A 103,849-nucleotide genomic window follows, 5' to 3' on the forward strand; every position below is an offset into this window, starting at 1 on the left:
TCGCTTGAGCCAGACTTATTGCAATCCAGCAGTCCCCTCGCTCGACTTCCTCAAAGGCACACTGTTTCTGTTTTTTTGGACTACTGGCCACATCTCGTCAGCCACCACCTCATCGGTATCAACAGATTGAATCTCTTGATTATGCATCATCTGCCCCTTGATGGCGGCTCGCTGCACGAGACTTGCGACAGTGTTGAATGAGCGCCCTGAGATGCGAGCAATGCCTCGGAGACTGCTACCTTCACTATGGGATTGCAGGATAGTGTGGACTTCTTCAGGACACAGTTGGCTTCGATAGTAAAGGGTATCGAGGGTATCAGTAAAAGTATGGTTACATTTAGAGCATTTAAATCGTTGATGACCTTTGGGTGTACACCCATGTTTATGAGCCTTAAGATGACCGCAAAATGGGCATTCCATAGGTTTATAACTCAATTATAAGGGTTGTTGTTATCCTACCCCACACTTCTTTAATTCACAACCGATTATTCTACCCAACGCCAATTGTAACGATTCCAGTTATAAGCCCCTTGAATTTGGTACTCAGCACCGTTACTAAAACGAATTGTACAACTTGTTTCATCTACAGCAATTACCGTACAGGAGAACCATTGCCGACTACAAGAGCCAGTTTCTTGCACCCATTCCCATAAGCCGTTAGATACTTCAATGCGATCGCCTAGTTTCAGTTTTAAAACTTCTTGGGCATATTTAGCAATGTGTCTGGGTTTGATACGATTAAGCCACTCAAAGCCGTAAACTTCCCGAATAAACTGTATTGCTCCCGAATCGCGCCCTTGCAGCCAATCATTTAGTAGCTGGGCTTTCCAAGAGAGATTTTGTTGCTCTTGAACTTGAATATATTGCCAAAAGCTCTGACGTTGCTCTGAGGAAAGTTCATCTAAAGGATTATTTGATCCATTATCAGCCAATACTTTTTGTTCTATCAATTCCTCTATTACTTGCAGCATGATTTGTTTTTGCTCCTCACTTAAAGGGCAAAAATTGTAATCGCAACGGCTAAAAGCAGCTTTTAGGGCGGCTTCAAGATCGGCTGGGTTCATAGCTAACTTGCGCTTTGGCACTTGATTACATTATGACAAAACTTTAATAATAATGATTGCCCCCAAAGTAGGGTAATTTTTTCCTAGTGCGATCGCGTGGTAAGCTCAAAGAGTTGCCTTTAAAGATTTTTTGGTGCAGTGTATGCGGTTAAAATCCCTATTTGTTGTCGCCTTAACTATGCTACTAGGGATAATTTCTTGGGTATATACCCCTTCAGCAAGTGCGCTAACTCAAATCAAATTAACAGATGTTGGTTACAAAGAATGTCCGCCAGAGCTTGCTATGGGAGCGGTTACTAGCGGTGCAACCAACGCGGCTAATTGCTTTATTGTGACTGGGAAAGCTGAAAATAATTCTGGTAAGTCTGTTTTTGACGCTGATGTGTTTGGGCGCATTTACGATGCTAATAATGATTCGGTAATGCAAAACCGCACTAGACTAGGTTCGATTACTGAAATACCTGCGGGTCTAAGCGAGTTTAACATGAGAATTTCTGTACCCGCCAATCAGCCCTTACCTTTGCAACTCAAGCAGTTCAAAGCCGCAGGTTTTAGCGGACAAGTTAGAAGATAGGAATTGGGAATCGGTCATTGGGAACCGGGAATCGGTTAATTACCCATTACCCATTACCCATTACCCATTACCCATTTTTAGTTTATGGAGGCGTAAATCTTACTTGCCTCTACACAAGCGCGGGGATTCCTGCCACAAAACCACCTAACAACTGAAGAATGATAATTGCCAACATTGGCGACAAATCCATCCCACCAAGGGGCGGAATAATTGACCGAAATAAGTTGAGGTAAGGGTCGGTAAGCTGGGCTAAAGTCGCAAAGGGCTGGTCATAAAAACTAATATTGGGAAACCAAGTTAACAAAATGCGAACAAATAATAAACCCGTGTAAATGGTGATAAAAGTAGACAGTGTACTAGCCAGGAGCGCGATTGAAGACATAATTTAGCAAGTGGTAAGTTTTAAAAGTAATACAGGTTTGATTTTAATTTAGCTGATTTCCACGGATTTTTGATCGGGCAATAGTCAGAGTTAACCAGACAACGATTATTCCCCTAAAGTAGTACGTTCTAAATTGGCTTTAGGTGGATTGCCATTAACATTGCCTAAGTTTAGGCGTACTTCGTCAATGGTTTCGTTTAGTTGAGCAATCTTGTCTTCTAAAGAGCGCCGCGCGACTTCTATGGTTTGCTCGGAGGAAGCTTTAAGCGGTCGGCGTTTTGACCTTGAGTTATTGCCATCAACTAAGTTAGATTTGCGCAGGGTTTCGGTATTGCTGTCCGCTTCATTCAGAACTCTGGAAGCAAGTAGAGCGCCAATTACACCACCAACGACACCGCCTACAACTGTCCCAGCTATAAAGCCCCCTGTAAATCCATCGCGCTGATTCATATACTTACTTCCTGCAAAAATGACTCGTTCTAAATACAAACTATTTTACCGAAAGGTTGCTATTCAAGTGCCAAAAGTGCGATCGCCCGCATCTCCCAATCCTGGCACAATAAACCCTTGATCGTTTAATCCTTCGTCAATGGCCGCACTATAAATAATTAAACTTGGATAAGCAACGCTGAGTTTTTGCAAAGCTGGGGGAGCAGCTATAACCGAAATAACTCGCACCAAAGCCGGATCTACTCCTCTATCTACTAATTGTTCCATTGCTGCCATAATTGAGCCTCCCGTCGCCAGCATAGGTTCAGGAATCAATACTCTAGTTTCTGGAGCAAACTGCTCGGGTAATTTGTTGAGATAGCAGCTAGGCGTAAGGGTTTTTTCATCTCGCACTAATCCTAAATGATAAATTGAGGCTAAAGGTAACAATGTCTGCGCCCCTTCTAGCAACGATAACCCGGCTCGTAAAATTGGTACTACTGCAATCGGAATCGTATAATCAATTGTTGTCGCCTCGCAAGGTGCTAAGGGAGTTTGGACAATGGTGTCTTCTGTCGGCAACCAGTCGCGGATTGCTTCGTAAGTCAGCCAGCGCCCTAACTCGGTCATTGCACTTCTAAACAATACTGACGGCGTAGCCTCATCGCGGGCAACTCCTAGCCAGTGTTTGATTAAAGGATGGGGGGGGACGTAAATACGCAGTTGCAGCGTCATAGCTAGGGGTAGCACTTCTCTAAATGCCTCATCATAGTATCCTTGCGGTCAATCTGAAAAAAAAGTCAGTTTTGTGAGGTTGGTTTTTGCTGCTAGTTGAAAATAATTTGCAACAGCTATTGACACAGATTCTCAATCAAGCTTATAGTAATTTTCAGTGTTCTCCTCTCTTTAAGGATCGGCAGATGGGATAGGTCGGCTCAATCCGCCTACCCATCCTGTTTTTTTTTGCAATAGTTTTAGGAGCCAAAAAGCGCTAAACTGTATATCCAGCAAGCGCGAGAATTTTATCTAGAACTCTTAAACATTGACTTATGCCTACTGCCAAAACTTTATTTGATGCGATCGTGATTGGTTCTGGTATTGGGGGCTTAGTTACGGCTACTCAGTTGGCGGCTAAGGGCGCTAAAGTGCTAGTTCTAGAAAGCTATCTCATTCCTGGGGGAAGTGCGGGGTATTTTGACCGCGAAGGCTACCGTTTTGATGTCGGCGCGTCAATGATTTTTGGTTTTGGCACATCTGGCACTACTAACCTACTTACTAAGGCGTTAGAGGCGGTTAATGTTAGCTTAGAAACCATCCCCGACCCGGTGCAGATTCACTATCATTTACCAAACAATTTGAAGGTAAAAGTTCATCGTGATTATGAGAAATTTTTGCAAGAACTGACCGCTTATTTTCCTCACGAAAAGCAGGGTATCCGCCAATTTTATGATGAGTGCTGGAATGTCTTTAATTGTCTCAATCGGATGGATTTACTTTCGTTAGAAGAACCAAGATATTTAACGCGGGTATTTTTTCAGCATCCTTTAGCTTGCTTGGGTTTAGTGAAGTATTTGCCCCAAAATGCTGGAGATGTGGCGCGAAAGTATATTAAAGACCCGTTGTTATTGAAGTTTATTGATATAGAGTGCTACATCTGGTCGGTAGTTCCCGCAGACTTGACACCGATGATTAATGCGGGGATGGTGTTTTCTGACCGACATTATGGCGGGATTAATTACCCTAAAGGTGGTGTCGGTCAAATTGCCCAAAAATTAGTAGATGGGCTAGAAAAAGCTGGGGGCGAAATTAAGTACCAAGCTAGAGTTACAAAAATTGTGACCGAAAACAATCGCGCTGTCGGCGTGCAGTTGGCTTCCGGGGAAGTTTATCGGGCAAAAAGGATAGTTTCTAACTCGACACGCTGGGATACTTTCGAGAAGTTGCTACCAAAAGCAGAAATGCCAGCTTCTGAGAAAAAATGGCAGCAGCGCTACCAAAAATCTCCGAGTTTTTTAAATATGCACTTGGGTGTAAAAGCGCAATTGTTGCCTGTCGGTACAGAATGCCATCATATTTTGGTGGAAAATTGGGACAAGATGGAGGAGACTATCTTTGTCTCGATTCCAACTTTACTAGACCCCGATTTAGCCCCGGCGGGTCATCATATTATTCATACTTTTACCCCAAACTGGGTAGAAGATTGGCAAGGACTTTCTCAGTACGAGTACGAACAAAAGAAAGAAGCGGCGGCGGAGAAACTAATTAAGCGTTTAGAGCAGATTTTTCCGGGTTTAGATGCGGCTTTGGATTATATGGAAGTGGGAACGCCTCGCACTCACAGGCGGTTTTTAAATCGACAAGATGGCACTTACGGCCCTATTCCCCGGCGGAAGTTGATGGGATTATTGGGTATGCCGTTCAACCGGACATCGATACCTGGGCTTTATTGCGTGGGCGATAGTACGTTTCCCGGACAGGGGTTGAATGCTGTAGCTTTTTCGGGCTTTGCTTGTGCTCATCGGGTGGCAGTAGATTTGGGACTTTAATCTACAATTAGAGTAGTTACAAATATTAATAAAATTTATCGTGATAACTGAGCAACAGGTAATTGGCGTTTTTGACAAACTAACTTGGGACTGGAAAGGTTATAAGATTGGCTATACAGTCATGGGTACGGGACAACCTTTAGTGCTAATTCATGGCTTCGGTGCTTCTATCGGACACTGGCGCAAAAATATTCCTGTATTAGCTGCGGCTGGATACCAAGTATTTGCGATAGATTTACTGGGGTTTGGAAGCTCTGATAAGCCGCCTTTAAACTACACAATGGAAGTGTGGGAAGAATTAGTTAAAGATTTTTGGACGGCGCATATTCAGCAACAGGCGGTATTTGTGGGCAATTCTATCGGCGGATTATTAAGCTTGATGGTAGTTGCCAATCATCCAGAAATTGCGGCGGGTGCAGTTTTGATTAATTGTGCGGGAGGACTTAGCCACCGTCCCCACGAACTAAATCCGCCTTTGAGGCTTGTAATGGGAGCATTTAATCGCCTGCTTCGTTCTAAAATTACTGGCAAAGTTTTGTTTAATAGAGTGCGGCAAAAGGGGCAAATTAGGCGGAGTTTAATGCAAGTGTACCGCGATCGCACGGCTGTTACCGATGAGCTTGTAGACCTGCTGTATCAACCCTCTTGCGACGCAGGGGCGCAACAGGTTTTTGTTTCTATTTTAACTGCACCTCCAGGGCCAACCCCGGCTCAGTTATTGCCTAAAGTAAAGTGTCCGTTGTTGGTAATTTGGGGAGAAGCTGACCCCTGGACTCCGATTAATGGTGCGAAGATTTATCAAGACTTGAGCGCCACTGGTCAACCTGTGCAAGTGAAGCCTATTGCCAATGCTGGTCACTGTCCCCACGACGAAGCCCCAGATAAAGTAAATCCGCTAATTATTGATTGGTTGGCGGAGATAGGGTAATTTTTGCTTTCATTCGACGCTGAGATCAGAGTAAAAATTAGTGATCGCATCATATTTTTCAATAATACCCTGCTTTGAACTCGGCGATCGCTTCCTCTGCCAAAGCATCCAACTTGCCATCTGCGATATCTTTCTCTAACTGTTCATCCCAATGCTGATAATCTACGTCAAAGAGCCATTGTCTAAGTCGCTGAAACTCCTCTGATGGAAGTGTGAGAATAGCTGCTTCAATTTGCTCAAGGGTTGACATAGCGGCTTATATCATTGCTTTACTACTGGTACTAATTATACAATACCTGCTCAATACGACTAGACTTCAAGAGCGATCGCACCTCGGTTTGAATTGCGAGACTTTGCAGTTTATATAGGTAAATGCGATCGCAAATATTCGCTATTTATTGTCCTCACGGTAAAGTAAATCCGTTGATTATTGATTAGTTGGCGGAAACGGTGCGATTTTAGCGCCTAGATCCCTTGCGGTAGCGCAAATAAAGATATTTTGAATAATCGTGTATTTTTTCGCCCAAAACCAAGATTTATGAAGTTGAAGCCAACCTCTCTATCTTAAGGTTGGCTTTGACCTGCAATAGCTTATTTAACTTATAAACACCAAATTTCATAATAAGCTTTATGAGCCATTGATTCACCTCGCTCTTTAATTTCCTTTTCACTCCACTGATTGGCACTTATTAAATCAACATCAAGCGGATATTTTTTATTTTTCAAAATATCAATTTTCTTCCTAAAGTCTAAATCTTTTAAGTCCTCACCGTTGGTTATTTTATCTACTAATATTAAATTTCCTATATTACCAACTATTGCTTCGTCTCCTTTTGATTGAGGTAGTAAATGTTCAATACTGGCAGAAATATAATCAATTGGTAGCCCATTTATATTTTCACCTATAAGTTTTTCCAGTATATATTGAATAATTTTTTTGTCTCTTTGTTTATTTTTTGTGTATATTAAGTCCATAAAATCAACATTAAATTCATCAAAGCTAGGCAGTTTTTCTTGAAGCTTTCTTGATAATTCATTAATAATTGACTGAATTTTATCTAGACTATCAGTTTTAGATAGGTCTTGAGCAATTTTGGAATATAATGGTGCAATTGAACCAGAGGATCTTTGAGAAGTGATTGCATTGAAAATAAAATGAAAACATTCTATTTTCCATAGAAGCTTACGCACTATTCTTAAAGTTATTTTTCCTTCTCTATATGCCCTAATAATAGATAAAATCATTGAGGTTTGTTGTTTGACATTAAAAAGACGTAATGCTTTTAAAGATTTTTGAATACTGTTTTTTTCTTCAGGGTTCCATTGATGGTTCTCTGGAGACACAATAGAAACATAATACTCTGAATTTTTTTGAAGTTCTAATAATAATAGATGAGATTTGTTCTCAGATTCGTTGCTACTAGAAGAACTAATATGCTTTTTAATTTCACCAAATAATTGTTTTTGAGTAGTATCACCATATTTAGAAAGCCAATGATGATATAAAAAACTTTCTACAATATTTTTATCTAATCCATTATCATCAAATTTTTCTAATATCCCATTCCATATAACTTTATATGTGTCTAAATTAATATTAGAAGCCCTTAACTTCTGTAATAATAAATTTTTTACTAAATCTTGTGTAGTAAGGTCTTTCCCTCTAGTATTAAGAGTTTCAAAAATTAAATAAGCATCATCTTCATTATCTAATTGAATAAAGACTAATTTTAATGAAAGAATTTTATTTCTTATGTTTTTTAGGCTATCTATAATTTGATTTTTTCGTTCTTGAAACAAGGAATTAGAACAATCATTTTTATCATACTTAGGAATTATATCATAAATCTTTTTATTAATTAATTCAAATGCGGATTTTAAATTTTGTTCTTCATTCCCTACATTACATTTTATATCTACTTTTTTAAAACTTTGTATGTATCCTTGTAAATAAGGAAACGAGGTTTCTGCATTCAAAATATATTCATTTATATTATCTATGTTTGCTTTTTCAATATATTGATGTACTCCTTTAGCTAAGTTTTCATCTTCATAATCAAGAAAAGCATTTCTTATAGCAGCCAGCATTAATGTAATAGTTGTCAATCTTTGTTGTCCATCAACTATTCCATAATACGGTTTTTCTGTTTGATAAACAACCATTGAGCCTATAAAATAGTGTTTGTAATCTCTTATGACAATATCTTCCCAAAAATTAATAACCTCCTCCTCCATCCATGAATAAGGTCGTTGAAATCTTGGTATTTTAAAGTAACCTAGAGCGAAAATATCTTGAACTTCTTTGTCGTTAGCTTCTATTTTCATTGACTTTATGACCTGTATTGATAGAAAGATTAACTAATCTAGTCGTATTAAGCTAGTAAATTTTAGCAGAAAAAATTGAATTAAAGATTAGCTAAAACGTCTTAGAGGCAGTAGAAAATATCTTCTTGGACGTGCAAACAATAAAGGTTTTTACGATAGATATCATCCCATATCCTTATTTATTTAGGACTGACGTTCTCCTCAACGATCGCCTCTGCTTGATGAACCAAACTTCGTAATTTATCGACCATTTGAGCATCAACACCTTGCCACAACCCCCGTTGATGCGCCTCTAACAACCGTTCTGCCATATCTCGCAACGCCCAAGGGTTCTTATTTTGCACAAAATCCTGCACTGCGGGATCGAATAAATAAGCATCCGCGACACCTTGATACATATAATCTTCAACGCAACGGGTTGTAGCATCGTAAGCAAACAAATAATCTACCGTCGCCGCCATTTCAAACGCACCTTTGTAGCCGTGACGCATTACCCCGCTAATCCACTTAGGATTGACGACGCGAGAACGATACACTCTGGCGATTTCTTCCTTTAGTTGACGGACGCGCGGATTAGCTGCAATGGAATTATCACCAAAATAAGTTTGAGGATTTTTGCCTGTTAGCGATCGCACCGCCGCCGTTAAGCCGCCTTGAAACTGATAATAATCATCCGAATCTAACAAATCGTGTTCGCGGTTATCTTGATTGTGCAATACAATTTGCATTGATTTGAGCCTTTGTTCAAAAGCTTCTGGCGCTGCGCGACCTTCTTTTTTGCCGGAGTATGCGTAACAACTCCAGTTGATGTATGCACGGGCTAAATCGCTGTCATCATTCCAGTTTTGCGCCTCAATCAAGCCTTGCAAACCCGCACCATAAGCCCCAGGTTTAGAACCAAAAACTCGGTAATGAGCGTTTATTTGCGCTTGTTCTAAGCTTTTACCCGATGCTAACCATGTCTGCACTTCACTTTTTACTTTTGCTGCTATGGGGTTTTGATCATCTGCTTCTTCTAGCGCCGCTACTTTTGTAACCGCCGCATCAAATAAATCGATTAAATTGGGAAAAGCATCGCGGAAAAAGCCAGAAATCCGCAGAGTTACATCTACGCGGGGGCGACCTAAAACTGATAATGGCAAAATTTCAAAGTCTACCACTCGCCGCGAAACTCCATCCCATACAGGCTGTACTCCAAGTAATGCCAACGCTTCCGCAATATCATCGCCTCCCGTCCGCATAGTCGAAGTTCCCCAAACAGATAAGCCCAAAGTTTGAGGATATTCGCCGTTTTCTTGGGTATAGCGTTCAATTAATACCTCTGCCGCCTTCTTGCCAATACTCCAGGCTGTTTCCGTCGGAATACCGCGAATATCTACCGAATAGAAATTACGCCCCGTTGGTAATACTTCTGGACGACCCCGCGTAGGCGCACCGGAAGCGCCGCTAGGAATGTAGCCGCCATCAAGTCCATGCAATAAGTTAATAATTTCTCGGTCGGTTTGTTGCAATGCTGGAATTAAGCGGAGTTTTACCCAATCCATCAGAGGATTAGTTGTTTCTAGATTGGCGATCGCCCTTGGCGCTACCCCTTGGGTAATCGCCCTTGGCGCTACCCCTTGGGTAATCGCCCTTGGCGCTACCCCTTGGGTAATCGCCCTTGGCGCTACCCCCTGGGTAATCGCATTTTCAACTAAACTAGCTGCATATTCTTCAATAACTTCTACCGCATCTCCTACTGTGCGACAAGAGTAATTTTTTTCAGTCAGGATTTGCTGACTAATCGCTGATAACGAAAGTCCCAAATCAGTAGTCAAAGGGGCAAAATCTAAACCCCAATCTGTTGCGATCGCTGAAGTTAAACCAATTCGTCCATTACTAGGTTGACGAGAAATTGCCACTATCAAGTCGCGTAGTTGTACTCCTTGGGGACATTGCCCAAAAATATGCAATCCATCCCGAATTTGGGCTTCTTTGAGTTCGCACAAATAGCTGTCTAGATAATTCAAAATTGAGGATATTTCTGTAGAAGTATCCACAGCTAAGTTTTCTTGGGTAACTAATTGCATAATGCGATCGCGTAAAATTGGAACTCGCACCGGATCTAAACCTTGCGCCTCATAATATTCATCAACCAAGCCCTCTAATTGCTGCAAACCCCCATAAAGTTCGGCGCGAGTCATGGGCGGCGTGAGATGGTCTAAAATTACCGCTTGGGCGCGTCGTTTAGCCTGCGATCCCTCTCCCGGATCGTTGACAATAAATGGGTAAAAATGCGGCATCGCACCTATTGCTACTTCTGGGTAACATTCGTTTGATAAAGCTATACTCTTACCAGGCAACCATTCCAAATTGCCATGTTTACCCACACTCACTATCGCATTAGCGCCAAATACCTCGCGCACCCAATAGTAAAAAGCTAGATAATCGTGGGTAGGTTCCAAATCTGGCGCGTGATAATTCAAACTAGGGTCTTTGTCGTAACCTCGTGATGGCTGAATCCCTACAAACACATTACCCAACTGCACCCCAGCAATTGCAAAGTTATCTTTTGCGTCACCCCAGCGATCGCAGATTCCTTTTTTTACTGCTGCTGGTAAACTTGCAAAATACTCCTCATACTCTGCGCCGCCTAAAGATTGCCTAACTTTTCTCAACTCGCGTCCTTCGGGATCGTTAGTTACTCCAGACACCAATAGTTGCATCAATTCGTCACTACTGGCGGGTAAATCTTTCACCTCGTAACCCGCCGCCTGCAAAGCTTTGAGAATTTCAATACAACTAGCGGGAGTATCCAAACCTACGCCATTAGCCAGCCTACCATCACGGTTAGGATAATTTGCCAAAATCAGCGCAATTCGTCGTTCTCGGGGTGGGGAGTTACGCAGACTTACCCATTTTGCTGCTAAATCTGCAACAAAATCAATGCGATCGCCTTTTGGTTGATAAACAACTACATCTGTTTCTAAATCGGGATTTTGCGCTTCTACTCCTTTAAAAGAAATTGCTCTAGTAATAATTCTCCCGTCTACTTCGGGTAATGCGACATTCATTGCTAAATCGCGGGGTGAAAGTCCTTGCAACTGCGATTCCCAACTTTGGGCCGTACCGCTACTAAAAATTGCCTGTAATACCGGGATATCTAGCTTTTCCCATAAATCTAGCTGCGGCGTTTCCGTCTCCAATCGCGCCAAAGAAAAGCTAGTTGTATTGAGAAGTAAATCAACTCCTTGTAAATACTCTAATAATTCCCCTTGTACTTCTAAGTCGCGCAAAGAAGATACAAATACAGGGATTGCTTGTAAATTCCTAGCCGTCAAAGCTTGACAAAGTGCCTCAATGGGGATTGTATTTCCGGCTAAATAATGAGCGCGGTAGAATAAAATGCCAACTCTTGGCGCATCCGTAATCGAAGTATAAGGATATAAGCCTATGCGGGGAACGTTTTGGGGCGGTGGTGGATTGTAGGGAGAATTATTTAGAGTGCGATTACCCAGGGGGTAGCGCCAAAGGCGATCGCAAACAAACTGCAAAGCGTGGATAATATTCTCAACTCCACCCTCAGTAAAATAACGCCACAACTGATTGACAGTAGCTAAAGCAACGGTAGAATAGTTAATTAATTCAGGATCGGTGCGATCGTCTCCAGGAATAACAATTAAAGCTGCACCTGTTTTTTGTACAGTTTCCTGTACTACTTCTAAACCGTAACTCCAATAAGCCCTTCCCCCCAAGAGGCGCAAAATAATAACTTGCGCTTTTTCTAAAACTTCTTCCGCATAAGTATCAATAGTTAACTGTTGTTGCAATTGTAAGAGATTGGCAACCCGCAAGGCTGGAAAACCTACAGGTAACTTACTTACGGCGGCGGCAATTGTTTGAATATCTGTATCCGCCGCCGTTAATAATACTATAGGAGCAGGAGTTTGTTCTAAAAAGATGACTCCCTCCGCTTGGGGGTTCCATCCTCCCGGTGTGGCGCTAATCCGATGCACGATGTTTTTTGCAATGAAGACCTACAAAATCGTAGCAATTTCTTTGAGATAGACGCGAGAAAATGGCTCATTTTCCCCAAGATCGTATTGTTCAATCAAACCTTGGCGTTTAATAGAGATACTATTGCTCTCTTTTGTTACCAAAATTGCCTCCTCAGCCATGTTTCGCGCCAACATCATCTCGGTTTCGGTGGGATTATCCAAAATTACGATGTTGCTACCCGTGTAAAACATCCCTTCTCTTTCGAGAATATTTCCTTGATACTCAGCAATTAGTAAGTCAAGCTTAGGATTGCGTAACAAATTCTGTACGTTGCTGTTGTAGTCTTTATTCAGATTCTTTTCAGCACGATTGATAGATACTCTCTCTTTACAAACAGCACCAATTGTCCAGTCAGGATGTTGTAAAAGAATATAGTCAATAATTGCCTCTAACTCCTCCACAGCAATGTTATTGAAAGTAATTAAGGGAATTTTGGCATCGCTATCAGAAGCAAAAAATGTCTCCAAAATCCGCGATGGAACATCTACACTTTCTCCCGTAGCAGGGTTGAGGTGCATAAAAATACCCGGTGCTGAATTTATCTCCAAAATCCCAAAACCGCCATCTTTCCAGGAGTTCGATAAGGATTGTGCGATCGCATCTATCCCTAAACAAGTTAACCTAAAATGCTGGGCGATATCTTGCGCCAACACAATATTATCAGGATGCACCGATGAAGTTGCATCCATACTCACCCCACCCGCAGACAAATTAGCAACTTTACGCAGATATACAGTCTGTCCTTTTTCAATGACGCTATCTAAACTCCAACCTTGTTCTTCTAAATACAACTCCATCGCCTCATCGCGTTGAATTTTACTCAAAGCCGAAGTTGGCGTATCTCTACGAGCTTTGGTGCGATTTTCTCGCTCAATTAGTTCATCAATACTCAGTCTTCCATCACCTTCCACCCAAGCAGGACGGCGCTCGGTAGCAGCAACAAACCGACCATTGACGCATAGCAACCGAAAATCTGCCCCCGAAACACTTTTTTCGACAATTACCCGCGTCGGTTGGTCGTCAGGAATCGCCTTAATAGCCCGTGAAAAAGCCGCCTTCAATTCTTCCGCGTCTTGTACATCCGCCGTCACCCCAATACCTTTATGACCGACTACAGGCTTCACTGCGACAGGGTAGCCGATACTTTTAGCTACAGAAATTGCTTCGTCACGAGTTAAAACAATACTTCCTGTAGGGATGGGAAAGCCCAAAGTATTTAAAAAAGCCTTGCAATCATCTTTACGAGTAGTAAAGTCTGAATCTATATGACTATCGCTGTCAAAAGTTGTAGCTATACCACGAACTTGCTTTTTGCCATAGCCGTATTGCATCAACCCTTCATCCCACAGATAAAAAGTAGGAATACTTTTAAAGGCGGCGGTACGTAACAAAGCATAAACTGTTGGGCCACCGTAAGCACTTCGCCTAAACATATCTTGAATTACTCTAATCTGCTCGTCAAAGACAATTTTCTGCTTTTGAGTCATCGCCTCAAACCAGTCCCACACAAAGTACACAACCGATTTACTTGTCCGCGCGTGGAGCGATTGCACCGCAATAATTGCTTCGTCTTCCCCTTGTTTGCAACTCCACTTATCCAAATGCAAACCCATGTCTAGCTGTCCAACTTCTGCAACCGTCCGGGCGAATAACTGCGCGTAGGAGTTGTAACCACCTTCAACATTGAGCATCTGCGGATAAAATTCGCCAATTATTTGTAAATATTCCTCAATTTCTAACGGTTCTTCGTACCCTGTTAGCGTAAAGTTAAATACCAATGCTCCCGTTTCCAAATAAGGGTTTGCTCCCTGGTAGTGCTTGATATTAAAAATGTCGAATGCGTCAGATTTTCTCGCATTGACGCGAATCTCCATGTTACGAGATTGAACCATAAAAAACTCCTTTTAGCTAAATGCGCTCTCTTGAAAATATAACTTTTGAAAGGTGTAAGGCATCACGCTTTTGGTTAACAATATACAAAACACTTTAGAAAATCCATTTATGAGACAGCCAAATATATCTCAAAAGGAAGCTGAACTCAGAGATGAAATTAAAGAACTTGCCCAAAAAGCTTTTCATCTTAAGTTAATAGCTGGTTATGGAGATGGGTCAGATGACCATGAATATCAAATTGTATATGAAGGCAAACCCAGACATCTACCTTTAGAAAGAGCTAAAGAGTTTCTCAACGGTTTAATTGAGCGGAGTCTTTTGGTTGAATAGTTTTTAACACAACTGCTTTTAAATTTAGTTCTAGCAAAGATGGATAGTACCCATCTTTTTTATTGAGCGCCAAAAACCTTATTCCTGATTCTTCAATCTTCAAACCGCAAAGTCACAATTTTCTGTATAGATATCTACCGAACAGTAGTTTTATTAGCAGATTTCTTCATGATTTATTAGAAATAGTCACAAAAGCTTGAAGGGATATTGTCGTGAGTGAAAGCAGTGGACAGCTATTAATTATTGGTGGTGCGGAAGACAAAGAGGGAGATTGTAAAATCTTGCGCGAATTTGTGCGTCGTGCTGGGGGAGTAAATGCGCGAATTGTGGTAATGACCGTAGCGACCGAAATGCCTAGAGAAGTAGGAGAGAACTATATTAGAGTATTTGAGCGCTTAGGAGCGGAGGATATTCGTATAGTTGACACTGTGCAACGAGAAGATGCAAGCTCATCTACTTACTTAGAAGCAGTAAACAAAGCTACAGGGATATTTTTTACTGGCGGCGATCAATCTCGAATCACCAGTATACTCAAAGACACCGAAATTGACGCGGCGATTCAAAAACGCTACCAAGAAGGGATAATAGTTGCGGGGACAAGTGCAGGTGCAGCGATGATGCCTGATGTGATGATCGTTGAAGGCGATTCGGAAACAAATCCGCGCGTCAATGTTGTAGAAATGGCTCCTGGTATGGGTTTTTTGCCTGGAATAGTCGTAGATCAACATTTTCTCCAGCGTGGGCGTTTGGGGCGCTTACTTTCGGCGCTAGCACAGCAACCTGCCGTCTTAGGAATTGGGATTGATGAAAATACTTCTGTATTAGTACAGAATAATAAACTGCAAGTAGTTGGCGAAGGTGCAGTAACAGTTGTAGATGTGGCGGACATAATTCACACTAATATTGGTGAAATCCTCAAAGATGAAGCTTTAGCAATTTGTGGAGCTAAGTTACACATTCTCCCCGATGGTTATAAGTTCGATTTGACTTCACGCAAGCCAATGGTTGAGGATCTTGTCGAAAGAGAAGTAGCAACAATTAACGCCTAAATTGCTGGGTAAGATTTGGGGCGTTAAAATACTATTTTGAACGCCCTAACTATATCTATTTTTTGGGTTTTAGCAGCTTTTAATTATGGTACTTCCTCTGATTGATAGAATACACAGGAAACATTTTATCAACTTTTAAATGACTAACCTAAGCGTCAATCTCAATCGGATTGCTCTATTGAGAAATTCTCGGAATATAGGCATACCAAGCGTAACCGTAAGCGCGAGAACAGTCTTATTAGCAGGAGCTTATGGCATCACCGTACATCCTCGTCCTGATTTGCGCCATATCCGACCTGATGATGTAGATGATTTAGCGCAGTTACTCGCTGATGAATTTAGCGGTGCTGAATACAATATTGAGGGCAATCCGTTTCATCCCCCATTTATGGAAATTGTGTGTCGGATTGAGCCTACACAGTGTACGTTAGTCCCTGATTTACCCGATGCGTTTACTTCAGACTGTGGATGGAATCTTGTGGAGGACGGAGAACGTCTAATTCCGATTATCCAAGAACTTAAAGCGCATCAAATTCGTGTCAGCTTATTTATGGATGCTGTTCCTCATCAAATGGCATTAGCTAAAAAGATTGGGGCTGATAGAGTTGAATTATATACCGAGCCTTACGCAACGGCATTTCGTGAAGGACGGGTAGAGACTGTATTTAATGACTATGCTCAAGCGGCTAAAGCGGCTCAAAGTGAAGGATTGGGCGTTAATGCAGGACACGACTTGAATTTAGAAAATCTCAGCAAATTCTGCTTAATTTCTAATATTCTAGAGGTTTCAATCGGTCATGCTCTAATAGCTGAAGCTCTAGAAAGGGGACTTTCTAACACCGTCAAAGCTTATTTAAATATTTTGGCTCAAACTTCAGCACAGTAAGGATGTTCTCAAGTTTAACACTTCATTTTTGTTTGCTCTCTAGCTGATTGAGAGTAAAAATGTACGGCTACAGCGCGTACTATATGTAATAATATTCCTAGGCACGGAATTTTTACATCATGAGTACGGAACTGAATACAGATTCAACCAGAGTCAATAAAATTAGAAAAAATGCGCGGTTAGAAGCTCGTGTAACTGAGGAGCAAAAGCACCTGATGGAAAGGGCTGCTTTTTTGCGCGGACAGAATTTGACTGAATTTATGGTTGCAGTTCTGGCGGAGACTTCTATGCAAATCATCAAAGATTGCGAACTTCTCCAATTAACCGATCGCGATCGCCAAGCTTTTGTCGATGCTTTGTTAAATCCCCCCGCACCTAGCGATCGCGCTTATGCTGATGCTCAATGGTATGAGCAAATGATGAATAAATAATCACTCCTATTAGTGTTAAACCCAAAATCCGTTAATTTTTGTATAGAACCACTCGAAAAACACCACGATAGAGCAACTTTTAGCTGCGGTAACGAACAACTAGATCGGTATTTTCACTTTGCAGCTACCCAAGATCAAAAAAGAAATATTGCTATTCCCTACGTTATTTTTGACCGAGAACGTCAAAAAATAATTGGCTACTATACTTTGTCTACTACTGGCATAAATCTTGAACAATTACCCCAAAGCATTGTAAAAAAATTGCCCAAGTATCCGATAGTTGGCACGGTTTTTATTGGGAGATTAGCGGTGGCTGACGATTACAGGGGATTTGGTTGGGGAAAGTTGTTAATTATGGACGCTTTATACCGTAGTCTCAGAGTTAGTCAAACGACTGGTTGTTTTGCAGTGGTAGTAGATGCGATTGACGATGAAGCAGTGAGGTTTTATCAAAGATTTGAGTTTCAAATTTTTCCTGACCAGCCACATAAGCTATTCCGTACCATGACAAATATTGCTCAAACTTTTGATTCCCTGCAAAAAAAGTCCCAGGGAACTTAAATTATTTTTACTAAAACCCATTAAACTACCAACGCGCGATTGCACTTACTGCCTATATGCTATTTAGTAAACCAAAAGCTGCTAAAACCTATCTTTATGACCGTTGATTTTACTAAAGTTATTGAGCCTTTACGTCATGGCTTAATTGTCTCTTGTCAAGCGCCTGCAAATTCGCCATTGTATGAACCTAGTGTAATTGCCGCGATCGCCCAAGCCTCCATAAACCAAGGTGCAGTGGCTATTAGAATCGATACCCCCGCCCACGTTCAAGCCGTAAAACAACGCTGCAATGCCCCCACAATTGGGCTGTGGAAGCAAATAATATCTGGGTATGATGTGTACATTACGCCGCAATTTCATCATGCAGAGGCGGTTTCTCAAGCGGGTGCAGATATCATTGCAATTGATGCTACATCTAGAGATCGTCCCCAAGGTGAAACTATTACGAGTTTAATTGCTCAGATTCATGAACTAGGTAAACCTGTAATGGCGGACGTAGATACTATAGATAATGCGATCGCAGCATTAAAAGCGGGTGCAGACATCATCGGGACTACTTTGTACGGCTACACCAGCCAAACCCAAGGTTTAACACCTCCAGGCTTTGAATTATTGAGTCAAATAGTCAAGCTAAATATCCCTGCAATCTGTGAAGGTGGCGTTTCTGCTCCACAAATGGCGCGTCAAGCTTTAGACTTAGGAGCTTACGCTGTAGTTGTAGGTACAGCGATTACGGGAATAGATTTGCAAGTTAAGGCGTATAGAGACGCGATTACCCAGGGGGTAGCGCCAAGGGCGATCGCAAATTAACTTGCTACCCGTTTAAACACAATCATATTTGTCCCTACTACAGGACTCCGTGCTAACAAAGTTTTTTGTAAGTCGGTAATTTCCAGGTGTGTAAAATCTAGTTGTTGCGCCTCATTTAGTAGCTTTTGGGCTAATTTATCTTGCTCTGATTGTCCCAGATTATACCAATCGTCTTTAACTTGAATTACTAAACTACCACCAGCAAAATTAGCTTGAACTGATTGAATTAAGCCGTCGGAAATGCTATCGCCCTCTTGGGTTATTTGCTCCTGAATTGATGCAATCAAGCTTTGTTCTGGTGTGAGTTCTACTTTGAGAGTCGGTTCGACTTCTTCAGGTATTGGGGTAACTTCTATTTCAGGAGTCGGAGTAACTTCTATTTTCGGTGTGGGGATAACTTCTGTTGGTTTACTTTCCTCTGCTGGTGCGATTAATTCTGGAGGATCAGTTACAGTTGCTTCTGGTTCAGGAGTCGTTACAACGGGTACAGGTTCCGGCGGAATAATCGCTACTTGTGGCGGATGAGAAAATAAAGTAGTTGTCCATACTACAACTGCTAATAATCCCGCAATAATACTCGTTAAGCCTAAATCAGATAACTTTTCTGATAGATTTGTTGGGAGCAAAAAGCGGATTGGTGCTAGTATTGCCTTCCAAAACTGCTGAAATTGAGCAAAATTATTTGCTGAGTCTACAGGTGGTGAAGATTCAATCCGGGCGATCGCATTTTCCGACACCTGAATTATTCCCCGTAAAAGTTTGACACTTTGCGTCTGTAAACCTGACGGACTTTGTTGTTTTGGCGGCGGTGAACTTGACCTATCTTGGGACATCGAATTTACCTAAACACAGTAAATAGGCTAAATTTTTACGAGTGCGGTGATTTTGGACAAACAATACTTTTAGCCCTAATTTATCATTCAAGGTAATATATGCGTTTCAACCGTCGTCAATTTATAGCTTTAAGTAGCTTTAGCGCCCTTTGTTTAGCTTTTTTGACTAGCAAACTAAACAAACAGAGTGCTTCTAGTAGTGTAAATGTAGAAGAAGCGAAGTCCGTTAAGTATACATCCACTTCCGAAATTCCCTTACGTTTTGTTTCTGTCGCCGACACCGGAACGGGAGATAAAGGTCAATATGCAGTAGCCCAAGCGATGACGCGGTATTACAAACGAAAGCCTTACAAATTAGTAGTTTTAGCTGGAGACAATATTTACAACAATGGTGAAATTGAAAAAATCAACGCTGTATTTGAGCGTCCTTATCAAGAATTACTTAGTCAAGGCGTAAAGTTTCAAGCTTGTTTGGGAAATCATGATATCCGCACCGATAACGGCGAACCTCAAGTACGCTATCCCGGCTTTAATATGCAAGGGCGTTATTATACATTTGGGCAAGATTTAGTTCAATTTTTTGCTTTAGACACTAACCATAACGCCGATTGGAAAACTCAATTAACTTGGCTAGACAAAGAACTCAGCCGCAGTAAAGCGCCTTGGAAAATAGTATTTGGACACCATCAAATTTATTCATCTGGAAGTTACGGTTTAAATCAGCCCTTTATCAAAACCTTATCGCCAATTTTTCAAAAGCACGGAGTACAGCTTTACATTAACGGACACGACCATGATTACGAACGCACTCGCAGCATTAACGGTACAACCTATCTAACTTGTGGTGCGGGGGCTGGGACGCGCCCAGTAGGTGCTTCTGCGTGGACAGCACGCGCAAAGAGTGAACTTAGTTTTGCAGCTTTTGAATTGTATAGCGATCGCCTAGAAATTAGCGGTATTGATACCAAGTCTGTCATTTTTGACAAAGGTATTATTCCTGTGAAAAGTATTTAAACAATTATTATGAGTGCTAGACAATTCGATAATCTCTGCAAATATCTCTCCGAAAAATATCCTGATAGTTTTGCTAGTTGGTTATTAGGTAAACCGATTACGGTAGGAGAAGTTATTAAAAGCGAACTCAGTATCGAACCAATCCGTGCAGACTCGGTAACTTTTCTGCGTACCGAAGAAAGAATTTTACATTTAGAATTTCAATTTGAAGTTGATACCAACCCACCGCTACCATTGCGAATGTTAGATTATTGGGTAAGGTTGCACCGTCGTTATCGACAACCTGTAACGCAAGTTGTAATTTTGCTCAAACAACCTGCAAAAGCCACAGTTATCGAAACAGAGTTTCATTTAGAAAATACTAGACACAGCTATCAAGCCAGTGCGAATGTGGGAGCAAGATGCAGCAATCTTCCTTGAAGATACTGCACTTCTGCCTTTAGCTACCTTAGCAGCTACCCAAGAACCAGAGGCATTATTAACCCAAATTTCTCAGCAAATTAGTAACATAGAGTCATTAGAGCAACGACAAGACGTAGCTATCTGCACTCAGTTATTAGCAGGCTTAAAGTTTAAGAAAAATTTGATTCGTCAATTCTTCAAAGAGGAAATTATGCAAGAATCAGTAATTTATCAAGATATTCTCCAAAAAGGCTTACAGCAAGGCTTACAGCAAGGTGAATTAGCTGTAGTTGTGCGCCTACTCACACGCCGGATTGGGACGGTTCCCGATCAATTGCGATCGCAAATTCAAGCTTTACCGCTGCCCCAATTAGAAAACTTGGCGGAAGCTTTGTTAGATTTTACTAACCTCAATGACTTAGTAGCCTGGTTAGAAGCTGAGAAAGAAAACTAAAGTGCGATCGCTTCAGACAGGAAATTATGCAAGAATCAGTAATTTATCAAGATATTCTCCAAAAAGGATTACAGCAAGGATTACAGCAAGGTGAATTAGCAGTAGTTGTGCGCCTACTCACACGCCGACTTGGGACGGTTCCCCCGGAAGTGCGATCGCAAATTCAAGCTTTACCGCTCCCCCAATTAGAAAACTTGGCGGAAGCTTTGTTAGATTTTACTAACCTCAGCGATTTAGTAGCCTGGTTAGAAGCCAATCCTTGAATGATTCTTGAAGCGGTAATGCTTAATGTCAAACCTAATCTAGAAAATGATTTTGAATCAGCTTTTCAACAAGCTTCAAGTATTGTCGCGTCTATAGACGGATACTTGTCTCACGAACTTCACAGATGCTTAGAAGTACAAGGAAAGTATCTACTGCTGATTAGGTGGAAAACCTTAGAAGCTCATACGATTGGCTGTAGAAACTCAATAGAGTACCAACAATGGAAAAAATTACTACATCATTTTTATGAGCCATTTCCAATAGTTGAACATTTTGAGAATATTTTTTAATTTTAATGTTAAAAAACACAAGTTGAGTTATTTTAACTGAGCTTTTTAGTAAGAAGTAATCAATAACTCTGTAATTTTACCTCTTTTTTCAGCTTTAGAATTTATTGCTCTTGATGCTAATATCTCGTAAATATTGAAGTCAGCATAAAGCTCTCGAACAAAAGCACAATTGGAGTTAGACAACATAACTTTTACTCCCCAATTAGCAAGTTCAGCAAATGTATCTCTCAGCTTAATTTGTTCTGCTTCCTTGAACACATAGCGGCTGTAAGTTGTAAAACTGCTAGTAGCACTTAGAGGATAATAAGGCGGATCGAAATAAACAAAATCCTGCTCGTTTTTAGAGCTAATTTCATCATAGGGTTTTAACGAAACTGCGGCAGATTGTATAGCTACAGACACCGAACGAAGCAAATCTTCATTGCAAATTGTGGGGTTTTTATACTTACCCATCGGCACATTAAATAATCCTCGCAAATTCTCCCTGTATAGCCCATTAAAACAAGTTTTGTTTAAATAAATAAATCGTGCGGCTCTTTCAATCTCTGAGCCTTCCCAGTGCAATCGCACTTTATAATAATAATCTCTGTTGTGTTGCAATTGATGAGTTTTTAATAATGAAATCAACGGCTCCACATTATTTTTGATACAACAGTAGGTATTAATTAATTCAGGATTAATATCTGAGATAAATTTATTCGCATCAGGTTTAACACCGCAAAAATAAAAGAATACTGCACCCCCACCTAAAAAAGGCTCGTAATAATTAGTGAAACTTAGCGGAAAGTAGGGAATATATTGGTCAATAAGTTTACTTTTACCACCCGCCCATTTTAAAAAAGGGCGATAATGCGTAGGTTGTACTTGTAACATTTACTACTGTTTACCTCGATTTTCTCTATATCTAGTACAGTACGTTGTCAAAACAAACAACACTATTAACACGCAGTTGCTATAGTAAAATATTGAAAAACCTTTATAAAAAGATATGTTTGACGGATTTTGGGACAATGTTTCGCGTTACCCACGCTATTTAGTAACAATTATATTGGGAGTTGCTATCAATGCCTTTGCACCCCTAGCGCCTCTGTTTAAAAATCCCGCTAGTGCGATCGCTCTGATTAGCTTACTATTTGGCGTAATTTTCTTTACTGTCTTTACCCTCCGCGCCATGCTGGGTTTAGGCACGGTATAGACTAGATTTGAATAATACAACCACAATCAGGAGTTAAAATAACTATGGCTACAAACCGTCGCGTTTCTCGCGTTGCCGAATTAATTAAACGCGAGGTTAGCCAAATGCTTATCCACGATATTAAAGATGACCGTGTAGGCGCAGGACTTGTCAGCGTAACCGATGTAGTAGTATCAGGGGATCTCCAACACGCCAAAATTTTTGTCAGCGTCTATGGTAGTGAAGAAGCAAAAATTGAGACAATGGCAGGATTAAAATCCGCCACAGGCTTTGTACGTACCGAATTAGGGCAAAGAGTACGCTTGCGTCGAACTCCAGAAGTTATATTTCAAGAAGATTCTTCCATCGAACGGGGTACTAAAGTATTGTCATTACTTAACCAACTAAACCATGATCGCCCCGCCGATGAAAACTTAGATGAAGATGAGTATGACGACGAATATGCAGAGGACGAAGACAAGTAAATTTTGCAGTAAAATACCTGAGTCTCAATATTTAGGTATGTTCCGATTATGTCCGCATCTCTACCTGATATAGACACTCTCACCCTAGCCCAGCAAGTCGCCCAAATGGTTGTAGTCCGTACCTGCGGCTACTTGTTCGATCATCAAATTCCTTATCCAGACTGGGAAGCAACAAATGCAACCATGCAGCATTTGGTCGAATTGGGAGTTGGGGGGGTAATTTTCTTAGGCGGAAGTGCGGCGGAATTAGCGTTAAGAAGCCAGCAAATGCAAGCTTGGGCAAAAATTCCCTTACTAATTGCGGCGGATATAGAAGAAGGTGTTGGGCAAAGATTCCCTGGTGCTACTTGGTTTGCGCCACCAATGGCAATTAGTCAAATTGCCCGTACTAATCCCCACATCGCCCAGCAATACGCCGAACAAATCGGCGCTATTACCGCCACCGAAGCAATTGCAATTGGCATTAATTGGATACTTGCGCCAGTAGTTGATGTCAACAACAATCCCGATAACCCAGTAATTAATGTCCGCGCTTTTGGGGAAACTCCAGCCGTTGTTAGCCCTTTAGCCAATGCTTTTATTAAAGGTGCGAAAGCTTACCCGGTACTCACCACCGCCAAACATTTCCCCGGTCATGGGGATACTACAACAGATTCTCATGTCGATTTACCTATTATCCCTCATGATCCCAGTCGTCTAGCAGAAATTGAATTAGCGCCCTTTGTAAGCGCGATCGCATCGGGGGTAGATGCCGTTATGAGCGCCCACCTACTTATCGAGTGTTGGGACTCACAGTACCCAGTAACCTTGTCTAAGCCGATCTTAACTGGACAACTGCGGGAAAAATTAGGGTTTACAGGTTTAATTGTCACCGATGCTTTAATGATGGATGCGATCGCCAAACGTTACGGAATTAACGAGTCTCCCGTTTTAGCTGTAGAAGCTGGGGCAGATATTTTACTTATGCCCTCCGATCCCGAAGGCGCTATCAATGCCGTGTGTGAGGCAGTCAAGAGCGGTCAGATTTCGGCGCAAAGGATACGAGAATCGGTAGAACGAATTTGGCACGCCAAGCGCCAGGTAGGAGGCATAAAAATAGAGCCAAGTAAGATTGCTCTAAAACTAGCTAAACCAGAATCTTTACTTGCTGCAAGTCAAATCTTGCGTTGCTCCCAAATAGTTAGCGGTACAATCCCTCTATCACCATCTCCCAACGGACGCAACTTAATTGTTGTAGACAATTTACTCGGTAGCAACAAGTTTTTAACCGAACAAAGCCCATCTGTCGCATTACCTAAATCTCTTGGTTATACTACGGTGTTATGCGATCGCCATACGCCTTTTGACCCAGCTCCAGAAACCGACAACTTACCCACTTTGCTGCAACTATTTATTCGTGGTAATCCTTTTCGTGGTAGTTCCGGCTTAACACAAACAGGCATAGATTGGTTTAAGAAATTATTAAGCTCTCACAATTTACAAGCTTTAGTTATTTACGGTAGCCCTTATATTCTCGAAAAGCTCACGCCAGCTATTCCTTTAGAGATCCCTTGCATCTTTTCCTACGGACAAATGCCTCAAGCACAAACTGTTGCTCTGCACCTCTTATTTAATAAATAACTTTGTTTTATCTAAAGACGTATTTTATTTATTAGTGGCTGCGTTAATTATTAAGTAGCAAACCTGCTAAAAACTGCTTAACCCCTTTAAAACTCTAAAAATTCCCCAAAAATAGATTTATTTACAGCTAGTACCACAAATAATTTTTAGTTGAACTTGTCAACGTTTGCTAATTTTAGCAACATATTTTAATATAATTATTAGGGCTGTAGCGCCATAATGAAAACAATTCAGTATAACGAAATACAAAACTCTGGCTACTGAGGCTGATTTTAATAATGTTTGTTAGCCTGGTGAGCATTGAGCGTGACAAAACAAAATCAGTAATTAGGATAAAATCATGAGTGTGAATACTTTGCCATCAATTCGATATTCTTTAAACGTGATTAAAGACGAAGCGCGTCAATTGGTAGAAAGAGGTGTAATCAGTCGGCAGCAGCCAATATACACATTGTGCGAGTACATTCCACCACGGGAATGGGTTTGTGTAGAATGTGAGTTGGAAGAATGCGACTTTTTGTTGCGCGATCGCATTGGTGACTTAATCGGTTGTGAACATTGGGCTAACGACTAAATTTTGACTAATTTTCAACAGCAACAATCGTTGTTAACTACCCTTCAGTTAACATCAAGAGAGGAGAACCCACAACACATTGCAAAGATTTATCCAAACATCGGTTAACCCTAACAGTTAGAGTTTGGTAGACGTTTAAAAACAAACCGCTCCAAGCTTCTAACTGATAAATTTTATCAAAAAACAAGTCTTCAGTCGTGGGTGAATATCAACCCACCTGTTCTAAATACTGGTTAAGGTCTTCAATTACGCGAGTTAGTTCAGCTTCAGTAGTTAAGCGAATATGATCATCTCGCAAAGTAATTAAGACTTTAGCCGCAAAAGGGGTAGCCCAGATATTAGGATTGCAGAAAATCTCAAGAAATACATTCCCTGTAAAGCGGTACTCTAGCGGCGGTTGAGGCTTAGATTTAGTGCCAGGAGTTTTTACCCCCGCCGCTTTAATATTAGTCATTAATTGCGCGATCGCATTTTGCATTTCTCTGGCTGACTCGGCGGAGAAGCTAAAAGATACCGAACCTTCAACCAAATTGAGGGTTAAATTATTTGCAGACATAAAGGCAGGTAACTAAATTATGTTTTTAACTTATGTTACCTGGCAAAGGGGACGATACTAGGGCAATACTTGTTTTAAAGCGGCAATTAGTGTGTCTACATTTTCTTTGCGACTGTTGTAACCCATCAATCCAACTCGCCAAACTTTTTGAGCCAATTCGCCCAAACCGCCGCCAATTTCAATATTGTAGTCATTGAGTAGCTGGCGAGATATTTCTTTCCCATCTACACCTTCAGGAATGCAGACAGTAGTTAGCGTTGGTAATCTAAATTCTTGCTCTACGTGCAGTTTTAAACCTATATTTTCCAACTCTTGCCACAAATACTCTACCGTTTGCTGATGGCGCTGCCAAGAATTTTCTATTCCTTCTTGGGATAGCAACCGCAAAGCCTCACGCAAACCGTAGTACAAGTTAATCGGGGCGGTATGGTGATAGGTGCGCTCTTTGCCCCAATACTTGCTTAATAACTCCATATCCAAGTACCAGTTACTACCTTTTGTCTGGCGCTGTTGCAACTTTTGTGCGGCGCGGGGACTCATTGTTAACGGTGAAGCACCAGGGGAACAACCTAAACCTTTTTGACTGCAACTATAAGCTAAATCTACTCCCCACTCATCCAAAAATAACGGCACACCACCTAAACTTGTCACCGAATCTACTAATAGCAAACAGTCAAATTCTCGGCACAACTCCCCCACCCCTGTAAGCGGCTGACGCGCCCCGGTAGAAGTTTCAGCATGAACTAGCGCCAAAATCGCCGGACGATGTGCTTCTAGGGCGCTACGGAGTTCTTGGAGATTAAAAACTTGCCCCCAAGGCTTGGTTATAGTGCGTACTTCTGCACCATAGCGCCCCGCCATGTCTACTAAACGATTGCCAAAGTACCCAGCTACACCAATAAGGATTGTATCGCCAGGTGTAATAGAATTTGCGATCGCGCCTTCCATTGCCGCGCTTCCTGTGCCACTAATAGCAATAGTTAGCGGGTTTTCAGTTTGCCACACATAACGCAGCAAAGATTGAATTTCATCCATAAGCTTCAAAAATGCCGGATCTAAATGTCCCACCGGGGGCGTATTCATAGCCTGGAGAACATCAGGGTGAGTATTAGAGGGGCCAGGACCAAGCAGCAAACGTACAGGCATTTCTAGGGGTGTAAGTTGCCGCCTGTGACTGTTATTAATAGCTGGAGTGTGAGTAAGTTGCATAGTAATTGATGAGGAGGATAATTAAATTTTATCGGGTGATGGCAGGAAAATTATTTTACTCTTGACTCCTGCGCCATCAAGTATTTTTATCTTTAGTACGTTTTTTTCGCCCCTTAAAAGGCGCAATTACTGTATTTAACATAAAAGCATCGTGGGGGAGAGTAAAGATGCAGTATCAACTGGGCGACTCTTTCCGGCGGTAAAGCTAAAGCCGCTCTCATAGACTGGGGGTCATTTTAATCCCACAACGGCGTATCTACAGCATCCGGTAAAATTGTTTGTACCCGAATCCCATAAGCTGCAACTTCCTCCGCTAAAGATTCCGAAAACCCAATAATGCCAAATTTAGAGGCGCAATAAGCTGCATCAAAAGCCCGTCCTTGACGACCGGATACCGAAGAAAGGTTGACAGTATCTCCTTGTTTTTGGGCAATCATTGCAGGTAACACCGCCTGATTACTTAAAAAAGTTCCTGTAAGATTAGTTTGCAATATTGTTTCCCATTCCGAAAGTGGAGTATCTATTACTGTTCTTAAATTGTTGCCAATGCGTAGTATCCCCGCACTAGCAATTAAGCAATCTATTCGCCCAAACTTTGCTAAAGTTTGAGCGGTCATTTCTTTCATAGCCGCTTCATCGCAAACATTGAGTGTCAATCCAAAAATATTCGCTGAATTATTTATATTTTTTTTGATTTCTGCTACAGTATTGTCGAGCTTTTCTTGATTAATATCTACTAAAACTACTTGGCTATCTTGACTTGCTAGTAAATTAGCGCAAGCTTTACCAATACCGCTACTTGTCCCAGTAATAATAATTACTTTAGCTGTTAAATTATTAGTCAAAATTATTACTTTCTTTAATGTTGAACAAATGGTATTAGATGCGGATTAATAATTGTTGCATCTATCTTTTGAGTAGCTAAATAAATAATAGTTTCGGCAACATCATCAACGTTCATTACTCCACCGTAGCGGCTCACTAATGCCGTTTGAGCAATCATTGGAGTTTAAACTAAACCCAGAAAAATTGCTTGGACGGGAATACCATGAGAACTAACTTCCTGTGCTAAAGATTCTGTCAAACCAACTACACCAAACTTAGAAGCATAATAAGCCGGAGCATAAGGTTCTCCTTTTAAACCATGACGAGTAGAAGACGAGCAAATATTATTAATATGTCCTAATTTTTGCTCGATCATTATTGGCAAAACTGCCCGATTGCTGAGAAATATTCTGGTAAGATTAACATTTAAAATTGCTTTCCATTCATCGTAAGGAAGCGATGCAGTAGCCTAAGGAACAAGCCGCCCAGAAGTAGATTTTCCCAAGCCTGCACTAGCCACTAATAAATCTATTCTGCCAAAATAATCTATAGTTTTAGTCGCCATTGTTATGATTGCTTGTTCTTTGGTTACATTGAGCGATAAGCCTAAGTTCCCCGAAGTTGGTAGCAAGTTTAAGGTATTATTAATTCGCTGTAAATTAGTACCTACAAATACAATAAAGTAATTTGCTTTTGCTAAGGCAATACAAGTCGCTCGACCAATTCCACTACTACCCCCCGTAACTATTGCTACTTTTTTTTGAATCATTAACTATAGTTCCTTTGTGGCTGAGAGAGCAAATAATTCTTCTGCTTTTGCATTTTTTTGGAGAAATTTCCCTAAATTATAAACAAATTTCTTTGGTTGCACCACCGGATGAAAATGCCCTATTTTAGGTAATATTTTAGATTGACAATTGGGTAGTAATTCTTTTAATTTCCAATAAGTAGGCAAACAGGGAGAGTATTCGCCATAAATTATTAAAGTAGGACTAGAAATTAAGCTAAAATCTGTGGCAATAATTCCATCTTCATCAAACTCTTTGATAGCCATAGTATTGTCCATTAAGCTCTGCCACTTTTGTTGACTTCTGCGCCCTAATACTCGATTTTTTAAATAAGGTTTGCGAACCGATTTACTATTAAATTGATTTAATTTTGTGAGCAAATGAAAGTTAATAAATTCATCTTCTTAGGGGAAATCTACCCCTTGCTCAATAAGTTTTTCTTTCTAAATATGCCAATAAAACCAGTCGCGCAGTGGCATTTTTGGTTGCAAGCAGTAAAACTGAGTATCAGCTATAGTTAAAGACTTGACTTGCTGAGGATGTGCGATCGCATATTGGCAAGCAATTCTAGCCCCAAAACTATGTCCGACAATGTGCGCGCTTACTATTCCAAGCTGATCTAATAATACCTGCAATACCGTCATAGCTACTACAGTATAGCCACAACTAAACATACTACTATTACCGTGTCCCCTCAAATCATAAATAATTACTCGGTAATGTCTAGATAGTATCCCAGCAATTCCAGGATACCAAAACGCCAAATTAGCACCTAAACCGTGAATGAGAACTAAATCCTCAGCCGATCTCAAATACTGGTAGTTTAAAAAATGTCCTTAGTAGGCTCGATAATAACTTTTGGCATCGTGTTAAGCGGATCTAAAAACCGCCAACATAAATGTTATAATTTATCCGGGCTATCAAACACAATTGCAGTTAGCTCGATAGGGTCAATTTCCATCAAATGACAGAGTATATCTGCCCAAGCTTTCGTTCTTATTGATTGGGTATGTATCCAGTTTTCGTACTCGTTTGATTCTAAGCCTTGAATACATTTTTTTTCTTCGCTAACATCCATATCTAAATGTTTATAGTTAAAGTTAGGTAAAGCTTTTAAAGTGTCAAATAAACTAGGAGGATGAGTCGCACTGCGGAGATGTTTCCAGGGAACAAAACCCGAAATCAAATAAGTATCGACAGGTATTGGTGGTGACATTCCATAAAAGTTTAAATATGTCACTCGCTTACCTTAACGGTTAGCTGTAATCCACAATATTTCGCAGCGAATATTTCGAGAATCATTAAATTTTAAAAAAACATTGTCTTCCGATGGTTGGGGATGTAAAAAATCATAGATACTATGTACATCCGGGCTTCTACCCGTAATTGTAGAAGTCCAAGCTGGGGGCGTTAACGGATTAGATGTAGACATTAAATCGCTTTGTACTCCTTGGCTGATAAACTCATTTAGAAATGGCATATTACCATCATCCATTAATAGTTTTAAAAGAGAAAAGGTAGCTCCATCTAAACCAATCATTAAAACTTTTTTCATAATCTTTTAAAGTTAGGGAGATTGCAATTGTAACTTAAAAATAAAAATAGTTTATAAGGAGATTGTGGAGTAGCAATAGAGAAAAATGAGTTTAGTTAATATAAATAAATTTGCGATAGCGCCAGCGCGCTCGCAGAGCTTCGCACTTTTTATTGCTTCTAGGGTGTAACATTACTCAATGTTATACTTGCGCCTAAAAATCTACCCTGATAATCAGAAATCGCAACTATATCTATATTTAACTCGTAGACTATCCCATCGGTTGACCATTGGGCATTTTTGAGCGTAACTGGAGAGCGATTTTGCAAAGTCTGCTCCACTTGGAAGTTTAATTCTCCTAACTGAATAAAAAGCGGTAATTTTTGCAACGAATAGCCTAAATCTTTAACGGATATATTTAGCAAAGTTCTAACACTTTTATTTGCGCCGATAAGTTTGCTGTTTGGCGTAACAATTAGTTGAGCAATAGGACTTGTTTCAAAAGCAGATTGCCAAAAACCTTTAGAGTCTGTAAACAGGTCGATGTTGCTTTGAACATTTTTATTACTTAACAGCAGTATATCGTTAGATTCTAGGTTAGCTCCTTTACTAAAAATTCGGTGTTTGACGCTTACAGGGGTAAAAAGACACGAGCGACTAACTAAAGTTTCCGCTTTCCCTAAAAAGATAAAGCCAAGGTTTTTTAAGGCAAAATGAAAGCGAACCAGAGTTTTTACTTGGGCGTCGTGGTTAAAATACATCAGTGTATTGCGACACACCAGTAAGTCAAGCTTAGAAATAGGTGCGTCCTCAAGCAAGTTGTGACGAGCAAAAATTACGCGGCGGCGCAGGGTAGGATTGAAAACATAACCTTGGGACGTTAGCTCAAAATACTTATTTAAAAGCGCTGGGGGGACACTTGCTACTTGAGCATTAGTATAACAATGCTGTCGTGCTTGACGTAAAGCCGCTTCATCTACATCGGTGGCGTAAATTTGAACTTGCAGCAAGTATTGCTCTATTCCCAAGGCTTCTACCAATAGCAGCGCCAACGTATAGGCTTCTTCTCCCGATGCACAACTAGCGCTCCAGATGCGGATGGGTTCGTGAGCTTTTTTTCGGTTGAGAATTTTGGGGATAACTTCCTTGGCTAGATACTCCCAAGCATCAGTATCACGAAAAAAGCCTGTAAAATTGATAAAAATAGTGTCAAGTAGAATAGGAAGTTCATTAGGGCGATGTTTAAGATAGTCTAAATAGGCGCTGTAATTATCAATGCCAATTTGACCCATCCTTACCCCTAAGCGACGCTGTAAGGTTGAGTGCTTGTAAACCGTCAAGTCGCAACCTTGGTTTTGCTTAAGGTATTCTAAGAAAATGTCTAGTTCCCTATCGTTCATCTTCTAATATTTTCTTGATTCACCCATACCTGCAATAGCGCTAAAAATCTCCGCTTCTTTGGCTAATTATTTTAAATTAACGCAAATAGCTACCTTTTGGAAAATAAAAACCATAGGAGTTTTTAATTATTATCAGCTAAAGCTTATCTTAGTTAGCAAATTAAAACTACTTCTCTTTAGATTGAAATATTTTTATTTAAAAACCCTACAACTTCTTTAACCTTGATTTTATCTACATAATCACCATCGTGCTTAAATAAGTTTTGAAAAGGTAAATTTCTTCGTTCAAATTCTTTTCCTAAACATACTACAAACTGTACTACCTCTAAAGACTCAAAAGCAAAATCTTCCATCAACTTAGTTTCTGCATCAATTTCATTAATATCATCCAATTCCCAATCAGCAATCATATCTTGAAGTACCGCAATTACTTTTACTTGGATAGATTCAGTGTTTAATACAGACATTTTCTTTTCTCTTGATTAAATTAGTTTATTTCTGACAAATAGCAACAACTTCTTCTTTGCCAAAATACATTTTACTTACAAAAGATTCTTGGGCATAGGAAATCGTAATTTCTTGACTTAACAAGTTATAACTTGTTATTTGCCATTGATGCGGATTTCCTTGTAATCCTATTCCTGCGGCTTTTGCAGTAGCTTCCTTAGCACACCAAGCGCCCATTAACAAGTCGAATTTTTTTGTAAGAATTGTGTTAATATGGCAAGCTCCAGAGAACTAAAAGCTACATCTAGCCAATCATTTGTGCGAACAGCATTTAATTTTTGAAGGTCTATCCCAACTTGCAATCCTACACTAGAAACCACCGCCACGTAGAAGTTTTGACTGTGGCTAATTGAAACATCGGGTAATGCAGTTAGGTTTGCTAATTCTGGAACTTGTAATACAGGTTTACCTAAACTTGTCGATAAAATTTGGGTGCAAGTTCGAGAGCAAAATGTTGTTTTGCCCACTGGCGAATAACGTCTTTATCAACAATTCTTCCTAGTAACCATTCGTTACGCCGCAAGCTTTTTTCGAGTAAACTATACCAAAATTCTCGCTCTTGCTTATTTAACATTAAGTGAGCAATTGTTACCGCAATAATTCCCCCCATTTCCTTTAAAAAATCTAGGGAAAATTCTTCTAACCAACGGCATACTAGATTAGTTTTGTCTTGGAGGTAGCTATCAGATAAATAGGCATTGATGGGAGACGTAAAACATTTATGATATTTGGTAGGAAAAGCCATAAATACTTCTTGCAAGCATTCAATTTAGCGATTATATTACCAACAGCATCAAAAAAATTAATGCTAGCTTCTATTTGTCTATCACTTGTAAAGCTCATTTTTCCTTTACCAACAACCGGGCTTCCTAGCGGGAGGATTTGGTATGCTTAAAAAAGGTAATTTGCACTGGGAAGGTATGAAAATCAACGCCTACCGATGCCGCTATCCAATAAGCAATTAATTGAGCCGCCACGTCTATTATAATTACGTCTATTTGAAAGATTGGCTCTTGAATATGGCTAAAAAAGGTATCAATTCCTAAGATTTATAAATCCGCTTCAATGCCATTATTACTAACTTGACGAATATGCTTAACTCCTTGAAACCGAGTACCGTGAAACATCCTAGTTTTGTATAGTTCTTCATCGCTCCAAGCATACATTCTACAGCTTTGGTGATTGTGTTGATGCTGCCTTTAAACACTGTCCTAACGTGTTTCCGTAGCGCCATACCATCTGGCTTGCCCAATGGGATAAGCTATTTCTCCAGGCGTACCCCAACCAATTAGCGCTTGCGCTTGCTGTTGCCAGTTTTTAGCCAATTCTGGTTGTTGGTCTAACTGCTCTGCTAATTGTTGTAGTTATTAATAACAGCAAAACCAGGGCGAGACAAAACGCGACAACGGGCATTTAATCTTTCGCCAATTAGTACCGCTTCTGAGCCACTCAAGTTAATTAAATACTGCTGCCATTCTCTAGGTAGGGGAGACTCTGGCATTAGCCATAGTTGAGCGTCTAGCACTACCCCCAAAGCCCCCGCCGCCCGACAGGCCGCCGCCGTATGTACTCCTATACCACCTTGAACAATTACAGGCAAAGATTGTTTTGCAAGTAATTTCTGCGCGAGGATAAATGCCGCATCTTCACTTACCCAGCCGCCGCTTTCATTTCCCCGCGCTACTAAGCCAGCAATTTCTACTTTTTTGCAACTATTTTCTATAACTTCTAATTGATTAATATCAGTTATTTCTAACAACAATCGCCGCTTAGGGCTTTCGGGTAAAAACTAGAGTAATTCTAAGTTTTCTCCACTCACTATTAACTAGTGAAGGACGTAACTAATTTTTGTTAGTAAAGACTCCCTTGTAATTATCTGCTCGGCTTTTAATCGCAATCCTACCCCGCCCGGTAAGCTGGATAATTCTAACAATTTGTCTAAGTTTTCTGGGGCTAAATCTAGTTGATTATCAAGGCAAAGCTCTAGGTCTAAGCTCCCTACTCCTCCAGCCCTATTTGTGGAAATCGCATTACCGCAATGAGTCATTCCCATAGGATTGAGCGAAAAACAGGTGAATTCCATATTTATTTGCCTTTTTATACATAAAAATAATTAAATTTATGCCAATAATCATTTATTACTTTTTGTTTAAGTACCCCAAGCATTTTTACTACCAACGTTAGCAATAGAAATTATTTGCCAAGTTACGGAAACTTCAACTCTTTTAATATAATTTATTTATCTAAGCAGATATTTTTGTTTGTTGTTAAGACTTTTGTTTAATACAGCTTTTTTTGTCAAAGTATGCTTAACTGCGCGCTATCACCAAGCCAATATTGATTTGCCTACGACTTTAGTTGTTGCCATGTATATAACTTAACAAAACCGCTTCTGTAGCCACTTAATTTTTTGTAACCAATCTTAGTGCTATTAGGTTCCAAAAACTTCTTCAAAGTTAAGTTTTCGGGCATAATCCTTCTAAAAAAGGAACCTCAAAACATTTTTCGTGCATAATAGGGCCATGCCCAAAATAATCATCTTCTCCAAATAACTCTCCATGATCTGCCGTGACAATAATGTGAGTATTCGGGGGGCATTTGGCAAAAAGTTCGCCCATTAACTTATCTACATATTCAACGCAATTAACTTGTTGTTTGTGCAAACGTTGCATTTCTGCTAGGTCAAAAAATTTGCTGGCTGGGGAAGTTGCTCTAGTTAGTAGTACCTCGTCCATCTCTTTAAATACCCCATGTACTCCAGAAATGTGGGGCAGGTCATCGCCATTAAGCATATAAGGGTAGTGAGTTTCACCGAGATTAAAAAAGTAAAATCGCAGTTCATCATCAACAAATTCTACATCGCGCACCATTGAAGCAAAATCATTATCATGGGGCATCAAAGCATAATCATCAAAATACTGATTAATCACCGTAAATTGATTGAGTACGGGCATAGAAACTCTGGCAATTGTTTGATAGCCGAGGTCTTGGAGAACTTTGGGTAAAGATAGATGAGGGACAAAAGTTTTAAAAGACAGGTCAACTATACCTAATCTATCTACCTATTTGACAAATTCTTGCTTATAAACGATGACGTATACAAGATGATTCGTCATAGTTCAATTTTTGTAAATAACAACCTATAGAAATAACTACCACAAAAAAGTAGAAAACTAGCTTTGACTCTAATTATTTTCTACTCTTTACCTTTCTAAATGTCGCCGACCTGACTGTTCAGAAAGTAGTGCAAGTGCAGATTCTCTGTAACTATCTGCTAATTCTTCCCAATCCTCACCAGAGGAATCGTTAAGACTATCAAAATTATCTAGCTCATCAAGAGAAATATTTGCGCTTGATGCTAGGACGCTAGAAGCTCGATATTCTTCGGTAGCTTCCTTGAATAAACCTTGACGATGGTACAAATCACCCCAAAGCTTGTGAATTATTGGTGCTGATTGTGGGGTTTTGGGTATAGTTAGCAAGAGTTCACTTGCTTGAGTTAAGAGCTTCGCGTCTAACAAGGCTTGTGCTAATTGTAACAAAACAAAAGGTAGGGCTTCACTACTTTTTGTTGTAGCGGTTAATAAAGCAGCTTCCGCACTTTCTTGTTCTTGTTGCTGTAAATACACCTTACTTAGTTGTAAGTAACTACTCAAATTTTGCGGAGCGATATTTATCGCAGTTTTAAGTTTTGCTACGGCTTCTGGTAAGAAGTCTTGCTTAACATAAGCTTGAGCTAAGTTCAAACGAGCAGCAACAATACGCGGATCTAAAAGCAATGCTTTTTTTAGCTGTTGAATAGCTTCTGGATATTGCTCTTGTTTGACAAATATTCGTCCCATAACTACGTAAGCTTGGGCTAGTTTTGGGGCTAGATTAATGGCATCAACCAATTTTTCCACAGCTTTTTCGCGCGTTACCTTGACGGAGATAGATTTTCCCAAGACAGAGGGGCTTGAGGCGCTAGAGGGTCGAGGCGCATCACTGTTTCAAAATAGGCTATGGCTTGGTCGTATTGCCGTTGACGAAAGTGAGCAATAGCTGCGCCTAGGTTAGCTTTTTTTGACGTAGGATGAGCTTGGATAATGGCAGTAAATTAAGTAATTGCTTCATCAAAACGTTTTTCTTTAAGTAAATTCAAAGCTTGCTTTAATTGTTGCTGCTCATCAACATCAACCCGCTTTACCCTAGGAGTGAAAGTCATAAAATTAGTTTTCCCGCAGTCAAATAAGTTTAGTCATCAAATTGATTTTGACACTCTCAGCGCCGATGCGACAGAGATTTAAAAAAAACCAAATTTGGACTTTTAAAGGCATAAATGCGAAGCCCTGCGTGCGCGCTTGCGCTATCGCGCTTACCAATCCATTTTGCTCGCGGGGTTGCCTTTTTATCGGCTTACTAAATTAAGGGCGAGACTCCTTAGTAGGAAGTTTCAGCCCTTAGATAGTGGTTTTTGCTTACTCGCTAATCCTAGCAGAATAGTTTATTGGCTCCGATCGCCTAACTATAGTTAGGCGATCGCATCTATACACTACTAGGAGCAGTAACTAATACCTCCCCCTTAATCATCCTTTGAGCCGCATCTAGCAAAGCTTCTTCAAGATAGGGCTTAATAAAGTAGCCACTTGCCCCTAATTGCACTGCCATTTGGCGATGGCGATCGGAACCGCGAGAAGTTAACATCGCAATGGGTAAATTCTTAAAATTGGGACTTTCATGGATGCGAGATAGTAATTCTAACCCGTCCATTCTTGGCATTTCGATATCGCAAAAGACAATATCGCAAGGTAGCCCGTCATTGAGTTTATCCCAAGCTTCTTGACCATCACGCGCTTGCTCAGTGCGGTAGCCAGCATTGTTAAAAGTCATTGATAGCAGTTCTCGAACGGTAATTGAATCGTCAACAATCAATACCATTGGCTCAGTTTTAAGCACAGGTCGAATTGGAATTCTCCCATCCATAGAATCGGCTAGGTTAAGCGGTTCTCGTTGTAACCGTCCTGTAGCTAGAGCCATTAATTCTAGTACATCAGCAATGGGCATAATTCGCCCATCTCCCATAACGGTAGCTCCAGAAACTCCCAAAGGTTTCGGTGCGGGTGCTTCAAACTGCTTAATTACAATTTCTTGTTCCCCTAGCACTTGGTCTACTTGCACCGCCATAAATGTGTTGCCACTACGCAGGACAATTAATGAAATCGTGTCTTCCGAGCGACCGCTACCGTAGATACTGCCACGACTAAGGTGGCGATTGTAGGTTAAAAGTTCTTTAAGGTGTCTAAAGGGTAGCAAAGAGTTATCCCGCCAAGAGAGACAAGTTTCTCCTTGAGCGTTTGTAACTATATCTTTAATGGGAAGTTCGATCATTTGCTCTACCCCATCCATGGGGAAGGCAATACGAGCTTTATCGCTTAAGCAGCACAGCGCTTTACATATACTGAGGGTTAAAGGCAAGCGAATAGTAAAAGTAGTTCCCGATCCTAAAGTAGAGTCGGTACTAATCGAGCCGCGCATCCCAGTTAAGCTAGTTTGCACCACATCCATACCAATACCTCGCCCGGCAAATTCATCAATGGTGTCTTTAATACTAAAGCCAGGATGAAATAGCAGGTTGTAAATATCAGGACGAGCCATAGTTTGAGCTTTTTCTGGAGAAATTAGCCCTTTTTGGATAGCTTTAGCCAAAACTTTGTCTGTATCAATACCCGCGCCATCATCGGTTACAGAAATAACGGTTTGATTGCCTTGGTAAAATGCCTGAACAGTTATTTTACCTATGGGTGATTTGCCTTGACTTGTACGCACCTCTGGACTTTCGATGCCGTGAGCAATGGCATTATTGACCAAATGCGTCATTGGGTCATACAGTTGCTCCAACAGCACCTTATCAATTAGAGTATCTTGACCATTAATAATTAGTTCCGCTTCCTTACCGCACTTCAAAGAAATATCTCTGACAGCACGGGGCAATCGTCCAGCAATTTCGGTAAAAGTTACCATGCGCGATTGCGTTACACCTTCTTGCAATTGAGTTGTAACTTGGCGGAATTGACGCGCTACTTGATCGGTTTCATCGGTAACAAATTCGATGTCAGAAGATGATTCGCGCACCCGGACAATTAACTCAATCATCTGCTGGGTGAGGGTATGGAAGCCTGTAAAGCGATCCATTTCCAAAGCATCAAAATCGATACCTGTAGAGTGAGTATTGCTAGAACCTGCACCTTCAGCCGGGGACACTTCTTTTTTGCGGTTAGTGAGCGAACTTTGCAACAAGCTGCGTTCGTACAACTCCTGCATCTGGAACCCTACTTCGCTGAGTTGTTGGACTTTGCTCAAGAGGTTATCTAGAAATTGTCTTAGTCTTAGCTGATCTTGTTCTAAGCTGTTACGATAAACAACCAGTTCTCCAACTAAGTTACTGATGTTGTCTAGATGCTTAACGGGTACGCGCATCATTTGCTCAAATACTCCCCGCTTTGAACTAGCGGCAAGACTTGGTGTGGCTTCGCCTAGAGGTTGGGGGCTACTAGCCACGATATCGGCGGGCGGTGATTGCACCGTAGGAGAACCTACAAAGACCGGAGATTGTTCTAAGAGCTTATCTAAATTGTCAAATTCATCGTTTAAGGAGGGGTTAGTATTTTCTAGCTCTTGAGCGTAAGTAAATTGCTCTAAACTATCCTCTGCTTCTAAGTCATCTTCGGCTGCAAATAGGTTGTCTTCTTCTGAAATAGGTGCAAATACTTCGTCGTCCCACAAACTATCGCTCTGTTGAGCGTCGCCAGTGCTGGCAGAATTATCTTCAAATAAATCGGTAAAGTTGAATTGTGTGCTGGGGTCTTGAATGGTAGTTTGATCTGTAAACAAATTATCGAGAGCGAACATTTCACTTTGAGCGTCCGCATCAAGATAATCTGGGGTTTCGGTATTTAGTTCTAGAGCGAATAAATCGGTGGTTTCTCGATCTGTCGATTCAAACTCAAATAAATCGAGGGCGATCGCCTCATTTTCTGTCTCCTCTATATTTAAGGATGGGGTAAAGAGCAGAGATTGCCATTGTTCGCCCCTAATTATTGCTGTAGCATATCCAGCAGCAACTAATTCTTGCGCTTGCTTAAGCTCAGTAATGACAACAGGTGCTAGGGTGCGGTAGGTGTTTTGGGGATTGGATAGAACCTTTGCTGCCGTTTGGCAAAGCTCTATCCAACCCGGTAAGCCAAATTGTGCGCCTAAGTTAATTAATTGCTGACAATATTCTTGAAGTTGTTGAGTAGAGGCGGAAGATTGCGGTTGCTTAAATAGCTCCAACATCTGCCGCAGTAGCAATGGAACATCGTTTTGAAAAGCTGCTATTACCGGATCTTCTACATTGTTATTGGCATCGGGGCGACTTTCGGCGGCTAAATGTTGGTCAATTTCTGTAAAAACTGGCTCTATTTTGCTCATCAAAGCGCTGGCTGTTTCGTCGTTCAAGGTGGCTCTTTCCAAATGCTCCACCGAGGCGCGTAACGTATCAAATACTTTTAATAGCAGCGATTCTAAGGTGCGATTGACCGGAAAATTAGGAGATTCCTTAAGAATTTTAAAAAAGTCTTCAAAACGGTGAGCTATCCGCAAAATGCTACTAATTCCGAGCATTGCGGCTCCACCTTTAACCGAGTGAGCGGCGCGAAACAGTTCATTGACCATTTCCGAATCTTGGAGCGTGGTTTGCAAGTTCAGCAATCCTTGCTCAATAGTAACTAGGTGGTCTTTAGCTTCTTCAATGAAGTAGCCCAAAATACGCTGTTGTTGTTCTGGCAGCATAGCAATAGTTTGATTTATGGGGTTTAGGTACGGGAGACAAAATAGTTGTGGGTGGGGAAGTTTTGAGGTTTTTGAGCCGGTTTCAAAACTGCCTTACACCTGGAAGCGATCGACAGAATGTAGCAAGTCTCCAGCTACTCCAGCCAAGCTTTGCAAGGAGCCAGAAACGCGCTGTGCTTCTTGAGAAGTTGCTTGGGCTGTTAGTTCTACCGATTGCACTACGGAGGCAACTTGACGAGAAGTCTCTGTTTGCTGGACTGTATCTGCGGTAATGGAGCGCACCAAAGTATCAATCCGATTGGATACTTGAACAATGTCATTGAGTGACTTCTTCGCTTGTTCTGCTAAGTTAGTTCCTTGAATAACCTGTTGAGTGCCTTCTTCCATCGCCGTCATTACTGAACCCGTTTCGGTTTGGATTTGTCTAACGACTTGTTCGATTTCTTTCAGGGCTTTGGCAATTCGATCTGCTAGTTGACGGACTTCATCGGCAACGATCGCAAAACCTCGCCCAGCGTCTCCGGCTCTGGCGGCTTCAATACTGGCATTAAGTGCGAGTAAATTAGTCCTAGAGGCGATTTGCGAGATCAAGGCAACAATTTTTGAGATTTCTTGCGATGATTCGGCTAATCTCTTGACTTTTCGCGTCGTTTCTGCTACGGTCTGTCGGATTTCCAGAATTCCTTCTACCGTCCGATCTACAGCTTCACCGCCTTTTTGGGCAGTAGCAGAAGCAGAACGGGCAACGGTTTCGGCTTCTTTGGCGCTTTCAGCTACCCGTTGAATCGCGTCGGTTAGCACTTGCACAGAGTTGAGGGTGACGGCTAATTGTTCTGCTTGGCGCAAGGCATCAGAAGATAAATCGCGGGCAAAAACCTCGCTATCAGTCGCTCCTTTATTTACTTGTTGGGCGGCAGTTTTTACCTGTTGGATAATTTCGCGCAGATTGTGAATTGTCGAGTTAAAGGAGTCGGCAACGGCTCCCAAAACGTCGGCGCTAACCTCCGCTCGAACTGTCAAGTCACCACGAGCGGCTCCTTCTACATCATCTAGGAGGCGAATTACTTGGCGTTGTAGTTCCTCTTTAGCTTGTTCTTGTTCTAAAGCTTTGCGTTGCGCTTCTCCCGTCGTCTCTGATAGCCCTTTGACCATGGTGTTGAAATTGGTTGCTAATGAACCAAATTCATCTTGAGAATAAACGGTAGCCTGGGCATCGAAGTTACCAGTACGCAGAACTTCAAATTGGGCTTTTAGATTCTGCGTTGTTTGACTGCGGTATTTTGCTGATTTCCCTTCTAAAACTTTAGTAGTTCCAAAACCTGCAAGTCCGGCGGCGACCGCCATAGCTAAACCGCTATTCCGTACAGCCGCGCGACTATCCACTGGAGATAATAGTTGTGCGCCTAAAGTTACGGCGGCGACGACTAAAGTAGAGACAAATCCTACTGTTACTGCCGTCAGGAAAGGTTTTTTTTCTGAACCCCCATTGTCCCAAAGATTTAACAAGCTACCAGTGTTCCCACTACTAGGGCTGTTAACTGCCATCGGTTCTGGCTGGTAGTTTGTGCCTGAAGAAGGGGAATTATTAATGCTAAATACTTCTCCTTCCTCTGCTGTCGTTTCTGGCAGAAAAAAACCACTGCTTAATTCATCATCATCGGGGAGCAAAAGCGGCTCTGACATATCTTCTAAAGAAGCTGAATCCGACGACGATCCATAGGAGCGAATTTCCTTTGCATCCTTGTAGGACATACTTAAATCAAAATCGCCCGTACGATTTTCGTCCATGTAGTCTAGCGCTGTGTCGAAACTTGGCGTATTTTCCCTAGCTTGTGGTGCTGAGTGAGAACCGTTTTGGCTTGAAAATCCGTTTTGGTGTGGTGTTGCTAAGTAGTCTTGCTCGTCATTGGCAATACTTTCTATGTTTTGGGAGTTGAGCAAATCAAGCTGCTCAAAAGCGATTCCTTGGGATAAGGTCTCTTGAGATGGCTTGCCCATCGTTAAGAAAGTTTGATCTTCACTACTATCGGATGGTTCCAGGTTCCCTTCAGAACTGAGGCTAAAACGCTCTGGCGTAAAAGGTGAGTTGTGGGCAGCTTCCGCTTCTTCTTGAGACTGGCTCCAAGCAAAAGGGTCAGCAGAGGTTTGAAAGTCATTGCTGGCTAAATTCGGGTCGTTTAGAGCCTGTGAGCTATCAAAAGGTGCTGCTAAGAAATTGTTGCTACTTTCGTCAAAGCTAAAATCAGTAAAATCTGCGGCTGGTGGTGAGGATAAAGAATTTTGGGGTTCAGCATTAGTTAGAAAGGTGTTTTCTAATTCTGGTTCTGGAGCAGTAGCCCGATTGGGTGAAGTATCTTGAGCTTCGTACTGCTCAACCGCTTCAAGACCGCTACTAGCGCAATCAATCAAGTCGCGATCGCTAGTTAAACTTATTACCTGGTGATATTGCTCTTTAGCTACGTTGTACTGCTCTAAAATGCAGTAAATGTGACCCCGTAACAAACGGCTGCTGGGGTCGGTGGGAAAATGCTCGACTAATCGGTCAACGAGAGTTGCCGCTTCTGGATAGTTGCCTTGAATATAAGCTTTTTGTGCCGCTTGATATTCTTGCTCGCGATCGTTACTTGATGTCATTTGCTCCTCTGCTTGCTGAGATTTCATGCGACCCATAGCCCACTTTGGATGATTGCTTTTTGATCCAGCAGTTGTAGGCTTTTGCTAGAAAGCTCATCTAGCATCCACTCACCTTGTACAAATCCGGTGGTACTGTCTGAATTATTTTGTTGTATTTCTTCTGCTTCTAGCCATTCCATCCCGACAATGCGATCGACGGCTAATCCGACCATGATGTCTTGTTGTTCGACGGCTATGACTGAAATTTCTGCTCGTTCGGTATTGAGCGCATTGGGTTCGTTTAGAAAGTAACTAAGGTCTGCTACCCAAATTACTCTACCGCGCAAGTTTAGCGTCCCCAGTAGCGCGTAGGGTGCGTTGGGAATTGGTGTAATGCGGTCTAAAGGCGCGGAAATTACTTCGCGGACTACCGTTGCTGGCAAAGCAAATTCTCGCTCTGAAGCTACGTAAAAACGCAGGTAAAGTTCGCCTTCTTTGTTTTCTAAGTCTTGAAACTCAGTTAAATGTTGCCTAGGCTTGCTACTGGTTGAGGTGTTGGGTTCCATAATGTTTAACCTCGGAGTAGTTGTTTGACAGTTCCGACCAATTCTTTTGGTTGAAACGGTTTGACGATATAAGCATCCGCGCCTTGCTTCATCCCCCAGTAGCGATCAAATTCTTCGCCTTTGGAGGAACACATGACGACTGGTACACCTTGGGTTTTGGGGTCGGTTTTCAGGCGACGGCAGACCTCGTAGCCATTCATTCTGGGCATAACAATATCTAGCACTACTATGTCTGGACGAAAAGTTTTGATTTGTTCCAAAGCTTCCATGCCATCGGTAGCGATCGCTACTACTAACCCACTACCTTTAAGGAGATCTGTAATCATCTCTCTTTGCGTAATACTATCTTCTACAACTAGAACTGTACTCATAATTGTTAATTTGCCTTTTGGTGCAAACGTTCTTGATTAAGAACGTACTACCATGACTTATCCTAATAACGTTTAATCAATTTAAGTCGCCAACTACTAAAATGGTTGCTTTTTGACTAAATAGTAGCAATGAAATTGTGCGGTTAATTTTTTATATAGGTTGTTATTTCATTGTACTTTCAAGTAATAATGTGCCTACAAGAGTAAATAGAAATTTTGAGAAAAGTTGAAACCCATAAATTAAATTCTCTCAAGTTTTGATGATTTCTCAGCTTTGATAGAAATTTAACATCAAGTTTTCAACTAAACTACCCAATAAACTTAACGCTACCGGGGCGATGTATCCAAGCGAAAATTCACTGAGAACTAACTTAAACTAAGTAAAAGTAAGCTTTAATATCGGTGAATTTACGGAGGAAATAGTCAGGATTGGAGGAGGAAAGAGGCAGCAATTTATTAAAGAATTGTTGAGCTTTCAATAATCCTACTGAAATTTAGATATTTCTCCAGTAATGTTAGTGATTGTTTTCCGTTAACTGGGCAACCAAATACTTTGTAGCTCCAAACAGTTGGGCTTTGATGCGTTGAATAAATAAGTTGCGGCTAAACACAATAATTGGCGTGTGGCAACGGGCGTTAGAGCGGCGGAGCATGGCACAAAAATCTAGCCATCTAAGGTCGAAGATGATGGCACTAAGTCGCAGAAAATTAAATCTTGTTTAAGTTCAAATAGGTAGCCTAAAGTGTTTTGAGGATCATCAAAAAAAACTACTTCAATTTTTTGTTAGTGCTGGCTAAAAGTAGCTTTGCTGACTTGATTTGTTGGGTCTGGATGAATGCAAGCAATTTCAGGAGTTTGTGCTGGAGAAAACTGCGAACTATCAAGACTAGAGAAGGTACGACTAGCAGTGGACAAACTAATTGCACCCAACTTTTTTGGCTCAAGGGATAAATAGCTCTAGCCACGGCTACAGGTCAATTGAGATGGAGGGCTAATTGCTGCAAAGAGGTTTAACCATCAGCCAATGCTGCAAATGATTAAAGGTAGAGGTGGGTAAGTATTGTTGCAACTGTAGCTCGTCAATAATTAGGGGACACTGAGCAAAGGAACTAATGTGGGGATGCAATTGTTTCCATTGTTGTACCTGCTGCATAATTTTTGTGACTGCGGAGCTAATTTTTAAGGTAGTTAATTGTGGTATTACTGGCTAGATATCAAAAATAAAAGTGCCTTAATGTAGACTAAGTAAGTCAAATAGCGTTTCTTGGATGATGCTATGAATAATAGTGCGTCCTTGACTTGGAGTGAGAAAGTTGTGTTTTAGTAGCGTCCACAAATAGGTATACTCCTGAATGTTATGGGTTTCAGCCCAGGAAAATTGCATATTGTCAATAATGTTACCAATTTGATAGCGCCGCAGGTAGTCGCGCAAGCGAAACAAGTTGGTATTGCTATCGGTAGCATATATAATTTGACCATTGAGGAAAAAGACAAACCAAGAGCGAGTTGGCAAAGACGGAAAACTGTGTAATTCTGGGCTTGGATCGATCTTGCGAAGGATTCGGTAATGTAGCTGCCGCTATAAGCTTCTACAAATAGTTTAATAGTTCTTTGACCTAGAATCAACTGTAAGATACTGCGGATATCGATTTCATTGAGGTTGCCTTGCATTTAACTAATCAATCTCCTGATTTTGGTTAGTGTAAATGTTTGAACTCATTTTGCCCAAGGTTAGACCAGAAGTGTAGGCTCGTCAAAATTTATTCAAGATTTTATGTGTTTAATCAGTAGTGTTGGCAAGAAGTTAAGAATAATAAATTGTCGGCAGCAGGAGCAAAGATCACCTTTGAGCCTCCTCACTTTCAACGCCGGATTAAGTTTGCCCAACTTTAAATTGATGGCGTTTCTCCGGCGCTGGGAGTATAGTTACTCATAGATAACGAATAATTTGCACAGGTTTAGTAGTTTTAGAGTTTATTTAGTGGATAGGATTGCCTCGATCAGTCCAAAATAGAAGTAAGGCAGTTTTGCTCTAGTAGTTTGCAAGCCAAGAACCATCAGAAAACTTTTTCATTTTGCTGTTCAACTAAGTTTAATGCAGACGGACTAAACGATTTTTTAGGCAAAGGTGAGCCGCCCCAATCGGGCATTAATTATATTTAAGAGGGCGATCGGCGTGCTGTATTTAGCAGAAGTACAAAAGCAAAAAAATAAGACTGGATTTATGGCATCGGCGAAAGCGGAATTAAGGTTGCTGGCGTATCAAAGGCCCGATCAAAGTTGGGCTGCTGTGCAGGGAGAAGAAGCGATCGCCGCCGAGGAAGCTAATAATTTTAATGTTGGGGTGTTAGTATTAGCTGATTTGAATGCCAATAGACAAGCACAGCAAATTCGCGAAGCTGGTCGACCGTTGGTAGGAATATTACAAGGTTTTTCCCGGCAGATGGAAAAAGCTAAAGGTCAAGAAGAAGAAATTGAGCAATGGAAACAGTCTCTAACTTATCAAAGTGAAGAGTTAAACCGCCGCAATACCGAGTTAGAGGGGCGGCTAGACGAGTTGCAACATATAGAAGATGACTTCGCACGTCTAGAAGGGGAGAAACAAGCCTTTGCGACCGCCCAACATAATGTAGAACAACTGCAAGGGGAAGTGGAGCGCCATCGCACCGAATTAGAGGGGGCTTGGGAACACTTGCGGGGAGAACAGCGCCGCTTGGAGGAGCAGCAAGGTACGGTGTTAGACGATAGTACCAAGCAGCAATTGCAACAACTGCTCGATCTTTTGGCAAATAGTGTCGCCCCCAAAGCAGCTTTAAAAGAACAGTTAAACGTTTCTATAGAAACCGTTGATAACCAACAAAATATCTTGAGCCATCATTGGCAACAATTCGAGCAGCAACGTGCTAACGCCGAACGCCAGCAAGCAGAAGTAGATAATCTTAAGTCAATATTGACTAGCCGCACAACCCAGTGGGAAACCGATCAAAAGGCTCTGGAGCAAGATTTAGTAAAACTACAGATGCAAAATTCTGCTCGCAATACAAAGCAAGAAGACGCGCAAATTCTCGGCATTAAGTTACGCAAGCAAGAGGAAATTTATCATCAATTACATCGATTAGTCGCTCCAGATAATCTTGATGAATCTCAAGAGGTGGATTTGAACGCGCTAGAGAATATGTCTTTAGAGGAGCTACAGCACGTAATTCAAGAGTTGCAAAGAGATTTGGCAGGTGCTTCGGGCTTTGTTAACGATCAAGAGGAAGAACTCAGACTTTTACAGCAAAATATTGATAACTTGCAAGGAAAGTTGAGCCAAGCTAGCGATAGCGATGTCTCTAGGCTAAGAACTGAAATAGCTGAGGAGCGAGACACCTATGAATTTTTAGACCAAACTTTAGTTGGTCAGCGTCAAAACTTGCAGGAGCGCAAACAAGTTTTAAATCAGCATCAGTCGGTACTGTGGCAGCGACAAGGAATTACGCCAGCGACTAAACAAGAGGACTATAAAAGTGATTTGAGTCCGATTATTGTGCAAATTGACTCAATTAAGCAGCAACAAGCAAAAGAACTACAAAAGCTGGAACAGGAAATTACGCAGTTAGGGGCGCACACTCAGCAATTGCAAGCAGATATCCTTAGCAAAACTAATTCGCAGCAAACTGTTCGCCAGGAGTTGCAAGAAATGGAGTCAAACTTATACTCTCAAGCTGCACTAACGGCGCAGTGCTGGGGTAAAGTCAATCTTTACGAAGAAATGCTGCAACCAATTCAAGATAATTTAGAGGAGTTAAAGCATAAGTTAAGGGCAATTTCGGCTAGTGTTGAAAACTTGCAAGTTCCTGACGAGCAAAGTCAAGTAGAGCAAATTCGGGACAAGTTGTTAAGTTCTGTGGTTCGTTAAATAAAAAGGCTGTTTAAGGTGAAATTAAAGAAATCCAGCCATTTTCTACCTTAGCCACTTCTCCTCCAGGAAAAGGATCGGTTTGGGCTTTATTAGGAGCAAAGATCAGGGCAATTAGTTTCTCAATTTGCTCAAAGTTAGGACTGCGATTAAGGGCTTGAAAAAGAAATTGGCGCAGGACTCGGCGTTGCAAGGCTAGGGGGGAAGCTTGCAGCACCTGACAATTAAGTTTTAGGAGTTCGTGGGGGTGACGGGCTTGGGCGTACAGTTGTTGGGCGGTAAGTTCTAGATACTCTACTTCACAATGCAATAGCTCGGCGGTTTGAGCTAGAGAGGTTTCTACTTGGGGGTTGAAGGATTGCAAGTAGGGTAATAGTTCGTGGCGGATACGGTTGCGTGCATATTTCAAGTCAAGATTGGTGCTATCTTCCCAGACGGGCAACTTCGTAGCTTGACAAAATTGGGCAGTAGCGGCTCTGGTAATTTGGAGTAAGGGACGAATTAGTTGGAGTCCAGAATCGAGCCGTCTCTGCCAAGAGAGCGCCTGCAAGCCATCGGCTCCGCTCCCACGAATTAAATTGTAAAGTAAGGTTTCCGCGCGATCGCTGCTGGTATGTCCGGTAACGATGTACTGGTAATTGTGGGCTAGGGCAATTTCACTTAAAGCCTCGTAACGCCATTTTCTAGCGGCGGCTTCGCTAGGCAAAGAACGGTCGGTAATAGCCCCGTAATAGGGGATTGACCAGGCGTTGGCTAGGTTTTCGACGTGGAGGGCGTTTGCCTCGGAATCGGTGCGCCACCGATGATTGCAGTGGGCAATCCCTAGCATCCAGCCCCACTTAGGTTGTAAGTCTAGCAAGAGTTTGATTAAGCATAGAGAATCTTGTCCCCCAGAAACCGCAACTAGCAACCGATCTTTGGGTAATAGATGGCGCACTTTCAGGGTACGGTGCAAAGTAGCATGGAGCGGTGTCCAGGGGGAGTCGCTCATGGTTTTAAAATTGAACTGGTAATAATAAACCTACACCAATAGCTAGATTATTATCAGCCCGGACTCGTAAAGTTTCAAAAGGTGAGGAGCCTACCCGATTAGTTAAATAAGCTTCTAATTGGGGGGTATTTTCCGCCATTCCAGGTTGCCAGCGCAAACCCACAGTCCAAGGAATAGCATTTTCTAGAGTATCGCCAGTAAAGGCATTGCCGTCACTTGTAAAATTAATTCCGGCTTCGGCGATCGCATTTAAATGTCTATTTAGCGCCAAGGAGCCACCCAAATTGAACCCCGCAAGTTGCAAGCCGTTACGTTGAATGTAGCCCAACGTAGGTGTAAACCAAACAGCACTTCCGCTTGTAAATTGATAATGAAAGGGGGCGGAAAGAGTAATAATAAATAATTCTCCCTCACCTTCATTACTAAAAGCAAACCCGCCTTTATCTAAGTTTCTTTGCTCAAACTCATTGCGATTGTTATTGATCAGGTTAATCAGGACGTTGTTTGAGCGTGCTAAGGTAGCCACACCGCTCAAAGTAAAAGGATCGCCATCAGCTTGATCCTGAAATCTAATTTTGCCACTAAAACCAAATTCTGATTCGTCTATGATGCCGGAAATATAGTCAAGAAAAATTCCAAATTCCAAGTCGTCTAATAGTCCGTAGCGCAAAGAAGTCAATATTCCTTGGCTTCCACCAGCAAGATTAAGAACGGCTTTGTTACTAGCAACTGTACCGCCGTCTAAAAAGGCAAATCCAGCTTCACTACTAGGTTGTGGCTCCTGAGTTGTGCCACTTTGGGCGTAGCTGCGATTCGCACCTGTAACTCCTGGTAAAAATGTTACGCCTAGACCCAAAGACGTATAAGCGCGATCGCCTACCACAGACATGGCTCCAGTATTGCCTAAAGTGTTAGAAACAAATAAATCGGTAGCTAACCGAGGATTAACTAGGTAGCGCAAGCCTGCATTAAAAGCTACTGTACGAGCCGGAAGTCCGGTTTCGCGGTTAATGGAATTATTGCCTGTAAAGGGGACAAAGGCATCGCCCCAAAGTAAAAGTCGGGGTAAGACGCGATAAGTTAGACCCCCAGCGACACCAAAAGTTGTCCCAAAGGAGCCAGAATCGGCGACGGGTGGCGTACTAAAATACAACGCATGGCTGTCAGGCAAAAAAGCAATTTTTGGGGATAAAGTCAACGAGGCGCGATCGCTCAGTGAAACTGTATAAGGTATTTCTAAAGAAGTAACCAGCCCGCTATTTCTCCCCTGGCCTGTGATCGCTCCTGTTGTAGCATTTGTAAACCTGTAAGGTCGTCCTTGCAAGCCTGTAGAAACAGCAATTACCCCACTAACAGCTTGATTTCCCGATGAATTTTCCCAAATTCTATGTTTGCCTTGAAAAGTAATTTCTTGAAAGAAATTCGGGCTAGTACCATCGGCATTAATTCTTTTGACATCAAAGTTCCCTTGACGACCAGGGCCAGAGTTATCAACGGTTTGAGCATCTACCGTTAGTTCTAGGTTATCGGTTACGCCCCAAGTAAAACCAATTGTTGGCTGACCTGTCAAGCCAGTATCACTAGCATTTCCCGCCGGAAAAGATTGGCGGTAACGGGTATTAACTAAAATTTCTCCTTGATTTAGTTGCTCGGCGGTGGTCAATACCGGGTGACGAGTATGCAAAGGCGATCGCGGTGTCTTGTTGTTGCTGGCTTGGGCTAATTTTGGTGGGGCTGTTGTTGCTGGCAATACTTTTGTGCTATTAACCGCCGGAGCATAGGCAATTTCTCTTGCCATCTCGATTAATTTTTGCGGCGCTCCTGACTGGGTAACGGTATAAGTTTGCTCTTGTTGCTCCCATAAAATTGATGAAAGTTCGGGAGTGGTTAATAGATAACCGCGCAAATTTTTACCTAGAGCAACTGGTGTTGCCAATTCTTGATTATTCTGGTCTAATTTGCGATTACTTACGCCAACACTTCCTACAAAACAGGACTTTATTTGCTCTGGACAGTCAAATATATTGACTTCTACAGTAGATTGATTTGCGGAAATAACTCTAATAAATCTGTCATCCGGTGAACCTAGGCGATCATTGAACCAATTTATTGATGGCAGGCGAATTGCCCATCCGGGGGGCAGACTGCGGCTGACAATCTGTGACCACGAATTACTAACAGGGGTAGCAGAGACTTCAAGCGCACTGCCTACGATACTTAAAGCTGATGCTATTAGTAGCCAAGAGCGTAGATCGGTTTTATATTTCACTTTATTTAACGGTTCATGAGTTAACGCTAGGAGTACGGGCTTTGTAGTAGTAGTAATTGTAGGCATTACCGCTATGTTTTCTCACGCCATTTACGACCAATCCCAAGACATTAGCGCGAGAAAGTCTTAAACCATCTAAAGCCTGTCTGACCACAGCCCGGTCAGTTTTAGCCATTCTGACTACTAGCACAATTCCGGCGGTATGAGTCGCTACTATACTGCTATCGGCTAGACCTAGAATTGGCGGCGTATCGTAAATTACTAAGTCAAATTCTGTCCGCAATTGAGCCATAATATTCTGCATCTTTTTAGATGAGAGCAGTTTAATAGGGTCAGGCGGAATTTGACCTGACGTGAGCACAAATAAGTTATCCCCTAAAGGCGATCGCTGAATTGCTTCGTATATCGGTAAATTAGTGGAGATAATATTGCTTAGTCCTTGTTCGTTGGGCAAGCCTAGGCGGGCATGAACCTGAGGTAGGCGCATATCCGCATCTACCAGTAACACTTTTTGCCCCATGGCGGCGGCGGCTTGGGCTAGTTGCACCGATACTGTGGATTTGCCATCGCCTTTTTGGGCGGAAGTAACAACTAATGAATTTATGGGTGTGTCGGAACCCAAGAAGTTGATATTAGTATGCAGAGAGCGAAAAGACTCCACAAAAGGAAAGTAAGATTCATTTTGGGTGCTACTCATACTAGGCAACACCAATTTATAACCTTCGGCTTTCTTCTCTACCTTTGCCTGAGCTAAAGGTGCAAGTTGCTTAAGACCCTTATTAAAAGGAATTATCCCCAGTAGCGGCAATTTTGTTAAATCTTTGAGGTCTTCAGGAGTATGAAATACATTATCTAACCTTTCCGCTAGTAGCGCCGCCGCCATTCCGGTCATAACTCCGGCGATCGCCCCGAGTATCAAATTGCGTTTAATATTGGGGGAAATGGGTTCTTTTTCTAATTTAGGAGCGGCTATTACCTGCCAAGGTATTTCATTTTGGGCATTTTCTATTTGTAAAAATTCGCGTTTTTCTAAGAATCGGTTTAAGCTTTCTGTTGCTACTTTTAATTCTCTTTGCAAGTCTGTATACTGACGAGCTAAGGTTGGCAATTGCTCAACGGAGTTATTTAATGTATTCTCTGCGGTGCTAATTTCTGCTAAACGTACTTCTAAGCCAGAAATTTTTGTTGATAGTTCTACTAATTTATTACCTAATATCCGTTGCGCTTCTGCCCTTAATACTGGAAATAAGTTCTCACGTTTATTACGCAACGATACCATATTTGGGCTGTCATCTTGAAATCTCGTTGAATCTGCCCCAATTTGACTTTCTATATCTCGCAACTGTCCTACTAATTTTTGATATACGGGGGCTTCTTTGAGTGCTTGAGCAGTATCGGATCGTTCTTGAGAATTTGTCGCCGCATAAAATGCTGGATTATCAGCTAGCGCTGCCCCCGATTGAGCTTGAAAACTTGCGTACAACGAACGGGTTTCTGCTAATTCTTTTTGTGTCTCTAAACGCTGTAATTGGACGTTATCGACTTGCTCGGATAATTGCTGTGCCTTAACTTCTGGATCTATAAAATTATATTGTTGCCTAAATTGTTGCAGTTGCTTTTGCAGGCTATTGACTCGCAATTGCAATTCCGGCAGTTGGGAATCTACAAAATCAATACCCTTTCGCAGATTGATTTGTCGCTCTTGGAGGCTATATTTTAAATAATCTTTGGCTAACTGTTGCAGCACGAACTCAATTTTTTCTTTTTCGGTATCTTGGTAGCTGATATCTAAAATATTTGTTTTTTCAAAGCGTTCAATAGTCGTCGCTTCTATCATGGCACTGTAGTCAATATCAGGGTATTGCTGAGATAGTTGCCTAATAATTGGAGCCATCAATTCGGGACTGAGTAATACTTGAATTTGCGTACTGTAATCTAAACCACTTTGCTGCAAATTAGGATTTACACCAGTAATTTGTGTTAATCCTTCTAATTTATTTTCTTTAGTTACAGGTTCAACTAACAGCCTAAAAGTACCTTCGTATTTAGGTTCCTGACTAAAAGTCCAAAATCCTATCCCCACAGCAATAGAAATCGCTACACCCGAAATCACCACAATTCGACGGCGTACTATTACAAGTAACTGCCGCAAATCCAAGTCATCGCTCGCTTGGTTAAAATTGCTTAGTGAGGAATCTGTATAAACTGGCTGTGATGACTGTGAATGTTTGCCATTTTTTTCAAAGTTTAATGGCTGTGTTCGTTGTTGCTCTTCCATAAGTTAGCTACTAATTAGCGATCCGGTGAAGGACAAATTTTTTGTGGTTGGATTCAATTACAAATTTCAATCAGTTTAACGTTCAATGTCTTCTTTTCCCGTATTTTCTGGAATAAACCTCACGCTGGCTACAGAATTTGCCTTAACTGCACTATTTGAGTTTTTCTGGTTTTACTGCCAGACGCAACAATTTTGAGTACTCAAGAGCAATAATTTCTGGAGTGAAATTAGATTCTAAGTATTCTCCCCCCGCCATACCCATGTTCAGGGCTAATTCTCGATCTTGAGCAAGGCGACGAATAAATATTGCAAGTCCCGTTCCGTCGCCGTTATTAAAAGTTGCGCCGCAGTTAGCTTCTGATAAAAGTAATTTTAAGTAAGAATGGGGTTCGCAAATTGCCGCTACAGGACGACCTGCCGCTAAGATACCATAAAGTTTACTCGGTGCTACTAATCCTTCCATTCCCGAACTAATGCTAACTAAGGATAAATCGCAGGCTGTCAGCGAATGAGGTAAAACGTGTTTCTCTTGGTAGGGTAAAAATCGACAATTAGGCAAATCTTGTTGGACACAGATTTGCTGTTTTGCTCCACCGCCAATAAACACAAATTGAATGTCCTCATTTTGAAGTTGTTTGGCAGCGCTCATAATTGTATCCATTTCATGGCAGCGACCCATGTTTCCTGAATACATTACTGTAAATTTATCTACTAAGTCGTGTTTTTGAGCAAACCAGTTGTTTTGTTTGGCAAGGGGCATAATCCAGTCTGGGTTTGCCCAATTGTGAATTACAGAAATTTTGTCTTTAACTTCTGGACACTTTGCTATGACTCGCTCTTTCATAGTGGAACTCAACACTACAATACTTTGTGCTTGCCGCCAAATTTTTTTATTCAGCCAATTCCAGCTTTGTACTAACCAGTTTTTGGGAGAAACTACGTTTAGTTCGACGGCAACATCGGGATATAAGTCATAAATCAAACATACGTAAGGCGTACCGAAGCAACGGTTAGCAAGATAGCCCAATACTTGCAGAAAAGGTGGGGCGGTGGTAATTAGTAAAATATCTCCTCTACTAGCAGATTTTATTAAATGCAATCCTGATCGCAGGCAAAATAAAATTCCGTTGATAGCTTTACCGCGAATGCGTGAATTCCACAGTCTAGCTGTACGACTCCGCCTAATAAATAGTTTATCTACACGCTCTTTTAGGGGAGCAGATTCCTTTTTAAAAGCATAGCCTGGTTGTCCTGTAAATACTTTTACATTAATTCCTAGCTTTCCTAATTGAATCGCTAATTCTTCAATTAATTGACCTGTGGCTGCATAGTCTGGAGGATAAAATTGGGTAAAAATGGATAATTTAATAGCATTATGCAGTTCGTCGGTTTTATTGTCTTTTTTTTGCTTTACTACTTTCAGTTTCGTTGGAGCAGGTTTTGATAAATCTTTCTCTAGCATCCGCAACTTCCCAGCGCTCGATTTTTTTTAATGATGTTCTCATGAATTGATAAATATTTATTACTATTTACTGCGGCTTTTTTTACTCTTAGCAAAATTTGACCAAAATTACGCTTTTAAAAGAAAAATCATTACAAATTGTTTTGATATAGAAAAATCACAAAAAAGCGAAATTTACAATCCTAAGCCATTAAAACTCAGTAAATAGCAAAAATGTAAGGGGATGCACAATAAAAATTACACAAGGAATTTAGCTTACATTCTATTTGGGAACAAGTGTAATTATACTGAGAAATAAGTTTTTTTTGCTACTTGTTTTCAATTGAGATACGGTAGCACAAAATACATTTTTGTGCCTATATAGTTGTTAAATAATCAACGACATAACAACGTTTAAATATTAAAATAAAATATCAATAAACTTTAAGGTACAACACTAGATCCTAGCTATGGACATTGCAATAAAAATTAACTTAATTTATACTTTGAGCCTAGAATTATCGGTATTGAAACAAGTATCAAATTATACGTCGTTTTGAACTTTGAGCAGGGTTGCCAGCATAAATAGTCATAGGTTGGAGACTACGCCCAGTAACACTAGCTAAAGCTAAAACCGCCCCGGCTCCTACCGTAACACCAGGGCCAACGATCGCACGAGCCGCAATCCAGCTACCTTGTTCGATATGAATGGGGGCAGGAATAAGTTTAAAATTGCGATCGCTATAATCATGATTGCCCGTACACAAATACACGTCTTGAGATAGGCAAACATGGCTTTCAATCGTAATTTGGGCAACATTATCTAGCCAAGCATTTTCGCCAATCCATACATAGTCGCCTACAGTTAAGCGCCAAGGAAATTTTATCTTTACGCCGGGTTTAATAGTTACTTTTTGCCCAATTTCTGCACCAAAGCGGCGTAAAATCCAAACTTTGAAGTCTGTAAAGGGCAGCCAATAGCTGCGAAAGAGTGGAGAGCCAACAAAGTACCAAAGAAGTTGTTTAACTAGGGTCGCGCCGGGGGTATAAGTGCCAACAGTGTAATTGTCTAGACGCATTCGACTATATCTACGCAAGCTCTTTTGAAACTGACTTTAGTATCCCTTGAAAGTTCTCATCTATGGCGAAGTTGCTCAAATTATTTTTGTAATTGTGTCTGCTTTGCTTGGATCATCATTTGAACTATAGCTTTAAGCTTATGTTTTGCTTGCCATCCTAGCTTTTCTTTGGCTTTAGAGGGGTTAGCTCTACCTACAGCAATATCAGTAGGACGAAATAGACTAGCATCGCTGACAACGTACTCATGCCAATCTAAGCCTACACAACTAAAAACTGCGCCAATAAATTCTGCCAAAGAGCAACTCTCCCCTGTCGCAATGACATAATCATCTGGCTGCTCTTGCTGTAACATAAGGTACATAGCCTCTACATAATCAGCAGCCCATCCCCAATCGCGCTGAATGTCAATATTACCTAAATGTAATTTTTCCAGGCTCCCTTGGGCAATACGGCAAGCGGAGGAGACAATTTTTTGAGTAACAAATCGCTCTGGACGCAGAGGGGAATCGTGATTGTAGAGAATGCCAGAACAAGCAAATAAGCCGTAAGCTTCGCGGTAGTTAGCAACTTGCCAAAAAGCGGCAGATTTAGCTACAGCGTAAGGACTTCGGGGACGAAAAGGCGTAGTTTCATCGGCGGGTTTGTCGCTACTATCGCCAAAGCACTCACTAGAGCCAGCATTGTAAAATTTAATGGATTTACCCAAAAAACGAATCGCTTCTAGTAAGTTGAGAGTACCGATAGAAATACTTTCTAGGGTTTCTACGGGTTGCTCGAAGGAAAGACCAACAGAAGTTTGTCCGGCTAAATTATAAACTTCATCTGGTTGAATTTTTGCCAGTGCTTGCAATACGCTGCGAAAATCGTTGAGGGCGACGGATTCTAATTTTAAGCTTTCGCGAATGCCTAAACGGACAAGATTAGGGAAAGAGGATATTTGAGCATCGCGGGATGTGCCGCAGACCGTGTAGCCTTTATTCAGGAGTAGCTGGGCTAAGTACGCTCCATCTTGTCCTGATACTCCACAAATTAATGCTGTTTTCAAGAGCGTTAGTCTCCTTAATGGTGATGGGCGGAAGTATACTACTAATAGTAACTTTAACTTCCCAAAGTGCGATAGCGCAGGCGCGCCCGGTTACGGGCTTCGCATTTCTCAGCAGTAATTTTGAGGCTTTGTTGCCTTGCCTCTAAAGATGAGCTAAATCATGTTACTGATTTAAACTAGCACCCGTGCGTTTTGTACATATCCATAGCAATGCCCGACAAATATCACGCAGCACCCGCCACCATGATTCTACAGGTTTATCGGTGGGAATTGAAACCGGAGTAAAAGCGATTCCTTGACTGCCAAATATGATACATGCGATCGCTTTGGCTCGTCGCATATGATAGTCAGCAGTAATTAAGTATAGATGCTGAAAATGGCGTTTTTTAAAATCGGCAACTAGAGAAGTAAAGTTAGTCACAGTATCTATGGCACGACGATCAAGGTAGACTTTCTCAAGGGGAACTTTTGCGGTATTAAATGCCCAATTTGCTTCATTGGTAGGAGAACCAGAAGAAATCCAGATTTCTAGATCGGGGTGTATCTTAGCAAATTGAGCAGTAAATATTTCTCTTAACAAGTCGCCGCCCAAAGTGAAAACTGCTTGAGGGTTAGGAGCGCTAATTTGGGCGATCGCTAACCTAGTAGGAATAAAACTGACCAAACTTAAGATTAATGCGTAGCTAACCCAACAGGAAAAACGGTATCTTTTGCTCTTAAGAGACAAAATAGTCACTTTATAATTGTTTAACTAAGCCATAGTAATAGTTTTAAATGATTCGGCAACAGATAACCTTAAACACGAAAGTAGTGTTACATATTCAACGGTTCGGGTTGGGGTTTAACTGGTTTGCCAGCAATACTATAAAGAATATAGTGCAAAACTACTCGCCCAAACCAGGATTCATAACCAAACCAGGTGATAAAACGACTATGGAAACCAGCTAAAGAAATAAAATTACGCAAAGTCCGTTGAAGATGAAATGTATGAGTTCGTGCTTCTGCAGGAGATACATTGTATTTTATCTCATCTAGTTGTGAATGCATATCTCCTAGAGCTACGGCACGCCGGAGATGAGATACACGCTGCCAGGGAAAGCCCATCAATTTTGAAACATAGCGATCAAAAGTACCCGCATCACTAGCAGCAACGATCAAATCCATCCTAAGTGGGTCGCCGCCTTCCATAGGACCATTACGATCTAAAAAATACGTCCCGTCAGCAAGCACCACTGGTTTGAGAGCTTGATTAATCGCTACAATTGCATCATCAAAAATATAGTGACGGCGCAGGCGCATAATGTCTGGAATACACCCCCACTGGTTTTTATAACTCAAAGTCAAGCCAGTCATGCAATGAATTTTAGGAACTGGCATAGTAATAAAGATATCTGTCTCGTGTAACAAGCGCCTAGGTAAAGGAAGCTGAAATATCCGCCCGCGAGAACGAAAATCAATCATTTCTCTTTCCTCATCGCCCAAATTAATAACTTCTATGCCAAATTCATCTTCAAGACGATACAGCCCGTGACCTTTAAACGCTTCTGTGGCAAACCAAGCTCCATAACCCCCATCGGTTTCAACAATAGCTATTATGTGGGATGTATGTTCCCGCAATATTTTAACAGTCTCATAAATTACTACAGGAGAAGTTGTAACTCCGGGTTTGTAGTATGGGTAAGTAAGATTAGGCTTGATTGCTACCCTAGTTTTGCTAGAGATTTGAGATAAAATCCCACTTTGTTCCAAACAAAGTTTAATTGCCTTTGTTACATCTTCCTTTGAAGATTCTAAAAATACGCAATGCTGTTGAGAAGATGACTTGTTTTGCATACCAAAAATAGGCTCTGTTAGATTTACCTAAATAACTATTTCCAGGAGTAAAATATTTCTGCCATTTGTTTGACCAGTTCATCCCAAGATAAACTAGCCGACAGGGCAGGTAATTGAGCTTTGTAACTTTGATATAGCTCAACATCTGTTAGTAAATTTCTAATTCCATCGCTAATTGCGTCAATATTTTGCTCTACTACCAATCCCCCTCGGTCTTTTACTGCCTGAGACACGCCGCAGGTGTTAGTAACTAAAACAGGAACTCCTGCGGCGATCGCTTCTTGAACAGTATTACCCCAATTTTCATGAATAGACACTAACAGAAAAATGTCAGCATCTACGTAGGCAGATAATTTTTCATCCCCGTAGACAGCAGGTAGAAAATGAGTAAGTTTACTAATGCCGAGTTGCCGCGACAAGTTACGTAAGCCTCCTAGATATAGCTCTGATTCGGTTGGTCCAATAATAGCTAGTTGCCATTTTAGATCGACTACGTTAGACAGAGCTACGAGCAACTGTTCTATGTTCTTTTTCTTTTCAATGCGTCCTAGCCAAAGAATAAGCGGATCTTGTAGCGATAGTCCCCACTTTTGCCGGAATTTTCCTTTGGGTGGTAAATGCTGATATTCACTCAAATCAACGCCATTTGGTCTAAGTTGTAACTTCTCTAATGGAATACCAAACTTGATTGCATCATCCCACTCTATTTTTGAAGTTACGACAATAGCTCTTGCTGCTGCTAGTAGACGAGCGCCAAACAATTGATGATAAATACGTTTTAACTGCAAACTTTGAACAATAGGAATTAGCATTCCGCTTGGTTCAACACTGTAAGGGATATTATAGCGCTTGGCAAAACTAGCGATCGCTATCCCTAAAAAATCGTATAAGCCAATAATATGAATAGCATCAAATTGAGCTAAGTGCGCTTTAGCAAAAGCAAACACTGATGGATTTAAGGAAGCTTTACGAAAAGTTAACCAACTGCCTAGATAATATACGTTAACACCTGCAATTGTTTCTGTCCAATTGCGCCAGCTTGGAGTTTTATTACGCTCAATGACAGTACTCGTTACCACACTAACGCAATGACCTAATTTTGCTAGTCCTTCAGATAAGGCTATAGCGTTACCTACTGTTCCGCCAAAGGAGTAAGCAGGTTTATAATTCTGAACGCAAAGTAGAATACGCATCAAGAAATTAGTCCTAAAGCTATTGATTTTATTCTAGGATTTTGTGAGAACCATTAATGAATATCCACCCATTAATCGAACAGCAAGATTAGGATTTAAGGCATACATTAGTTGCCTGGGAACTTTTGCTAATCTTGTCTTAAATGATTTGGCTGCTAACTCAATTGCTCCAGCAGTGTAAAACCAGTCAACTATTTCATATCCTGTATCTTTTAGTATTGCCAAAGCTGTCTCTTTACTAAAATAATGAATATGTCCTACTTTTTCTCTTGCCGATAAAATTGGACTTACTCTGAGTATAGAAGAAACAGATAAATCCAAAGGGATGTGAAAGATTTGATAGCGGGATTTGGTGCTTATTTGTCTTAAGAAACTAAAACATTCTTCTATATGCTCAACCACGTCAATACATAATATTAAGTCATAAAATGCATTTTCATCTTTAGTTATATCTGTTAAATAAAAGTTTAATCTATCTTTTTCTCTGTCTCGGCACAATTTCCCAGCTTGAGGAGATATTTCATAGCCCGAAAACTGCACATTTTCAGGCATTTTAGTATATAGTTGATTTAAAATTTCTCCAGCACCGCATCCTACTTCGCTTATTGAGGTTATTTTTAAATCATTTTTCTCGATCATTTTGAAAATTTCTTGAGCTTTCCAAGGTGAATCTTCAACATCCCAAGTTGGATTATTATCAAGATACTTGCCTTGAGTATATAATTGGTGATACATACGAAAAATGAACCTTTCAATTTTTAAAGTTATGTTTTCAGTGAACTATTGATTTTGAGCTTGCCTGCAATCAAAGATTGTCTTAGCAATCGAATAATGTAGTGAGGAATATTTTTTATTCGCCATTGTAACACTACAAACCAATCATAGCTGCTTGGGAAATCGCCAATTTCTGTAAGTATTTTTTGAACTTCGGCTTGCATTTCCTTGGCTTTGGTGTTGCTAAGTTGGGTTGAATGAATTCTAAAACACGCTACTGGTTCTGCATCAAAAAATGTAAACACTGCACCATAATTGAGCGCTCGAAAATAAAAATCGTAATCAGCGCTTAACCAGTAATTTTCATTAAACCCCATTAGTTGCTGATAAACTTGCTTGCGAAAAATTGTAGATTGCTGGGAAAAACCAAGAATTACGCTTTGAAATAAAGAACGTAGTTGCTTCGGATAGGCGGGAGCAAATGAATAGATAAAACGACCGCAAACATCTGTAAAGTCACAGTTACTATAAACAATATCTGCCTTAGCAGTATGACCGCAAGCAATTACCTGAGCTAAACTATTTGGATATAACCAATCATCTGAATTGATATAAGCTAGCCACTCAGTATCGCACTCGTGTAAGCCAATATTAATTGCCCTATACATATTACCTGGTTCAGCGTATAAAACTTTTACATTCCAGCGCTCACAAATATCCAACGTATTATCTGTAGATCCACTATCAACTACGATGATGCTAATATTTACATCTTTTTGCGATCGCAAAGAAAGTAATGTCATATCCAGCGTTTTACCACTATTTAAAGTAGGAATAACGTAACTGATTGTATCCATAACTGTTTTTATTTCTCCAACTACTGATAAGAATTGCTGTATTTTTTAAGTAATTACTATTAAAATTCTTCTTGAATTGAGCGGTCTAATTTTGCAAAATTTATTTTAAAACATAAGCCAAATAGTAAAGGAACTACCAGATTCCAATAAGTAGGTTGATTTAATAAAGCATATAAAAGACTTGCGAGCGCTGCCGAATTTATCTTTAATATTTCTTGATATACCTCATTATATCGATTTGATTTCGTAGCTTCAAAAGCATATCTGCCGAACCAATTAACCAATTTTAAACTTTGATTTATTCTGCTCCAAAATATAGATAAAAACCCTACAGTACCTAGGATACCAACCTCGGTTAATAACCGAAATAACATAGAATATCCATCATGCTGATTAAGGCGTGTTTCAATTCCTCTTGCCAAAGCTGCTGATTCATAAGATTGACTAATATTTCCCAAGCCAACTCCCAGTAAGGGATTCTTTTGCAAAGAATATATAGCTGAATTGTAAGCGTTTAAAATTACTTGTACGCTCAAATTACTATCATTATCATAATATCCAGTTTGAGCAAATTCAACTAGATATTTTAATCTATTTTGAACTATAGGATCGAGATAATCTTGGAATTGGATTAGTAGAACTATTGTACTAGCTATGATCATAGCTCCACTTAATATAATTATAAATACATTTACTATTGATAAAGATTTACCTGAATTAGATTTCCTTTTAATAATAAAGAAACCAGCAATTATTATCATTAAGAAGTAATTAGTGACCGATTTAGTTAGTATGTTTGCAGCAATAATTAATAACAAAATTAAATAATTGTAAATCCTGAAATTTTTATTAATAAATACTACGGACATAATTGAAGCAAATACTGGAAGGGTAAAGGAGCCTAATTCTCTTGGCTCAACCATAATTCCTCTGTATCTATCGTCAGAAGCTAAATCTGCTAGTAATGGAGTATTATAAGGAATTTGTGCAGTAATAGACTTAAGAAATTCATGCAAATAATTATGATGTAAAATAGTTGTAATTCCAAATTCAATAATTACCATTGCTGAAGCAAATATAGATATTTTAATATAATCATTAAAGAATATATGAGATTTGTAAGGATTTCTATTAACGGCAGAAACAGTGTAATAAACAGCAATTAGAATTATAAGAGAAACAAGAACTCCTATCGATTTGTACAAAGAATAGGTTTCGTCAACTAAAAAACTTAAAATTGTAGATGCTAGAGCAAGACTGAAAAAAATAACAATAGTATAGACTGAGCTTGTGTTTCCTAAAACCAACTTACCTTGTATGCCTTTTAGAAAAACAAAAAGTGTTAATACAAATAAAATAATCGGAAGTGGTAGTTGAATAAATCCCAATCCTTCTTGCTGTAATGCAAAAGCTGAAAATGGCAATAGGTATATAGCGAAGCGAAGCAAGTTGTCTTCAAAGCTTAGTTGCATACTTACATTCTCTTAAACTTTGTAGGTGTTAAAGTTGCTAAATCTGCATGGGCAGAAAGTATTACTAATAAAATCAATTAAATTTGACAATGATAGAATAATCTTACATTTATTTTAATTTATTATTTGTAATAGTTTGGGAGCAATTTATTATAATGTACAAATATTTTTTTTACTACTTTGAGTTTTGTACTTAGTAGATCAATAACCTATATTACAAGCCCAACTTAAGACAGTTGCTCCTGATAAATAGATGAATAGCGCTGGGCCTGAATATCAAGTGTAAACTCTTGTTCTACTTTCTCACGGGCGCGATTGCTTAATTTACTGTGACGCTCGGTATCCTCTAGTACCCAAGAAATTCCTTGAGCTAAATCTTCGATAACGAAAGGTTGTGCCAGATAGCCATTTTGCGCTTGATGCAAAAAACAAGCTCAAGCTACACCACAAGTACCGCCTCTACCCTCAGAATGACTAACTAATACTTTCATTTTTTAAAGAAAATTCCATCTAGCTGAAGCAGTCTACCTGTTTTTGGGTCAGTGAATCCAGGAATAAATGCATGAATTTCATAGTCTAATGCTTCCATGAACTCTATCATCTCCTTGAAAAGAACTTGATTATTGTAAAGAGGTACTAAAGATAACTCCATTTGTATGCCATTGATTATTGGTAAAATTTGAGTTGCCCCTTCAATAACTTGCTTTTCAAAACCTTGTACATCTATCTTCAAAAATATTGAATTAATGTTTTTGGCAATATATTTCTTAGCAATATTATCTAGCCTGCTTAAGTTAACTATTTCCGCGTCGCAGTACGTGGACTCAGGGGCAGCTGTTGCGTGGTATTCTAGCATATCTAAAATAGAACTACTAACGCCGTTAGCAGAAATATTAATTCTAATCTTGTCTTCTTTGTTTCCAATTGCGCTGCGCGGTGCAATATCCCATAAAGGATCTTTGCTACTCATAGTTTGTAACTGTGAGTATGCAGTTGATAAGGGTTCAAATGAAACTATCTTTTTACAATAGCCGAGGTTGCGAAGATATTTAGCATACTGCCCAATATTAGCTCCTACGTCTAAAACCAAATCAATATTATGGTAGTTTAAAAAATGTTGAAGTCTAGCTGTTTCTGATGCCGAAGGAGCATATCTTCTAAACTCAAATCCTAAAAACTTAATGACTTTTCTGAGGTTATCTTTAAACATAAAAAATTTATTTTTGTACTAAAAATACGATATGGTTTTGCCTTTATTGCCAATCAAAAATTTTGTTTGTAGCTTTAATTTTCCATCCTTATTAGCCCAGTTATGATAAATAAACTACCAAATACTAAATTTAACCACTCCATAATATTGCTTATTACTTCTGAAAAACTAAACGGCTCGCTTGCTTATTTTTTTTAAAGCTCTGAAATAAAGCTATTATGTTTCATTAATTTAACACCAATTTCGTTGTGTCGATAATGCTCAAGTGAAGCTTGACAAAAATAAAAAAATAATTCGCCGGCATACAGTGTGGTTTTTAGCCACATAATTTTATACATTTCAGCTTCTCCAACTTGTTCTTTTTACTCTTTGGGTGGAATTGGTTGTAACCTATAATAAAAGGTTTGTAAAACATTTTAAGTAATATTTGTCATTATTGGTTAAATTAATTGAGGTTAATAGACACCACTTTTTTTATTATCAGAACACGGTTGCCCACTGAACAAGGTAGTTCATCATATTTTTTGAAAGAAAGCTTTTTTATTATTTGCTTTAAAATATTGGATAAAGAATGCTTGTAGTTACGGCTTGCGTAGTTATAAATCCATGATTTAATTTTAAAAAGGGAGTAAAGTTTTGCTCCAAATATTATATGTTTTAGAAAACGTACACATTTAAAGAAGTTAGCTACTTTTTCCTTGCTTCAAGTAACAGAGCGATAAATATCAAAAGTTTGGGCTACAGTTTTATCCCAGCTAAACATGTTTGCTCTTTGGTATCCTTTAGCTATTAGGCGCTCGCGTTCTAGAGAATTATCAATTAGAGAAAGCAGAATATCGGCTAAGTCCAGTGTAGCTTGAGGATTAAACAATATGCCTGCATCACCCACTACTTCAGGAATGCTCGAACAGTCAGAGGCAATAGCAACGGTACCGCAGGACATAGCTTCTAAAGGAGGAATACCAAACCCTTCATATAAAGAGGGATAAACAAGAGCAATGCTACAACGGTATAACTTTGCTAAGTGACAATCGTTAGGGTAACTATAGTGTTCAATATGATTTGCAAGCTTAAACTTACCAATCAATTTTTTTTCTCTTTGGTTAATAGGTTGACCGACGACGCACAATGCTAGATCGGAGCGCACACTGACAGCTTTAGCAAAAGCTGATAACAAACTATTAAAGTTTTTGTACTTACTATTGCGCTCTCCTACATAAAGGTAGTAAGGTCGAAACGGGACAGATTCAGTACCATAAGCAATACTTGCATTTATGCTAGAAGCTAGATAAGTAACTTTTACTTGGCTTTCTGGCAATGAATATCTTTCTAATAAATCTTTTTTAGTATTTTCAGAAATACAAATAATAATTTGTGCGGCATAAATAGCTTTTCGCTTTTTCTCCGCTTGCCAACCGCTAACATCTATTTGTTCAGAAAAAAGTTCATGGATCATGTCCCAAACTGTTAAAACAACTGGACAATTATATTTACTAATCTCTTGCCGAGTGAATAACGAATAGTAAGTTGGGTGAGCAATATCGAATTTGTTAGAGTTACTAACAGAATTAAAATAATATTGTTCTAGCAATGAGGAAATCCATGCAAGTTTTAACTTCTTATACTTAAATAGCTGAAGATTCGGATGAGATGGGTAATTTACTCCAGAATCGTAAGTTGTTAGTAAAGGGGTACAATTTTCCGGCAATTTACTAATTATGTTGTGAAAATACCTACTAACACCTCGATTAGGCGATACTTTATAAACTAGCCCATCATAAAAAATCCGCATTATTTAATCTCCTGTTTAGACCCTAAGAAAGAATATGGTCTGCCTGGATGATTGCAATTTTGCGATAAATAATGACGATAAAACTTCTCTATATAAGGTAGCTTGGAAATAATTTTTGCTGGTAATTCTCCAATTTTTATAGCTAATCGTTCAAAAAAAAGGTTTTTGAGATCCAAGTTAGATAAAGGAAAGTGATTGATAACGGTGTCAAAAGGAGCCAATAAATTCAATACTATTATCCCTGACTGCTCAATTGCTAATATGTAATCTTTTAAAAGATACGCATTTTCACCTCCATGAAGCTTGTGTAAAAGATGCTCATCAAGGAAAGTTTTCAATTGTTCATTATTACTAACAACGTGTTCTCTAGTTGCTAGTAATAATCCTTTAGGTTTTAATACTCTTGAGCATTCCGATAAACCTTTACGTAAATCGGTGAAATGATGTAAAGCTTGACGTGCGTAAATAATATCAAATGTTGCATCTGCAAAAGGTAATGATTCAGCAAAAGCCTGGTGAGTAGATATTGAACCGTTACTAACTACAGACGCTAACTTTTTTGTTGCACCTAACCCTACATCTTCGCTCTCATCAGGATCTATCGCATAAACTTCATGTCCGAGCGATGCAAAAGCATAAGAGGCGATGCCGTTACCACAACCAATATCTAGTATTTTCAGCTTCTTATCTATGTTATCTATACGTAGAAATTTTATAACTTCAGTAAATTCTTCACTAAATGAAAAGCGTTTAGCAGCAGTAAGATTATTTTCATCAAGATAGCAAAGTTTAACCATTTCAGAATACTGTGGTTGCTCTCGTAGCCAACTAACAGAATCTTCGTATGTGTATTTAGACATGAGTTAAAGAGTGTTTGAAGGGTATAACAGTAATAAGTGTCTAGTAGTTATTTAAAGCCTTTAAGTGTTAAAACACCTTAGTTATCCAAACAATATATTTTCTCATTCGCTAAGAGCAATGTTTAATATTAAGAGTTTAAGTCTGTAATCTTTTTTTAACCCTATCCCTAATTCTCTTAAGTAGCGTAAGTTTGAAAAAATTAATATCTATTGATTGTGATGACATATCAATACAGGCATGAGATAGTTCATAGGTCATTTGATTTAAAAGTATATTGGGAGTAACAAATTTCGGATGCTTAAAGTTATTTGTGTCAATTGCATAGGTAGGCATATTTATACAAATGTTTCTCTGAGTCTCAGCATGTGTGCCAACAAATCCTATATTTGAAATAAGGTTTACTCTTGGTACTATCGCTAGACTATTTTGGAAAATACAAGTATACCACCACTGTATATCCCAAGTATTAAAGTTATCTTTAATTAATTGAAACATATTTTCATAATACTGGGCTATTCTTTTGTTAGAAAAAATCCATTTTAGTTGGTTATTGGATTTGAATGTTTCCCAATTTTGTATATCAACGTCATATAATCTCCAAGCTCTTTTCCAAGTTGCCCAGCCCCACACAGGGTAATAATTAGAAAAAAAATAGCTTTCCTCAATGTTAACTTTATTGTGCAAATAATTTGTTCCGCAAATCATCATTATTCTGGTATCGCTGTTGTAATACTCTAGCATTTTTTCACAAAATCTGAAAAAATCTGGGTGTGGAACACAGTCATCTTCAAGAATAATTGCTTCTTCTACAATATTAAATACCCAATTTAAACCACTTGAAACACGCAATTTACAACCCAGATTGACATCAGAATAATTTTTAAAAACCTCACAATCCCAATCAACTTTCTCAACAATTGCTCTAGCTTTCTCGCATCTTTCTACTTCTTCAGGGAATCTTGCCCCATCAGCAACCACTAATAATTTTTTAGGTTTGGCTTGGCGAATTCCTTCAAATACGATTTTTGTTAGTTCTGGACGATTGAATATGAGAAAAGCAACTGGTGTTGAAAAAGACATAACTAATTAAGAATTTTTTTAATTTGTTTAGCAGTACGCTTAATTTTCTGCCTAATCTCAGATATTGTAGTAATTTTATCAATTAATATTTTAATGAATGGGTTACTTTTTCTCAATCTAATTTCATAAGTGAGAAACCTTTTAAAATTACCTCTCGCAAAATTGCGTTCTAATTTTTGGTTTTTAAAAGTATAGTTACACGCAGGTAAGGTGTAGAGATACATTTCTTTTTCGGGCAATTTCTTATAATTTGAAAAAGATTCTTCATCTTGATCGTAACTATCAAACTTAACTTTGCGATGGGAATAATTATGATTTTGATGTACGATCATAAAAGTGTCTGATAAATCTATTACTTTAAATCCTTTAAGCCTGCCATTGTAAATCATCCATAAATCCCAGCCCGCTCTTCCTACCATCAAATCTGGGATGTCTCCGTTTTGATATTGAGATTTAGGAAAAGCAAAAAAGTCACTGCCACTTTGGTCAAATGGAGGAATTACTCCAGATTCAACTACTAAACTGTCAAGTTCAGCTTCCCAGTTGGGGGTAAAGTTTATTGGTTCATCTAAATCTATATTTTGTCTTTGACCAACTATTAAGTAGTTGTTTTTCAATAGATTATGTATTTTTGTCAGGCTTTGAATAAACTTAGAATAGATGATTATATCAGCATTAATGAAACAACAAACTTCATTACTAGCTACATCTCTAGCTTTTTCAAACATATCATTGATAAAAGGAGTTCCTTGACGGGAAGTTTTGATGTCAGGTATATGAATAAGCTCTAATTCTTCAGCTATTTCGCTGGCTCCTGTGCAATCTCCAAATAATATTATCTCAGTTTCTTCATGGGCTATTTTCCAGCTTTTGATTGCATTGATTTGAGCAACTTTAGTTTTACCTGTAAAATCTTTTGCTGTTGTAAAAAATGTGATCATCTCTGTCTCTCCAAAATAATTACAAATTTTGATTAATAACAACTAATTTAAATTCCAATCCTTAAAATTAATCTATTTCTTAACTGATTAAAGCATGGATATAGCAGCATCTACCCAACAACGAGCGTATTTATAGTAAAAATAACGTTTAAGAATCTTCAGCAAAAGTCTCACTGGTAAGGAACGATTTTCGTTAATTTTTGGAGTATAAATTTGCTTAAAAATATTTTGATATGCTAATACGCATTCTTCACTAGCATAAGTTTCTACTACCTTCACAATTTCCTGGGATCTTGGCAATCCTCCTGTACCTGTTTTATGATTATCGTGTATTCTATATATTGAGAAATAATCACGAATAGGTGTAAATTCGCAGATTTTACTTGCTCTAATAAACCATTCCCAATCTAAAGCATAATTATATGATTCATTGATTTCACCTGCCGTTTCCCATAAACTCCGCGACCAGAAAGTGCTAGGTTGAACAATATAATCCAAATAAGTCAATTTATCTAAGTCGAAATTAGGCGGTAGATAACCAGAGGTATTTTCTTTACCCTCAGAAAAATGCAAGCAGCCTCCGTATATCAATTTAGGTTTTGTTGAGGTTTCTATCAAGTTAGCTACTTTTGATAAAGTACAGGGTAAGTACATATCATCAGAATTTAGCCAAGCTAGGATATCTCCTTTCGCTATTCTAAACCCTTTATTAATAGCATTAGCTTGACCTTGATCTGCTTCAGAAACATAGTAGGTAATTGAATGAGCATATTTATTGATAATATCCAGAGTGCAATCAGTACTACCACCATCTATTACAATTAACTCTAAATTGGAGTAATATTGACCCAGAATAGATGTAATAGTCTGTTCAATATAACTGCCTTGATTGAAAGAAGGAATAACTATCGATATTAATGGTGCATTTAATTTAGGATAATTCATAATTTTAAAAACTCTGTATAAAAACAAATAACTAGCTTCTGTGTTTGCTTATTTCAAATTTTTCTGGTGCTGCTTGAGCTAATAATTACCCGCTTGTCGAGTGACAAATTACAAATTTTTTTTTACAAGCAAAGTCAGCATATATTTTACATCAAATAAAATCGTCCAATTGACAAGGTAATTACAAATAAAAAACGAACCCACCTAATTTATCAGCAATTGATGATACAGATTAATATACTGTTGAGCCTGGAGTTGCAATGAATACTCTGCTAACGCGATCGCTCGACATTGTTGACTCATATGATTGCGTAGATTTTGATCCTCTAATAGTTTTACTATTCCAGTAGAGAAATCTTGTGCATTCTCAGGTTCTGCCAAGTAGCCAGTGATTCCTGGACGTACTAGGTCAGAAACGCCCCCAGCATTGAAGGAAACCATGGGCGTTCCACAAGCCATACTTTCTTGAAGCACTAGAGGCAGATTATCGGCACGAGTGGGGAAAACAAATAAATCAGCAGATGAATAAGCAATTGCCTTGAGGCGATCACTACCTATATAACCAAGGTTAAAAGTGTTTATTCCCAAAGTTTCTATACTAACGGTACTATCATCACCAATAGTCAATAGCACGATTTCAGCCTTGAGAGATTTAGGTAAACAAGATAGGGCTTTGAGTAATAAATCGCTCCCCTTTCGTCGGTCAGTTAGACTTTGCGCTCCAAACATCAACACTTTTTTCCCCACTGGTAGACCCAGTAAGGTTCTACATTGCTCCTTTTCAAGTGGCTGATAAACATTTGTGTCAATACCATAAGGGATATGATAAATCGGAAAGCGATTAAGCATACTCTGTCGCGCTTGCTCAGTCAACCATACGCTGGGGGCAACAATTGTGAGTTTAAAGCGGCTATAAATCCAGCTTTTTATTTTCCACTCTAAGTGAGTAGCATCCCTCTCAACAGCAGGCTGTGAATTAGGATAAGGACATTTCCCACATCCAGTTTGCCACCTTGAACAGTCATAACTGTAAGCACAGTGTCCTGTGAAACTCCACATATCGTGTAGCGTCCAGACAGCAGCTTTATCTTCTGTCAAGTTAGGGAGAGCAAGATAGGAAAAATAGTCACTATGGAGATTGTGAAAATTTAAAATAGAGGCACGATTAAAATAGTCTTTCTTTGCCAATAGTAGTGAAGATATATTTCCAATATCATTCAAACCAATTTTTTTACAACCCTTAGACAAGACACGTTCAAACTTGTTTGGCTGCTCAAGTTTTTTATAAGTTTTTGAAGCCTTAAGGCTAGAATCACTATTATTAAATATTTTTCCATAAGCTAAAGTAGAATCAATCCCTAGGTCAACCAATCCCTGGTGAAGACGATCTGAAGCAATAAATGCTCCTCCAATACCGCCCCATGTATTAATATGTAATACGCTAAGTGATTTCATCACTTATCTTCCTCTTTATTTAGAGGAGGAACTGTATAAGCTATAATTGGCAAGTGCTGTCTCATTAACGTTACCCAACGAATTAATATAAAGCATTCATGTAGCTGGTTTTATTGCTTCCATAAACAAAGAGTCAGGTTTGTAAACTGTGCCATCTATTTCTGTGTCTAGCTTAAAGCTGTTCCAGTCTGTTAGATAGCTTTCAGTGGCATTACGCTGAACTATATTTTCAAAACCACATTTTTCTAATAATACTGACAGCGAGTAGCTATCATACATCCACTGATGGATTTCACCACTTTGCCTAAAGCGTCCAATTTGAAGAGCAGTGTATTCTTTAGCCAACAAAAGTTTAATTAAGGACTCTCGGCGGTAAGTTGAATAGCGAAAAAAAAGGTATACCTTTTTTAAAACCTGCTTAGGCTTACTTTCTATCACTACAGGAACTTGAGACTTTTGGCGTTGTTGATGTCCAAATGCGATCAATTTTTTTGCTTCACTTCCGCAGCGACTAATTACAAATTCTTCATTGGTAATCTTATCTTTGAAGAGGTAGTCAGCCATGTATCCACCAGCTTTGTTCCTTACTGTTTGGTCATACATCTCTAGTAAAACCCACTCATAATTTGATTGCCATTCTTGAGGAGAGTTGCTAACTTTTTCAAAAGCTGTTAAATACAGGCGTGCAATTTGCTCTAAATCGGGAATAACTACTCTCAAAATGCCTTTAGGACGCAGTACACGATAACATTCTTTTATAAATGGTTCAGCTAGTGATTTTGGAAAATGTTCTAGTAAATGAGAGTGATATACTAAATCAAAAAACCCATCAGGAAATGGAATTCCTTCACTAAGGTTGCAAGATATAACTTCTTTAGCCTGCGAGTCAAAATCAATATTAGTCCACTTAGGATGGAAGCGGCTACCGCATCCGAGATTCAGATAATTCATCTAATTTTGCGGAATTGCACATATAAACTTTGCCCAGTCAAAAATTTCCTAATACCTGCATTAAGTAGTAGTTTGTAAGGATTCAGAGTATAACGATTAAACAACAGTTTTGCCCAAGGAGACACAGACTGTAATTTATTACTATATGAAGTAACATACCCTGACACGTGATATTTAGCTAGTGGTTCCCGAATAACTTTTTCGAGTCTTATAGGAAAAATATTTTCTAAAGCTCTAAGTGAAGCCTCTGACCATTGCGTCATGTGATGTGGAGGCATATCAAGTAAAGTGTATTGGTATTTTAGGAAGCTTTCTGAATTGGGTACACATAATATCAAAATGCCATTTTTCTTTAAGATTTTAAGAGATAGTTTAATAAAATTTCTCGGATTTGGCGTGTGTTCGAGAACTTGAAAACTACAAACAGCATCCGCAGATTCAGGATATAAATCAGCAAAATCCTGCAAACTCATGTACTTTACGGGCAATTTTTTTTGTTGAGCAATCTTAACTGCTGCTGCATTGAGTTCGATGCCTGTAACGTCGAATCCAGCGTCTAATCCTGCCTGTACAAATGAGCCGAATGCACATCCTATTTCTAGGATATGCTTACACTTTAAAAAGTTACGTAAAGCAATTTTATGCTCCCACTTCTCAGGCATATAAAACCAATCAAATTTCTGTAATTGTTCGTAGAGTTTACCAGAACCTGCAATATTTGGCGGTGAAAAGAACTTTAAATACGTTTGATTACATTGATACAAATAAACTTGTCTGTAACCTTGAAGTTCAGCAGTAATATCTATATGAAAGTCTCGCTGCCAATCATTTATAAGTTGAGACGATTCAATAGTTTTTACCAGCGTTATATCCTTAGAACCAGTGAGGGGACTTACAACAACCATAGCTACTTCCTTAATTTTATTATTTAGTTGACTTTTTATTAAAGTCTAATTAGTCTTTACAACTGTTGTATGCTCCATCCACAATTTGCGAACACACATCCATAATCTAAACCTTCATACATTGAGAACTCAGACCCTATATCCGTAATAGTAAAGCTACATACATTATCTAACTGATCTACAACTTGAATTTTTGGAATGTGCATTGCTATCAAAAATGAATATTGACCAGGAGTCAAAAATGTATCAGGTATTTTAAGAGTTGCTACAAAAGTATTTTTATTGTAATCCAAGCTTTCAGGTTGCTTTAATGCAGTTTGACTAGTAAATACTTTTCTTCCAATTTTATCTTTTACCGCAATTCCTAGTAAAACATCATTTAAGTTCTTTTTAATTTTGTAGATAATTTCCAAATATATGGGTTCATTATGGGTAAATACTCCGGTGGAAAGCCCGGAAGCATTAATAGTTTTAGCCTCGCTGACAAAAACGCTTTTTTCTGTTTCTAATAATTCTGCTCGAACGAAATTATTTTCTTCACCTAAACCTATCGTTTTTATATAAAAAGAGATAATATGTTCAGCATTTCCTTCTTGAACTACAGAACCTTTATTTAGCATCAAAGCTTTAGTACAAAGTTGAGTAATCATTCCCATTTGGTGACTAACGAACAAAACTGTCCGTCCTTCTTTTCCAACTTCTTCCATCTTTCCCAAGCATTTCTTCTGAAACTGAGTATCGCCTACCGCTAATACCTCATCTATAATCAAAATTTCTGGCTCTAAATGCGCTGCTACAGCAAAAGCGAGACGTACATACATCCCTGAAGAATAACGCTTTACTGGTGTATCTAAAAACTTTTCTACTTCAGCAAAAGCAACTATTTCATCAAACTTTTTTTTAATTTCAAACTTGCTCATTCCCAAAATAGAACCGTTGAGATAGATATTTTCTCGTCCGGTTAATTCGGGGTGAAATCCTGTGCCTACTTCTAATAAACTTGCTATGCGCCCTTTAATTGAAATGCGCCCTGTTGTAGGTTCGGTAATGCGGCTGAGAACTTTGAGTAAAGTTGACTTTCCTGCGCCATTTCTACCAATAAATCCTACACGATCGCCTTGTTTGATTTCAAATGATACATCTTTTAATGCCCAAAATTCTTCTAAGTCTGGGAGCGGTGCTTTTTTGGCAAAAGGATTCAATGCCTGACGACTAATAGACTTTGCTGTACTAGCTAATACATCCCGTAACGTTGCGTAATGCTCTTGCTTTTGCTGACCTAAAATGTATTTTTTGCTGAGATTTTCAACTCGAATTACTGTATCTGACATTTTTGTATTTGTTGCTTAAATCACATCAGCAAAAGAGCGTTCAGTTCTGCGGAAGTACCAAATTCCACTAATGAATAACAATACTACTAATCCGGTAGAAAGTATAAATCCTGGTAGATATATTTGGGCTTCTCCACCTAAAATTGCCCAGCGAAAGCCATCAATTACTCCCACCATTGGATTGATTGAATACAGCAAACGCCATTTTTCTGGCACAATACTACTGCTAAAACCTACTGGAGAAATGTACAAACCAAATTGGGCGATAAATGGCACAATATAGCGAAAATCGCGGTATTTGACATTCAATGCTGCTAACCACAACCCCGCACCCATTGAAGCCGCAAAAGCAATAATAATAAAGGCTGGCAATGTTAAAATTCGCCAACTAGGAACAAAGTTGTACCATGCCATTAGCGCTAACAAGATCATCCCAGAAATGAGAAAATCTACAAAGCTAACAATTACCGAACTTGTGGGGACAATCAAGCGCGGAAAGTAGATTTTAGAAACTAAGTTAGCGTTATTTATTAAGCTGTTGCTACACTCTGTTAGCGCATTAGAGAAAAATTGCCAGGGTAGCATCGCTGCAAATACTAAAATAGGATAAGGCGCACTAGATGGTAGTTTAGCTAAGTTACCAAACACAACTGTAAATACAACCATTGTTAAAAACGGTCGGATTAATGCCCAAAATATCCCAATAGCTGTTTGCTTGTACCTAACTAAAATATCGCGCCAGGCGAGAAAATAAAATAATTCTCGATACTTCCACAAGTCCTGCCAATACTGTTTTTCGGTGCGTCCTGCTTCAATTATTAGTTCGGATTGGCTACTATCTACCATAATTTTAAATTATTGTTTACACTTGTTTTACTCATCTTTTGGCAAACAAGTGAGTGGTTTTTCCTTGTTTTTTAAAGTTTGTCATCTATCGTTAAATAAAGCTTACAATAGCAATTAAATAACTAATTTATTCAGTTATTTTTAAATTTATACTATCCCAATCAATTCTCCGTATTCGTGATTCTAAGTTAATTACTTTTTATAGCTTTTAAATTAGCTTTACGAAAAACTCCTAGAGATTATAACCTATTGATTCAGTAATTACAGCCGTATTTTTACTGATATTAGAAAAACGAGTTGATGAAAAGTTACAATCAGTAGTAGGGTGTTAGGGTGAGTAGAGGCAAAAATCTGATAGCGCGATCGCACTATCAGATTTTTGAATTGGTCGTACAAGAGTTAAGCTAAAAGATGGTAGCGATCGCCAGTTATTCAAAACTATATAGAAATCGTTAATGCTCGACCAAATTTTAAATTCTCCCTACCATGCAGGGATAGAAGCTGCGTTTGTTTTAATTATCTTGTCGTTTTTAGAGGCAGTGCTATCGGCAGATAATGCGATCGCCCTGGCGGCTCTTGCTCAACGATTAGAAGATCCCAAACTTCAGAATCAAGCTCTTAATATTGGTCTAGTAGTAGCTTACGTACTGCGAATTAGCCTAATTTTGACAGCAACTTGGGTAACAAAGTTTTGGCAATTTGAACTACTAGGATCGGCTTATTTGCTGTGGCTGGCATGGCAGTATTTTAGCTCCTCAAAGGACGCGGATGGCAACGAGCATCAAGCTCCGGGCTTTGCTTCTTTATGGCAAGCCATCCCCGTAATCGCCTTTACAGATTTGGCTTTTTCCTTAGATAGCGTGACGACAGCGATCGCAGTTTCCCAAGAAACTTGGCTAGTTTTAACAGGCGCAACTATTGGGATTATTACCTTGCGGTTTATGGCGGGTTTGTTTATTCGCTGGCTTGATGAATTTGAGCATTTAGAAGATGCTGGCTACATCACGGTGGCGCTAGTAGGCTTGCGCCTGCTACTAAGAGTGTTTGACTCAGCTTTGATTCCGCCAGAGTGGGTAATGATTAGTGCGATCGCCTTAATTTTTGCTTGGGGTTTCTCAAAGCGGACTTTGACCTCATCCCCAACAGTAGAAGTAGAAAAAGACCCCGTTTCTAAATAAAAATTGTGTTAGCCCGCCTAGGCGGGCTTTATTTATTCGCGAATCCAACTGCTTAACGTCGGTTGCCAATTGACTAATTCCTCTTCCTTAAACCACAAAGCAATCTCGCTTTGCGCCGTTTCTACGGCATCAGAACCGTGAATGAGGTTGCGTCCAATGTTTACGCCTAAATCACCTCTAATCGTCCCTGGCTCGGATACTAGAGGGTTGGTAGCGCCAATCATTTTTCTGGCGGCAGCCACAACACCGTCACCTTCCCAAACCATCGCCACTACGGGGGCAGAAGTGATAAATTCTACTAAACTGCCAAAAAATGGTCGTTCGCGGTGAACACCATAATGTTCTTCGGCTAATTCGCGGCTGGCTTGCATAAATTTTAAGCCAACTAAAGTAAAACCTTTAGTTTCAAAACGGCAAAAAATTTCGCCGATTAATCCCCGTTGAACTCCATCAGGCTTAATGGCGATAAATGTCCTTTCCAAAACGATTTCTCCAAAATTAATAACTCAATTGCCTAAATCAGATTATCTTAGAAAGTCTCCTTCTTTATGAGATGCGTTAAACTGGCTATTCGTCAGGTGATAATTGAGGCCAGCAAAAAATGGGTGTTGAGTCAACCGCCACATCAGCAATAGAAAAAAAAGCCACCACCGAAAACCCGGAATCGGCACAGGAAAAAACATCGGTAGCTTTGGTTAAAACCCAACCACAGAAGTCGTGGAAGATTGAAGATAGCGAAGACTTGTATCGGATTGAAGGGTGGGGAGAGCCTTACTTTTCTATTAACGCCGTCGGTAATATCACCGTTTCTCCCAAAGGCGATCGCGGTGGCTCGTTGGATCTGTTTGAATTGGTTAATGCTCTTAAGCAACGCAATTTAGGGCTACCGTTATTAATTCGCTTTTCCGATATTTTGGAAGATAGGATCGAGCGGTTGAATGCTTGCTTTGCTAAAGCGATCGCCCGATATAATTATCCTGGAGTTTACAAGGGCGTTTTCCCGGTTAAATGCAACCAACAACGCCACTTGATTGAAGATTTGGTACGTTTTGGCAAACCCCATCAATTTGGCTTAGAAGCTGGCTCAAAACCTGAACTAATGATTGCTCTGGCGCTACTCGATACTCCTGGGGCTTTGCTAATTTGCAATGGTTACAAAGACCGAGAATACATTGAAACGGCGATGTTATCTCAAAGGCTTGGGCAAACGGCGATTATTGTTTTAGAGCAGATAGAGGAAGTAGATTTAGTTATTACTGCTAGTCGTCAGTTAGGAATTAAGCCAATTTTGGGCATTCGGGCAAAATTAAGCACTCAAGGGGTGGGGCGCTGGGGCGGTTCTAGTGGCGACAGAGCTAAGTTTGGCTTAACTATTCCCGAAATTATCCAAGCTGTAGAGCAACTGAAAGCGGCAGATTTGCTGGATTCTTTGCAGTTATTGCATTTTCATATTGGCTCGCAAATTTCGGCAATTAATGTTGTTAAAGACGCAATTCGTGAAGCCAGCCAGATTTATGTAGAATTGGCGACTTTGGGCGCAAACATGAAGTATCTGGATGTAGGCGGTGGCTTGGGGGTAGATTACGACGGTTCGCAAACCAATTTCTACGCTTCAAAAAACTACAATATGCAGAACTACGCTAACGATATTGTGGCGGAATTGAAAGATACTTGCGCCGAACGGCAATTGCCTGTACCGACATTGATTAGCGAAAGTGGCAGAGCGATCGCATCTCACCAATCTGTACTGATTTTTGATGTTTTGAGTACCTGCGATGTGCCGTCAGGACAGCCAGAACCCCCGACTGAAGGTGAACCGCCGATTGTTTGGAATTTGTGGGAAACTTATCAATCAATTAATGTCGAGAACTTTCAAGAGACTTTTCACGATGTTACCCAGTTTAAGGAAGAAGCTATTAGTCGCTTTAACCTGGGAATTTTGCGCCTGACGGAGAGAGCTAGAGTAGAGAGGATCTATTGGGCGTGTTGCGAGAAGATTTTGGCAATTACTCGGCAACAAGACTATGTACCGGATGACTTGGAAGATTTGGAAAAAATCATGGCATCCATTTACTACATCAATCTGTCGGTTTTTCAGTCAGCGCCGGATTGTTGGGCTATAGATCAGCTTTTTCCGATTATGCCCATTCATCGTTTAGACGAAGAACCCACTCAGCGCGGGATTTTAGCCGATTTAACTTGCGATAGCGATGGTAAAATTGATCGTTTTATCGATTTAAGAGATGTGAAGTCAGTTTTAGAGTTGCATTCTTTTAATCCTTCGGAACCTTATTATTTAGCAATGTTCTTAGGTGGCGCTTATCAGGAAATTATGGGTAATTTACATAACCTGTTTGGCGACACTAATGCCGTACATATCCAATTGACTCCTAAAAGCTACGAAATTGAACACGTAGTTAAAGGTGATACGATGACAGAAGTTGTCAGTTACGTCCAGTACGATGCTGAGGATTTAATCGAAAATATCCGCAAGCGTACCGAACAAGCTTTGCAAGAAAAGCGGATTACTCTACTTGAAGCGCAAAGATTGTTGCAAACTTACGAACAATCTTTGAGTAGGTACACTTATTTGAGTAACTAGACGCGGGTTGAATTGCTGTAGAGACGTTGCAATGCAACGTCTCATTGGTCGGTTTTAAAACTAATGACTATCTAACAAATCAGCGATTACTTGACGCTCTGAAGGGGTCTGCGATGGCGGTGCTTGTCTAGTATCAGTAATCAACCAATCTAACGCCGCCGCTTGCACGTCAATAGTAGCTCCAGTCTTATCTACGCAATAACGCCCAAATACTAACTTATCGACTAAACGCACACCGGGGCCAAGACGAGCATATTCAAAAATTACGCTGTGTTCTACCGTAGCATCGCCACAAATCCAGCAATTAGGCCCAATCATTGTCGGCCCAACTATTTTAGCTCCATCTTCAATATGGGTCATCCCACCAATATAAACGGGGCCTGTAATATCTACTTTGTCCCAATTTACTGCAACGTTTAACCCGGTGTAAATGCCTTCTCTAACTCTATTTCCGGGGATTTTAACATTTTTAACTTTGCCCATCAGCACATCTTGAATTGCTTGCCAATAGTCGGGAACTTTACCAATATCTACCCATTGGAAATCCATCGAGATGCCGTAAAACGGTGCAGCTATTTCAACTAATTTGGGAAACAACTGGCTGCCAATGTCGTATTCTTGACCAGAAGGGATGTAATTTAAAACCTCTGGTTCAAAAATATATATTCCTGTATTAATGTTTGTACTTAAAGCTTCTTCTACTGATGGCTTTTCTTGAAAGGCTTTGATCCGTCCATCTTCGTCGGTGACAACTACACCGTAGCTAGATACTTCCTCTTTTGGTACAGATTTCATAACAACGGTAGCGATCGCACCTTTAGATTTATGCCATTTAACCGCTTCTGTCAAATCTAGGTCAATTAACGCATCGCCGCATAAAACTACAAAAGTATCATCAAAAAACGGTGAAAAGTCTTGGATTCGCCGCATTCCTCCCGCCGAGCCAATCGCTTCGCCGACCAGTTCCCCGTCTACAATTCTGCCTTCAAAAGAGTAGGCAATTTGTACGCCAAAATGTTGACCGTCGCGGAAATAACTTTCAATTTCGTTTGCTAAGTGACTGACGTTGACCACAATTTGATCGAAACCGTGCTGGCGCAATAGTTCTAACAGAAATTCCATCACTGGCTTTTGCAGGATGGGAATCATTGGTTTAGGCATTGTATAAGTAATCGGGCGTATGCGAGTACCTTTACCAGCCGCTAAAATCATGGCTTTCATAAAGTTTCACTCCTCCGTTAATGCCATTTTATTATGGTTGCTTGAAAATTCCATCATCTGTCAATTTCAGCCTTAGATGGCTACTATTGGGCGATCGCACATTTCTCACAAAATTAGCACTTTTTGAGAGGTTAAATAGTTGTACGCAATTACAAAAAAAATCGCAATTACCCAAGGGTAGAGAGATATGTTACTAGAACTGCGGCAGTTTACTTATTTACCTGTATACTAATCTACTCGGATTTTTGACTTTTCATAAACATTTTCAGTGTCTTGGCGATCGCTAACTCCTGGTACGGTTAAGGTACGAATTTTTATTTCTTGATAAAATTCCTCTTGCTCTAACTCTACTTTGGATTGAGCCGAGAGCAGCAACAAGGCCCAAAATACACTAATGCGATCGCCCTTTGCTAAATCACACTGGCTACTATCAGGCAAAGCTAAGGAGTTAGTTTGTTGATGCCACAAACCTACAAGTTGATCTAAATTTAACCAACCTTGCCCCTGAAACTGCTGAGAGTAATCTGTCAAAACTCGGTCTAATTTTCCTGCTACTTCTGTCAAATTTTCTTGATGAGCAAGTTCTAAAGTAGCGCGAGTAAGTTGAGCGCGAGAAGCTGGACGTACCTGGCGGCGATGATTGGGTTTATCGTGTTCTTGTTCGCTCAGGCTTTTTTGAACTGCCATTACTTGCAACTGGGCAATTAATTCAATCAGAGTGACGGCGCGTTTTTGGGGTGGTAAGGCGGCGGTGCGGCGGCTCAGGTGGCGATCGTAGTGAGTTCTAGATTGACCGAGGATCGCTTCCTCTAAGGCTAACAATTCCTCCTCTTGCTCCACAGGATTCAATTCTAAAGCGCTCAGAGTATTAGCCTTAAATAGCACTAGCATCGATGCTGATAAAAAAGCTTGTCCTGACTGCGACAAGTCCGTTTCGTAAGCTGGGGGGGCGGTTTCGTAGTTGGCGAGGAGTTTGATTAAATAGCGATCAATAACTTCAATTACCTGTACATCCCAAGGATCTATTTCGCCTTTTTGGGCAAGATCGATTAATAGGGCAATACTTGCAAACAGTTGATCGGTATTCATAACTGTATTTAGCCGCAGGGCAAATTTTTAGAAGTTCGAGCAATTAGCTTTAAGTTATAGAACATTTTTGCCCAATTAGCGATCGCCGTTTGGTGAATTGTCGTCAAAAATTACAGTAGAAACAACTTTATTTGGCTGGGCGCGAATATAGTCAATTGTGCCTTTGATAGTCCCAGCAACGGGTACAGCAACTAGAGCGCCCAAAAACCCTGCTATTTCTGCTCCTATCAACAAAGCTACAAAAATCCAAATCGGATTAAGCCCAGTAAAATTGCCCATTAGTCTAGGAGCGAGAATATTATCTTTAACCTGTTGCACAGCGATCGCAAATAATGCCACTTGCACAGCTAACCACCAGTTTTGCACCAAAACTAACAGCGTCACTAATCCAATCCCTAAAGTTGCGCCAATAAATGGAATCAACTCCGCCGAGCCAATAAATAGCGCAAATAGTAAAGCAAAAGGCAGCTTCAAAGCCAGAAATATCGGCGTTAAAGCCACAAACATAAATAGTCCGAGGATTAACTGCGTAATAAAAAAATTGTGAAAATTTAGCTGCAAAGAAGCACCCAAAGCCGCGCCGAAGGGAGAAGGCAATAAATCAATTAGACCTCTCCAAACAACTTCACCGTACAGCAGCATATAAAAAGCTAGTACCACCACAAGCGCGGTGTCTACAAGCCCGGACAGCGTGCCTAAAGCTAGACCAAAGGCTTCTCCGGCTATTGCTTGTAACTGGCTTTCCACACGGGTAGTAATGCGATTGCTAAACCCCGTCAAATCTAAAGGTAAGCGTCTAGCTCTTGCCCATTTATCCACCCATGCCAAATTGTCTTGACTCATTTCTAGCCAAGCAGGAATTCCTAGCAATAGTTCTCGCAATTGCTCGAAAATTAACGGCACAATTGTAAAAGCCAGAACTGCTAATAGCGTCACACTGACAAGCAAAACAATAATTACAGCTTGAGTGTGAGTAATTCGCGCTTTTTCAAAAAATTTGACCGGGTAATTTAGCAAAAAAGCCAGAATTGCCGCTACCGTTAATACTGTGAATAAATGGTCAAAATAGCTAACTACTTGCGATAGCACCCAAACGTTTAACGCCACCACCGGAGCGCCAAACCCAATAATTATCCAACGTTGAAAAGATGCCAAGCGGCGCATTTCAAGTAACCTATACTATGAAGACTCCTATGAAAAGCAGCCCCAGATGGACACAAGCGTAGCCAATCTTCGCCAAGATTACACAAAAGATGGATTAAGGGAAATAGATTTAGCTACCGATCCCTTTAAACAATTTAAAACTTGGTTTGACCAAGCATTAAATGCTCAACTCCCTGAACCCAATGCTATGACCCTTGCTACTTCTACAATGGAGGGGAAGCCGTCGGCGCGAATGGTGTTACTTAAAGACTTTAGCGATCGCGGTTTTGTATTCTATACCAATTATCTCAGCCACAAAGGGCAAGAATTAGCTACTAATCCTCAAGCGGCTTTGGTTTTTTGGTGGGCGCAATTAGAACGCCAAGTTCGGATTGAGGGGAAAGTTTGCCAAGTCTCCCCCCAAGAATCTGATCAGTATTTCCATAGTCGCCCGATCAACAGTCAATTGGGCGCATGGGTATCAAACCAAAGTCAAATAGTCAGTAGTAGAGAGGTTTTAGAACAACGCCAAGAGGAGTTAATAGTTCAATACGAACAGCAAATTATTCCTCGTCCCCCCCATTGGGGAGGCTTTCGAGTCGTACCGACAGAAATTGAGTTTTGGCAAGGAAGACCTAGCCGCTTGCACGATCGCTTGCTTTATCGTCTTCAAGATAATAATAAATGGCTAATTGAACGTTTGGCTCCTTAGCTTACTGGTTTTGAGTAATAGGGGAAGATAAAGGGGTTTGGGGATCGGGCATAAAACTATATCTTAAGAAAATTCCCAACGCCACAAATAAACAAATAAATACTGTCCCAATCCCTAAAAAGTCTGGCATCCAAAACACTACCTCTATATGGTTCAATTGCCCAGGTTGTAGTTTCCACAACAATTGTCGTCCATTAGCAAAAGTTTCTGGATGGATAGAGTTTGCTGATTTTTCGATGCTCCGACCCCCCCAAGGAGTATTTAGACTAAATTCTAAATCGAATACCGAACCAGGACTAACTAAAACATTACTGTTATTGGCAATTAAAGAAAGACTCCGCAAATCTAAGTCATAACTTAAGTGATTGCGTAACAGCAGCAATAAGTTGTTTTGAGTCAAATCTAGTTTAGAGTCAATTGCTGGTAGTTCTTCGGGGGCTTTGGTAGCTGCAAGCGACTCGACGGGACTAAAAAACTGATTAAATTTTTGTTTTAGTTCAGCGCCATTATCAAAGGGAATTGTCACAGTGATTTCTTCGGAGGAAAGGCGCTTGACTTTTCCTTGCAGGTGTTTAGCACGCTGTTCGATACTATTTAACCATTGCGTCGCCGCATCGCCGCTAAAACTTGTTAAACGCTCTCCTAGCTTAATATGCTGAACTATTTCGCCGTGACTGGGGCGATTGAAATTTACACTTGCGTCATATTTAACGCAACTTGAAAGTAAGAGCGAGGTGAAAAGCATCACCCAAACTATGCGACTGCGCTGGAGCAAACTCCTAATTTTCGGCATAAAAAATTTATTATTCATGTTGGCGACCCTCAAAAAATTGGGAATTTTTCTTTTCGTAAGCTGTAAAAGAGGCGATAGCGCAAGCTGGAACGGTTACGGGCTTCGCATTTTTTAAATATTGCCCCACAGTAAGCCAATTGTTAAGCCAATAATTAGTAACGATACCCAAATAAATTGATTGTCTTTGGTATTTACCTGACTCAAATCTATAGGTTCTGGCGCAGCAAGGGGTTTGGGCGGTGTGCGGGGTGAATTATTACTACTCAAACGAGTTTGGTTAGTATTATCAGAAATTGCCGCTAAATCGGGAATTTGGGTTAGCCATTCACTAGGTCTTTTTAGCTGGGGCGCTTGCATAATGTATAGCAACCGCTTTCCCTGCTTGCTTGTTTCCGCGTCGGGATGTTTTTTGATTTGTTCGCATAAGGCGATCGCTTCTGCTTGTTGTCCGGCGGCTTCGTAGGCTGTTACGAGCCAAATTAAGACTTTTCCGCCAAAACCCGAATCGCGGTTAACTAGGGCGCTGGCTTTCTCTAAACATTGTACGGATTCTCTATACTGTCCGCGTTCAAAAGCTGCTACTCCTTCGATGTATTCTTTTTTAGCAATTTCGGTTCTTTCTGTCACTTTAGGCGCTGAATCTAACTCGTCTTTCTCGATTTTGCCATCTACTCACGCTACTTTACCAACTTGAGAAACTATTAGAATTGAGTTAAAGCTTTGTTCAAGCCTAATTTAGACAAAAATATGAATACCCAACGCCCCCAATTTAACTTAAATAATTTTAAGCTATGTGGCGCGATCGCGTGCAGTGTCGGGTTACAAGCGCTCGTCCCCTTAGCAATAATTTTAGTTAGCACTGCGCCAATCGCTGCCCAAATTGTCATAATTGAAAACCGCAGCACAATTTATCGCCCACCCGTTAATAATTCAATTATTTACACTAGCCCAGTTTCCCCACCTGTTAACAGTTCAATTGTTTACGGTAGCCCCATTCCTGCCCCAGTAATTATTGCTCCTAGTAATTTTTATGCCTACCCTAATTACTATCCAAGCTCGGTAACTAGGGTAATAGACACTAGAACGACCTTAACCGATGGAGTTTTAATTAATTCGACAATTAGGAATTCTACGTTAATTAATCCCACAATCATCATTCAGCCTCAAAGACGCTACCGAGCAGTAGAGCGCAATCAGACCATTTTAAGACCGATAAATTATTAGCAACACTGCTAATTTAAAAACTCCGAGGCGACAATCATTGAGCCAATTCCGCTATCGGTAAAAATCTCTAGCAGCAAGGCGTGCGGGATTCGTCCATCAATAATGTGGGCGGCTTTTACTCCTTGAGCTAAACTTCGCACGCAACAATTTACTTTTGGTATCATCCCCCCACTGACAACCCCCTTAGCGATTAATTCGCGGGCTTGTTGGATATCTAACTTATAAAGCAAAGTTGAGGGATCTTTATAGTCTTCTAAAATTCCGGCGGTATCGGTGAGCAAAATTAACTTCTCTGCTCCCAAAGCGGCGGCGATTTCTCCGGCTACCGTATCGGCGTTAATGTTGTAAGCTTGACCATTTTCGTCTGCCGCTACGCTAGAAACGACAGGAATATAGCCATCTTTAAGCAAAGATTCTAAAATCCGCACATCCATAGTGCTAACTTCCCCTACAAATCCAATCCCTTCACGACCTTCGGGGCGAGCTTTGATTAAATTGCCATCTTTGCCGCACAAACCTACCGCCGAGCCTCCAGCTTGGTTGATTAAAGAAACAATTTCTTTATTAACTCGACCAACTAAAACCATTTCTACTACATCCATTGTGGGCGCATCGGTCACTCGCAGCCCATTGTTAAATTGGGGTTCAATTCCCAGCTTGTCTAGCCAACTATTGATTTCTGGCCCGCCGCCATGAACTATTACCGGGCGCAATCCTACACAAGCTAAAAATACTACGTCTCTAACTACTCGGTCTTTGAGGGCGCTGTCTTTCATAGCCGCGCCGCCATACTTGACGACGACAATTCGCCCAGAAAATTGTTGAATGTAAGGTAAAGCTTCACTCAGCACTCGGACGCGAGTGGCTTCAACTTCCCCAATGTATTCGCGATCGTTGTCCATAATCTGCTTTAAAGTATCCCATGCAGTTTAATGGAGGATGCGATCGCACTTCAATGTCACAAGTTACAGTTTTCTCTGCTCTCTAATGCTATGAATTTACGACTTTGCCCCGTTAGGCGGTAATAAATCCTATTTTAGGACGCTGGGAATAAGCTCTATTACTCTATTGGCTATCTCGGTAGCGGTTTGGGCTTCGCTGATGCGGATGTGTAAATCGGCTTGCTTATATAGTTTTTGGCGTTGCTGAAAAATCTTTTGCAGTGTCTCTAAAAGATCGGTTGTTTGTAATAAAGGTCTAGTATCATCTGCTTTCAAACGCTCGTAAAGTATCTGTATCGGTACATCTAGCCAGACAATTAAGCCGTAATGCAGATAACTCCAGTTTTTTTGCCTAGTAACAATTCCGCCGCCAGTTGCGATCGCTAAATTTGTATACGCGCATACTTGGGCTAAAACTTTAGTCTCTATTTGCCTAAATTCTGTTTCTCCTACTTCAGCAAATAATTGATTAATCGAGCGCTTAGTCCCTTGCTCAATTACCGCATCGGTGTCTAAAAATCTGTAGCCTAACTCGGTAGCAATTAAACTCCCTACCGTCGTTTTTCCCGAACCCATCATGCCAACTAGGTATAAATTTACTCCTTTCAATAGATTATTTTTTGTAGGTGTTTGCATATTCTCAATTAGTGGGTGCTTAAATTATTAGCTCAGTGTCTTGAAAAGTTTCTGGGACGGAGAATCCGCCCCCAGAACTTTCCGTTGTCTTGAAAAGTTTCTGGGACGGAGAATCCGCCCCCAGAACTTTCCGTTGTCTTGAAAAGTTTCTGGGACGGAGAATCCGCCCCCAGAACTTTCCGTTGTCTTGAAAAGTTTCTGGGACGGAGAATCCGCCCCCAGAACTTTCCGTTGTCTTGAAAAGTTTCTGGGACGGAGAATCCGCCCCCAGAACTTTCCGTTGTCTTGAAAAGTTTCTGGGACGGAGAATCCGCCCCCAGAACTTTCCGTTAAAAGCTTGCGTCACAAAAATATTAGCAATTGAGCGCTAGTTTTTACAGTGCATCTAAGAATCTTTGCCTTTATGCTATTTTTAAATGAACTTTACAGAAACTTTATCAACACTTCTAACGTCAAACAAAAAGATGCCAAACCTAGTTTAAGTATTTGACCATCCCACAAGAGCGAGTGCTACTAGCTTTAACTCTTACAGGAGTTGAAGCTTAATAGATTTGTAGTCCAAAAAATCCCCAGAGTTAAATGTGTTGGCTGAGGTTTAAGACATGGCTTCGATTAGTGACCTAGTACAAAAAATTTTATTGGCTGGTTATCTAACAATTGAAGCAGAAGAACAACTGCGAAAATTGTTGACTATCCAGTACAATGACGAAGACTTAAATGCTTTTGTGACTTTACAAGAAGCCGCAATGACGGGTCGAGTTAGGCAGGAGTCCCGCGAACGCCTGCAAAGAAGTAGTACAGGAAAAAGGTTTGCGCCTAATTCACCCTGTTGTTATGCGAGTATAGAACGGAGTTAAAGACAATGTAATCAGTAAAAATACGGTACATTGACAAAAATATTTATGGATAATAATTAGGATTAATTTTTTACCAGTGAAAGCACGAGAACAATTCTCGTGCTTTTTTCAATCTAGCTGAGGGAGTCGAAATAATCACGGACGCGATTGCGGCGCTTGGGTTGACGCAATTTTTGCAGGGCTTTTGATTCAATTTGTCGCACTCGTTCACGCGAAAGGTCTAAAGCTCGTCCGATTTCAGCGAGGGAGTAAGCTTGACCATCACCTAAGCCAAAACGCATCAAAATTACATCCCGTTCGCGATCGCTAAGATCGGTTAATAGATAGTGTAAGTCACGCTGCAAAGATTCGCGCATTAGCACGTCTTCCGGCGATATGGTATCAGTTTCGAGTAAGTCGCCAAGTTCTGTATCTTTGTCCTTACCTACTTTAGTTTCTAAAGATACCGAGCGCGGGACTCGCAACAAAACGTCCCGCAACTGCTTGGGAGTCATTTCTACTTCCTTAGCGATTTCTTCAATAGTAGGAGTATGTCCTTGCTCTTGGGCAATTTTGCGTTGGGCTTTTTTAATTTTGTTGAGCTTTTCGGTAATATGGACAGGTAAGCGGATAGTACGGCTTTGAGTTGCGATCGCTCTAGTTATTCCTTGGCGAATCCACCAGTAAGCGTAAGTGCTAAAACGGTAGCCTTTAGTAGGATCAAACTTTTCAACGGCTCTTTCTAAACCGAGAGTTCCTTCTTGTACCAAATCTAAAAGCTCTAAGCCGCGATTTTGGTATTTTTTGGCTACAGACACAACCAAGCGGAGATTAGCTTGGATCATGTGTTCTTTGGCGCGAATACCTTGGGTTTTGACCTGCTCTAATTCGTCTACTGTCAAACCAGCAATTTCCGCCCAGCGTCTTTTACCTGCGGAGAGCATGGGCTTAAGTGCGGTTACTTCGATCTGGGCATTTTTAGCCCAGCGCTCTAAAGAAGGGCGGTGTCCGAGTTCGCACGTCAAACGCTCTTGAATTTCAATTAAGCGTGTGAAAGGTACAAGGATTTCATCGCCGCTTTGGGCTGCTTGTGAGCAAAGAAACCGCATTTTTAAGTAACGTTGAACTTTTTGAGCTTCCGCAACTTCTTCATCTCTAGCTAATAAATCTACCTTACCAATTTCTTGCAAATATAGACGTACTAAGTCCGTAGAGCGACGATTGGCGTTTTGCTGGGGGTGGGCGGTTGGCTCAGTAGATATATCTCCAAGAAGTTCATTTACCAGGGGTTCGGCTTCCAGGAGGCTGTCATCGGGGACAAATTCTAAGGGTGAATGGCGGCGATCGCCTTTGGTAGTGTCTGCGTAAAAAGATGTTACTGGCATAGGATAGTCTCAATGGCGTGACAATAGACTGAATCAGTGGTGCTTGTTGCTATTGTTCCCGTCATTTAGCAAGAACTAACACTGATCGCGAAAATTTATTTGCTGAATTTTAACTAAGAAGTAAATTTGCATAGCAATCGCTCTCTGCAAGCAACTTAGGTTCTGCTCCGTTAACATCTACAGCACGACAGCTAGATATTCCTGAATCATCAGTGCCATTAATTTGATTTACCCTATTGGCTAATCGCCTGAAAAGTTCTGTAAAGGCAAAATCACTGTCTAAAATTAAAAATTCATCGGTATGGCGATGAAATCTACCATCAAATATTAAGTGACTGTCTTCCCAAGCAACTACTACTCAAAAATCCTTTGGTTAGAAATCTTGCAAATAGCTATTCTCACCTTGCCTTCAATACCTACTTTGAACAAATTAAGGAGTATTTTGCCAGTTAATGTTAAGAATTAATTTGATTAATAGCTTCTATTTATTTTTGTGATAGAGGGCGTAGATACTCGATGCTGCATAACTTTGGCGATCGCGGGCTAATTTATTAGCCCGTCTAGATTTTTATGTGTGGTAATTATTGCAGCATGGTTTTAAGTTTGTGATCAATTTTTAGCATAATGACAATTTTATTAAAAACTATAATGGTCAAGATAAAAAAAACTGCTATGTGATCGGGCGCTGTAATTGAGGTATTTTATCCAAGTAAGTAATTTAAAGTTGAGAATTGTTTAGTTAAAACAACTATTTTACTTGCTTACACCTGCAAGAACTTTTAAGCTATGTGTAGGGAGATCAAATATTTTTGTAATTCTGATACAACTTGTAAACTTGGACAAACAGCTTTCCAAACCTGACGCAATTATCCAGCAGCTAATTTTGTTAGCTATGGCGGTGCTGTTGACGCTGCTGCTATGGGTGTTTGGTATTCATAGAATCCAAGTGTCCGATCCATATATCAAGGGCGTTCTAGCGCTTGCGGGAGATACGAAGCGAGGTCAGGCAATTTTTCAGATGAATTGTGCAGGCTGTCATGGTTGGCAAGGAGATGGAAGCGTCGGGCCAAGCTTGCAGCGAGTTTCTAAGCACAAATCTCGTTATGGTTTGATTCATCAAGTCGTAAGTGGCGAAACTCCACCAATGCCCCAATTTCAGCCGAATACCAAAGAAATGGCAGATTTGCTCCGTTATTTAGAAACTTTGTAGGACGATGGTTTTTTAAGCATTTGGACTTCTACGGGCGCGATCGCCTGCCAAAACCAATCGGTACTCCGTTGGAAGTATTATAAAGTTCAGAGTTGTTTTGTAATTTTAGTTTCGAGCTTACTGGTATGGAAATTTTGACACTGGGTTGGGTTTCATTATTAGTTTTGTTTACATGGTCGATTGCTATGGTTGTTTGGGGTCGTAATGGATTGTAAGTAACGTGGAAGAAACGACTATTTTACCGATCTTGGCCGTATCAGCTTTTGGTTTGCTAGTAGTTGTGAGCGGAGGAATTATTTACTTAACCGCCGTCTCCTGGCGCGATCGCCGTCGCCAAGAAACCGAAGTTCGTGCCAATAGACGCAGTGTCCGCCCCAATAAAAAGTAGGACTAAATATTACCTACTAAAAATTATGGTACAGGTTGATAGCCTGTACCATAAAAAGTAACTCTTGTCAAACTTACGGCATTGAGGCGGTTTTGTTTAAATCGAGTTTCAAAATTAAAACTCCCAAAGGCGGCAAACACAAATCCAGCGAGTAAGCCCGATTATGGCAAGACCATTCTTCCGCCCACTTACCGCCTAAATTACCCATATTGCTACCGCCGTATTCCCGCGCATCGCTATTGATTAGCTCGGTATAAAACCCCCGCTCTGGTACGCCAATGCGATAGTGGGCATGAGGTTGGGGAGTAAAGTTGCACACAGCAATCAAAAACTCCTCTGAATCAATCGCGCGACGGATAAACGCCACCACACTATGACGGTTATCGCTGCAATCTATCCACTCAAAACCTGGTTCGGCAAAATCTTGAGTATGTAAAGCGCGCTCTTGCCGATAAATCCGGTTGAGATCGCCCATAAATTGCTTTAATTGCTGGTGCGCCGGATGTTCCAATAAATGCCATTCCAAATCGCCCCACACATTCCACTCGCTCCATTGCCCGAACTCCATTCCCATAAATAGAGTTTTCTTGCCGGGATGAGCAAACATATAGCTAAACAAACAGCGCATATTGGCTAGTTTTTGCCAAGTGTCGCCGGGGATTTTGCCAATGATATGACTTTTGCCATGCACGACCTCATCGTGAGACAACGCCAGCATAAAGTTTTCGCTGTGGTTGTACCACATACTAAAAGTAATATTGTTTTGGTGAAACTGGCGAAACCAAGGATCCATGCTGAAGTAGTCCAGCATATCGTGCATCCAACCCATATTCCACTTTAAGTTAAAGCCCAACCCGCCCATGTAAGTCGGCCAAGATACCATCGGCCATGAAGTCGATTCTTCCGCAATCGATAATACCCCCGGAAAGTAGCTGAAAATTAGATGATTTGTTTGGCGCAGAAAGTCCGCCGCCTCTAAGTTTTCTCTACCGCCGTATTGATTGGGTAGCCATTCGCCGGGTTCGCGACAGTAATCGAGGTAAAGCATCGACGCAACGGCATCTACGCGAATTCCATCAATATGATATTTGTCAAACCAAAACAAGGCATTGGCAACCAAAAAGTTTCTAACTTCGTGACGGTTGTAGTTGAATACTAAAGTACCCCATTCTTTATGTTCGCCTTTACGGGGATCTACGTGTTCGTAAAGGTGGGAGCCATCAAAAAATGCTAATCCATGCCCATCTTTAGGAAAGTGACCCGGAACCCAATCAACCAAGACACCAATGTTGTTTTTGTGGCACTGGTCGACGAAATACATGAAGTCTTCCGGGCTACCATAGCGCGAAGTAGGGGCGTAGTAACCCGTTACCTGATAACCCCAAGAGCCATCAAAAGGATGCTCGGCAATGGGGAGCATCTCTATATGAGTGTACCCTAGCTCAAGGACGTAGGGGATCAGGCGATCGCTAAGTTCTCGGTAGGTGAGAAATCGCGCCCCTGGTTTAAGTTCAGACACGGTAACTACTGCCTCAATTTCTCCATTAGGTGCTATAGCCGGGGTTTCTGAGGCTCCGTGCAGCCAAGAACCTAAATGTAGTTCGTAAACAGAGATCGGCTGCGTCAATGGGTCGCTATGGCGGCGCGCTTCCATCCATTGCGAATCACTCCATTGATAAGTATCTAAATCGGCAACTATTGAGGCAGTTTTGGGGCGGATTTCTTGCTGAAAACCGTAAGGATCTGACTTTTCGTAAATATGCCCGTCTTGATTTTTAATTTCGTATTTATAGCTGTCGCCGACTTTGACTTCGGGAATAAATAATTCCCAAACTCCGGTAGCACCTTTACGCATTTGATTTTTGCGCCCATCCCAATAATTGAAGTCTCCCAACAGAGAGACGTTGCGGGCGTTGGGGGCCCAAACTGCGAAATATACACCTTTAACGCCGTTGATTTGAGTGGCGTGAGCGCCTAATTTTTCATATATACGATGATGATTGCCTTCGGAAAATAAATGCAAGTCAAAATCTGTGATTCGTGGCGACCGAAAGGCGTAGGGGTCATAAATTACCCGTTCGTGATCGCCCTCTTTTAGGCGCAGTTGATAATTTGAGAGTTCCAGGCTATCAATCGTGCATTCAAAAAAATGCGGGTTATGCACTGGATACATTTGGTACTCTAAACGTTCTTCTGGCAGTACAACCCAAGCACTATCAGCACTCGGTAAGTAGGCTCTCACTACCCAAACCGTTTTGCCATCTTGCTCGATGGCGTGAGCGCCCAGCACTTCAAAGGGATCTTGGTGCTGATTCCAAACAATCCGCTCTACCTGTTCGGGGGCTATGGTTATAGACATGGAGCTACCTGCTTGCATATAATTTAGTTCTTATGGTCATATTTATACCTATATGTTCCATCGCCTGTCAAAGCAATGGAACTCTGTTTTGCCTAAAACTCGCGGTGCTTAGATGGGCAAAAATGGGGCGAAAGTGCGAATTAGCTGGCGCAAACGCAAAAGAAAAATAGTTTCCCTCACTTTAGGACTTAGTTTTAACGGCGGCGAGTCTTGGAGTTGAATTTGCACTTCAGCGTACTGAGCCGCCGTTAAAAGTTTGCCATCAATGGGCGATCGCGCGGAGGTAATAATTTCTGTCCGCAATACTTCTTCTGGAATCTCTGTTATTGGTGGCAATGATAAGGCAATTTTTGGGAGAAGTAAAGTTGACCCCATAATTAAGCTTGTACCTAAGCCAATCATAAATAATTGTTGGCGTTTGCTTAACATACCTTAATTTCTTATTTTGCGTAAGAGCTATTTAACCTATAGCGATTCCCGGCGGTAATGGTTCAGCGCAAACTAAATGAATTCGCTTAATCTGCTCGAATAACCAAGGGTACTGCTGCTGATAGGCGGGAATTAAAGCTAAGGGACTAAGCAAGGCGGCGGCAGTTAAATCAGCAACGCTTAATAATTCACCAATTAAATAATTACTTTGCTCCCAACGCCGCGATAATTCTGCTATGGCAATTTCTATTCTTTGCTTTGCAAGTTCTGCCGTAGCGTCAGTAATGCCATACTGTTTTTGTACAACTTGAATTAACACTTGGCTAAATACTGTTGGATCGATTGATTTACCCTCCCTGGCGCGAAAGTGATAATACACAAACCTAGTTGCCGTGCCAATACTTTCATCTAACCAATCTTCCAGCATATTTGCCTCGCTTTGCTGGGCTTTGTTAGGCAAAAATAGCGCGGGCGTTGGGCAATAATTCTCTAAAAACTTAAAAATATTGGTAGAATCGGCTATAGCTTCTACTAATCCTGTTTCTTGGGGTAATAATACAGGTACGGTTGTTAGCCCAGTTAACGGCTTCAGTTTGAGGATGTGCAAGCCAGGAGTTAAATTGCTTACTTGATAAGATATTTTTTTATAACCTAATGCTAGTCTTGCTTTTCGGCAGTAGTGAGAAGTACTAAATTGCAGTAGCAGCATTAACGAACTTACGTTTTTACGATATTAAAATAATTCTCCTACAAATATCTGGCAAAAGCTTGTTGAATTTAGGATTATTTACCTAGCTCAACTTGCTGGAGCAGTTTTTTGCAGGAGAACGTCTCACCACAGGTTTTTAAAGTTGTCTCCCTGCTTTTAGGGTGAAGTTGTAGGGGATGTTACGGGAGATTCTGCTGGTGATGGGCTTGCACCATCTCCACCAGTTTGACTGCAAGCTCCTACGCCTGCCAATAAACCGAATACCAAAGCAATACTAATGACTTTTATTTTCATAACTCCTCTTTCGCCAATGGCGGCATAACATGATTGCGCCGCTTGTTGATTAAGATACCGCATTTGTTGACTTTTGTTAAATCAAGACAATTCTATTTGTTTGCTGCTTCCTAACTTTGAGGGAAATTAGCCAGAGCAAAGAGGCACTGCTGGCAAGCCCAAATCTCAAAAAATTTTGTAATTATCCCTTCTTCATTGATTAAAATTCTAAAATAACCGAGAGTAACTTATTATAGCTAAATCAATTTTGAGAATTTATTTATGCGTGTTGTTGCCAATGCCTCAGTTATTTCTAAGTCTAAGCCGCTTTCTGGGAAAACTCAACTTCTTGGCGATCGCGCCCAGCGCCAAGTAACTACTATCAAGCCCCGTAGACTAGCCTCCCCAACTTCTCTACGATCGCGCCCGTTGCCTCTTTGGTTTTTACACCTGAGCTTGTGGCAGCGTCGTGCCAGCATCGCTACCTTATTGCTGATTGCCGGAACGTTAATAACTTATAGCTCTACAGTTTATTTGCAACAACAATGGAGTCAGCAATTTCGCAAGCTAGAAAACTTGCAACGTCAAGAAAGGCGATTAACCGCCACTAATGAGGGGTTAAAAAATCAACTAGCCTCGGAAGCGGAGCAGCCATCTACAGATCTCGTCCCACCAAATCCGGCGGACGCAATTATTTTGAAAGCATTTAAGCCCAAAAGTAATCCCTCGTTGATTAAACCAGAAGCTCAACCAAAAATTGATATTCCTTCGGGCTATTAAAAATAAATTAAGATTGCATTCGGGTAATATTAAGGCTAACCTAATGCCAGACAAAGGCTCATACGCTGACCTCCTCGCTATTTTGTCATAATGCCAACTTCAGTTCCCCCCTCTAATCGTTCTAATGGCGATCGCCAAGGTAAAAGGCGGCAGAAATTGCGCCTACAAGCAAAGCATGACAGCTATTTAAAACCGCAATTGTTTTCGGTTCGGCTGTGGCTAATTTGGGGGTTTTTAGTTGCTGTAGCGATGGGGTTAGGAGTGCAGTTGTTTCGGTTGCAAGTGCTGCACGGAGCGGAGCTATCCAGTAAGGCAAAAAAACAGCAAGTAATTTCTTTGCGTCCGTTTATTCCTCGTCGCCCGGTGATAGATCGTGTTAATAATGTTTTAGCAATCGACAGACCAGTTTATACTTTGTACGCTCACCCTAAATTATTTAAGAAATCCTCCGCAGAAGTTGCCAAGAAGTTAAGTAGCTTACTCCAACGTCCTGCTGGGGAATTGGAAAACAAATTTAACAGCCGTGATACGGGGCTACGGTTAGCGCCAGTATTGGGTGAAGAAGTTGCCGAAAAAATTAGTAAGCTGCGCTTGGATGGGTTAGAGCTAATTGAAGAATACTCGCGTTTTTACCCGCAAAAAGACCTAGTTGGGGATGTAGTCGGTTACGTCAATCTTGATCGTAGCGGTCAAGCAGGAGTAGAGTACAGTCAACAAAAGTGGTTAGAACGCTCTATAAATACCGTCAAGCTCAATCGGCGGGGCGATGGAGCATTAATGAGCGATCGCTCTCCTGCCGGATTTTTACACGTAGATGATCTCAGGTTACAGCTAACTATCGACACTCGCTTGCAAAGAGCTTCAAGGCTTAGGCTTAAAGAACAATTACAAAAGTTTGGGGCAAAACGTGGTAGCGCGATCGTTATGGATGCTAAAGATGGAGCCATACTGACAATGGTTTCCTATCCTTCCTACGATCCCAATACTTATGCCAAAGCAGATTTTAAATTATTTAAAAATTGGGCGTTATCCGACCTTTATGAACCCGGATCGACTTTTAAGCCCATAAATGTAGCGATCGCTCTAGATAGTGGTGTAATTCAACCAGATAGCGTATTTGCTGACCCTGATGTGATCACTGTCGGCGGCTGGCCTATCAGCAACGCGGAAAAAGAAGATCGTTACTCACTCTCTGTCGCCGGAATTTTGCAGTATTCTAGCAACGTTGGCATGGTGCAAATTATGCAACGCATGAAACCTGTTGAATATTACAAATGGTTGCAAAAAATAGAGTTAAATAAGCCTTTAGGGATAGATTTACCTTTTGAAACGGCAGGTCAAATTAAAGATCGCAATGAGTTCATTTCTTCTCCAATTGAACCTGCCACTACTTCCTTTGGGCAAGGATTTTCTTTAACGCCAATTAAGCTAGTCCAACTTGTTGCCGCTTTAGCTAATGGCGGTAAATTAGTAACTCCTCACGTTGTCGCCGGACTTGTAGACGCGAAAGGAAAAAGCCACTGGCAACCACCTTTACCCGCAGAAAAGCAACTTTTTTCGCCCAAAACTACCCAGGAGGTAGTCAAAATGATGGAAAAGGTGGTGAAAGAAGGTACAGGCAAAGCTGCCCAAATTCCTGGCTATCGATTGGCTGGAAAAACTGGCACTGCTCAAAAAGCAAGTCCTACAGGTCGCGGCTATTCTAGTGGGGCGAAAATTACTAGCTTTGTCAGTATTTTTCCTGTAGAGGCTCCGCGTTACGTAGTGTTAGTCGTAATAGATGAACCAAAAGGCATCGCTTTTGGCTCTACTACCGCCGCTCCTGTAGTTAAATCAATTATAGAATCGCTAATTGCCATTGAAAGAATCCCACCTAGCCAGCCTATAGCTGTTAAAGCTAGTCCCAGTCCTCAAGTAAGTAGAGATTAAATTTTTAGCGGAGGGAACTCTAGATAATCGCTAAAATTAAAGAATATTCTAAAAATAAAGGACGATTGTTAAGTGATTCCTATCGTTATTGAGCAATCCGGTCGCGGGGAACGCGCTTTTGATATTTATTCCCGCTTGTTAAGAGAGCGGATAGTGTTTTTAGGGCAAAAGGTTGATTCTAACTTAGCCAACTTGATCGTTGCTCAACTACTGTTTTTAGATGCCGAGGACGCAGAAAAAGATATTTTCCTCTATATCAATTCTCCTGGCGGTTCGGTAACGGCAGGTATGGGTATTTTCGATACTATTAAACACATTCGCCCTGATGTTTGCACTATTTGTACTGGTCTTGCCGCAAGTATGGGCGCTTTTTTGCTCAGTGCGGGGACAAAAGGCAAGCGGATGAGCTTACCCAATTCGCGGATTATGATCCACCAACCCCTAGGGGGAGCGCAAGGACAAGCTACGGATATTGAAATTCAGGCAAAAGAAATTCTTTACCACAAAAGAAAGCTGAATCAGCATTTAGCCGAACATACGGGTCAACCGATTGAGAAAATTCAAGAGGACACCGAGCGAGACTTTTTTATGTCTCCATCGGAAGCTAAAGATTATGGTCTGATTGATCAAGTAATTAACCGTCACGCTGCGGGTAGCCGACCCATGGCTGTAGTAGGCTAAAATTATTGGGAAAGTGAATCCTCTTGGTGGAAATCAAGAGGATTCATTTTTTTAGCTCGTTGCTTGCAAATGCTGGAAAAAATCTTTTAATTCTTGGTAACTTAAGTATTGGCGCGATCGCACTTTATAATTTTCCATCAGATAATCTTGACCCTGTTGATTATTCCACCCCAAACGTTCAAGTTCTTTGCCAGTTTGAGCAAATACTTGTAGGTAGTTCAAAAATTCAAATAATTGTTCCGTACTCAGCAAATCGCGCGATGCTTTTTTGTAAATGCGGTTGATATATTTCCGTTCTTGCTCGGCCGTCCAGCGCAAGTTTCTTAGCTCAGTTTCAATTGCAATCAATGTATCAGATAAGTCTATTGGCTCTATGGAATCGTTTATCGGCGACTCCGGTGTAAAGGTAGGCGAGATAAAGGGGGTAACGTTGTTAAAAGAAGCAACGGGATTATTAGTAGCTGGGCTAATAGTTTCAATCCCAAATTCCTCAATTACCAGGTCAGAATTAAGCTCCGGTGGCGCAGAGTAATCTTTTGAACTAATAGGCGCAAATTCTGGATAATCGTCTAGATCCGGGGGAGAGGTTGGCGCAAAGCTACGTTCTGAATTGCTCAAGTTTGTAACACTAATTGGAGCAGTTAATTCGGAAATAGCAGGAACAAGATCGCCTTCTTGGGGTGATGTTACTTGTACGGAGGGAGTAATTTCAGGAGTAGAAATAAGCGAGATCGCTCTTAGTCTTGCTTTGTCTTCAGCAAGTTCTACGGTTTCGGCGGCGGCTATGCCTGTAGCACGGATAACATTTTCAATTTGAACGGATACTTGAACTATAAATCTACCTTGATAAATAGTCAGTAATTGCGATAATAGACTGGCGGTAGGATAACGTGCTTGAAATTGAGCCAACATATAACAATTTGCTAAGATAATTTTCTTTATTTGTTTAGCGTCGCCTAGTTTTACGTGTCAAGGGCGATCGCCTGGAGTCAAAAACTGAGATAATACACTTAAAGTGCGATCGCGTGGCTACTTTAGTAAAATCCGACATTTAGGCACTACTTTCTTATCCTAGATGTTTATTGATAAGTCCGCTCGATTTAGAATAAATATAAAGATAGTTTGCAACCTCTTGAGCAAGTTTACTTCAGCTACCCACTTAAAGACTAAGGAATTGATCGCATCATTACCGTTACAAAATTAAGTATAGGGCGACTTCTTGAGTTAAACCTTGTCAAAGAAAGTAACAAGTAGGCGATGCTTTTTGAAGTTCGCGCCGCTAGCTGAAATGTCTACTGGCTAGCAGCAAGGTTAGATCGCACTTGTTGAAGCAATAATAATTTTTCCACCGGAGGGCGGTTCGCTACATGGAACTTTTTTCAATCGCTACACTACTCGCAAATTTTACAGATGATAAATTAATTGCTGCTAAAGTCTTAGAGAAAAAACTTGATTGCTCTGAGGAGCAGTCCATTGATAAATTACATATCGCTTTGGATGTATTAGAAAAAGTTGGCATCGTTGCCAAAGATCGCGGCAAATATCGCCGAGTATACGAAGAAGATTTGATTGAAGCAAAATTGCGCTGTTCTAGTAAAGGCTTTTGCTTTGCCATTCAACAAGGCGAAGGAGTAGAAGACATATATATTCGCGAAAGTCACCTCAGTACAGGTTGGAATGGCGATCGCGTTTTGGTCAAACTTACCAAGGAAGGCAGCCGCCGTCGCAGTCCTGAAGGAGAAGTAAAGTTAATTGTCGAGCGCTCCAATCACAGCTTACTAGCACGAATTAAGCAGGCAAATAACGGCGCAATGCGTGCAGTACCTCTAGACGATCGCTTATTGTTTGAAATTGATTTGCAACCAGACGGCGAACATAATCTAGAATCAGCAATCAATCATCTAGTTCATGTCGAAATTCAACGCTACCCTTTAGCTCAGTTTCCGCCCATTGGTAAAGTAGTCCAAATTCTCGGTAGCGATGCGGAAGCCGCCGCAGATATCGATTTAGTTTGCTGTAAGCATGACTTACCAAGAGTTTTTTCACCAGTAGTCGATGTTGCTGCTCAAAGTTTACCCAAATCTGTAAGTAAAGATGAGATCAAAGCCCGGATGGATTTGCGATCGCTCTTTACTTTGACAATTGGAGAAGAATCAGGGATAGAAGCAACAATTATTGAAAATGCTTTTTCTTTAGAACAAACTCCGGCTGGACACTGGCAACTTGGAGTCCATATCGCTGATGTTGCCCATTACATTACCCCAGAAGTAGTTACTTTAGACCGAGAGAGTTTAAAACGAGGTAGCGCCGTCTATTTGGGCGACACAGTGCTGCCAATGTTACCGGAGGCTGTTTTAGAGTCCTGTGCTTTGCTACCGGAGCGCGATCGCCTCTGCATCTCTGCCTTGATTACTATTGATGCGACAAGCGGACAAATAGTTGAATTTGAAATTCAGCCCACGATCATCAATGTAAATCGCCAAGTAAACGCCAAACAATCCCTTAGCTCAGAAGACGAAGTAAATAGTCAGCTAGACCAACTTTTAACATTAAGCAAGTTAATTAGAGGTCAACGCTTACAACGAGGCAGTTTTGAACTCAAGCTACCACCCCGCCTCAATTATTACCAAGATGAAGGGATGTTAGGGGCGGTAGTAGTTACATCAACAGAAAACGAGCAATCGTCGCCAGCAATAGGGTTAATGGTGACAGAATTTGTTTTACTAGCAAATCAAGTAGTTGCAAGTCACTTACAAGCCCTGGGCGTTCCAGCAATTTATCGCTCCCAATCAGCCCCCGATGTCGAAGACGTGGAGGAAATGATTAAACTAGCACATAATTTAGGAGCGCAAATAGCACTTACTGATAATTCAGTTACACCAATTGATTTTCAACGTTTTTTAGAGCAATATGCGACCTTGCCATCAGAGCAAGTATTAAATTATTTACTGCAAGCAACCCTCAAAAACGCTACTTATAGCTTGCAAGCTCTGCCGCACTTTGGTTTAGGTTTAGATTACTACACTCGTTGTACTTTCCCCTTGCGACGTTACGGCGATTTGCTGATTCAAAGGGTATTGCATACCATATTTGAACAAGGACGCGATCGCCGTACTACCCGCGCCAAAGAAGGTGTTAATCTTCGTCATAGTTCCGCACGGGGTAATATTAGTTGGAATGTGCTGCCTACAGAGATTCATCAAGAACTAGAAGCAGATTTAGGACGAGTAATTATTCCAATGGGCGATCGCGAAAAAGAGGTTCAAGACGCGGAGGAAGATTTGCTAGGGCTGCAAAAAGCCCAAATTATGAAGCAGCGTACTGGTGATGTTTTTGAAGGCTTAATTACTGGAGTCCAGTCTTACGGCTTTTTTGTCGAAATTGCCCTACCTGCAGAAAATGGCAGACAATTACAAGTTGAAGGGTTAGTTCATGTTAGTTCGCTTAAAGACGATTGGTACGAGTACAGAGCTAGATTGCAAGCGCTGTTTGGGCGAAAGAATCGCGCTTCTTACCGTTTAGGCGATCGCGTAGAAGTTCAAGTTAAAAGCGTTGACTATTACCGCCAGCAAATTGATTTAGTTACAGTCAATAGTAATAATAGCGATCGCCAAGCAAGTAACGACACTTTCAACGTTAATGATACCGATCCATTGAGCGAGGATGACTTAGAACCTTACACTGACGATGAGCTATAGTTCTCTATATTTTACTTTGCGTGTCTAACCTTACTCAATTAAATTCCCTATCTGTGCCAAAGTTACCTTTAATTTTGGGCGTTACTGGCGCATCTGGACTGATTTATGCTGTCCGCGCCGTCAAATTTCTGTTGGCTGCGGGATACAGTATCGAACTTGTTGCCTCCAAGTCTACCTATATGGTTTGGCAGTCAGAGCAAGATATTAGGATGCCTGTAGAACCAGTTGGGCAAGAGCAATTCTGGCGACAGCAAGCTGGAGTCGAAAGCTTAGGTAAGCTAACTTGTCATCCTTGGGGTGATGTGGGTGCAAATATTGCTAGTGGCTCTTTTCGCGTTCTAGGAATGATAATTATGCCCTGTAGTATGAGTACCGCCGCTAAGTTAGCGGCGGGCTTAAGCTCCGACTTACTAGAACGAGCGGCAGATGTGCAGTTAAAGGAAGGGCGCAAACTTGTAATAGTACCGCGCGAAACTCCTTTTAGCCTAATTCACCTGCAAAACTTGACCGCTCTAGCACAGGCTGGAGCAAGAATAGTACCAGCAATTCCGGCATGGTATCATCACCCTCAAACCATTGAAGACTTGGTAGATTTTGTAGTAGCCCGCGCTCTAGATCAGTTGGACATTGATTGTATTCCAATTGAACGGTGGCAAGGACGTACTTAAAGGCACAATATAATATAGTTCTAGGTTGTAAATATTTTTGCAACTTAAAGCTATTTTCGTTTCACCTAACGCGCGACTAATGTATGCAAATCATTTTGCTATTGGCAATCCTAGGAGGACTAGCACTGTTATTAGTGCAAAATTGGTCTCCCGTTCTTCCCTTAGTATTTTTGGGCTTAACAACTCCAGCTTTGCCGTTAGCCGTGTGGATTGTAGTTAGTTTAGCGGCGGGTGGGGGTACATCATTAGCGATCGCTAGTTTATTTAACGTAGCAAATTATTTCGCTCAATCCAAACCCAGCAGAAAACGCCCAGTTAAACCGCCGCCTCGTCCTCAACCATCGTCTAACACTTCTACTAAGCGACCCCAAGAAAGCAATAATAGCGCTGATGACTGGTTAGAAGATTCTATTAGCGATCAGGATTGGCAATATGAAGAAAATACGCAAGACTCTGAGAATGCCAAGGTTTCAACCCAAGACTCTAGAAGCTACGAGGGAAATAGCCAAGCCAAAAGCAGCAAACGTCAAGGCTCGGTGTATTCCTACAGTTACCGGGAGCCTGAAAACTCTAGAGAAGGAAAAACTGAGTCTGTATACGATGCTGACTACCGAGTGCTGACACCACCTTACAAGTCGCCTAATCCAGCCCAAGATGATGATGACGACGATTGGGGGTTGGATGATGAGCAAGATGATTTGCGATCGCCAAGGCAATAGTTATTCATGTTTGTTGTAGTAGAGCGATCGCACTTAGTCATGAATCCATAGTTCAATATTACTTATTACAACGTTTCCAGCTAAGGTTTTTAAAGAAAGCAGCAGAGTAAATAATTTACTTTACCATTGTTCAAAAGATAATTAAGCAAAATTATGCAAAGCAACTATTAAGCTTAAAAAGCTACTTTCAAACAGGTTTTCACTTGTATTTTGCTTAATTTAAACTAATATTTTCACTAAATCTCCAATCAATTCAAAAATATTTCTACGCGAATATACTGTTTTAAATTAAAGTTAGCTACTGGATCTTGAATACATTCACATTTTTACTCGTTAATTAAATGTTTTTGTATCATAATTTTAGCATTTGCAACTAATTTGCAAGCTTTATGCAACGCCACGACACATATTAAATTCTGTATATAATTTAAGAGAATAAAGTGAAACCAGAAGATATTATTCAAGATATTGTTCAAGATATTGCTTTTGAAGTAGGTAGCGAGTGTTTATCCAAGACTGCAGCTTCTACTAATAAATTAGGCGCTGTTGTAGGAGCAATTGCAACAGTTGGAGTTTTAGGGGTTACAGGTTCGTCCTATAGCAGTTCCTCTAGCCTTAGTGGGAGGAGCCTGAGCTGGCGCAAGAGGAGAAGCAGTAATTAAAAGTACCGCCAAAGGCATAAAGTCTACAGTAATAACCGTTGCTAAGAGTACAAGTTCTGTATTTGCAGGAGTCCTAGATTTATTTATTTAAAAGTAGCGAAGATTTTGTTAATAGAGGATTAGAAAAGCTTGAAAATGAACAATATAGCAATACGAAGTTCAGTTAGGACTTATAATAGTAATAAAACTTAGAGATCAAAATCAGAATGTCAGCCCCTTGAGCATGAAGAGCTGCGCCAAAAAGTAATAGCAGTAGCCAGAGGTGAGCGCAAAATAGATGTGAGTCAGATGTTTAATATCAGTCGCAATACTCTAGACCTGTGGTTGGCGCGTCAAGCAGAAACTGGAAGCTGTAAAGCAAAAGTGGCAATTGGGAAGCCAAAAACGAAGATTAGGGATGGGGAAAGATTTAGAGAGTTTGTGAAACAACATGGGGGAAAAACACAAATTCAAATGGCTTTGTTGTGGGGAGAAGGTGTGACACAACAAAATATTAGTGATGCTAGGAAAAAAATCGGGATAAGTCGAAAAAAAAGAGTCAGGGGTATCGAGAAAGAGATGAAGTGAAATGCTTGCCGTTTCAAGAACAATTAAAGTGCGATTCGTTGGTTAGTGAATCACGGTAATCAGTCCGTACATAACTAACCCAGCCAAGACT

Annotated in this window: 111 protein-coding genes and 3 pseudogenes; 36 read left to right on the plus strand and 78 right to left on the minus strand. The window is 40.5% G+C overall.

Going from position 1 to position 103,849, the window contains the following annotated elements:
* On the plus strand, positions 1-201 hold a 201-nt coding region (locus C7B70_RS27630), incomplete at its 5' end, for a hypothetical protein (protein WP_233220865.1).
* A gap of 27 nt (positions 202-228) precedes the next feature.
* On the opposite strand, the pseudogene C7B70_RS28715 reads toward C7B70_RS27630, so the two are convergent.
* A pseudogene (locus C7B70_RS28715) lies at positions 229-420 on the minus strand (IS1 family transposase); the annotation flags it as partial.
* Between the two features lie 65 nt (positions 421-485).
* Positions 486-1,064 (minus strand): hypothetical protein, encoded by a 579-nt coding sequence (locus tag C7B70_RS09175; RefSeq protein ID WP_106368754.1) that lies wholly within the window; start codon positions 1,062-1,064, stop codon positions 486-488.
* 142 nt (positions 1,065-1,206) lie between these two features.
* On the opposite strand from C7B70_RS09175, the gene C7B70_RS09180 reads away from it, so the two are divergent.
* Entirely contained in the window at positions 1,207-1,638 is a 432-nt protein-coding gene (locus C7B70_RS09180) for a hypothetical protein (protein WP_106368755.1), read from the plus strand.
* A 109-nt stretch (positions 1,639-1,747) separates the two neighbouring features.
* On the opposite strand, the gene C7B70_RS09185 is transcribed toward C7B70_RS09180, so the two are convergent.
* From C7B70_RS09185 to upp, 3 genes are all read right to left on the minus strand, one after another.
* Positions 1,748-2,020 carry a YggT family protein gene (locus C7B70_RS09185; protein ID WP_106368756.1) on the minus strand — a complete coding sequence of 91 codons (273 nt, stop codon included), beginning with the start codon at positions 2,018-2,020 and terminating at the stop codon, positions 1,748-1,750.
* 105 nt (positions 2,021-2,125) lie between these two features.
* The gene (locus tag C7B70_RS09190) at positions 2,126-2,470 is read right to left on the minus strand and encodes a hypothetical protein (protein WP_106368757.1); all 345 of its coding nucleotides are present in this window, start codon (positions 2,468-2,470) and stop codon (positions 2,126-2,128) included.
* Positions 2,471-2,533: 63 nt separating this feature from the next.
* A complete protein-coding gene (gene upp / locus C7B70_RS09195) occupies positions 2,534-3,184 on the minus strand; it encodes a uracil phosphoribosyltransferase (RefSeq protein ID WP_106368758.1) in 651 nt (216 codons plus the stop codon).
* 314 nt (positions 3,185-3,498) lie between these two features.
* Between upp and crtH the strand changes: the two genes are divergently transcribed.
* Both crtH and C7B70_RS09205 read left to right on the plus strand, forming a co-directional pair.
* Positions 3,499-4,995 carry a carotenoid isomerase gene (gene crtH, locus C7B70_RS09200; RefSeq protein WP_106368759.1) on the plus strand — a complete coding sequence of 499 codons (1,497 nt, stop codon included), beginning with the start codon at positions 3,499-3,501 and terminating at the stop codon, positions 4,993-4,995.
* A gap of 40 nt (positions 4,996-5,035) precedes the next feature.
* Positions 5,036-5,923, plus strand: a complete 888-nt coding sequence (locus tag C7B70_RS09205; RefSeq protein ID WP_106368760.1) for an alpha/beta fold hydrolase — start codon at positions 5,036-5,038, stop codon at positions 5,921-5,923.
* A 58-nt stretch (positions 5,924-5,981) separates the two neighbouring features.
* Here C7B70_RS09205 and C7B70_RS09210 read toward each other — a convergent pair whose 3' ends face one another.
* The 4 genes from C7B70_RS09210 to C7B70_RS09225 form a co-directional block, all read right to left on the minus strand.
* Positions 5,982-6,173: a hypothetical protein gene (locus tag C7B70_RS09210; RefSeq protein WP_106368761.1), complete on the minus strand. Its 192-nt coding sequence runs from the start codon at positions 6,171-6,173 to the stop codon at positions 5,982-5,984.
* Positions 6,174-6,523: 350 nt separating this feature from the next.
* Positions 6,524-8,248, minus strand: coding sequence for a DUF262 domain-containing protein (locus C7B70_RS09215; protein ID WP_106368762.1), 1,725 nt, complete (start codon positions 8,246-8,248; stop codon positions 6,524-6,526).
* Positions 8,249-8,427: 179 nt separating this feature from the next.
* The gene (gene cobN / locus C7B70_RS09220) at positions 8,428-12,243 is read right to left on the minus strand and encodes a cobaltochelatase subunit CobN (protein ID WP_106368763.1); all 3,816 of its coding nucleotides are present in this window, start codon (positions 12,241-12,243) and stop codon (positions 8,428-8,430) included.
* A 21-nt stretch (positions 12,244-12,264) separates the two neighbouring features.
* Complete coding sequence (locus C7B70_RS09225; protein WP_106368764.1) at positions 12,265-14,178, minus strand: acetate--CoA ligase family protein; 1,914 nt, start codon at positions 14,176-14,178, stop codon at positions 12,265-12,267.
* A gap of 109 nt (positions 14,179-14,287) precedes the next feature.
* Between C7B70_RS09225 and C7B70_RS09230 the strand changes: the two genes are divergently transcribed.
* From C7B70_RS09230 to C7B70_RS09255, 6 genes are all read left to right on the plus strand, one after another.
* On the plus strand, positions 14,288-14,509 hold the full coding sequence (locus C7B70_RS09230) for a hypothetical protein (RefSeq protein WP_106368765.1): 222 nt from the start codon (positions 14,288-14,290) through the stop codon (positions 14,507-14,509).
* A 206-nt stretch (positions 14,510-14,715) separates the two neighbouring features.
* A complete protein-coding gene (locus tag C7B70_RS09235) occupies positions 14,716-15,558 on the plus strand; it encodes a cyanophycinase (RefSeq protein ID WP_106368766.1) in 843 nt (280 codons plus the stop codon).
* 139 nt (positions 15,559-15,697) lie between these two features.
* Positions 15,698-16,444 carry a pyridoxine 5'-phosphate synthase gene (locus tag C7B70_RS09240; RefSeq protein ID WP_106368767.1) on the plus strand — a complete coding sequence of 249 codons (747 nt, stop codon included), beginning with the start codon at positions 15,698-15,700 and terminating at the stop codon, positions 16,442-16,444.
* A 119-nt stretch (positions 16,445-16,563) separates the two neighbouring features.
* Positions 16,564-16,875: a DUF1778 domain-containing protein gene (locus tag C7B70_RS09245; RefSeq protein ID WP_106368768.1), complete on the plus strand. Its 312-nt coding sequence runs from the start codon at positions 16,564-16,566 to the stop codon at positions 16,873-16,875.
* Between the two features lie 12 nt (positions 16,876-16,887).
* Positions 16,888-17,436: a GNAT family N-acetyltransferase gene (locus tag C7B70_RS09250; protein WP_106368769.1), complete on the plus strand. Its 549-nt coding sequence runs from the start codon at positions 16,888-16,890 to the stop codon at positions 17,434-17,436.
* Between the two features lie 96 nt (positions 17,437-17,532).
* The gene (locus C7B70_RS09255; RefSeq protein WP_106368770.1) at positions 17,533-18,246 is read left to right on the plus strand and encodes an N-acetylmannosamine-6-phosphate 2-epimerase; all 714 of its coding nucleotides are present in this window, start codon (positions 17,533-17,535) and stop codon (positions 18,244-18,246) included.
* Here C7B70_RS09255 and C7B70_RS09260 read toward each other — a convergent pair.
* Positions 18,243-19,079, minus strand: coding sequence for a hypothetical protein (locus C7B70_RS09260; RefSeq protein ID WP_106368771.1), 837 nt, complete (start codon positions 19,077-19,079; stop codon positions 18,243-18,245). The two genes, C7B70_RS09255 and C7B70_RS09260, sit on opposite strands and share 4 nt — an antisense overlap.
* Positions 19,080-19,178: 99 nt before the next feature.
* On the opposite strand from C7B70_RS09260, the gene C7B70_RS09265 reads away from it, so the two are divergent.
* The 5 genes from C7B70_RS09265 to C7B70_RS09280 are packed head-to-tail and all read left to right on the plus strand — an operon-like array spanning position 19,179 to position 21,503.
* Entirely contained in the window at positions 19,179-20,093 is a 915-nt protein-coding gene (locus C7B70_RS09265) for a metallophosphoesterase (RefSeq protein ID WP_106368772.1), read from the plus strand.
* 9 nt (positions 20,094-20,102) lie between these two features.
* Positions 20,103-20,513 (plus strand): hypothetical protein, encoded by a 411-nt coding sequence (locus C7B70_RS27635; RefSeq protein ID WP_233220867.1) that lies wholly within the window; start codon positions 20,103-20,105, stop codon positions 20,511-20,513.
* On the plus strand, positions 20,482-20,949 hold the full coding sequence (locus C7B70_RS27640) for a DUF4351 domain-containing protein (protein ID WP_233220868.1): 468 nt from the start codon (positions 20,482-20,484) through the stop codon (positions 20,947-20,949). Before C7B70_RS27635 ends, C7B70_RS27640 begins: the two co-directional genes overlap by 32 nt.
* A gap of 26 nt (positions 20,950-20,975) precedes the next feature.
* Entirely contained in the window at positions 20,976-21,212 is a 237-nt protein-coding gene (locus C7B70_RS09275; RefSeq protein WP_106368773.1) for a DUF4351 domain-containing protein, read from the plus strand.
* The gene (locus C7B70_RS09280) at positions 21,213-21,503 is read left to right on the plus strand and encodes an antibiotic biosynthesis monooxygenase (protein ID WP_106368774.1); all 291 of its coding nucleotides are present in this window, start codon (positions 21,213-21,215) and stop codon (positions 21,501-21,503) included. It abuts the gene before it with no gap.
* A 45-nt stretch (positions 21,504-21,548) separates the two neighbouring features.
* On the opposite strand, the gene C7B70_RS09285 is transcribed toward C7B70_RS09280, so the two are convergent.
* Positions 21,549-22,376 carry a DNA adenine methylase gene (locus tag C7B70_RS09285; RefSeq protein WP_106368775.1) on the minus strand — a complete coding sequence of 276 codons (828 nt, stop codon included), beginning with the start codon at positions 22,374-22,376 and terminating at the stop codon, positions 21,549-21,551.
* A gap of 115 nt (positions 22,377-22,491) precedes the next feature.
* Between C7B70_RS09285 and C7B70_RS09290 the strand changes: the two genes are divergently transcribed.
* The 4 genes from C7B70_RS09290 to C7B70_RS09305 all read left to right on the plus strand — a co-directional run bounded on the left by C7B70_RS09290 (position 22,492) and on the right by C7B70_RS09305 (position 25,356).
* On the plus strand, positions 22,492-22,698 hold the full coding sequence (locus C7B70_RS09290; protein WP_106368776.1) for a DUF751 family protein: 207 nt from the start codon (positions 22,492-22,494) through the stop codon (positions 22,696-22,698).
* 44 nt (positions 22,699-22,742) lie between these two features.
* The gene (rbfA, locus tag C7B70_RS09295; protein WP_106368777.1) at positions 22,743-23,162 is read left to right on the plus strand and encodes a 30S ribosome-binding factor RbfA; all 420 of its coding nucleotides are present in this window, start codon (positions 22,743-22,745) and stop codon (positions 23,160-23,162) included.
* Positions 23,163-23,210: 48 nt separating this feature from the next.
* Positions 23,211-24,782, plus strand: a complete 1,572-nt coding sequence (locus tag C7B70_RS09300; protein ID WP_106368778.1) for a glycoside hydrolase family 3 N-terminal domain-containing protein — start codon at positions 23,211-23,213, stop codon at positions 24,780-24,782.
* Between the two features lie 340 nt (positions 24,783-25,122).
* Positions 25,123-25,356, plus strand: a complete 234-nt coding sequence (locus tag C7B70_RS09305; protein ID WP_106368779.1) for a DUF4327 family protein — start codon at positions 25,123-25,125, stop codon at positions 25,354-25,356.
* Positions 25,357-25,564: 208 nt separating this feature from the next.
* Here C7B70_RS09305 and C7B70_RS09310 read toward each other — a convergent pair whose 3' ends face one another.
* The 28 genes and pseudogenes from C7B70_RS09310 to C7B70_RS09405 all read right to left on the minus strand — a co-directional run bounded on the left by C7B70_RS09310 (position 25,565) and on the right by C7B70_RS09405 (position 45,048).
* Positions 25,565-25,912: a hypothetical protein gene (locus tag C7B70_RS09310; protein WP_106368780.1), complete on the minus strand. Its 348-nt coding sequence runs from the start codon at positions 25,910-25,912 to the stop codon at positions 25,565-25,567.
* A gap of 57 nt (positions 25,913-25,969) precedes the next feature.
* Positions 25,970-27,121, minus strand: coding sequence for an alanine--glyoxylate aminotransferase family protein (locus tag C7B70_RS09315; RefSeq protein ID WP_106368781.1), 1,152 nt, complete (start codon positions 27,119-27,121; stop codon positions 25,970-25,972).
* 236 nt (positions 27,122-27,357) lie between these two features.
* Positions 27,358-27,966: an SDR family oxidoreductase gene (locus tag C7B70_RS09320; RefSeq protein ID WP_233220869.1), complete on the minus strand. Its 609-nt coding sequence runs from the start codon at positions 27,964-27,966 to the stop codon at positions 27,358-27,360.
* Between the two features lie 14 nt (positions 27,967-27,980).
* The gene (locus C7B70_RS27645) at positions 27,981-28,124 is read right to left on the minus strand and encodes a hypothetical protein (protein ID WP_233220870.1); all 144 of its coding nucleotides are present in this window, start codon (positions 28,122-28,124) and stop codon (positions 27,981-27,983) included.
* 6 nt (positions 28,125-28,130) lie between these two features.
* Positions 28,131-28,715 (minus strand): annotated as a pseudogene (locus tag C7B70_RS09325) (SDR family oxidoreductase).
* Positions 28,716-28,718: 3 nt separating this feature from the next.
* Positions 28,719-29,012 (minus strand): alpha/beta fold hydrolase, encoded by a 294-nt coding sequence (locus tag C7B70_RS09330; protein WP_146134025.1) that lies wholly within the window; start codon positions 29,010-29,012, stop codon positions 28,719-28,721.
* Between the two features lie 165 nt (positions 29,013-29,177).
* The gene (locus C7B70_RS09335; protein ID WP_106368783.1) at positions 29,178-29,546 is read right to left on the minus strand and encodes an alpha/beta fold hydrolase; all 369 of its coding nucleotides are present in this window, start codon (positions 29,544-29,546) and stop codon (positions 29,178-29,180) included.
* Between the two features lie 89 nt (positions 29,547-29,635).
* The gene (locus C7B70_RS27650; protein ID WP_233220871.1) at positions 29,636-29,974 is read right to left on the minus strand and encodes a hypothetical protein; all 339 of its coding nucleotides are present in this window, start codon (positions 29,972-29,974) and stop codon (positions 29,636-29,638) included.
* A 9-nt stretch (positions 29,975-29,983) separates the two neighbouring features.
* Positions 29,984-30,289 (minus strand): alkaline phosphatase family protein, encoded by a 306-nt coding sequence (locus C7B70_RS27655; RefSeq protein WP_233220872.1) that lies wholly within the window; start codon positions 30,287-30,289, stop codon positions 29,984-29,986.
* A gap of 158 nt (positions 30,290-30,447) precedes the next feature.
* Complete coding sequence (locus tag C7B70_RS09345; protein ID WP_106368784.1) at positions 30,448-31,668, minus strand: protein-glutamate O-methyltransferase CheR; 1,221 nt, start codon at positions 31,666-31,668, stop codon at positions 30,448-30,450.
* 176 nt (positions 31,669-31,844) lie between these two features.
* Positions 31,845-32,135 (minus strand): acyl carrier protein, encoded by a 291-nt coding sequence (locus C7B70_RS09350; RefSeq protein ID WP_106368785.1) that lies wholly within the window; start codon positions 32,133-32,135, stop codon positions 31,845-31,847.
* Between the two features lie 25 nt (positions 32,136-32,160).
* Positions 32,161-32,352 carry a 4'-phosphopantetheinyl transferase superfamily protein gene (locus tag C7B70_RS09355; protein ID WP_106368786.1) on the minus strand — a complete coding sequence of 64 codons (192 nt, stop codon included), beginning with the start codon at positions 32,350-32,352 and terminating at the stop codon, positions 32,161-32,163.
* A complete protein-coding gene (locus tag C7B70_RS25895; RefSeq protein WP_146134026.1) occupies positions 32,352-32,642 on the minus strand; it encodes a hypothetical protein in 291 nt (96 codons plus the stop codon). Before C7B70_RS25895 ends, C7B70_RS09355 begins: the two co-directional genes overlap by 1 nt.
* On the minus strand, positions 32,585-32,920 hold the full coding sequence (locus tag C7B70_RS09360; protein WP_106368787.1) for a hypothetical protein: 336 nt from the start codon (positions 32,918-32,920) through the stop codon (positions 32,585-32,587). Before C7B70_RS09360 ends, C7B70_RS25895 begins: the two co-directional genes overlap by 58 nt.
* Before the next feature lie 606 nt (positions 32,921-33,526).
* Positions 33,527-33,934 (minus strand): hypothetical protein, encoded by a 408-nt coding sequence (locus tag C7B70_RS09365; protein ID WP_106368788.1) that lies wholly within the window; start codon positions 33,932-33,934, stop codon positions 33,527-33,529.
* Between the two features lie 66 nt (positions 33,935-34,000).
* Positions 34,001-34,258 carry a hypothetical protein gene (locus C7B70_RS09370; protein WP_106368789.1) on the minus strand — a complete coding sequence of 86 codons (258 nt, stop codon included), beginning with the start codon at positions 34,256-34,258 and terminating at the stop codon, positions 34,001-34,003.
* 373 nt (positions 34,259-34,631) lie between these two features.
* Positions 34,632-35,222, minus strand: coding sequence for a sulfatase-like hydrolase/transferase (locus tag C7B70_RS09375; RefSeq protein ID WP_339376685.1), 591 nt, complete (start codon positions 35,220-35,222; stop codon positions 34,632-34,634).
* Between the two features lie 156 nt (positions 35,223-35,378).
* Positions 35,379-36,077, minus strand: coding sequence for a M48 family metallopeptidase (locus tag C7B70_RS09380; protein WP_106368790.1), 699 nt, complete (start codon positions 36,075-36,077; stop codon positions 35,379-35,381).
* Between the two features lie 14 nt (positions 36,078-36,091).
* Positions 36,092-36,262, minus strand: coding sequence for a tetratricopeptide repeat protein (locus tag C7B70_RS28720; protein WP_369831843.1), 171 nt, complete (start codon positions 36,260-36,262; stop codon positions 36,092-36,094).
* Positions 36,263-36,699: 437 nt separating this feature from the next.
* Positions 36,700-39,045, minus strand: coding sequence for a response regulator (locus C7B70_RS09385; protein WP_369831844.1), 2,346 nt, complete (start codon positions 39,043-39,045; stop codon positions 36,700-36,702).
* Positions 39,046-39,717: 672 nt separating this feature from the next.
* Positions 39,718-39,984: pseudogene (locus C7B70_RS28725) on the minus strand (Hpt domain-containing protein); the annotation flags it as partial.
* Between the two features lie 93 nt (positions 39,985-40,077).
* Positions 40,078-42,645, minus strand: a complete 2,568-nt coding sequence (locus tag C7B70_RS09390; RefSeq protein ID WP_106368792.1) for a methyl-accepting chemotaxis protein — start codon at positions 42,643-42,645, stop codon at positions 40,078-40,080.
* Positions 42,642-43,163, minus strand: a complete 522-nt coding sequence (locus tag C7B70_RS09395) for a chemotaxis protein CheW (protein WP_106368793.1) — start codon at positions 43,161-43,163, stop codon at positions 42,642-42,644. Before C7B70_RS09395 ends, C7B70_RS09390 begins: the two co-directional genes overlap by 4 nt.
* Positions 43,164-43,168: 5 nt before the next feature.
* Positions 43,169-43,534, minus strand: coding sequence for a response regulator transcription factor (locus C7B70_RS09400; RefSeq protein WP_106368794.1), 366 nt, complete (start codon positions 43,532-43,534; stop codon positions 43,169-43,171).
* 515 nt (positions 43,535-44,049) lie between these two features.
* Complete coding sequence (locus C7B70_RS26295) at positions 44,050-44,187, minus strand: hypothetical protein (protein WP_158260477.1); 138 nt, start codon at positions 44,185-44,187, stop codon at positions 44,050-44,052.
* A gap of 131 nt (positions 44,188-44,318) precedes the next feature.
* Positions 44,319-44,465 (minus strand): hypothetical protein, encoded by a 147-nt coding sequence (locus tag C7B70_RS26300; protein ID WP_158260478.1) that lies wholly within the window; start codon positions 44,463-44,465, stop codon positions 44,319-44,321.
* 61 nt (positions 44,466-44,526) lie between these two features.
* Positions 44,527-44,688 carry a hypothetical protein gene (locus C7B70_RS26305; RefSeq protein WP_158260479.1) on the minus strand — a complete coding sequence of 54 codons (162 nt, stop codon included), beginning with the start codon at positions 44,686-44,688 and terminating at the stop codon, positions 44,527-44,529.
* A gap of 78 nt (positions 44,689-44,766) precedes the next feature.
* Positions 44,767-45,048, minus strand: coding sequence for a DUF4388 domain-containing protein (locus tag C7B70_RS09405; RefSeq protein ID WP_106368795.1), 282 nt, complete (start codon positions 45,046-45,048; stop codon positions 44,767-44,769).
* A gap of 615 nt (positions 45,049-45,663) precedes the next feature.
* On the opposite strand from C7B70_RS09405, the gene hmpF reads away from it, so the two are divergent.
* Positions 45,664-47,436 carry a pilus motility taxis protein HmpF gene (gene hmpF / locus C7B70_RS09410; protein WP_199192159.1) on the plus strand — a complete coding sequence of 591 codons (1,773 nt, stop codon included), beginning with the start codon at positions 45,664-45,666 and terminating at the stop codon, positions 47,434-47,436.
* Between the two features lie 13 nt (positions 47,437-47,449).
* On the opposite strand, the gene tilS is transcribed toward hmpF, so the two are convergent.
* From tilS to C7B70_RS09530, 24 genes are all read right to left on the minus strand, one after another.
* Positions 47,450-48,427, minus strand: coding sequence for a tRNA lysidine(34) synthetase TilS (gene tilS, locus C7B70_RS09415; RefSeq protein WP_106368796.1), 978 nt, complete (start codon positions 48,425-48,427; stop codon positions 47,450-47,452).
* A 4-nt stretch (positions 48,428-48,431) separates the two neighbouring features.
* Complete coding sequence (locus C7B70_RS09420) at positions 48,432-50,762, minus strand: hypothetical protein (RefSeq protein ID WP_106368797.1); 2,331 nt, start codon at positions 50,760-50,762, stop codon at positions 48,432-48,434.
* Positions 50,710-52,974: a polysaccharide biosynthesis tyrosine autokinase gene (locus C7B70_RS09425; RefSeq protein WP_106368798.1), complete on the minus strand. Its 2,265-nt coding sequence runs from the start codon at positions 52,972-52,974 to the stop codon at positions 50,710-50,712. The genes C7B70_RS09420 and C7B70_RS09425 overlap by 53 nt, the downstream gene beginning before the upstream one ends.
* Positions 52,975-53,125: 151 nt before the next feature.
* On the minus strand, positions 53,126-54,436 hold the full coding sequence (locus C7B70_RS09430) for a glycosyltransferase family 4 protein (protein WP_106368799.1): 1,311 nt from the start codon (positions 54,434-54,436) through the stop codon (positions 53,126-53,128).
* Positions 54,437-54,954: 518 nt separating this feature from the next.
* Positions 54,955-55,494, minus strand: coding sequence for a WcaF family extracellular polysaccharide biosynthesis acetyltransferase (locus C7B70_RS09435; protein ID WP_106368800.1), 540 nt, complete (start codon positions 55,492-55,494; stop codon positions 54,955-54,957).
* A gap of 80 nt (positions 55,495-55,574) precedes the next feature.
* Positions 55,575-56,540: a GDP-mannose 4,6-dehydratase gene (locus C7B70_RS09440; protein WP_106368801.1), complete on the minus strand. Its 966-nt coding sequence runs from the start codon at positions 56,538-56,540 to the stop codon at positions 55,575-55,577.
* Positions 56,541-56,703: 163 nt separating this feature from the next.
* Positions 56,704-57,204, minus strand: coding sequence for a YdcF family protein (locus tag C7B70_RS09445; RefSeq protein ID WP_233220874.1), 501 nt, complete (start codon positions 57,202-57,204; stop codon positions 56,704-56,706).
* 149 nt (positions 57,205-57,353) lie between these two features.
* A complete protein-coding gene (locus C7B70_RS09450; protein ID WP_106368802.1) occupies positions 57,354-58,373 on the minus strand; it encodes a DUF362 domain-containing protein in 1,020 nt (339 codons plus the stop codon).
* Positions 58,374-58,408: 35 nt separating this feature from the next.
* Positions 58,409-59,566 carry a glycosyltransferase gene (locus C7B70_RS09455; protein ID WP_106368803.1) on the minus strand — a complete coding sequence of 386 codons (1,158 nt, stop codon included), beginning with the start codon at positions 59,564-59,566 and terminating at the stop codon, positions 58,409-58,411.
* 33 nt (positions 59,567-59,599) lie between these two features.
* Positions 59,600-60,301 (minus strand): methyltransferase domain-containing protein, encoded by a 702-nt coding sequence (locus tag C7B70_RS09460; protein ID WP_106368804.1) that lies wholly within the window; start codon positions 60,299-60,301, stop codon positions 59,600-59,602.
* Between the two features lie 29 nt (positions 60,302-60,330).
* Entirely contained in the window at positions 60,331-61,137 is an 807-nt protein-coding gene (locus C7B70_RS09465; RefSeq protein WP_106368805.1) for a glycosyltransferase, read from the minus strand.
* Between the two features lie 59 nt (positions 61,138-61,196).
* Positions 61,197-62,609, minus strand: coding sequence for an O-antigen ligase (locus tag C7B70_RS09470; RefSeq protein ID WP_106368806.1), 1,413 nt, complete (start codon positions 62,607-62,609; stop codon positions 61,197-61,199).
* Positions 62,610-62,836: 227 nt separating this feature from the next.
* Positions 62,837-63,034, minus strand: a complete 198-nt coding sequence (locus tag C7B70_RS09475) for a hypothetical protein (protein WP_106368807.1) — start codon at positions 63,032-63,034, stop codon at positions 62,837-62,839.
* Positions 63,035-63,096: 62 nt separating this feature from the next.
* Entirely contained in the window at positions 63,097-63,819 is a 723-nt protein-coding gene (locus tag C7B70_RS09480; RefSeq protein WP_106368808.1) for an FkbM family methyltransferase, read from the minus strand.
* Positions 63,820-64,522: 703 nt separating this feature from the next.
* The gene (locus C7B70_RS09485) at positions 64,523-65,611 is read right to left on the minus strand and encodes a glycosyltransferase family 1 protein (RefSeq protein ID WP_106368809.1); all 1,089 of its coding nucleotides are present in this window, start codon (positions 65,609-65,611) and stop codon (positions 64,523-64,525) included.
* Positions 65,611-66,471 carry a class I SAM-dependent methyltransferase gene (locus tag C7B70_RS09490; RefSeq protein WP_106368810.1) on the minus strand — a complete coding sequence of 287 codons (861 nt, stop codon included), beginning with the start codon at positions 66,469-66,471 and terminating at the stop codon, positions 65,611-65,613. The genes C7B70_RS09485 and C7B70_RS09490 overlap by 1 nt, the downstream gene beginning before the upstream one ends.
* Before the next feature lie 136 nt (positions 66,472-66,607).
* Positions 66,608-67,552, minus strand: a complete 945-nt coding sequence (locus tag C7B70_RS09495; RefSeq protein WP_106368811.1) for a hemolytic protein HlpA-like protein — start codon at positions 67,550-67,552, stop codon at positions 66,608-66,610.
* A gap of 2 nt (positions 67,553-67,554) precedes the next feature.
* On the minus strand, positions 67,555-68,493 hold the full coding sequence (locus tag C7B70_RS09500) for a hypothetical protein (protein WP_106368812.1): 939 nt from the start codon (positions 68,491-68,493) through the stop codon (positions 67,555-67,557).
* Between the two features lie 87 nt (positions 68,494-68,580).
* Entirely contained in the window at positions 68,581-69,438 is an 858-nt protein-coding gene (locus C7B70_RS09505) for a glycosyltransferase family 2 protein (protein ID WP_106368813.1), read from the minus strand.
* A 204-nt stretch (positions 69,439-69,642) separates the two neighbouring features.
* Positions 69,643-70,893, minus strand: coding sequence for a glycosyltransferase family 4 protein (locus tag C7B70_RS09510; RefSeq protein WP_106368814.1), 1,251 nt, complete (start codon positions 70,891-70,893; stop codon positions 69,643-69,645).
* Between the two features lie 96 nt (positions 70,894-70,989).
* Complete coding sequence (locus tag C7B70_RS09515) at positions 70,990-71,844, minus strand: methyltransferase domain-containing protein (protein WP_106368815.1); 855 nt, start codon at positions 71,842-71,844, stop codon at positions 70,990-70,992.
* Entirely contained in the window at positions 71,841-72,749 is a 909-nt protein-coding gene (locus tag C7B70_RS09520; RefSeq protein ID WP_106368816.1) for a bifunctional 2-polyprenyl-6-hydroxyphenol methylase/3-demethylubiquinol 3-O-methyltransferase UbiG, read from the minus strand. Before C7B70_RS09520 ends, C7B70_RS09515 begins: the two co-directional genes overlap by 4 nt.
* Positions 72,750-72,805: 56 nt before the next feature.
* Positions 72,806-74,080 (minus strand): ABC transporter ATP-binding protein, encoded by a 1,275-nt coding sequence (locus tag C7B70_RS09525; RefSeq protein ID WP_106368817.1) that lies wholly within the window; start codon positions 74,078-74,080, stop codon positions 72,806-72,808.
* A gap of 15 nt (positions 74,081-74,095) precedes the next feature.
* Positions 74,096-74,926: an ABC transporter permease gene (locus tag C7B70_RS09530; protein ID WP_106368818.1), complete on the minus strand. Its 831-nt coding sequence runs from the start codon at positions 74,924-74,926 to the stop codon at positions 74,096-74,098.
* Positions 74,927-75,381: 455 nt separating this feature from the next.
* On the opposite strand from C7B70_RS09530, the gene C7B70_RS09535 reads away from it, so the two are divergent.
* Entirely contained in the window at positions 75,382-76,104 is a 723-nt protein-coding gene (locus tag C7B70_RS09535) for a TerC family protein (protein ID WP_106368819.1), read from the plus strand.
* Between the two features lie 32 nt (positions 76,105-76,136).
* Here C7B70_RS09535 and ndk read toward each other — a convergent pair whose 3' ends face one another.
* Positions 76,137-76,586 carry a nucleoside-diphosphate kinase gene (ndk, locus tag C7B70_RS09540; protein ID WP_106368820.1) on the minus strand — a complete coding sequence of 150 codons (450 nt, stop codon included), beginning with the start codon at positions 76,584-76,586 and terminating at the stop codon, positions 76,137-76,139.
* A gap of 119 nt (positions 76,587-76,705) precedes the next feature.
* On the opposite strand from ndk, the gene speA reads away from it, so the two are divergent.
* Positions 76,706-78,706, plus strand: a complete 2,001-nt coding sequence (speA, locus tag C7B70_RS09545; protein WP_106368821.1) for a biosynthetic arginine decarboxylase — start codon at positions 76,706-76,708, stop codon at positions 78,704-78,706.
* A gap of 60 nt (positions 78,707-78,766) precedes the next feature.
* On the opposite strand, the gene C7B70_RS09550 is transcribed toward speA, so the two are convergent.
* From C7B70_RS09550 to C7B70_RS09560, 3 genes are all read right to left on the minus strand, one after another.
* Positions 78,767-79,927: a sugar phosphate nucleotidyltransferase gene (locus tag C7B70_RS09550; RefSeq protein WP_106368822.1), complete on the minus strand. Its 1,161-nt coding sequence runs from the start codon at positions 79,925-79,927 to the stop codon at positions 78,767-78,769.
* A gap of 228 nt (positions 79,928-80,155) precedes the next feature.
* Entirely contained in the window at positions 80,156-81,016 is an 861-nt protein-coding gene (locus tag C7B70_RS09555; RefSeq protein ID WP_106368823.1) for a segregation/condensation protein A, read from the minus strand.
* A 75-nt stretch (positions 81,017-81,091) separates the two neighbouring features.
* Positions 81,092-82,171 carry an AI-2E family transporter gene (locus C7B70_RS09560; protein WP_233220875.1) on the minus strand — a complete coding sequence of 360 codons (1,080 nt, stop codon included), beginning with the start codon at positions 82,169-82,171 and terminating at the stop codon, positions 81,092-81,094.
* Positions 82,172-82,226: 55 nt separating this feature from the next.
* Between C7B70_RS09560 and pdxH the strand changes: the two genes are divergently transcribed.
* On the plus strand, positions 82,227-82,871 hold the full coding sequence (pdxH, locus tag C7B70_RS09565) for a pyridoxamine 5'-phosphate oxidase (protein ID WP_106368825.1): 645 nt from the start codon (positions 82,227-82,229) through the stop codon (positions 82,869-82,871).
* A gap of 1 nt (position 82,872) precedes the next feature.
* Here the strand turns inward: pdxH and C7B70_RS09570 are convergent, their stop codons facing one another.
* The gene (locus C7B70_RS09570; RefSeq protein WP_106368826.1) at positions 82,873-83,682 is read right to left on the minus strand and encodes a DUF3153 domain-containing protein; all 810 of its coding nucleotides are present in this window, start codon (positions 83,680-83,682) and stop codon (positions 82,873-82,875) included.
* Positions 83,683-83,775: 93 nt separating this feature from the next.
* Positions 83,776-84,291, minus strand: coding sequence for a hypothetical protein (locus tag C7B70_RS09575; protein ID WP_106368827.1), 516 nt, complete (start codon positions 84,289-84,291; stop codon positions 83,776-83,778).
* A 120-nt stretch (positions 84,292-84,411) separates the two neighbouring features.
* Between C7B70_RS09575 and C7B70_RS09580 the strand changes: the two genes are divergently transcribed.
* A complete protein-coding gene (locus C7B70_RS09580; RefSeq protein ID WP_106368828.1) occupies positions 84,412-84,888 on the plus strand; it encodes a hypothetical protein in 477 nt (158 codons plus the stop codon).
* 8 nt (positions 84,889-84,896) lie between these two features.
* Here the strand turns inward: C7B70_RS09580 and argB are convergent, their stop codons facing one another.
* The 3 genes from argB to C7B70_RS09595 form a co-directional block, all read right to left on the minus strand.
* The gene (argB, locus tag C7B70_RS09585) at positions 84,897-85,790 is read right to left on the minus strand and encodes an acetylglutamate kinase (protein WP_106368829.1); all 894 of its coding nucleotides are present in this window, start codon (positions 85,788-85,790) and stop codon (positions 84,897-84,899) included.
* A gap of 129 nt (positions 85,791-85,919) precedes the next feature.
* Positions 85,920-86,465 (minus strand): shikimate kinase, encoded by a 546-nt coding sequence (locus C7B70_RS09590; protein WP_106368830.1) that lies wholly within the window; start codon positions 86,463-86,465, stop codon positions 85,920-85,922.
* A gap of 19 nt (positions 86,466-86,484) precedes the next feature.
* Positions 86,485-86,811, minus strand: a complete 327-nt coding sequence (locus C7B70_RS09595) for a hypothetical protein (protein ID WP_106368831.1) — start codon at positions 86,809-86,811, stop codon at positions 86,485-86,487.
* A 256-nt stretch (positions 86,812-87,067) separates the two neighbouring features.
* Between C7B70_RS09595 and C7B70_RS09600 the strand changes: the two genes are divergently transcribed.
* On the plus strand, positions 87,068-87,322 hold the full coding sequence (locus C7B70_RS09600; RefSeq protein WP_106368832.1) for a hypothetical protein: 255 nt from the start codon (positions 87,068-87,070) through the stop codon (positions 87,320-87,322).
* A gap of 113 nt (positions 87,323-87,435) precedes the next feature.
* Here C7B70_RS09600 and sigC read toward each other — a convergent pair whose 3' ends face one another.
* Complete coding sequence (gene sigC, locus C7B70_RS09605) at positions 87,436-88,686, minus strand: RNA polymerase sigma factor SigC (protein ID WP_106368833.1); 1,251 nt, start codon at positions 88,684-88,686, stop codon at positions 87,436-87,438.
* Positions 88,687-89,578: 892 nt separating this feature from the next.
* Between sigC and C7B70_RS09610 the strand changes: the two genes are divergently transcribed.
* From C7B70_RS09610 to C7B70_RS26935, 3 genes are all read left to right on the plus strand, one after another.
* Positions 89,579-89,896: a cytochrome c gene (locus C7B70_RS09610; protein WP_199192165.1), complete on the plus strand. Its 318-nt coding sequence runs from the start codon at positions 89,579-89,581 to the stop codon at positions 89,894-89,896.
* A 125-nt stretch (positions 89,897-90,021) separates the two neighbouring features.
* Positions 90,022-90,111 carry a cytochrome b6-f complex subunit PetN gene (gene petN / locus C7B70_RS09615; RefSeq protein ID WP_106368834.1) on the plus strand — a complete coding sequence of 30 codons (90 nt, stop codon included), beginning with the start codon at positions 90,022-90,024 and terminating at the stop codon, positions 90,109-90,111.
* A gap of 5 nt (positions 90,112-90,116) precedes the next feature.
* Complete coding sequence (locus tag C7B70_RS26935; RefSeq protein WP_199192161.1) at positions 90,117-90,284, plus strand: hypothetical protein; 168 nt, start codon at positions 90,117-90,119, stop codon at positions 90,282-90,284.
* A gap of 73 nt (positions 90,285-90,357) precedes the next feature.
* Here C7B70_RS26935 and glgB read toward each other — a convergent pair whose 3' ends face one another.
* The 4 genes from glgB to C7B70_RS09635 all read right to left on the minus strand — a co-directional run bounded on the left by glgB (position 90,358) and on the right by C7B70_RS09635 (position 94,138).
* On the minus strand, positions 90,358-92,643 hold the full coding sequence (gene glgB, locus C7B70_RS09620) for a 1,4-alpha-glucan branching enzyme (protein ID WP_106368835.1): 2,286 nt from the start codon (positions 92,641-92,643) through the stop codon (positions 90,358-90,360).
* Positions 92,644-92,751: 108 nt separating this feature from the next.
* Complete coding sequence (locus C7B70_RS09625) at positions 92,752-93,072, minus strand: hypothetical protein (protein ID WP_106368836.1); 321 nt, start codon at positions 93,070-93,072, stop codon at positions 92,752-92,754.
* A 31-nt stretch (positions 93,073-93,103) separates the two neighbouring features.
* Positions 93,104-93,781 (minus strand): glutathione S-transferase family protein, encoded by a 678-nt coding sequence (locus tag C7B70_RS09630; protein WP_106368837.1) that lies wholly within the window; start codon positions 93,779-93,781, stop codon positions 93,104-93,106.
* 156 nt (positions 93,782-93,937) lie between these two features.
* Positions 93,938-94,138, minus strand: a complete 201-nt coding sequence (locus C7B70_RS09635; protein ID WP_106368838.1) for a hypothetical protein — start codon at positions 94,136-94,138, stop codon at positions 93,938-93,940.
* A 198-nt stretch (positions 94,139-94,336) separates the two neighbouring features.
* Here C7B70_RS09635 and C7B70_RS09640 point away from each other — a divergent pair, with 198 nt between their 5' ends.
* The 3 genes from C7B70_RS09640 to clpP all read left to right on the plus strand — a co-directional run bounded on the left by C7B70_RS09640 (position 94,337) and on the right by clpP (position 97,444).
* A complete protein-coding gene (locus tag C7B70_RS09640; protein WP_106368839.1) occupies positions 94,337-94,834 on the plus strand; it encodes a hypothetical protein in 498 nt (165 codons plus the stop codon).
* Between the two features lie 90 nt (positions 94,835-94,924).
* Positions 94,925-96,763 (plus strand): penicillin-binding protein 2, encoded by a 1,839-nt coding sequence (locus C7B70_RS09645; protein ID WP_106368840.1) that lies wholly within the window; start codon positions 94,925-94,927, stop codon positions 96,761-96,763.
* Between the two features lie 72 nt (positions 96,764-96,835).
* Complete coding sequence (clpP, locus tag C7B70_RS09650) at positions 96,836-97,444, plus strand: ATP-dependent Clp endopeptidase proteolytic subunit ClpP (protein WP_106368841.1); 609 nt, start codon at positions 96,836-96,838, stop codon at positions 97,442-97,444.
* Positions 97,445-97,495: 51 nt separating this feature from the next.
* Here the strand turns inward: clpP and C7B70_RS09655 are convergent, their stop codons facing one another.
* Positions 97,496-98,356: a hypothetical protein gene (locus C7B70_RS09655; protein WP_106368842.1), complete on the minus strand. Its 861-nt coding sequence runs from the start codon at positions 98,354-98,356 to the stop codon at positions 97,496-97,498.
* A 455-nt stretch (positions 98,357-98,811) separates the two neighbouring features.
* On the opposite strand from C7B70_RS09655, the gene C7B70_RS09660 reads away from it, so the two are divergent.
* The 5 genes from C7B70_RS09660 to C7B70_RS09680 all read left to right on the plus strand — a co-directional run bounded on the left by C7B70_RS09660 (position 98,812) and on the right by C7B70_RS09680 (position 103,758).
* A complete protein-coding gene (locus C7B70_RS09660; protein WP_106368843.1) occupies positions 98,812-101,142 on the plus strand; it encodes a ribonuclease R family protein in 2,331 nt (776 codons plus the stop codon).
* A gap of 20 nt (positions 101,143-101,162) precedes the next feature.
* The gene (locus tag C7B70_RS09665) at positions 101,163-101,810 is read left to right on the plus strand and encodes a flavin prenyltransferase UbiX (RefSeq protein ID WP_233220876.1); all 648 of its coding nucleotides are present in this window, start codon (positions 101,163-101,165) and stop codon (positions 101,808-101,810) included.
* An 83-nt stretch (positions 101,811-101,893) separates the two neighbouring features.
* Positions 101,894-102,529: a hypothetical protein gene (locus tag C7B70_RS09670; RefSeq protein WP_106368844.1), complete on the plus strand. Its 636-nt coding sequence runs from the start codon at positions 101,894-101,896 to the stop codon at positions 102,527-102,529.
* 440 nt (positions 102,530-102,969) lie between these two features.
* Positions 102,970-103,191, plus strand: coding sequence for a hypothetical protein (locus C7B70_RS09675; RefSeq protein ID WP_106368845.1), 222 nt, complete (start codon positions 102,970-102,972; stop codon positions 103,189-103,191).
* Positions 103,192-103,422: 231 nt separating this feature from the next.
* Positions 103,423-103,758 (plus strand): IS630 transposase-related protein, encoded by a 336-nt coding sequence (locus tag C7B70_RS09680; RefSeq protein WP_106368846.1) that lies wholly within the window; start codon positions 103,423-103,425, stop codon positions 103,756-103,758.
* Positions 103,759-103,849 lie beyond the last annotated feature (91 nt).

Origin of the sequence: Chlorogloea sp. CCALA 695 (assembly GCF_003003885.1) — a bacterium.
GTDB lineage: Bacteria > Cyanobacteriota > Cyanobacteriia > Cyanobacteriales > Chroococcidiopsidaceae > Aliterella.

Coding starts and splice junctions, on each gene's coding strand:
- sigC (WP_106368833.1), bottom strand. CDS start 88,686: ATGCCAGTAACATCTTTTTACGCAGACACTACCAAAGGCGATCGCCGC.
- C7B70_RS09345 (WP_106368784.1), bottom strand. CDS start 31,668: ATGAACGATAGGGAACTAGACATTTTCTTAGAATACCTTAAGCAAAAC.
- C7B70_RS09350 (WP_106368785.1), bottom strand. CDS start 32,135: ATGTCTGTATTAAACACTGAATCTATCCAAGTAAAAGTAATTGCGGTA.
- C7B70_RS09290 (WP_106368776.1), top strand. CDS start 22,492: ATGTTTGACGGATTTTGGGACAATGTTTCGCGTTACCCACGCTATTTA.
- C7B70_RS09460 (WP_106368804.1), bottom strand. CDS start 60,301: ATGTATCACCAATTATATACTCAAGGCAAGTATCTTGATAATAATCCA.
- C7B70_RS09465 (WP_106368805.1), bottom strand. CDS start 61,137: ATGGATACAATCAGTTACGTTATTCCTACTTTAAATAGTGGTAAAACG.
- C7B70_RS27640 (WP_233220868.1), top strand. CDS start 20,482: ATGTGGGAGCAAGATGCAGCAATCTTCCTTGAAGATACTGCACTTCTG.
- C7B70_RS09185 (WP_106368756.1), bottom strand. CDS start 2,020: ATGTCTTCAATCGCGCTCCTGGCTAGTACACTGTCTACTTTTATCACC.
- C7B70_RS09180 (WP_106368755.1), top strand. CDS start 1,207: ATGCGGTTAAAATCCCTATTTGTTGTCGCCTTAACTATGCTACTAGGG.
- C7B70_RS09600 (WP_106368832.1), top strand. CDS start 87,068: ATGGCTTCGATTAGTGACCTAGTACAAAAAATTTTATTGGCTGGTTAT.
- C7B70_RS09210 (WP_106368761.1), bottom strand. CDS start 6,173: ATGTCAACCCTTGAGCAAATTGAAGCAGCTATTCTCACACTTCCATCA.
- pdxH (WP_106368825.1), top strand. CDS start 82,227: ATGGACACAAGCGTAGCCAATCTTCGCCAAGATTACACAAAAGATGGA.
- C7B70_RS09645 (WP_106368840.1), top strand. CDS start 94,925: ATGCCAACTTCAGTTCCCCCCTCTAATCGTTCTAATGGCGATCGCCAA.
- C7B70_RS09245 (WP_106368768.1), top strand. CDS start 16,564: ATGAGTACGGAACTGAATACAGATTCAACCAGAGTCAATAAAATTAGA.
- C7B70_RS09550 (WP_106368822.1), bottom strand. CDS start 79,927: ATGAAAGCCATGATTTTAGCGGCTGGTAAAGGTACTCGCATACGCCCG.
- C7B70_RS09455 (WP_106368803.1), bottom strand. CDS start 59,566: ATGCGTATTCTACTTTGCGTTCAGAATTATAAACCTGCTTACTCCTTT.
- C7B70_RS09590 (WP_106368830.1), bottom strand. CDS start 86,465: ATGCAAACACCTACAAAAAATAATCTATTGAAAGGAGTAAATTTATAC.
- C7B70_RS09450 (WP_106368802.1), bottom strand. CDS start 58,373: ATGCAAAACAAGTCATCTTCTCAACAGCATTGCGTATTTTTAGAATCT.
- C7B70_RS09390 (WP_106368792.1), bottom strand. CDS start 42,645: ATGAAATCTCAGCAAGCAGAGGAGCAAATGACATCAAGTAACGATCGC.
- C7B70_RS09470 (WP_106368806.1), bottom strand. CDS start 62,609: ATGCAACTAAGCTTTGAAGACAACTTGCTTCGCTTCGCTATATACCTA.
- C7B70_RS09480 (WP_106368808.1), bottom strand. CDS start 63,819: ATGTTTAAAGATAACCTCAGAAAAGTCATTAAGTTTTTAGGATTTGAG.
- C7B70_RS09355 (WP_106368786.1), bottom strand. CDS start 32,352: ATGGGCGCTTGGTGTGCTAAGGAAGCTACTGCAAAAGCCGCAGGAATA.
- C7B70_RS09215 (WP_106368762.1), bottom strand. CDS start 8,248: ATGAAAATAGAAGCTAACGACAAAGAAGTTCAAGATATTTTCGCTCTA.
- C7B70_RS09310 (WP_106368780.1), bottom strand. CDS start 25,912: ATGTCTGCAAATAATTTAACCCTCAATTTGGTTGAAGGTTCGGTATCT.
- C7B70_RS27655 (WP_233220872.1), bottom strand. CDS start 30,289: ATGAAAAAAGTTTTAATGATTGGTTTAGATGGAGCTACCTTTTCTCTT.
- C7B70_RS09420 (WP_106368797.1), bottom strand. CDS start 50,762: ATGCCTACAATTACTACTACTACAAAGCCCGTACTCCTAGCGTTAACT.
- C7B70_RS09660 (WP_106368843.1), top strand. CDS start 98,812: ATGGAACTTTTTTCAATCGCTACACTACTCGCAAATTTTACAGATGAT.
- C7B70_RS09530 (WP_106368818.1), bottom strand. CDS start 74,926: ATGGTAGATAGTAGCCAATCCGAACTAATAATTGAAGCAGGACGCACC.
- C7B70_RS09315 (WP_106368781.1), bottom strand. CDS start 27,121: ATGCAACTTACTCACACTCCAGCTATTAATAACAGTCACAGGCGGCAA.
- C7B70_RS27635 (WP_233220867.1), top strand. CDS start 20,103: ATGAGTGCTAGACAATTCGATAATCTCTGCAAATATCTCTCCGAAAAA.
- C7B70_RS09190 (WP_106368757.1), bottom strand. CDS start 2,470: ATGAATCAGCGCGATGGATTTACAGGGGGCTTTATAGCTGGGACAGTT.
- C7B70_RS09360 (WP_106368787.1), bottom strand. CDS start 32,920: ATGGCTTTTCCTACCAAATATCATAAATGTTTTACGTCTCCCATCAAT.
- C7B70_RS09430 (WP_106368799.1), bottom strand. CDS start 54,436: ATGCTAGAGAAAGATTTATCAAAACCTGCTCCAACGAAACTGAAAGTA.
- C7B70_RS09175 (WP_106368754.1), bottom strand. CDS start 1,064: ATGAACCCAGCCGATCTTGAAGCCGCCCTAAAAGCTGCTTTTAGCCGT.
- C7B70_RS09610 (WP_199192165.1), top strand. CDS start 89,579: ATGGCGGTGCTGTTGACGCTGCTGCTATGGGTGTTTGGTATTCATAGA.
- C7B70_RS09570 (WP_106368826.1), bottom strand. CDS start 83,682: ATGAATAATAAATTTTTTATGCCGAAAATTAGGAGTTTGCTCCAGCGC.
- C7B70_RS09435 (WP_106368800.1), bottom strand. CDS start 55,494: ATGCGTCTAGACAATTACACTGTTGGCACTTATACCCCCGGCGCGACC.
- C7B70_RS26305 (WP_158260479.1), bottom strand. CDS start 44,688: ATGCAGCAGGTACAACAATGGAAACAATTGCATCCCCACATTAGTTCC.
- C7B70_RS09640 (WP_106368839.1), top strand. CDS start 94,337: ATGCGTGTTGTTGCCAATGCCTCAGTTATTTCTAAGTCTAAGCCGCTT.
- C7B70_RS09630 (WP_106368837.1), bottom strand. CDS start 93,781: ATGCTGCTACTGCAATTTAGTACTTCTCACTACTGCCGAAAAGCAAGA.
- C7B70_RS27645 (WP_233220870.1), bottom strand. CDS start 28,124: ATGATTGCTCAAACGGCATTAGTGAGCCGCTACGGTGGAGTAATGAAC.
- C7B70_RS09275 (WP_106368773.1), top strand. CDS start 20,976: ATGCAAGAATCAGTAATTTATCAAGATATTCTCCAAAAAGGATTACAG.
- C7B70_RS09230 (WP_106368765.1), top strand. CDS start 14,288: ATGAGACAGCCAAATATATCTCAAAAGGAAGCTGAACTCAGAGATGAA.
- C7B70_RS09535 (WP_106368819.1), top strand. CDS start 75,382: ATGCTCGACCAAATTTTAAATTCTCCCTACCATGCAGGGATAGAAGCT.
- C7B70_RS09400 (WP_106368794.1), bottom strand. CDS start 43,534: ATGAGTACAGTTCTAGTTGTAGAAGATAGTATTACGCAAAGAGAGATG.
- speA (WP_106368821.1), top strand. CDS start 76,706: ATGGGTGTTGAGTCAACCGCCACATCAGCAATAGAAAAAAAAGCCACC.
- C7B70_RS09520 (WP_106368816.1), bottom strand. CDS start 72,749: ATGGTTGTTGTAAGTCCCCTCACTGGTTCTAAGGATATAACGCTGGTA.
- C7B70_RS09255 (WP_106368770.1), top strand. CDS start 17,533: ATGACCGTTGATTTTACTAAAGTTATTGAGCCTTTACGTCATGGCTTA.
- crtH (WP_106368759.1), top strand. CDS start 3,499: ATGCCTACTGCCAAAACTTTATTTGATGCGATCGTGATTGGTTCTGGT.
- C7B70_RS09555 (WP_106368823.1), bottom strand. CDS start 81,016: ATGAATACCGATCAACTGTTTGCAAGTATTGCCCTATTAATCGATCTT.
- C7B70_RS09515 (WP_106368815.1), bottom strand. CDS start 71,844: ATGAATTATCTGAATCTCGGATGCGGTAGCCGCTTCCATCCTAAGTGG.
- C7B70_RS09305 (WP_106368779.1), top strand. CDS start 25,123: ATGAGTGTGAATACTTTGCCATCAATTCGATATTCTTTAAACGTGATT.
- C7B70_RS09625 (WP_106368836.1), bottom strand. CDS start 93,072: ATGTTAAGCAAACGCCAACAATTATTTATGATTGGCTTAGGTACAAGC.
- C7B70_RS09505 (WP_106368813.1), bottom strand. CDS start 69,438: ATGAATTATCCTAAATTAAATGCACCATTAATATCGATAGTTATTCCT.
- C7B70_RS26295 (WP_158260477.1), bottom strand. CDS start 44,187: ATGCTCCGCCGCTCTAACGCCCGTTGCCACACGCCAATTATTGTGTTT.
- C7B70_RS09285 (WP_106368775.1), bottom strand. CDS start 22,376: ATGTTACAAGTACAACCTACGCATTATCGCCCTTTTTTAAAATGGGCG.
- C7B70_RS09265 (WP_106368772.1), top strand. CDS start 19,179: ATGCGTTTCAACCGTCGTCAATTTATAGCTTTAAGTAGCTTTAGCGCC.
- C7B70_RS09490 (WP_106368810.1), bottom strand. CDS start 66,471: ATGTCTAAATACACATACGAAGATTCTGTTAGTTGGCTACGAGAGCAA.
- C7B70_RS09500 (WP_106368812.1), bottom strand. CDS start 68,493: ATGATCACATTTTTTACAACAGCAAAAGATTTTACAGGTAAAACTAAA.
- C7B70_RS09300 (WP_106368778.1), top strand. CDS start 23,211: ATGTCCGCATCTCTACCTGATATAGACACTCTCACCCTAGCCCAGCAA.
- C7B70_RS09260 (WP_106368771.1), bottom strand. CDS start 19,079: ATGTCCCAAGATAGGTCAAGTTCACCGCCGCCAAAACAACAAAGTCCG.
- C7B70_RS09580 (WP_106368828.1), top strand. CDS start 84,412: ATGAATACCCAACGCCCCCAATTTAACTTAAATAATTTTAAGCTATGT.
- upp (WP_106368758.1), bottom strand. CDS start 3,184: ATGACGCTGCAACTGCGTATTTACGTCCCCCCCCATCCTTTAATCAAA.
- C7B70_RS09370 (WP_106368789.1), bottom strand. CDS start 34,258: ATGGAATTCACCTGTTTTTCGCTCAATCCTATGGGAATGACTCATTGC.
- C7B70_RS09670 (WP_106368844.1), top strand. CDS start 101,894: ATGCAAATCATTTTGCTATTGGCAATCCTAGGAGGACTAGCACTGTTA.
- C7B70_RS09485 (WP_106368809.1), bottom strand. CDS start 65,611: ATGCGGATTTTTTATGATGGGCTAGTTTATAAAGTATCGCCTAATCGA.
- C7B70_RS09510 (WP_106368814.1), bottom strand. CDS start 70,893: ATGAAATCACTTAGCGTATTACATATTAATACATGGGGCGGTATTGGA.
- C7B70_RS09225 (WP_106368764.1), bottom strand. CDS start 14,178: ATGGTTCAATCTCGTAACATGGAGATTCGCGTCAATGCGAGAAAATCT.
- petN (WP_106368834.1), top strand. CDS start 90,022: ATGGAAATTTTGACACTGGGTTGGGTTTCATTATTAGTTTTGTTTACA.
- C7B70_RS09280 (WP_106368774.1), top strand. CDS start 21,213: ATGATTCTTGAAGCGGTAATGCTTAATGTCAAACCTAATCTAGAAAAT.
- C7B70_RS09635 (WP_106368838.1), bottom strand. CDS start 94,138: ATGCGGTATCTTAATCAACAAGCGGCGCAATCATGTTATGCCGCCATT.
- C7B70_RS09240 (WP_106368767.1), top strand. CDS start 15,698: ATGACTAACCTAAGCGTCAATCTCAATCGGATTGCTCTATTGAGAAAT.
- argB (WP_106368829.1), bottom strand. CDS start 85,790: ATGGACAACGATCGCGAATACATTGGGGAAGTTGAAGCCACTCGCGTC.
- C7B70_RS09525 (WP_106368817.1), bottom strand. CDS start 74,080: ATGTCAGATACAGTAATTCGAGTTGAAAATCTCAGCAAAAAATACATT.
- C7B70_RS09495 (WP_106368811.1), bottom strand. CDS start 67,552: ATGTCTTTTTCAACACCAGTTGCTTTTCTCATATTCAATCGTCCAGAA.
- C7B70_RS09425 (WP_106368798.1), bottom strand. CDS start 52,974: ATGGAAGAGCAACAACGAACACAGCCATTAAACTTTGAAAAAAATGGC.
- C7B70_RS09330 (WP_146134025.1), bottom strand. CDS start 29,012: ATGGACAATACTATGGCTATCAAAGAGTTTGATGAAGATGGAATTATT.
- rbfA (WP_106368777.1), top strand. CDS start 22,743: ATGGCTACAAACCGTCGCGTTTCTCGCGTTGCCGAATTAATTAAACGC.
- glgB (WP_106368835.1), bottom strand. CDS start 92,643: ATGTCTATAACCATAGCCCCCGAACAGGTAGAGCGGATTGTTTGGAAT.
- C7B70_RS09655 (WP_106368842.1), bottom strand. CDS start 98,356: ATGTTGGCTCAATTTCAAGCACGTTATCCTACCGCCAGTCTATTATCG.
- C7B70_RS09395 (WP_106368793.1), bottom strand. CDS start 43,163: ATGGAACCCAACACCTCAACCAGTAGCAAGCCTAGGCAACATTTAACT.
- tilS (WP_106368796.1), bottom strand. CDS start 48,427: ATGAGCGACTCCCCCTGGACACCGCTCCATGCTACTTTGCACCGTACC.